The sequence below is a fragment of the Neobacillus sp. GCM10023253 genome (assembly GCF_042653105.1).
GTDB lineage: Bacteria > Bacillota > Bacilli > Bacillales > Cytobacillaceae > Neobacillus > Neobacillus citreus.
The window spans coordinates 230687-346029 of the sequence record NZ_JBHSHV010000008.1 but is presented as its reverse complement, the minus strand read 5'-3'; the positions used below and the strand labels follow the sequence as shown (position 1 = coordinate 346029).

The following is a 115343-nucleotide window of genomic DNA, read 5'->3' as shown; positions in this document are numbered from 1 at the left end:
CAGACGGGGCCGTTGCGGCTTGGTGATTCAAGTGCGGCGGATTTAAAAAACTCCTTTCGGCGGATAAACCTTAAAATTCGGCGGATAACAATTCTAATTTGGCGGATATTTCCGAGGTTCGGCGGATAAAACAGCATACTCGGCGGATATCCGCTCTAAATCAGCGGATTACTTCAAAAGGAGAGGCAAATCAAATGACATTTTCAATCGTCGGTTATGACCCGGTGGAAAAAGAATGGGGCATTGCCGTTCAATCTAAATTTTTAGGCGTAGGAGCGGTAGTTCCATGGGCCAAAGCGGGAATCGGGGCGGTTGCAACCCAATCCTATGCCAATACGGCTTACGGTCCAAGGGCTCTTGAACTGATGGCACAAGGAAAGTCAGCACAAGAAACACTTGAAGCCATCCTTGCCGATGATCCTGACAAAGAAATGCGCCAGGTTGGACTCATTGATGCAAACGGCAATGCCGCAACATTTACCGGAAGCGCCTGCTATAACTGGGCCGGTGGCGTCACAGGACCACACTTTGCTGCGCAGGGAAACATTTTAGTTGATGAAAAAACGGTCCAAGCGATGGCTGGAATTTTTCAAAAAGCGGAGGGAACATTGGCTGAAAGGCTTCTTACTTCCTTAGATGCCGGGCAGGAAGCGGGCGGTGACAGCCGCGGGAAACAGTCTGCCGCCCTTTATGTCGTGAAAGAAAAAGGCGGCTACGGCGGCTATAACGACCGTTACATCGACCTTCGAGTGGACGACCATCCTGATCCAATCAAGGAGTTAATCAGAATATACCAGCTTCAGCAGCTCTATTTTTCGCCTTCTAAGCCAGAAAAAATAGCATCAGTTGATGGAGAAGTTAAAACAGAGGTAACGCAACATTTAAAACGTTTAGGGTACCTTCCGGGCGCTGACATCAGCGACGATGATATCTATCAGGCCCTCACCACTTTTATTCATACGGAAAACTTTGAAATGAGAGAACAAAAGAGGGGCTGGATTGACGTAGAAGTCCTTGAATTTATGAAGAATAACAAGAAATAAACATTGCCCTCCACTTACTGGAGGGTTCTTTTATTGGGTGTGTTTTTCATTTGCTTAAATCATCTAGTTAATTTTTACTATCATCATAGTGTTTTTTCTCAAGATCTATTGAAAGTATGGTAAAAATCTATTAAATTGGAAAAGTATACAATATAGGTCTTTTGGAGGAATAAACAGGATGGGAAATGCGTTTTTAAAGGTTGCATCTATTTATTTTACAATTGGGGTTTTGGCGGGAATCACGATGGGGATTATCCATGACTTCCGTCTGGCATCAGTACATGCTCACATTAACCTGCTTGGATGGGTGTCGATGGCGATATTCGGACTTATTTATCATTTTTATCCGCAAGCAGCCAGCACGAAGCTGGCAAAAACACATTTTTGGTTCCATAATATCGGTTTGCCGGTGATGATGGTCGGAATTGCAACACAGGTTTTAACTGGAAGTATGGCGGCTCTGCCGGTAGCGGTGATTGGCTCCATTGTTGTGGTTGTAGGCGTTATATGTTTCACAATTAACCTTTTCAAACATGTTGGAAAAGGTACAAACGTACAATCTGGTAATAAATTTTCAGTTTAATAGGACTTTCTTAGACGGCTATCTTTTATTTTGATGGTCGTTTTTTTGTACTGAGTAGGTAAATATAACCTTTTACAAAAAATTTTAAATAACACCTACAAAAAAGAAAAAGACCTGACGTAAAGTTTAGTAGAACTTCACAAGGAGGCAATAAAAGACATGAAAAATAAGAAACTGACAAACATAGTAACTAGCGGTGTACTGGCATCATCACTTATTTTTTCAGTAGGAGCAGGGGCGGCCTTTGCTACTGGTAATGACACAGCGGAGGATTCTGCAGTAACAGGTACGACTACAGAACAAGTTACCGATCAAACAGCAACAACTACTGAAAACGCAACTGATGAAACCACTACTGAACAAGAAAGTAATGCAACAGAAACAACAACCTCCGAAGAAGCTGAAACTCCATCAGACGATGCAACAGTAGAAGACACTGATGCTGATGAAACTGTGGCGGCCGATGATGAAGCAACTACAAAGGACCAAGCACAAAAAGAAGATGTTGAAAAAGCAGAAGCGCCATCATTGGTTCCTGGTGATTTCTTTTATTTTGTAAAAACTATCACTGAAAAAATCCGTCTTGCATTTACTTTTGACGATTATAAAGAAGCACAGCTATTGGCTCAATTTGCTGCAGAACGTATTGCTGAAGCAAACGCTTTGATTGCAGATGGTAAAACGGACGAAGCGGAGCAGCTGCTGAAGGACGCTCTTGCAACACAAGAGAAGGCAGCAGAGCAGCTTACAGCTTCTGAAGAAGGCACTGACACAGAAGATACTGATGTGGAAAAAGCAGACGACACTCAAACTGCTGATGTTGAAAAAACTGACGATACACAAACCACTGTTGAAGGCAAGTTAGCCAACAACATCGATGCGCTGCTGGGTGCCCTTAGCCATGTGAAAAATCCTACTGCCCAACAAGCTTTAATGAAAAATATTCAAAAATCATTTGCAAAACTTGACAAGAAGTTTGCCAAGCTTGAAGAGAAAGATGCTGATTTTGCTGAACAAGTAAAGCAGATTGAAGAAAAGGTTTCCGACGATCAAACAGCAACCGTGAAAAAACATGGTAAAGCGCTAGGTAAGCAAAAGAAACAAGAGACTGAAACAGCAGTTGAAGAAACTACTCAAACTACAGACGAAGCAACAACTGTGACAGAAGAAAGCAGCCAAGGCGAGGATTCTGCAGTTCAAACTGAATCCGCTAATAAAGGGGCAGAGCACCAAGCTGCAGCTCAAGCAAAAGCCGCTGAAATGCAGGCTCAAGCCGCTGCAAAAGCTGCCGAAAAACAAGCAGCAGCAGCACAAAGAGCTCAAGAAAAACAAGCCCAAGCAGCCCAAAAGCATGGTGCGGCCGCTAATAAAGCTGAACAAGCACATGGGAACGGAAATCATTAATTCTAATAAATTTTAAAATTTGGAATGGCCTCGGTTAAACCGGGATCTTAAACACTGAGTCAGGGCGGTTTGCCCTGGCTCTTTTTGTCATTAAATTATGTTGTTAGACCAGAAGATTTTGTATAGTGAAGATAGGAAAATGCAATGTAATCCAAATTATGTAAATTTACGTCGTGAGACCACGTGTTTTTGTCGTGAAGGTCTAAAATAATGTCGTGAACTTCCGAAACGATGTGGTAAAAGTCTTAATTTATGTAGTGAGGACTAATTCGACTGCTGCAAAACTAAAAAAAGAGCCGGCAATCCAATTGCCGACTCCATCTTAAATACAAATATTATTTCCCTGCCCCATGGCAATTCTTATACTTTTTCCCGCTTCCACAAGGGCATGGGTCATTTCGCCCAACATTCTCCTTATTGACCTTCGGCTTCTTCTTAACAGCCTCGCCGTCTTCCTTCGGGTTTACGGCATGGCCCTGGGCGACCTCTTGGCGCTCAAGGTTATTGCGAATTTCCGCCTTCATGATGTACATGGCCGCTTCATCCTCAATCGACTCAACCATTGCCTCGAACATTGCAAGACCTTCATGCTGGTACTCACGTAAAGGATCCGTTTGTCCGTAAGCGCGCAAATGAATCCCTTGGCGAAGCTGATCCATCGCATCGATGTGGTCAATCCATTTTGAATCGACTGCACGCAACGTTACAACCTTTTCGAACTCACGCATTTGCTCAGAGGACAGAATCTGTTCTTTTTCCTCATAATGCTCTTTACATTTAGCAAAAATGAACTCGACTATCTCTTCTTGATCCTTGCCTCGAAGGTCATCAACCGTCACGTCGCCTTCCCCAAGCAGGTTTGCATGGGCAAAGTCCACAATTCCTTTAAGATTCCATTCTTCCTCATCTGCATGTCCAGGCGCATTGACATCGACATGGCGCTGAATGGAGCGCAAAATCATATTCTGGACAATTTCACGTAAATTCTCGGATTCGAGTACCTCATCACGCTGCGTATAAATAATCTCGCGCTGCTGACGAAGCACATCGTCATATTGCAATAGCTGTTTACGGGCGTCAAAGTTGTTGCCCTCCACGCGTTTCTGCGCACTTTCCACAGCTCGGGATACCATTTTACTTTGAATTGGCTGGGTATCATCCATTCCAAGCTTTTGCATCATTGCTTTCATATTGTCAGAACCGAATCGGCGCATCAATTCATCTTCCATGGACAAGTAGAACTGAGTAATACCAGGGTCCCCTTGACGTCCGGAACGTCCGCGCAGCTGGTTATCAATACGTCGGCTCTCATGACGCTCAGTACCAATAACCGCAAGTCCGCCAAGCTCTTTAACGCCTTCTCCGAGTTTAATATCAGTACCACGGCCGGCCATGTTTGTCGCAATCGTGACTGCTCCAGCCTGACCTGCTTCCAAGATAATTTCCGCTTCACGTGCATGGTTTTTCGCGTTCAAGACATTGTGGCGAACACCCTTTTTCAAAAGCAGCCGGGAAATCAGTTCAGACGTCTCAATTGCGACTGTACCCACAAGGACAGGCTGTCCTTTTTGATGGCGCTCGGCAATATCTTCGACAACGGCACGGAACTTGCCTTCCATTGAAGCATAAATTAAATCCGCACGGTCATCACGGGTAATCGGACGGTTTGTCGGAATGACGATAACGTTCATATTATAAATGTTGCGGAATTCTTCTTCTTCTGTTTTCGCTGTACCAGTCATACCGGATAGTTTTTCATACATCCGGAAATAGTTCTGGAACGTAATGGTTGCCATCGTCATGCTTTCGTTTTGGATCTCGACGCCTTCCTTGGCTTCAATCGCCTGGTGCAAGCCTTCGCTATAACGGCGGCCCTTCATCAAACGGCCGGTGAACTGGTCGACAATCACAATCTCACCGTCTTGGACGACGTAATCGACATCCAGGTGCATCGTTACAATCGCCTTTAGCGCTTGGTTAATGTGATGGTTCAAGGTCACATGAGAAATATCAAACAAGTTTTCAATGCCAAATGCCTTCTCTGATTTGCTGATACCCTCTTCGGTGAGCATAACAGCTTTTGTTTTTTCATCGTACGTATAATCAACGTCCTTCGCCAACGTCCTTACAAACGCATTTGCTTGCATATATAGAACTGTCGACTTCTGGGCAGAGCCTGAGATAATCAGCGGTGTTCTTGCTTCGTCAATCAAGATCGAGTCAACCTCGTCGATGACGGCAAAATAAAGCGGGCGCTGAACCTTTTGCTCTTTGTAAAGGACCATGTTATCACGCAGGTAATCGAAGCCGAACTCGTTGTTCGTACCATACGTAATATCGCAGGCGTAAGCAGCTTGTTTTTCATCCTTATCCATGCTGTTTAAGTTCAATCCGACTGTCAGTCCTAAAAATTCATACAACTGACCCATCTCGGTTGCGTCACGGCTTGCCAGGTATTCGTTGACCGTGACAACATGAACGCCTTTTCCGGACAAAGCATTCAAGTAAACGGGCATTGTCGCCGTTAATGTTTTACCTTCACCGGTCTTCATCTCGGAAATATTACCCTCGTGGAGAGAAATACCCCCCATCAGCTGAACATGGTATGGATAAAGGCCAAGCACGCGGCGGGCACCCTCACGGACAACCGCAAACGCCTCAACCAATAGGTCATCAAGCGTTTCGCCCTTTTGGTAGCGGGCCTTGAACTCTTCCGTTTTTTCACGCAGCTGCTCGTCTGTTAAACGTTCTGTTTCTGAGGCTATCGCATCAATTTTTGCAGCCAGCTTGTCCAGCCGTTTCAGCTCACGTTTATTTAGGTCAAACACTTTATTTAAAATCCCCATATTTGATGAAACGCTCCTTTTATCTGAGACTCAAAAGCATTTTTTGAAAAAATGAATCCAATAAAAATCTCTAATTTTCCTATTTAATCTTACCATTTCCACTATGCAGGTGACAACATTGGGAGAAACTCAGCTAAAATTCCCGGACATACGTCCTATTATCTACTTCAATTATGGCAAATCTGTGAAAAATGTATAGAACTTATGAGTTGCCTTTAAGAGTTTATGGTTATTTGCATATTTTTAAATATTTTTGCATAAAAATTAGTTTTAATACAGTTTTTCACTCTGCCTATATTGTTAACCAAACGCCTAGATTACAACGTTTATATGTTGTTTATTTAGAGAAATGTATCAATTCTGTGAATGTAAAAATATTCACAAATTGTACATTGGATTCTCCTTTTTAATGTAAGATACTACCTTTAGAGAGGTAGCAATGGAAAATAAATAGAGAACCAATCAAATATGGGAAGGGTGAGGAAAATGGCCTTTTGGGGGAAAAAGAAAAAAGAAACCGATCCCGATGCAAGAGAAGATAAAAAAAAGGTGGGCCTATTTCGCAGACTTTGGCAAAAAGTCAAAAACATAGATTGGAAGGATCCGGTCACAAGATGGAAAGTCATGTTCATTTCACTAATAGGGTTGATTGTAATTGGAGGCGGCAGCTATGGTGCACTGGCCATCACCAACTCGCCGGCGTTCTGCTCGAGCTGTCACGAAATGGCACCAGAATACTCGACCTTTACGGCAAGTGCTCACAATAATATCACGTGTGTCCAGTGCCATATCAAGCCGGGCACCATCAACATGCTGACTCACAAAGTTAAGTCGTTGAAAGAAGTTTACTATCACGTTACCGGGGTGCCGGAACAAATTGTCCAAACAGAAGATGAGGTTGTTTCGAACGAGAACTGTATGCAGTGTCACTCCAAAAACCGCCTTGTCACCGCTTCTGGTGACCTAAAGGTTAATCACAAAGGGCATATTGAAGAAGGTATTCCATGTATCTCCTGCCATGCCGGTGTCGTTCACGCCAAGATGGCGGCCCGCGGTATTAATACTGAAGAAGTTCGCGGTGAGTATACGAAAGAAACAGCTGAAAAAATCATGGAAAAGAAATACTTGCGCCCGAACATGGGTACCTGTATCGATTGCCATGACAAAGTGAACAATGGCGAAAAGCCTTGGAAGGACGTCGCTTATCTAGTTCCGCCAAACCCGGAGGAAGTGGAGAAAAAGATTGATGAAAGCAAAAAAGAAGGAGTCAGCGAGCCTGTAGCAACCGAAACAAAAACGGAATCAGCTGTAGAAGGAACAGCTGGAAGTGGCACAGCTGAAGACTTAGCTAAGGTACATGAAGAAAAGACTCAGGATCTCATTTTACAAGCCATTGGAAAGCAGCAAAAGGACGTTAAGATTTCCATGGCATGTGAAACGTGTCATAGAAAAGTTAAGGTTCCTAAGAGCCACAAAGAGGAAGGATGGAATCAGGCACACGGAGGTACTGCTATTCAAGAACTCGACAAATGCGTGAACTGTCACCAGGATTCCAAATGGATTAGAGAAATTCCTAAAGAAGACATCATTTCCTTGCTGAAAATGAAAAGTGCTGAAAATAGCAGCCATAAATATACGGCAAACCTAACTGTCGTAAAAGACCAGTCTCGGGTTAATAATTTCTGCAGTGCCTGTCACGGCAAGCGTCCTGCAGGACACTTAGAAAGCGATCAATGGTTAACAGCACACGCAAGCAAAGCCAAAACAGCAGACCAAAAAGCCGAATGCTTTGTCTGCCACGACCGTGAAAAGCCAGTAGAAGGTTCAACAACAGTAAAAGCGCCAACAGAAGTCTATTGCCAATACTGCCACAGAACCGGCTTTAAAGACGATGTGAAAAACTAGAAAACCCTAAAATAGGAGGGACTAGATTATGGAAGAGGAGCGTAATGAGCTGCCGGCCCCTCCCAAGTTTCGCTATAAGCTATTCAAATATGCAACGTTAACGGTGTTGTTTCTAGCCGTCTTCCTTGGACTCGGCTTTACGGGGCTGGAGGCAACATCGTCTTCAAAGTTTTGTGCTTCCTGCCATGAGATGAAGCCTCAATATTATACATGGAAAGCTTCCTCTCATAGTGAAGTAGAATGCGACAGTTGTCATATTCAACCTGGGGTAAAGAATTATGCTAAGGCAAAAGGGGAAGGCGTAGTAGAACTTTACAAAAAACAAACAGACACCTATATCGCACCAATAAAAATGCCAAACCTCATTCCAGATGAAGCATGCGAAAAATGTCACAATATGGATAGGCGTGAAGTTACTCCCTCAGGGGATATCATCATACCGCACACGAAACATAAAACTGAGGGGGTTAAATGTGTTGAGTGTCATAGCGGTACTGCCCATGGGGAAATATCTGACCGCAAAGTAACCTATAAAAGTGATTATGAAAAATGGGATGAAAAACTAGGCGCTGCTCTGATGAAGGATAAAAAGTTTACCAGCCCGCAAATGGACACTTGCATGGAGTGTCACCAAGCACGAAAGGCTACTTTGGAGTGCAAAGCTTGTCACGAGACAACGATGCTGCCTAAAACTCATAAATCAGCAGATTTTAAAGCTGGAGGACACGGGAAAATTCAACCTTCAGAATTGAAGAACTGTGAAAAGTGCCATTCTTACATGTCAACAGAGGAGTACGATTTATTTAAAGAGGATCCATCCTATACAAAATTTTTGAAAAAGGATACACCCAATACTACAAATGTAACTGTTTCTCAATACGCAAAAACGAATACATTTTGTAAAGAATGTCATGGAAAAAGGCCGGAAAGCCACCAAATAACTTCCTTCATGACCAAGCATGGCAGCCTGTCAAAGGATACACAAAAGTGTATGACCTGCCACGAAAGTCGGATTACAAGTAATTCGCCCGTAACGAAAGTGCAATGTGCGTCATGTCATCCAAGCTCCCACAAGGATACATGGAGAGACAGACATCCATTTAAGGTTCCAGAAAATCAGAAATACAATAAAACCTGTTTAAAATGCCATGTTGAAAAGACATGTGCCAAGTGTCACAAGACCAAATAGTGACTATAAAAGCAAACGAATAAATTCCGAGAGGGGATTTAAGATGGAAATAGAAAGAGTGCCTCAAGAGCAAGATGAGGGAAGAACAGCCAAGAAAAAGCCGAAAACTTTTTCGCAAAAAACTAGTATCCTACTATTATTGTTAACCTTAGTCTTTTCTGTAGGAACAGGTTATGCTCTCGGTCACTTTTATTTTTGGAATGACATTGATATGAAACGAGTGAATGAGCAGCTTGCATTCTACAAAGAAGAGGTAAGAAAAGACCCGACCAACTTACAGAACAGAATCATATTAGGTTATACCTATTACTTAAAAGGTGATAACGACGAGGCAATCAAACAATATGATTATGTTTTGGAGCAGGACAAAAATTATTACGATGCCCATTACAACATGGGGTTAGTTTACGTGAAAGAAGAGCGTTATAATGAGGCGCTTATTGCGTTTGAAAAGTGCGTTAAAATTGCGCCGAAAGACTTTAAAGGCTACGTACAAATGGGGATCGCCTATCGTGGATTGAAAGAGTACGATAAGGCAACAAAGGCTTTAGAACAAGCTAACAAGATGGCTCCGACCAATGCCGATATCATTTATCAAATTGGTATGGTCGCTGAAGCACAAGGTCAGTATGATGATGCCATTGCTATTTATAAGGATGCACTTCAATACGATCCATTGTATAAGGATGCAGTGGCTGCACTTGACAGACTTAAAGATAAAGACACAGTGGCTGAAGGTGAAAAACAATGAAAAGACGTAATGTGTATATCGGAATGGCACTCATTGCTATAACCACAGCAGCAGTTTTTACTTTCCTTTTTCTAAATCAAACAAAGGCTGTCGATACGGGGTTGCTAAAGGTTTTAGATCCAAATGGGGCACCGTCCTACAGTATGTCTCTTACCGGTGACTTTAATAAACCATTTGAGAAACCGATGGATGTAACCGCAAATGGCTCCTTTACTTATGTTTCTGATACAAATAATAAAAGAGTCGTGGCGTTTGATGCCGGCGGCAATTTGCTCTTTGCTTTTGGCGAGGAAGGAACCGGAAAAGGTCAATTTAAATTCCCGTACGGGATTGCAACGGATAATCAAGGAAGGGTATTTGTAGCCGATTTGTATAACGGCAATATCTCCATATTCAATGAAAAGGGAAAATTTATTGATTACTTTGCCAAGAAAACTTTCACAGAAAAAAATATCTCTTCACCAGCGGCCTTAAGAATTATCGATAAGAAGGTATATATGACCGATATTAAAACGAATAAAGCTTATGTTTTGGATATGAACGGTAAGCTACTTCTTGAAGTAGGCAAACCAGGCACTAAAGAGGGCGAGTTTAACGCACCAAACGGCATCACAACTGATGGAGAAGGTAATATTTATGTTGTTGATACCGGTAACCAACGTGTTCAGATTTTCGATAAAGATGGTAAGTTTGTAAAAATCATTAATGGCAGCACAAATGGGCAAGGGGAATCGATTTTTGTCAACCCGAGAGGAATTGGCGTTGACTCGAGAGGCATCATGTATGTTGTCAGCAACCTGACCCACTTCGTTTATGGCTTTGACAAGGATGGCAAAAAGGTATTTGAAATGGGCGGCATGGGTGAAAACAACGGCCAATTCTCTCTGCCAAACGGATTGTTCATCGACAAAAACGATAATGTTTTTATTACAGATACACTCAACATAAGGATACAGGTTTTCAACTAACGTTCATCAGCCAAGGAAAAATGCAGTGAATTAGATTTATCACTTTTTCCCTTAACTTGAAAGGGGGCGGTATAGAAAGATAGGATCAGATTGTTTTTTCAGAGGATATAAAACAATACAGAGAGAGAGAAAAAAGAGAGTTATTTTGGGAGGTTTTAAGAATGAGAAAGTTTAGTTTAAGCTTACTCTTTGCACTCATGCTGTTTGGTATGTTTGCAGCAGCTGCATCTGCTGAAGAACATTACAATGGAGGTTTGACTCCTGGAACAGCTGATGGCATACTACCGAACGCTAACGAAACAGGAAATGGTGTAGACGTAAATGACGGTTCTGCAAAAGGCACTGTAGTAAAAGCCTTGACTGGTCAAAATGTGCACACTTCTTATCAAAACAACACAAACTCTTGCGCAAGCTGCCACCAGGTCCATACTGCACAAGGTGATCAATTGCTTTTCGCAGACACTGTTTATAACACATGTACTGCATGCCATGATGGGACTTTAGGTTTTGCCAACGTATTCACTGATGGTTCTATAGCTGCTGATCCTTCTAAAGCGATGGGTGGTGCTGGTACATTTGGCGGAACTCACGGTGCATCTCAGCACATGTCTAACGATAGCCTGCAAATCAGTGCAGCTCCTGGTGGAAATCCAGTCTCTACTTCAAAAGTTAAAGGAACTCAATGGGGCGAAAGCTTCAGCTGTGCAAGCTGTCACGCACCACACGGTTCCTACTCTGACCGTTTATTGCAATACAATCCAAACGGAATTGCTTCAATGCCGGCTTCTCAAGGCGGTAACCAATTAGAGAATGTCCCTGTAGTGGATACTCTTACTGGACAAACTGCAGCTGTGGTGTTGCTTCGTTCTACAGATGCTGATGGTAATGTAACTGTCGCTCAATATAATAAAGGTACTTCTGGATATACAAAATCTGAAGCTCCATGGTTGTATGGGTATGACAGCCGTACTGATGGCAAGACTTACTGGTCTCGTTTGATGGAAAATGATACTACTGTTGCTGCTTACGGTTCAACATCCGGTGTTTATTTTGATTACGAACATGCACAAGCATATTCAACTTCCACTGCAGGTGCAACTGCATTGGGTAAAGCAACAAAAGGTTTCATCGCTCGTCCTGTAGTTGTTAAAATGGCTAAAAACGGACACAATGTTGTACAAAGTGCTTACTTTGCAGGTGCCCCTCTTGCTCAATTTGAAAATGTAACTGAACAAGAAATGAAAGACCTTGGATACACAGTAGGAACTGATACTAATAAAACTGTTAAAAACGTTGGGGTTAAAATGTCTCAGTTCTGTGCTGCTTGCCACTCTGACTACCTGCAAGCTAATTCAGATGGTAAAAAATCCCACTTCGGTGATGAATATGCTGCCTACCGCCACAGCACTAACAGCGACAGCTACACTTGCGTACGTTGCCACTACGGTCACGGTACAGACGCATATATCATGAAAGATGCTCTTGGACGTACAATTAAAGACCTAGTAGCTGATGGTGGAAAATTCGCAGGTGATGAGACTTCAGCATTAGCATATATGCAAGATAACAACGCTTCTTCTGCTCTTAAGAAGTTCACTAACATGTCAGTATGTTGGGCTTGCCACAACAGCTCACACGCAGAAACAATCAAGAACACTGAGCGTGAAGCGGATCACCCAATTGGAATGCCTAATGGCTATTAATAAAATAAGCTAACAATTAGCTGCAACTAATTATTAGCTCAATAAGAAAGTTTGGAAAATAGGGTGTTATGCATTGGCATAGCACCTTATTAATTGTAATTAAATTTTACTAGTTTAGACAACAAAATGTCAAATTTAATACTTTACAAGGATTCTTATAAATTATTTTCAGAAAGAATTTTTTTCCTTAACACAAATCCATATTTTTTACAAAAGATATATGAATTTTTATTGAATAATAGCTCAATCCTCTAGTACCTTGCCAACCAAGAGAATAAAATGTTTGTAGAGACCTATTAATTTGCGCTACATAAATAGCAGAAGTGAGGGGTGCTAAATGGGAAGAAGAGGACTCCTGCATAATTTGAAATTCCAAGTATTGGTCATACTTGTTATATGTTTTCAATTACTAGGATCCCAGCAATTTTCGTTTATATCACATGTTTATGGCGAGGGAGTTGTTGTTCCCAAAATAACCATTACTTCGCCAAAATCAGGTGATATTTCTAAAGAAACAACTATAACTATTTCGGGTACGGTTGAAAATTTCCCAGCAGGAGTGCCTATTGATCTTTACGATGGTATAGAGAAAAAAGAAACAACCAACCAAATAACCGATAATAATTGGAGTATTACAGTAACATTAACTGAGGGTACCCATACTATTACTGCCAAATCTGTTGTTGACGGGGTCGAAATTAGTTCAGACCCAATTAATCTAACAATTGATTCCTTGCCATCAGTTAGCTTTGGAAAACCAAAAAACGGAGAATTTACAAAGTTTCGAAGTTTGGCAGGCTCCACTGATCCTATGGCTACCGTAAGCCTATGCATTGATTGCACTCTGGATGCCGGAGGAGGGGGAGTAACGGGAACCTGGGTCCCTGTTTCGGCAGACGGTACAGGAAGATGGGAGTATGAGGATTCCGGTTTAATAGACGGTCCCCATGAAGTTTTTGCGAAAGTCATCGATGAAACAGGAAACGAAGGAAATATTAGTAAGGTTGGCTTTACATTGGATACCCAGCGGCCGATTATACTGCCCAATATACTTCCAATGCAAAATTATACCCAAGTACAGTTGGACTCGACTATTAAGGTAAAGATTTCTGACCTAACTCCAATTAATAATAGTAAAGAATTAATTGATAACAGTATCAAGGTTACCAGAAATGGGATTAATGTTGACGGAACGAACTTTTTCAATGACAAAACAAATGAGATCACCTTTACGCCATTGAGCCCATTGCTGCCTAGCACAAGATATTATGTTCAAGCTAATCCGAATGGAATAGTGGATTCGGCTGGAAATAGTGCTTATCCTAAAGTTTGGTCCTTCACAACGGTTAGTGATGCATCAGCGGGACACCAGAATCCGCATGGAAGCTATGCTGCCAATGTGAATACTTGTGCAAATTGCCATGGCACTCACAAAGCGCAGGACCCTAATTTGCTGTCAGCCAAAAAGCCTGCGGAACCTGGCCAGAAAGAAGAGATTATACCAGTAGATACGTATTGTATGGCATGCCATGACGGGACAGTTGCCCCACAACCTGAAAATAGTCAAACAACACATGTACATATTGCCGCTGTTGGATTTGATGGTAAGCCAAATGGAAGCTCCTGCTCAACGTGTCATAATCCGCATTCGGATTGGTCAGTGGATAATCCGAACTTGGCCCAAGGAGATATTACTTATACCCATAATAATACTCCGCATCCTGACAAACCAACGGGAGAAATTAACAGTAAACTTCAATTGTGTGAATCCTGCCATGAAACGGACAGTGCTGAAAAGCTCGGCGACCCTGGAGTAAAATATCGTCTGTTTGAATATAAAAAGTCGAATACTGCATTAGGAATTTATGAAGACTTTCAGCTTTGCCTTCGCTGTCATAATGGAGATTTTCAGAAAAAGGCTACGAACACCCCTGACATTGCCAGGTATTATAATAATTTAACGGAAGTAACTATAGCGCAGTATGAAAAAACAAATGGTCAATCGTCATTTGCAAACCGCGAAATTTCGGCAGCAGAGAAAAACTTTTCAGGTCATATCATCAAAGCGCAAGATGGAAGTCCTCTTGCAGGTCACATCCCATGTGCTGAGTGTCATGATACTCATGGGTCTAACAATGTTGACCAAATAAAAACGCAAATAGGACATGAAAATCCAACAACATTTAATTTAACATCATTTGACCCGAATGCCATTGTAAAATGGGATGCAGGGAAGCAGCAAAGTTTCTGTATTGCCTGCCATAATGGCTCAACTGCCATATACGGTGTTACAGGTAAAGCGATTTATGATGAAAAGACAGAGCTATCCATTAATCCGGCAATACCTGATCATAATAAAAAAATTACAGAAACAACAAAGCCTTGTTCAGAATGTCACAGTAACAGTAAGTCGTTTGTTGAGGCAGCGCATGCTCCAAAAAAATAAAAAAATCGAGAGAACTCCTCTCGATTTTTTTATTTTTTCCGGTTGCCAATTTAAATAACATAACAAATATCATTATGTGAATATACTAAAAATATCAATAATTCTAAAAAATTACACATTATTTTGAAAATACATCTGCTATACTTTTTCTAGGACCTTATTACCATATAATTTAGGCCTTTATTCATATGGTAAATAAGAGGTAGATAGTGTAAATAGACCTATTGGATAATAGGTCTATTTACACGATTTCTAATCTTTTGCCAAGGGGAAGGTGATCCGATAGAAATGTTGATTTGGCTATAACGAAAGTGGATAGAGAGAGGAGAAAGAGAAAATGTCTCGTAAAATGGGGAGTTTTAAGTTGAGACGAAAACCTATTCTGATTATGTTGTTGTTTTTATCCCTTGGATTGTTACTAAGTGCATTCTATGTTTCTGCAGTTGATACTTTTTATAGTAATTACTATCCTGCAAAGGGATCCAAGGTTACAGTATCAAGCCCAAAAATAGCTGTTTATGTAAAAAGCTTATATGAATTAGACAGTTCCACAGTAAAAATGTGGTTAAACGGAATGGACGTCACTCCGAATTTTGTAAATAAGAGTCTTAAAGAAGGAACTATCAGCTTCAATACCTCTAATCTAAAAGACGGGGTCAACACAGTAGAGGTCAGCATTAATGATAAAGGCGGGAATACCCTTAGTGATTCCTGGACATTCACAGTTGCAGAGCCTCCTAAGTTTAACGGCATCAATCCTGCTGATAAAAGTGAGCAGTTAAAAGCAAACCAATTAACCGCAGTTGTAAGTGACAATCATGCAGTTAATTGGGATACGGTGACGCTAAAAATAAACAATTCTTATGTTGATTCTACCAAGTTGGAAATCAATCGGGAAACAGGAAAGATCACCTATAATTATATTTTTCCAAATAACAGTTATACTGCTGTTCTTGAGGCAAAAGATATCTCGGGCAACAGTGGCACCAAGAGTTGGACCTTTACAGCTGACTCGGCTGCACCTAGTTTGGTAAACCTCTACTATTTTAAGGATAGCGCTGTCATTACAGATGGGATATTAAAATTTAGCGGGGAGTTAAAGGATCTTGTCGATATTAAAGACAATGTTACTCTGTCTTTGGATGGATCCCCTTTAAAGATAAATTTTAAGTATAAAGGATATATAGATTATTATGATGAATATATTATTACCTCTAAAAAGCAAGCCTTTATAGATTACGAGGGAACTATCGCAAATGGCAGCCATACATTAACATTGTTTGCAGAAGATACATTAGGCAATGCAGTTACCCGAAACTGGAATTTTACCGTTTCCGTCAAGCCGGTGGTTTCAAATCAGACTCCACTAAAATATGGAGTGGACGATTTAAAGCCGACTATATCTGCCGTAGTAAAATCACCAAATGGCTCAATTAATCCTGGTTCTATTCAATTTAAATTAGATGGGCAGCCTGTTGCCTTCCAGTATGATGAAAGTTCAGGCCTAGTTAGTTACACCCCTCCTGCGGTTTTGGAAAATGAAGCTTATCACACTGTTAATGTTGCTGCGTCTGATTTGACAGGTGTTTCAATAGATAAACAGTGGAAATTTTACACCAATACTTACCCAGATATGAAGGATTCAAATATTTCCAGTTGTACTTCCTGCCATCAAGCAAATAGCTTTACAGGAAGCAATGGTGATTTGGAAAATGTCCATAGTAAAAAGCTTTATTTTAACGGAACACATTCAAATAATCGTTGTGAAAACTGTCACAATTATATATCTGTTCCGGCAAATTGCAGTCAGTGTCATGAAGATCCTGATGGAGATGCGTTCGACTTAGCGCCGCACGGTTCAACACCAACGATTCATTATCAGCCAGTGAATACTGACCCGACAATGCCATTAAGGGTAACAGAAAATCGTGAAATGAACGATTGCATTGTCTGCCACCAGCCTGGATCGCAGGTGAAAGGATATACTGGAGCTTTTGTTACACCAACGAGACTTCTAAACAATCACGATATTCCAGAACTTCATAAGGCAAATAATGAACCGGATTGTACAGGATGTCACGCAAAATCACTAACGCACGAACATGCCCGCGATGGCAGACAAGATGCAAATGGCAACCCGATCACTTGCAATACTTGCCACCAAAGTACGAATCCAGCAGTGGTGCAAGCGATTAAAGATAAAAATACATCTTGTACGTCCTGCCACTCTAGGGATACTGTCCATAAGGACATCCATTCGAAGTGTGCAAACTGTCACTCGAAGGGCAGCTACGAAGATTCACGGCATGCAAATTAATTAACCAACGGAAAGATAGATAAAGGGGCTTTCCAGAAAGTATATTATTTGGCTTTCTGGTAGCCCCTTTTTAGAATTCCTTTGATTTTGACTTCTTTATCATATCTTTTTCAACCATTCCTTCAGCCCGTCAACCTTCCCCCACAAATGCAAATGCATCGCAGCATACACAATAGCTTCGTTCTCATCCCCGAAACCGTAATATTCAGGCGTTTGATTTGGCAGCTTCTTTTTGCCGGTTAGGTAATATAACACAAATCTATTACTTTTTTTGGCCTGTTTCACTAATGTTTTTGCTTTTACGGTATAGCCGTTTACAAGCAGCTCTAGCAAAAGCCTATTGTAGATAGTTTCTGTTGTTTCCTCATCAAATTTTCCCAACAGTTCCTCGGCCTTTTCAAATTCTTCTTTTTCCATGTAAGCCATAAATAAGGAAGTACGAACACCCTGATTATCCATAGGGTTCAACTTGAGGAGTTCCTCATAATGCTCTATCGCCTCATCAGTTTTTCCTAGCAGAAAGATTGTCTCGGCATAATTGAACTTTGCCCGCATGTACGGTCTTGTTTCAATCAGCCCCCAAAAGTAACCTTCGTTTTCTTTAAAAAACTCTTTGCCGAGATGTTTTTCGCCAACCTGTATGCCATGCCAATACAATCCCGCGGATTCTTCCGGTTTTTGTGCGATATCACCAAGTAAAACAAAAGCATCAACACAATAAGGATTGATATTGATTGCTTCTTGAATGAGGTGGAGAACTTTAACCCCATCTGCACGCAAGGCCTCAAAAACTAATTCCTGAGCACGGTCTTCATTTCGTCTTGAAACCTTCTTGGGCAATTTGTCAGGAATATTTATCGTAAAGGTGGAAGCTTTACTTGGGTTTCCTCTACGCACCTTTTCATCTTTTCCTTTCGGAAACTCAATGACCTCCGCCTCTTCAAACTTTGGTTCCTCGTCACCCCCGTACACAATATTCATCATTTCGCTTATTTCTTGGCTTAGGACATTTTCCATGTCCGATGAGATGGTGGAAATGGACCTAGCGGACACGCTGTATATCTGCCCAAGCTCCTTTTGTGTAAATACTTTTTCCAGCATCGGCATCATTTTTTGCATTAAATAATGCAGCCCGGCGGCATATAGATTCGGGTTCTGAATCCGCTTTTTTCGCTTTTGGCAATAACTAAACCAAAGCACAATCCCTGCGTCCACAACTGGTGCAGGCATGTCAAAAGCTTCTGATTGTGCTTTGAAAAGGTCGGCAACTTCCTTGTAAACCGGGGCGGGCCATTCGATGTCATCCGTTTCGATTAGGCCGCCAACCATCGGCAGTTCGCTCAAAACTTCAATAAAAAAATCATCCAAATACTGTTGTGGGGACGGATAGTCGGCGGCGATACTGCTATCCTCGATATAAGAAAAAGCAACCTCAGGTTTTAAATCCGGCAAATCAAATGGCGCAGGGAAAAACGCAAAGTTTTGTCCAAATGGTACCAACATACCCAAAAAGAGAGTGCCTTCCTCAAAGTCAGCCGGCGTACCTGTAATAATTGTCTCAAGCTGTTCCCTCGTAAAGCCATCCTCCACTGTCAGCTTGTTGTTTTCAACTTTTAAGACTTTTCCGGCAATCGTTCGACCATTCGTCCATGTTTGAAAAATTTGCTTCAGCTTCAGCCGCTTAATTTTTCCTGCCTCGGCCGCAATAAATTTCTCAATAACTTTTTTTCCGTCATCCAATTCTTCAAAAAGGGAAAACCAGATGGCATGAACCACTTCATAGAATTCCCGTTCTTCTTCATCCTCTAGCTCGAGGCTGCTATACTCCATGAACATTTCAAAATCATCTTCGATTTCCGCGCCAAAATAATTGAACGCAAAATGAATCATTTGCTTCTGCAACTCGTCGGCTTCACTTTCAAGTAAATGGGTGATGGACACAGCTTCACTTGCCCCGCAGCACTTTTTATACTTTTTTCCGCTCCCGCAGGGACATGGTTCATTACGGCTTGGTTTCTCCATCTCGCTTTACACCTCTTTTTTCTCTAAAAATTCTAACCAGTTTTCCATTTCTTTTTTTGCATACTGATATTCAAAGGCATACCACTCATTTTCAAGCCCCGCTTCTATCAGCCCATCTTTAAATTTTCGAAAAGGCCGATGACTGCTGCTTAACGCTTGAAACAGCGGATTGCTTTTTTTGTCATCATTAACCTGTGCTGCAAATAGCTCCATTAGCCGAAATGCTTGAAAAGATTCGATACTTGGAATCTCTACATAACGGTCTATATTTTCCTCATCATCCCAGTCTATTCCTTCTTCGCCGGTTATGAGTGGGTCTCCGTCATGGACAACTTGTTTCGTCTCTAAATCCAGGTAAGACTGTCCGATATTGTTCGTTAAATATGTATCAATTAGTTCATCCAATAAATTCATATTTTACACCTGCTCATATTTAATAGTACCATTTTCGACAGATTCATATAGGAAAATACGAAGGTTTTAGGGGATAATTTCTGATTATCGCTAAAAATGACCAAAAAAACAAATCACACCTTTTTTTGAACTTTTCCCACTTCTCAAGTTATAATGAACAAGGACTTACAAGCATTTAAGGAATACACTATAATAAACGTTATAACTTTTAGAGGTGACGAAAATGGAATTAGCGGAAATTCGCAATGAACTTGAAATTACGGCTAAGAAATTAGCGGACTTTAGGGGGTCTCTTTGACCTTGAAAACAAGGAAGCCAGGATTGCAGAGCTAGAGGACGAAATGCTCCACCCCGATTTCTGGAATGATCAAGAAACGGCCCAGAAAGTAATCGGTGAGGCCAATGGATTGAAGGACCAGGTTCATGAGTTTTATGAACTGCACGAATCATTTGAGAACCTGGAAGTGACCTATGAGCTGGTGAAAGAAGAAAGCGATGCCGAGTTGCAGACCGAGCTGGAAGAAGAGCTTCAGCAGTTAACAGACCGGTTAGGTCAATTTGAATTGCAGCTTCTTTTAAGTGAAGAGTACGATAAAAATAATGCCATCCTTGAGCTTCACCCGGGTGCCGGTGGAACAGAGTCACAGGACTGGGGCTCCATGCTGCTAAGAATGTACACAAGGTGGGCCGAGAAAAAGGGCTTTAAGGTAGAAACCCTTGATTATCTTCCGGGTGATGAAGCAGGCATCAAAAGCGTGACCCTCGCTATTAAAGGGCACAATGCCTATGGTTACCTGAAGGCAGAAAAAGGAGTTCACCGCTTGGTAAGGATTTCGCCGTTTGATTCATCAGGCCGGCGGCATACATCTTTTGCATCCTGTGAAGTAATGCCGGAACTAAACAATGATATCGAGGTTGAAATTCGGACAGAGGATTTACGGGTAGATACGTACCGTTCCAGTGGCGCTGGCGGACAGCACGTTAACAAAACAGAATCAGCCATCCGAATTACCCATCTCCCGACCGGCATTGTGGTAAGCTGCCAAACCGAGCGGTCGCAGATTCAAAACCGCGAGCATGCCATGAACATGTTAAGATCTAAACTTTACCAACGAGAAATTGAAGAGAAGGAAAAGGCGCTGTTGGAAATTCGCGGCGAGCAAAAGGAAATCGGCTGGGGAAGCCAAATTCGCTCTTACGTCTTCCATCCGTATTCCATGGTAAAGGACCATCGTACTAATGCCGAAACTGGTAACGTTCAGGCTGTCATGGATGGAGAATTGGATCAATTTATTAATGCTTACTTACGTTCACGTATTTCATAATAGGAAATAATAATTTTTAAAGCCTTTGTCGACTTAGTTGGCAAAGGCTTTAATTTTGGGGGAACTTTTGCCGTTCATGATGGGTTTTAATGAAGATTAATGAGGCGACTTAAGTAGCGATTTAAGATTATATCTTAGAGGTTATTTTGCAGAGCCTGAAATTAATTCAAACATTTTATCATGGCTTTCCAGTTTATCTTCGATACGGCGGAAATGGCTTCTAAATTCCGAAGCGTTGTTTTTTACTGTTTCTTTTAGAGATTGAATCCGATCTTCAATTCTGTCAAAATGAGAGTTCATGAGGCTGAATTGCTGGTTTACTTGATCAAATTGCTGATCTATTTTGGCAAATTGCTGATTCATCTGGTCCATCATTAGTTTTATTAATTGTTCCATCGTGTTCACCTCCTCATTAACAAATTATAACATAAATAGCCGCCAGCATTCGACAAGTACTTAACTCATTTGGGAAATTAGACTCAAAAATTCTTATCTCTAATGAATTCGACGTAAGAAGCAAATGCTAAATAAAAATTTACCCCTTTATCGCGTTAACCTAATGCCATTTACACCATATTTTTCCCATGCTATACTCTCAATCGGAATTTAATAAGAGAGGTATCATTTCATGAATATATTGAGCAATTTATCAAACACTTATCCAAAAACTAGAATCGCGGCCGACTACCTTTTTGTTCTGGTCGGCGCAGCCATTATTGCGATTACGTTCAACGTTTTTCTCCTGCCAAACCAAATTGCCTCGGGCGGAGTCAGCGGCATCAGCACTATTTTAAAATCCGTGCTCGGCCTTGAGCCCGCCTACGTCCAATGGGCTTTCAATATTCCATTGTTTATCGCTGGAGTTATGTTGCTTGGAAAACAATTTGGCGTCAAAACACTAGCCGGAACTGTTTTTCTACCATTTGTAGTTTTTTTAACAAAAGGCTGGGAACCGTGGACTCATGATGCGTTGCTTGGTGCCTTGTTCGGCGGGATTGGCGTTGGTCTTGGTCTTGGGATTGTCTTTAGAGGAAATGCGTCGACTGGCGGAACAGACCTTGCCGCACAGATCATCAATAAATACACGGGTTTTACTCTAGGTAGATGTGTCGTTATGATTGACGGCCTTATCGTCCTAACAGCGGCTATCGTTTTTGATATTGAAAAAGCCTTGTATGCCTTAATCGGACTTTACGTAACCAGCAAAACCATTGATTTGGTCCAGGTCGGTTTTGGCCGGTCAAAGATGGCGATGATAATTACAAATAAGCAAGAAGAAGTTCGTGCGGGAATCTTGCATAAAATAGACCGTGGTGTGACAAAACTATCAGCATACGGTGGTTTCACCGAGCATGAACGCCCAGTTTTGATGTGTGTGGTGGATCAAACGGAGTTCACAAAATTGAAACAATTGGTCAAAACCCTTGACCCGTCTGCATTTGTCGTGGTAATGGATGCCGCAGAGGTGTTAGGGGAGGGTTTCAAACGCCCATAACATTGGTATAATTAATCAGTGATGGGATTATTTACATTAGGGGGAGTAACAATGAAGAAAAAGTTGCTAACGTTGTTATTAGGAACATCATTAGTAATGGGACTCGCTGCTTGTGGCGGCGGCGGGGACAAGGACACTGGCGGCGGTGGTAAAGACACTGCAACCGGTGATGAAGCTGCTAAGATCTTTGATCAAAAATGCTCCAGCTGCCATGGGGGAGACCTTAAAGGCGGAGTAGGACCTAACCTAACAAAGGTTGGCTCTAAGTATTCCAAGGATGAAATCCTGGATATCATTCATAATGGCCGCGGCGGAATGCCTGCAGGCGTCATTACTGGTGATGATGCTGACAAAGTGGCTGAATGGCTATCTGCGAAAAAGTAAAAACTACACAAGAAACGCTCTGTTCCCATACAGGGCGTTTTTAATTTTTTCATCCCCGAAAAAAGTTAATTCTAACCTGATTTACCAGATACCTTATGGCTGGACAATCAAACTATGTATGTTATTCTAGTATGTGCCACGAAGAAATTCGACAAAAAGAACAATCATTAATTAAAAATATTGTCATTTAGGAAGAAACAAGTCGTGTTTTGTATTCTTTGAAAAGAAACTGTAATATAAATACCACTTTTTTTGACAAATTATGATGTTATAATATTATCATGCAGAATTATGAATATAGTTGTAGTTATTTTGGCCGTATTGTCGAAATTTGTAAAACAAACTTAAAACAATAGGTGATTTTATATGATAGAAATGCAGGAAGTATACAAAAAATATCCGAATGGCGTTTCAGCGATCAATGGGATTGACGTCCGGATTAATCAAGGTGAATTTGTTTATGTCGTCGGGCCAAGCGGTGCCGGAAAATCGACATTTATTAAAATGATGTACCGCGAAGAAATTCCAACCTCTGGAACGATCACGATCAATGGAGCGAATATTGCGAAGTTAAAGATGAGCAAGGTTCCGTTATTCCGTCGTAACCTTGGCGTTGTCTTCCAAGACTTTAAACTGCTTCCAACTCTAACAGTCTATGAAAATGTTGCATTCGCTCTAGAGGTTATTGAGGCGCAGCCGAAGGTAATTAAGAAACGTGTCATGGAAGTTATGGATCTTGTTGGCTTGAAGCATAAAATTAAAATGCTTCCTTCCGAGCTTTCTGGCGGTGAGCAGCAGCGTATTTCGATTGCCCGCTCCATTGTCAATTCACCAAGACTCGTTATTGCGGATGAGCCGACAGGGAACCTTGACCCGGATACATCATGGGAGATAATGAAAATTTTTGAAGAGATCAATAATCGCGGCACAACTGTCGTAATGGCAACTCACAACAAAGAGATTGTTAATACTTTAAAGCATCGCGTCATCGCTATTGAAGGCGGAAGAATTGCGCGTGATGAACAAAGAGGTGAATACGGTTATGAAAATTAGAACAATTGGCCGTCACGCCCGGGAAAGTTTAAAGAGCATTAAAAGAAACGGCTGGATGACGTTTGCGTCTGTTGGGGCCGTTACCGTTACCCTTATTTTAGTTGGTGTCTTTTTTGTTATCATGATGAACCTTAATAAAGTGGCCGATACAATTGAAGAGGACGTGCAAATCCGCGTTCATATCGATGTTGCTGCCAACAAACAGGATCAGGATGCCTTGATGGCACAGATTCAGGCCATTCCTGAGGTGAAAAGTGTCAAATTTTCTCCTAAGGAACAAGAATTGAAAGATTTAGTTCAGAGCATGGGTGAAGAAGGGAAAGCCTTTAAGCTTTTTGAACAGGATAACCCTTTAAATGACGTGTTTATTGTAAAAACAAAAAATCCAACCGACACGATGAAGGCCGCGAAAAAAGTGGAAAAGCTCCATTATGTCGCCAAGGTCAAATACGGTCAGGACAAGGTTGAAAAACTATTTAAGTTCATTAAAGCCAGCCGAAATGTCGGAGTTGTGTTAATCCTAGGCTTGTTCTTTACGGCGATCTTCCTTATTTCCAATACGATCAAAATTACGATTATTGCGAGAAGAAGAGAAATTAAGATTATGAGGCTGGTAGGAGCGACAAACTCCTTTATTCGCTGGCCGTTCTTCCTTGAAGGGTTATGGCTTGGAATTATCGGTTCAATCTTGCCAATCATCTTAATCGGCATCGCTTATTACCGAGCCTACGATTATATTAGCCCTAAGCTGGTTGGGACATTTATTAAAATCCTTCCGTTTGATCCATTCTTCTATCAAGTTGCCGGTATCCTCCTATTAATGGGTGCCTTTATCGGAGTTTGGGGCAGTGTCATGTCGGTAAGGAAATTTTTAAAAGTTTAATAAGATCAGGAGGGAACCGTATATTGTTCCTTCCTGATTTTGTGTGTTTTATAGAATCATCTGAAAAATAGGGACGATTAACCGATGAGAGAGAGAAACGAGGGAGAAATCGGAATGAAGAAGACGATAATTACGCTGACCGCTGCTGCCACCGTCGGAATTGGGACTGTCCTTGGAGGCTTGCCGTTGACAACAAAAGCAGCCTCTATTTCCAGTCTGAAGGGTGAGCAGAATAAAATCCACAGCCAACGGTCCGAACTTAAGTCAGGAATTAACGATGCGAATGCAAAAATTAATGATCTGCAAAATCAAGAAAACAGTGTTCACAATGAAATCAGCCGTCTTGAGGCTGCCATGAACGACACAACTAGTAAAATCAATCAAAAAAATGCAAAGATTGACGAAACAAAGGCTGAAATCGCCAAATTTCAAGAAGATATAAAGGTCTTACAGGAACGTATTGAAAAACGTAATGTTCTTTTGAAGGACCGGGTCCGTAGTTATCAGGCAAATGGAACTGTAATAAATTACCTGGATGTTTTGCTGGGGTCGCAGAGTTTTAGTGACTTTATCGACCGGGCAAGCGCGGTAGCCACATTCATGCAGGCAGACCAGGATATTTTAAAGCAACACGAGGCTGACAAAGCTGAAGTGGAAGAAAAGCAGAAAAAAGTAGAATCGGATCTTGCTAGTTTAGAAACGATGGTCGCCGATTTGAAAAAAATGAACGAGCAATTAAGCGCACAACGGGCTGAAAAAGATAATTTATTGGCTGCGATTGCTGACGAAAAGGCAGAAGCACAGGAATATGTAGTGGACATGCAGGAGCAGGAGCAAATTCTTGCTGCTCAGGAGGCTGCAATTCAAAGGTCAATCAAAGCTCAGCAAGCAGCAGCGGCGGCCGCAGCAGCCGCTGCCGCAGCTGCTGCTAAGCCATCCGGCAATGGCAGCAATACTGTAGCTGCAGCACCACCGGTTTCAGGAGGCAGCTTCACAAGACCGGCTGCAGGTATCATTACTTCAGGATACGGTGGGCGAGATGGCAGCTTCCACTACGGCGTCGACATTGCTAAGGCGGGCTCTGTGCCGATTGTTGCCGCTGCCGATGGGGAAGTGTATGTTTCCCATTTCTCAAGCAGTTATGGTAACGTCGTTTACATTTTGCATAATATCAATGGTCAGTATTATACAACCGTTTATGCGCATATGAGCACGAGAATGGTGGGTGAAGGCACTACCGTGACGAAGGGCCAGCAAATCGGACTTATGGGGAACACTGGCGACTCCCATGGCCAGCACTTGCACTTCGAGCTATATAGAGGCAAATGGCAATACCACGCGGCCATCAATCCGGTGGGAATTGTACCGTTATAAACATAATAACTTACACAGGCGGGGCAGAGGCTCCGCCTGTTTTTTTCCTAATAGGACGTATAAATTCAACTTTGCCTCGTGAACCATCCTAACGGACTCGCCAAACGGCAAGTTTTCAATTAGCTAATAAGAAAGCATAAACTTTCTGTCGAAAGCTTTATACTTTCTTAACGCATAAATTCAACTACGCCTCTGTCTTCGTCCTATCGGACTCGCCAATCGGCGAGTTTTCATTTATCCTCTCTGCCACTCATAACTCGTCCATTCCTTACATATATCTTAATAATCGGGCAGGAATTCGGAGCCTTTTTAGAAAATAGATTATTAGGCGTACTATATGAGGAGGACCTTTGAATGAATCGAAAATGGATAGCCTTGATGATGGCAGGGTCGCTGATAACAGGGGCAGGTGGCACATATGCGAGTATGCAGTTTTTAGAGAAAAAGGATGCTTCCTCCCAGCTAGAACAGGCATTAATCCCGCAAAACAAGCCTAAAGCTGCCGATGTCCAGACGGCGGCATCCGAAACGGAAGCCAAAGATTTGAAAAAGGTGGAGAAGGCTTATGAACTGATCCTAGACAACTATGTCGAAAAAGTAGACCAAGATAAGCTGGTCGAGGGCGCCATCCAAGGGATGCTTTCGGTATTAAAGGATCCATATTCTGTTTATATGGATAAGGATACAGCCAAGCAATTTACACAAACCTTGGAATCCTCCTTCGAAGGAATTGGTGCCGAAGTGGGAATGGTCGACGGCAAAATTGTCATTGTCTCTCCTTTTAAAAATTCACCTGCTGAAAAAGCAGGAATCAAGCCGAATGATCAAATTTTAAAGGTGGACGGGGACTCTGTTGAAGGACTCGACCTGAATAAAGCGACCCTCAAAATTCGCGGCAAAAAGGGGACAACCGTCACTTTGGAGATTGCCAGAAAAGGCCTCAAGGAACCATTGACAGTAAAAGTAAAGCGCGATGAAATTCCGCTTGAAACCGTGCATTCTTCGGTCAAAAAGCAGGACGGCAAAAAAGTTGGCTACATCGAGATTACTTCTTTTTCCGATCAAACAGATGAAGATTTTAAAAAGAGCTTAAAAGAGTTAGAAGATGACAAAATTAAAGGACTCGTGCTAGATGTGCGCGGCAACCCGGGCGGACTCCTCGAGAGTGTTGACGAGATTTTAAAAGAGTTTATTCCAAACGATAAACCGTACGTTCAAATTCAGGAGAGAAACGGTGATAAGAGGCGCTTCTTTTCAACGATAACTGAGAAAAAGCCGTATCCGGTAGTCGTTCTTACGAACAAAGGCAGTGCTTCAGCTTCGGAAATTTTAGCTGGAGCGTTAAAGGAAGCGGCCGGCTATCCGATTGTCGGCGAGAAAACATTCGGCAAGGGCACTGTTCAGCAGGCGATGCCGATGGAGGATGGCAGCAACATCAAGCTGACATTATATAAATGGCTGACTCCGGATGGAAATTGGATTCATAAGAAGGGCATCAAGCCAGATGTGGCCGTTAAGCAGCCGGTTATCTTCTCTACTCATCCGCTTCAGATTGAAAAGCCGCTTGTTAAGGACATGAACAATGAACAGGTGAAGAACGCTCAGGAGATTCTAGACGGTTTGGGGATTGCTCCAGGGCGGACGGATGGTTATTTCAGTGAGGAAACTGCAGCAGCCGTGAAAGGCTTCCAGCAAAATCACGATCTTCCTGCAACTGGGAAAATTGACGCGAAAACGGCCTCCAAATTAGAGGAAGCCGCGATGAAAGAAATGAAAAAAGAGAAAAACGACCTGCAGCTGCAAGCGGCGTTGAGACTGGCGGCGAAATAGGGTATCTTTTTGGAGAAGAGCAGCGGCCCTTGACCTTGAGAGGGGCCTGCTGCTTTTTTGTGCTCCTGAATCTGGTGTTTGGCGGATACCATTCTTATTTTGGCGGATAGCTCTATCAGGTTGGCGGATATTGGTCAGATTCGGCGGATAACTTCACAAAATTGGCGGATATCCAGTCAGATTCGGCGGATAACCGCAATCAGACAAAAAACCCGCCCGCTCCAAAATAACTATTTTAAAAGTTTCTATAATCTAGCAATATGTTTTATGGTTTTAATTTGGTAAAATAAAACTTAGAGACTTTTAAATTCCATTACTAGAAATTTTGATAGAGGCAGGTGACAGGATTTGGTACAAATATGGCTTGTGGAACTTCTCAAAGGGACAGGCAAGTTATTTCTTCATCCTGTTTTATACTATCTCGTTTTCCTTGCAGGAATCTTGGGTGTGATGAGGGTAAAACGTGAACGGAAAAATTTCCATGTGCGGGCGGAGGATGCCTATTTTGAGCTGCGGCAGCTGTTTCCTCTCGGGCTTATCATCGGTCTAATTCTGTCGGTCATTGTAGTCGCCGCGGGAATCGCTGTGCCATTTGCTGCAATCCTGCTAATCGCGGGGACGACCCTTTTGTGGTCATTGACCACCAATGTCCGCTGGATGTCGCCGGCTTACACGGTCGGTGCTGCATTCTTTGCGGTCATCCTGTTTGCACAAAACAATTGGTCGATTCCGTTTTTTTCAAAAGCCTTTAACCAGATTAGTGACAGGATTTATCCATCCATCGTGGTCATTTTGGGTTTCCTCATAATCGCTGAAGGGATCCTTATTTTAAAAAATGGTACCAAGGGGACCTCACCAAAGCTGGTTAAGAGCAAACGCGGCCAAAGCATTGGTGCCCATGAGGTGAAGCGCCTCTGGATGCTTCCCATGCTTATGCTGGTACCAGGAAATGCGTTAACACTGCCATTCGATTGGTGGCCGGTATTCCATTTGGGTGTTACAGACTATTCTCTTATTCTAGTACCCTTCGCCATCAGCTTTCATCAGCAAATCAAAGGGATGCTTCCAAGCGAAGCCGTTAAAAAGCATGGCCGTCAAGTGATTACACTTGGAGTCTTCATAACATTGCTTTCATCAGCAGGCTATTGGTATCCGCTTAGCTCGATTGTGACGGTTGGACTTGCCGTAATCGGCCGGGAAGCTATATCATTATTCGCTTACTTAAAGGATGACAACAAACCAGTTTATTTTTCGAAAAAAAATAACGGCTTGATGATCATTGGCATCATTCCGCAATCGCCGGCTGATAAAATGGGTCTCAAGGTCGGGGAAACCATTGCGAAAGTGAACGGAATGCAAATTCGTGATGAGTCAACATTTTATGAGGCGCTCCAAAAGAATCGTGCCCATTGCAAGCTTGACGTTCTCGATACAAACGGTGAGATCCGCTTTGTCCAGCGCGCCCTTTTCGAAGGTGAACACCATGAACTCGGAATCCTTTTTGTACAGGAACAACGGAAATATGGGAAAAAGACAGGGTAATGCTATAAAAACGGAGAAAGCCGAGGGAAACTGAATCCCTCGGCTTTCCTTTTTCTACAAGGTCCGGTACTTCTTCAAAGCAAAGATATTAAGCACGATAAAGATGGCGGCAAAGATGACAAGTGCTGTGAGGTCTCCTGAAATATCACCTAGTCCGGCTCCTTTGTACATAACACTTTTTAAGGCGTCTCCTGCATAATACAATGGCATAATCTTGGCGATGGCCTGCAGCCAATTGGCCATTCCCTCAAGAGGGAAAATTCCGGCAAAAAACACTTGAGGCACGACAGCAATTGGGATAAACTGCATCATCTGAAACTCGGAAGCGGCAAAGGATGATAACAATATTCCTAAAGAAAGGGCCACCAGCGCTAACAGCAAATTAATCAGAATCACATGAAAGATGGAACCGACCAGGACGATATCGAGAACATTTATAGAGTATAGGACAACAATAATGGTTTGAATGACGGCAAAAATCCCATAGCCAACCAGGTAGGCTGTTACTATTTCTGCACGGCGGATTGGCGTCGACATCAGCCGCTCCAGCGTTCCTGTTGTACGTTCGCGCAGCAAGCCAATCCCGGAAATGATAAAAACAAAAAAGAATACAAAGAAGCCAACCAGAATCGGACTCAGGACATCAAAAAAGACTGTGTCCGTATCTCCATAGACATATTTAGTTTCCATCTTTTGTCCCACTATACCCGCCAATGCCGGGTTCTGCTGAATGAGTTTTGCTTGAACAAGCGATGCGGCTGCTTGGTTGACCTTCATTTGCAAGGCCTTTGCCTTGGATGGGTCATCGTTCTGCAATGTTAATTTCATTTTTCCATTTTCCTGTTCGAGCAGACCGTCAAGGTTATCGTCCGTAATGGTGTTTTTGGCGGCTTTATCATATTCCTTTACGGTAATGTCCGCCTTTTTGAGGACTGTTACAAGACTTTCATCAATGTTGACCACACCTAATTTCGGATCAACCGTATTGCCGTTAAATAAAAAGAACATCAGGGTCAGTATTAGTAACGGGGCGACAAACATTAACCCCAGCGTCCGTTTATCACGTAGCAGCTGCTGGGCAATTCTTTTAATCAGGGCTGTAATCCTCATGACTGCTTCACCCCCGCTTTTAAGAATACTTCATCAAACCGTTCTACTTGGTATTTCTCCTTTAATTCTGCCGGCGTGCCGCTAGTTAAAATTCGACCATCGCGAACCATCGCAACATAATCGCATCTTTCCGCTTCATCCATCACATGGGTAGTCACGATAATGGTTTTTCCCTCAGCGTTTTTCAACCGCAGCAGCTCATTCCAGATTGATAGTTTTAACTCTGGGTCAATCCCAACAGTCGGCTCGTCGAGGATTAAAATTTTCGGATCCTGAATCAAGGCAATCGCGAGCGACAAACGCCGCTTCATTCCTCCAGAATAAGCGGACACCCGTTTTTTTAGGTCGTCCGTCAAGTTGACCAACCCGGAAGCGTACGCAATCCGATTTTTCTGTTCATCTTTTTTTAATTTGTAGAGCGATGCGAAAAATTTCAAATTCTCTTCTCCGGTTAGCTCGACATATAATGCATCAGATTGGGCCATGTAACCAATTTCCTGGAGGATGGCGAGATTCGGCATTTTTGTGTTCAAAACCTGGATTTCACCGTTATCGGCTTTTTCCATCCCGACAATCATTTTGACAAGTGTGGTTTTCCCTGCTCCCGATGGCCCGATGAGTCCGTATAATTGCCCTTTTTCAATGGATAGGTCTACATTCTGGAGAACTGCTTTTTTGCTAAAGCTTTTACTGACGTTTTCAACATTTATGGCTGGATTCATCTTAATGACCCCCCCTTAATCAACACATTGTTGAGTTTCTATATATCCATATTAAAATGCCGACAGGGCAATTACAATGAACAATATGAGGCAAAGTGTTGATTGTTATAGAAATAGCCCGTAAAACCACGCGGGCTTGCCCCGTGGAGTGAGTCAGTTTTTGATTCCGGCCACATGCCCTGGACCTAATAAAATCATTTTAGCGGCAATTAAGGCCATTTCCTCCGGGGTCTTTTTCATCCCCGTTTCCAGCCAGTGCTGAATCAGCCCTAGTTGGGCGGAACTGACAAAGGCGATCAAGTATTCCGCAGGAACAAGCATATCCTCCGAATTAAGTTTTGAAGCGATATTTTGAAAAAATTGCTGTTTGATTAATTCCTTCAGTTTAACTTGAAAAGAGGCATCCCCTTTTGGACCTAAAACTACCCTCATAAATTGGGCATTCTCTTGAAAATATTCAAATAACTTCAGAATGACAGGAAATGGCTCATCCTGGCTCGTAGAGTGAAGTGCATCTTTTGGATTGATCCCGCTTGCGTTATCTTCTATTTCTTTCAGAATTTCTTCTTCACTTTGCTCCAGCAAGTCGTATTTATCCCGGTAATGCAGGTAAAAAGTGCCGCGGTTGATTTGTGCCTTTTCAGTTAAATCCCTGACTGTGACGCCTTCGAACCCTTTTTCCTCCATTAACTCTGTCAGGGCACCACGAATTAGCATTTTCGTTCGGGCAGCTCGTTTATCATGTGTTTGGTTAGCCATTTTAAGTGCCTCCAAAAAATATTTATTTAATAAATACAATATAATAAATGGTGCAGATATTAATCAACACAATGTTTATTAATTGGAAATGGATAAAAGTTTTTGGTCGGAAAGTTAACGACAAAGTGAGAAAAATCTTACCAAAAAATAGGTGATATAATGGTATTTACGAATATTTTGTCGAGCCTTTGCAAACTATAAATGATGGATTTTCTAATTTAAAGAGGTGATTGCGATGCTGATTAGCATATTAAATGGTATCAATGCGCAAAATGTCCTTTTTGAAGAAGCTGCCTCCATCGTTTTTTATTTTACGATCTATTCCTTTTTCGGCTGGATGCTTGAAAACAGCTATAACTTCTTTACAAAAGGGATTTTTATCAAACCAAATTTTTTGTACGGGCCGTTTAAACCGATGTATGGCTTTGCGCCTGTACTGCTAGTTTTGCTATCTAAACCAGATTCCCATTGGGTGCTCGTGCTGCTATGTTTCACGATTCCCACCGTGGTGGAATATATAAGCGGTGCCCTGCTGCAGAAATTTTTCAGACAGCAGTGGTGGGATTATTCCGGCACGCCAATGCAGCTGCACGGCCACATTTGCCTGCCATTTTCCCTTTGCTGGGGCGTGCTCTCGCTCGTGTGTCTAAAATGGATTCATCCTGCTGTTATCAAAATGTATGATGCTTCAGAAACGCTTTGGAACTGGACATGGCCTGCCCTCATGTTATACTTCATTGCCGATTTAGCACTGACAGTACGGAAGTACATACGGGGGCCTGAAACTATTAGCAATCTTGACACTGTGGAATAGAGGGTACCGTTCCCTGACATCCTTAACAGTATTGAATAACTCCAGTCCGAAGCCGGACCGCATAAGTCACAAAGCATTGTGTAAATGCTCCTTTTTTCGCAAGAAGAAGGAGTTTTTTTCATGAGTGTGTAATTTTGTTTATATAGATTTTTATGATTGCTGGTGCATATGTTAATAGAATAGAAGCGGGATCGGAGAGGGGAAAAATTATGAGACTGGAAGGAAAGGAGATTTATCTTCGCTTTTTGGAAGAAAAGGATGCGAAAGCGATGACGCAGCTTACGATTAAGAACCGCGAGTTTTTTCAAGAAACTTCACCTAAGCGAAGTGAGCACTTTTACTCCTTTGAGCACCAATTGAGGTCGATACGGTTTGTCATCCAGTGCCGGGAACTAGAAACGCAGTATTCATTTGGGATCTTCTTAAAAAAAACGAATGAGTTAATCGGCGATATCGAATTATTCGATATCGTTAAAGATTCATTTCAAAGCTGTTATGTCGGTTACAGCCTTGACCGTCAATACAACGGTAAAGGGTATATGACGGAAGCAGTGAAGCTGGTAGTAAATTATGCTTTCAAGGAACTCGGACTCCATCGGATTGCCGCAGGCGTCATGCCTTCCAATATTGGCTCCATCCGGGTTCTTGAAAAAGCAGGTTTTGAAAAAGAAGGTATTGCGCGGAAAAATATTAAGATTAATGGGAATTGGGAAGACCATCTTCAGATGTCGATTTTAAATGAAATTGAGTAGAAGAGAAGAATCAGATGCTTCTCTTCTTCTGTTTTTATATAAAAAAACATTTTGGAGTAAATTAACAATAATTATTGGACAATGGGAGAGTGATTCCTATTTATAAAAAACAAGAACGGATGCTAGTTTGGCTCGCTTTTACCGTAGCGGCCATCATGGCACTATCCATCATCGGGCGGATTTTTTCAGGATAATGAAAATCCGATGGAATGGAGAACATAAGGACGTTTCGAAAAAATTCCATACCACCAAAGGATGAAACATACATAACATTTTCTTAGAAAGGTGGTCCAGTGAGGAAAATGGTTAACCAAGAAGCGGTTTTTTTCAGCCGGGTTCTAACCGAGCTGACTCTTTCCTTCCATATCATATACGCAACGATCGGCGTCGGGGTACCGCTGATGATTATGATTGCCCAATGGGTGGGAATCAAGAAACAGGATGAACACTACATTTTATTAGCAAGAAGGTGGACAAGGGGCTTTGTTATCACGGTGGCGGTGGGAGTTGTGACTGGAACGGCGATTGGTCTGCAGCTGTCGCTTCTCTGGCCGAATTTCATGGAGTTGGCCGGAAATGTCATTGCCCTGCCGCTGTTCATGGAAACGTTCGCTTTTTTCTTTGAAGCCATTTTTTTGGGAATCTACATTTACACCTGGGACCGCTTCAAAAATCAGAAGAAGCACCTTCTTTTATTAATTCCTGTGGCATTGGGTGCCTCCTTTTCCGCCATATTTATTACTATCGTCAATGCTTTTATGAACGCCCCGCAAGGCTTTGACATTGTAAAAGGGCAGCTGGTGAATGTCAGCCCGCTGATAGCGATGTTCAATCCGGCGATGCCGACAAAGGTCGCCCATGTCTTGTCGACGGCCTATATGACCTCGGCGTTTGTATTGGCCTCAATCGGGGCTTACCGCCTTCTCATAAAGGGCTCCAAGCATGTGTATCACAAAAAGGCTCTTTTCTTAACGATGAAGCTAGGCTTGATCTTTTCCGTGGCCACCGCAGTAATCGGCGATTTTTCCGGAAAATACCTGGCTGAATACCAGCCGGAAAAATTAGCGGCGGCAGAGTGGCATTTTGAAACAGAAAAAGGCGCACCGCTTTATCTGTACGGAGTTCTTGATAATGGGGAAGTGAAATATGCTTTAAAAATTCCATTTGGTCTTAGTATTTTGGCACATAGCAATCCAAATGCAGAAGTAATTGGACTCGACCGTTTCCCTGATAATGAAGAACCTCCTCTCTATATTCATTATTTATTCGACCTAATGGTCACCCTCGGGATGGGCTTGACGTTCCTGGCATTCGTCTATGTACTAGGCGTGCATCGTAAATGGCCGCTTATTTTTAAAAAATGGTTTGGCAGGCTGCTGGTGCTTAGCGGACCATTGGCGGTAATTGCTATTGAAGCAGGCTGGTGGATGACCGAAGTAGGCCGGCAGCCCTGGATTCTTCGCGGAATCATGCGGACAAGTGAGGCAGCCACGGGTAGCGGTCAGGTCGACACAATGTTAATGCTGTTTTCGCTGCTTTATCTGATCCTTGGGATTGGCAGCGTACTAGTCCTAATTCGAATGTTTCGTAAAAATCCAGTTGAACAGGAACTGGCGGACCGCGATGCGGAAAAGGCAGGTGACCTAAAATGACGCTCGAAATACTTGGAATAACGGTTCTAGGCGTATTTTTGTTTGGCTATATCATCGTTGCTTCTATTGATTTTGGCGCCGGGTTTTTCAATGCCTTCAGTGTTGTCACGGGAAAAGAACACATTTTAACCAGAGTGATTCAACGTTACCTTTCTCCTGTATGGGAAGTGACCAATGTGTTTTTAGTGTTTTTCTTTGTCGGGATGGTCGGCTTTTTTCCGAAAACAGCTTATTACTACGGTTCGACCCTGCTTGTTCCGGCTAGTATTGCGACGATACTCCTGGCGATACGTGGAGCCTATTATGCTTTTACAATCTATGGGGGCCTGAAGTACAGACGGTACACCATCCTGTACGGATTGACCGGATTATTTATTCCTGCTTCCTTGTCCATCGTGCTGGTTATTTCCGAGGGCGGCTTTGTCACAATAAGAAACGGCGGACCAGAGCTCGACTACTGGGTGTTATTTACCAGCCCATTATCGTGGAGCATTGTCGTGTTAAGTTTGACGTCGGTTTTATATATATCTGCCGTCTTTTTGACCTGGTATGCTCAAAAGGCGAAGGATTATAATGCAGCAAATCTACTTCGAAAATATGCCCTTGCTTGGGCGGGACCGGCGATTATTACCGCATCCGGTATCATTGTGGAGATGAGGACGCATAATCCCGAACACTATGAGCGTCTTCTTGATTTATGGTGGCTGTTCGGGCTATCAGTTTTGTTTTTTGCTGGGACGGTGTATTTGCTTTGGAGAAGGATTGCCTATGGGTTCGCCTTTGTGCTATTGGCTGGGCAGTTTACGGCCGCCTTCCTCGCATACGGAATATCGCACTATCCATACCTGTTATACCCTTACCTTACGATTTATGACAGCTTTACAAATAAAGCAATGGCTACCGCGTTGGTGACGGCCTTTATTGCCGGGCTCTGTTTGCTCATTCCATCTCTGTACCTGCTGCTCAAGCTGTTTTTGTTCAACAAGGATTATGTGCAGGGGAACCGCAATGATCATGTATAAGGGGGGGCTTCTTTTTGGAAAAATTCTTAATGTTTTACGCGCCGTTTATCGTAATATTTCTTTCTGTGGCTGCCGCGTTCTGGGCGGCCGGTAAAGATGACGTGGTTAAAAAATAAATTTCATTGCCCATAAATTATGATAAAATGAACGAAAACATCCATTTACAGGGAATGAGATTTGATGAAAATAGATGAAGTAGATCGAAAAATTCTTGCCATCCTGGCTGAGAACGGCCGAGCGTCCTATGCCGATATTGGCAAGGAACTGAATTTGTCGCGGGTGGCGGTCCGCGAGCGAGTTAACCGGATGGAAGAGTCAGGCATTATTGAAAAATTCAGCGTGGTTATTAATTCTGAAGCGGTCGGGAAAAAGGTATCTGCTTTTTTTGAGGTTGACTGCGAACCGGCGTATCTCGTCTCGGTGGCGGAAAACCTCGCCAACAACCCGAATGTGGCAAGCTGCTATCAGATGACAGGCCCGAGTACGCTGCATATGCACGTTCTCGTTGAGGATTTTGCTTCGCTTGAAAAATTTATCAACCAGGAGCTTTACGCGGTGGAAGGCATCACCCGGGTCGAAAGCCAAATCATGCTGCGCCGCTTCAAAAGCCGTACCGGATTAAAACTATAATCCTTGAAGGTTATCCTTCATGGATTATTTTTTTGGGGAAAATAATAGACAGTATCATAAATGTGCGTTAAAATGATGAAAAATCTAAATAATTACAATTGTTAATAATATTCATCTTTTTGGTTAACAAACGAAATGAAATAGCATATATCTTTTAACAAGTAGTTTCGAGTGAAAAGGAATTGATAAGAATGAAACAGTATCTTGATTTGTTTGTGGCTTTTTTTAGGTCAGGAATGCTTGGGTTTGGTGGCGGTCCCTCTGCGATTCCGCTTGTCCATAAAGAAGTCGTGGGAACTTTTAAATGGATGAATGATGAAGAGTTTGGTGACACTTTGGCCCTCGCGAACGCCCTTCCCGGTCCGATCAACACGAAAATGGCAGGGTATATCGGTTATCGAGTGGCAGGAATCCTTGGGCTTTTCACAGCGATCCTTTCCTCGATTCTTCCGACCATCGCCTTAATGATTATCTTGCTGACGTCATTGTCTGCCTTTAAAGACCAGCCGTGGGTACAGGGAATGACGAAAGCGGTCGTTCCGGTTGTGGGTGTTATGCTCGCTGTCCTGACCTGGCAGTTTTTCCAAAACGGCCAGAAGGGGATGGGCTGGAAAGGGAATTTGGCAATGGTCGTAGTGAGTTTTGTTATTATGGAAATTCTCGGGATTCACCCAGGGGTCCTTATTGCCGGCCTGCTGGCATGGGCGTTATTTGGCCGAGAGAAAAAGTCGGAAACGGAAGTCGTTGAAAAAGAGAGGAAAACGATATGATGCTTCAGTGGAAAATCTTTTTAGCGTTCTTTATCCCGGGCATTCTTGGCTATGGCGGCGGTCCTTCATCCATTCCGCTGATTGAAAACGAAGTGGTGGACCATTACGGCTGGCTGACGGTGCAGGAATTCAGCGAAGTACTGGCGCTCGGAAACTCGCTGCCCGGCCCAATTGCGACAAAGATGGCGGGGTACATCGGCTATCAGCAAGGCGGCGTTCTAGGAGCAATCGTTGCTGTGTTTGCCACAGTTGCACCATCACTGATCCTGATGATTTCGCTGCTAGGTTTGTTGTATAAATTTAAAGATTCCCCGAAAGTGAAGAAAATGACTCTATACGTAAGGCCAGCAATCGCCGTTATGCTTGGGGTCATGGCTTATAACTTCTTTTCAGGCTCCTATTTTAACATTGGCATCTGGCAAACCATGTTTCTGGTCGTTGCCAGCTATGTACTAATGGAAAAATTAAAAATTCACCCGGCATTCGTGATTATGGGGGCACTTGGTTATGGAGCGGTGTTTTTGAGTTGAATATACCTATTTAAGGAGGGTCCTTTTTGGGCTCTTTTTTGTTTTAGTGATTGATGTGGCGGTTATCCGCCAAACACGGGATTGTATCCGCCAAATTCGGGGGGATATCCGCCAAACTTTCGAAAGTATCCGCTGAAATCCGAAAGTAATCCGCCAAACACCTTTTAAGAGCAATAATTTCATCGGAAAAGGTCATTAATTTGCTAGAATAAAGGTATCTAAGACTAGCTTGCAGAAATTTAAGTTTAATAAAAAATAGGAGAAATAACGTGATCAAGACATTAATCGAAATTTTACTTGTTTCAACAAAGTTGGGATTAACTTCATTCGGTGGTCCAATTGCGCATTTGGGTTATTTTCATGAAGAATATGTCCGGCGCCGGAAATGGCTTGATGAAAAAAGCTATGCTGATTTGGTTGCATTGTGCCAATTTCTGCCCGGTCCTGCCAGCAGCCAAGTGGGAATCGGTGTCGGCGTCATGCGAGGCGGCGTATTGGGCGGAGTCTTGGCATTCATTGGATTCACCACTCCATCGGCTATTGCTCTAATTCTTTTGGCTCTTTTTCTAAAAGGAATGGAAATAAATGATGCCGGCTGGATCCACGGCTTGAAAATTGTTGCTGTTGCAGTGGTTGCCCAGGCCATACTTGGAATGGCGCAAAAACTGACGCCGAATAAACCTACAAAGGCCATCGCACTTGCTGCGATTGTAACAGTATTACTGTGGCAAACTGCTTATTCACAGATAGCTATTATATTGTTATCTGCGGTAGTAGGATTGTTGATTTTTCAAAATCATGAAAATGAACTGGAAGGGGAAAGTGCCCAGTTTCCTATTTCACGGAGTTTTGCGTTGATCTGTCTAGCTATTTTTTTCGGGTTGTTGATTGTTCTTCCGCTGCTAAGGGGAGTAGTCTCTTCCAGTTGGCTTGCTTTGTTCGACAGCTTTTATCGTTCCGGGGCGCTGGTATTTGGCGGCGGTCATGTCGTTCTGCCATTGCTGGAACGCGAATTCGTTCCGACCGGCTGGCTGTCAAAAGAGGAATTTCTGGCAGGTTACGGAGCGGCACAAGCGGTACCGGGCCCACTGTTCACCTTTGCGGCTTATATTGGTGCGGTTATCAATGGATGGAAGGGAGGAGTCGTTGCAACAATCGCGATTTTCTTGCCGGCTTTTCTGCTCGTGTTCGGAACGCTGCCGTTTTGGAACAGCCTAAGGCGGAACCCGTGTATCAAAGGAGCGTTAACTGGAGTAAATGCCGCAGTCGTCGGAATACTGATTGCAGCCTTTTATACTCCAATCTGGACAAGTTCGATTCATGCGCCTCAGGATTTTGCCTTTGCCGCTGTGTTATTTTCGATGTTGGCTTATTGGAAACTGCCGCCTTGGATTGTGGTGGTGGCGGGAATAGTAGTCGGTTCTATCATATAAAAAGTCGTTCTGCTGGCAGAGCGGCTTTTTTCTATTTTAGGCTCTTCTCCAAAAAAATTTTTTACTTTGCATATTTCAGGAAAGAGCGAGTGAGAAGCATCTTCATCTAGAATGGTAATCGCAAATAAAACAGGGGATTTCGAAAATAAAGGGGGTGGGAACGCAAATAAATCATTTAAATCGGTAAATAAAATCGCAAAGAATCAACTTTATTAAGAAACATAATGAAGTGAAGCAAAAAATAAACATTCAAATTACCATTTGAATAAAAATGTTTGACATTCAAACCTGTATTTGAATATGATATATTCAAACGAATATTTGAATGAAGAAGGTGTTACTTATGAAGGAACGCGATGTTTGCGAGATTAATTGTGTGGATAGTGAAAAAACGGCACGAGTTCAGCAGCAGCTTGAGAACAGCTCGCATATCCTAGAAGTCACCAAGCTTTTTAAGGCATTGTCGGATGAAACACGGATGAAAATTGCCTATGCGCTTACGCTTGAAGACGAGCTTTGTGTTTGTGATGTCGCCCATATCGTCGGGGCGACGACGGCAACTGCATCGCACCATTTGCGTCATTTAAAAAGCCTTGGACTCGCCAAATACCGCAAAGAGGGCAAGTTAGTTTATTATTCCCTTGATGATGACCATGTAAAACAATTAATTCATATTGCCTTTGAGCACCAGGTAGAGGTGATGGACCGTGGATAAAGCGCTTGAAAAACAAGTTTACCGCGTTCAGGGTTTTTCCTGAACGAGCTGTGCCGCCAAGTTCGAAAAGAACGTGAAACACCTGGAGGGTGTTGTTGATGCACAGGTTAATTTCGGAGCTGCGAAGCTCACTGTCTATGGAAATGCCAGTATGGAAGAACTGCATGAAGCTGGCGCGTTTGAAAAATTAACCATCTACCCAGAAAAAGAAAAGTGGGCACCTGCACCGAGCGAACCGTTTTGGAAGCGGTATTCGCTGCTGGGCTTGTCCGTATTATTCCTGATTGCCGGGTACCTTTTTACAACTAACCTTTTGTTTGCCGCAGCCATTCTACTGGGAGGGTTCCCTCTTTTTAAAACAGGCTTGAAAAACCTAACTCGCTTCGAGTTTGATATGAAAACGCTGATGACGATTGCGATTATCGGGGCAGCCATCATCGGCGAATGGAGTGAAGGGGCTGTCGTCGTCATTCTGTTTGCCATCAGCGAGGTGCTCGAGGGATACTCAATGGATAAAGCGAGGGCTTCGATTCGTTCGCTGATGGAGATGGCGCCAGCAGAAGCTGTGGTTGTCCGAAACGGCCGCGAACTGACGTTAAAAGCCGAGGACATTGAAATCGACGACATCATGCTCGTCAAGCCCGGGCAAAGGATTGCCATGGATGGAGTAATTGTTGAGGGGGCGTCCTCCTTAAATCAAGCAGCTATTACAGGAGAGTCGGTCCCAGTTGAAAAGTCCGTTAATGACGAAGTGTTCGCAGGAACGCTTAATGAAGAAGGCTTTTTAAAAATAAAGGTCACCAAACTGAGCGAGGACACGACCATAGCAAAAATTATTCATTTAGTGGAGGAAGCGCAGGCGGAAAAGGCGCCGTCTCAAGCATTTGTCGACCGTTTTGCGAAATACTACACGCCCGTCATTATGGCGGTTGCAGCACTGGTTGCGGTGATGCCACCGATAATATTCGGAGCCAGCTGGCAGGAGTGGATTTACCAAGGGCTCGCCGTACTGGTAGTTGGCTGCCCGTGTGCGCTGGTGATTTCTACTCCAGTTGCAATCGTAACTGCCATCGGAAATGCCGCCCGAAACGGGGTCCTTATCAAAGGTGGCAGCTTTTTAGAAGAGACAGGTGTCTTAAGGGCAATTGCCTTTGATAAAACAGGTACATTGACAAGAGGGGTTCCGGTAGTAACCGATTTTATTAATTTTAGCGGGGACGACAACCTCCTTGAAAAAGTCGCCGCACTTGAGAGCAAGTCCCAGCACCCGCTCGCGGGAGCGATTATAAAAAAAGCGGCACACACCGAATACGTGGTCGAAAACTTCTACTCGATTACTGGAAAGGGTATTAAGGGTTTAGTGGACGGCACGGAATATCTGGTCGGAAACGCAAAGCTTTTTACGGAAATTCCCGTGGAGGTTGAAAGCCACATTACCTTTTTGCAAAACCAGGGTAAGACAGTGATGATCGTCGGTACGGAAAAAGGTATTCTTGCTTTGATTGCCGTTGCTGACGAGGTCCGCGACCGCAGCCGCGGTGTTATTGAGCGTCTTCATCAGCTGGGGATTAATAAGACTGTTATGCTAACCGGTGATAACCGAGCGACGGCCGAGTCGATTGGCCAGCATGCTGGGGTTAGCAGCATTGAAGCTGAACTTTTACCAGAGGATAAATTAGCTTTTATAAAAAAATTGAAGTCGCAATTTGGAAGAGTGGCGATGGTTGGTGATGGTATCAATGACGCCCCAGCCCTAGCTGCTGCGACCGTTGGAATCGCGATGGGCGGCGCCGGAACGGACACGGCGCTGGAAACAGCCGACATCGCTCTAATGAATGATGATTTGAACAAGCTGCCGTTTACGATAAATCTTAGCCGGAAAACATTGCGGATTATTAAACAAAATATTACCCTGTCTATAGTGGTAAAGCTTTTGGCTCTGCTGCTTGTCGTACCCGGCTGGTTGACCCTCTGGATTGCCATCTTCGCCGACATGGGCATGACCTTGATTGTCACATTAAATGGATTGCGGCTTTTGCGGGTTAAAGATTAATCAAGAGGGGAACTGTGGGATACGTAGATATATTCTAGTATGTATCGAAAAATCAAGATCAGAAAAAACTAACCGTAATCGTAATATTTTCGTTTTAGAAAAAGAGAAATCGCAGGCTAGTATCAAAAAGGCTAATGGGGGGATAAACATGGGTCACCATCATCATCACCATCATGGACACGGTCATGGCCACTCGCATGGTCATTCACATACAAGCAATAAAAAAGCGTTATTAAGTTCCTTTATTTTAATAGCGGCTTTCATGGTTGTGGAAGTCATCGGCGGGCTTTTAACCAACAGCTTAGCGCTGCTTTCTGACGCGGGTCATATGCTCAGCGACGCCGCTGCACTAGGGTTGAGCTTTTGTGCAATTAAGCTTGGAGAAAAGGCAGTTTCTCAGGAAAAAACGTATGGCTATAAACGATTTGAAATTATTGCGGCTGCATTAAACGGCTTAACATTGATTCTAATTTCGATTTATATTTTTTACGAAGCCTTCCATCGCTTTTTCAATCCTCCGGAGATCCAAAGCACAGGGATGCTGATCATATCCGTCACAGGTCTAATCGTGAACATTATTGCTGCCTGGATTTTAATGAAAGGTGACAAGGATGAAAATTTGAACGTCCGCAGCGCATTCCTCCACGTTCTTGGCGATATGCTAGGATCTGTTGGAGCCATTATAGCGGCATTGCTCATCATGTTCCTTGGCTGGGGCATCGCCGACCCGATTGCCAGTGTGATTGTTGCTGTGCTGATTCTAATCAGCGGGTTTCGGGTCACGAAGGATTCTTTCCATATATTAATGGAAGGGGCGCCGACACAAATTGATATAAATCAGGTGAAAGAGGCTCTCGGAAAAATTCAGTATGTAAAAGAAGTCCATGACCTCCATATTTGGACTATTACCTCCGGGTACCCGGTGTTGAGTTGCCATGTCACCATTTATGATGACGGGGTTCATGATGAAATTCTTGCCCAATCGCAGAAAATTCTCCATGATGATTTTCATATTGAACACAGCACAATCCAAGTCGAAAAAGAAGCAATCGGCTGTCCGAGTCCGCATGGTACGTGTAATTAAATGAAAACTCGCCGATTGGCGAGTCTGTAAGGACGAAGACAGAGGCGTAGTTGAATTTCCTATTAGCTAAAAAAGGAGCCGCCACGGCTCCTTTTAAAGTGCAAACATTATTTCATCGCATTAAAGCTTACAGCGATTTTTGCCCCAACAACGGCATTATTTTTCACTAAAGCAATGTTGGCGTCCAAACTTTTTCCTTCTGTCAGTTCTTTCACCTTGCCGAGCATGAATGGTGTCACATCTTTACCGATGATGTGGCGTTCTGCCGCCTCATTCAATGCTGTTTCGATGACGCCATTAATAAATTCCTCTTCCATGGCATGTTCTTCAGGAATAGGGTTGGCAATGACTGCGCCGCCTTTAAGGTTTAAATCCCATTTCACTTTTAAGGTAGAGGCGATTTCAGCGACATCATCGGCACGCAAGTTTAATGAAAACTCACTCGTGCGTGTGTAGAATGCAGGGAGGACATCAGTTTGATAACCGATAACTGGTACGCCTTTTGTTTCTAAATATTCCATCGTTAATCCTAAATCGAGAATCGATTTGGCACCTGCACAAATGACAGCCACGTTCGTTTGCCCAAGCTCCTCTAAGTCTGCTGAAATATCCATGGTAGTTTCGGCACCGCGGTGAACCCCGCCAATACCGCCGGTCACGAAGATATGAATATCGGCCAATTCAGCACAAATCATCGTTGCTGCTACTGTAGTTGCGCCAAGTTTTTTAGTCGCAAGCAAATAAGCTAGGTCGCGTCTTGATGCTTTTGCTACTCCGGAACTTTTCCCGAACATTTCTAACTCTTCATCCGATAATCCGATTTTAATTTTTCCATCAATGATAGCAATTGTAGCTGGAACGGCTCCATTGTCACGGATGATTTGCTCCACTTCACGGGCGGTTTGCACGTTCTGCGGATAAGGCATGCCATGAGAAATGATCGTAGATTCTAGGGCAACGATTGGTTTTCCTTGTTCCTTTGCGGTACGTACTTCTTCAGATAATGTAATATATTCTTTCATGACTTATTCCCCCATGTCTTTTAATAGTTGTTCTGCAGATAAATCCTGTCGAACCGTATATGGTGATTGTAAGGTTTTCGATGCATTGATACTTCCAGCCTTAGCAATTTCCAATAATGTCCTACCTTCTAGCCAAGAGTAAATAACAGCTGAAGAAAAAGCATCTCCTGCCCCGGTTACATCGACGATTTCCTTCGCTTCAATAGGGGGTACATGGAAAATGCCTTCCTCGTTATTCCCAACCATGGAGCCTTCTTTTCCATTAGTTATGACCACATTGGAAATCCCCAAAGACAGCCATTTTTCCACGGCGTTTTCCCAATCTGAATCATTTTTGATTTCATGCTGAAAATAGGTTTCCGATTCATCCCGATTCGTAATGAGCCATGTTACACCATCAAGTTCATCTGGCAAACGGTTCATCTTTGGTGATGAAACAGGTATTAAGACGATCGGTAGGTTATGGCTTTTGGCAAAATGACACAAATATTGGACCGTTTCTTTTGGGCAATTTAAATCGACGATGATACATTTTGATTGTGTAAAAAATCCCTCATGCTTCCGCAGTAATTCAGGTGTAATGGCTTCATATACATCCATATCCGCAAGCGCAATGACTAATTCACCGTTGGAGTCCAAGACTGCTGTGTAGGAGCCGGTTGCTTTTTCTTGGAATTTGGAGACAGTCTCTAAATTCATGTATGACGCTGATGAATCCTCAATAATGGTCCAGTCCTTATCAGCACCGGCAGCAGATATAAGTGAAACCTCCAGCCCTAGGCGACCCAAGTTTTCAGCGATATTCCGGGCAACCCCGCCGGCATTCTGGGTGACATAGCTAGGATTAGAAGTACCCAGCTGTGCCTGCCCTTTAATATGAAATTTACGGTCAATATTCGCTCCGCCAATGCAAATGACATGCTGTGATTCACTTAGAATATAGGCCCTACCTAAAATATGGCCTTTTTTAATCAGCCCAGAAATCATGTTAGCAATCGAAGGCCGAGACAATTCTAAATTTTGCGCAAGCTCTTGCTGCGAAATATAGGGGTTTTTCCGGATTAAATCGAGAATCAATTGTTCTTTCTCAGTCAGTTTTTCAGGCATAAACTCACCCCATAAATTACACTAATCTAAAATTGCCTTAATCAGTGCTATTATTGTTTTGGATTAAATGTCTTTAATTCATCACGTGTTTCAGGAACCTTTACAGCACCTGATTTGATTTTCTCAATCCAGTCTTTAACGGTTGCATCAATATCGGCTTTGTTTGCTGCCTTTTGATTGATTGGTGCTAATCCGACACCATCTTCGGCTAAACCGTACAGCGCAACTTTACCACCAGGGAAATTACCGTCTTTTGTTTTAGTGGCAAGGTCTTTAACTGCTACATCCACACGTTTTAGAGCAGAGGTAAGGACCACATCTTGACCCATGTCAGATTGGTCACGGTCAACACCAATAGCCCAAATTGCTTTGTCCGGATTTTTTGCCTTTCTGTCATTAGCTTCCTTGAATAGTCCAACCCCTGTTGCACCTGCAGCGTGGAAGATGACGTCCGCTCCTGAAGAATACATTTTAGAAGCGATTGCTTGTCCAACCTCAGCTTTATCAAATGCACCTGCATATTGAACATCGACTTGTACCTCCGGTTTAACAGCTTTAACTCCAGCTAAGAAACCAGATTCGAAGCGCTCAATAACGGGAATTTCCATTCCGCCAATAAATCCGATATGGTTAGATGTTGTTGTTTTTGCTGCTGCTATTCCTGCAAGAAATCCTGCTTCCTGCTCTTTAAAAAGAATGCTCGCCACGTTTGGAAGTTTTACTTCAGCATCGACGATGGCAAATTTAGAATCTTTTTGTTGCTTTGCAATTTCTTCAACTGCAGACGGCATTAAGAAGCCAATCGCATAAACTAAGTCAAATTTTTCGCGAACAAGTCTGTTTAAGTTTGTCGTATAATCGGCATCCGATTTGGAAGCAAGGTAATCATACCCGCCTCTGCCCTTTTTCAAGCCATTTTCCTTACCGAATGCTTGCAGGCCTTCCCAAGAAGATTGGTTAAAGGATTTATCATCGACACCACCGATGTCAGTCACCATACCAACAGAAAATGTGTCCTTTTTGCCGCCGCCAGTGTTCTCGTTATCGTTACTTTTTCCACATGCACCCAAGAGCGTGCCTGCTGCAAGAACAAGTGATAGTGCCATACCAATTTTACGTTTTTTCATTTTGTGTGCCTCCCTAAGTTGTATTTAATTGTTTTGAACTTTTGTTTATCGTATAAACTTTCGTTTGTATTATACGACTTAAAAAATTCTAGGTCAACCTTTTTAAACAAAATACTAATTCTTAGTATTTCCAAAAAAACATTTCATGTGCTGTTTAAATGAAATCGATATGGATAATCTATTGAAGGTGGTTAATTTTTACAAAAATGACAACTATTAAAGGAGGCTGGGCAGTGTTACTAGTACCGCGTGAGTTAGACAAGCTTATGATTGTGGTAGCCGCTGATCTTGCTAGACGAAGACGGGAAAGAGGATTGAAGTTAAACTATCCCGAAGCAGTGGCCTTAATTACCTATGAAGTGTTAGAGGGGGCAAGAGACGGAAAGACGGTAGCGGAATTAATGAAATATGGGGCTACCATCTTAACGCGTGATGATGTCATGGAAGGAATTCCGGATATGATTGACGACATTCAGGTAGAAGCTACTTTCCCTGACGGAACAAAACTTGTGACTGTTCATGATCCAATTCGATAAGAAGCAGCAGGAGGGATAACCAAATGGAATGGGAACCAGGTCAGTTATTTTTAAAAGAGGAACCAATCATCTGCAATGAGGGCCGTGAAATACATAGGGTCAGAGTAACTAATACAGGAGACCGGCCGGTCCAAATCGGTTCACACTATCATTTCTTTGAAGTAAATGAAGCCCTGAAGTTTAATAGGGAGGACGCTTTTGGAAAACGGCTAAATATTCCTGCCGGGGCAGCAGTTCGTTTCGAACCTGGTGATGAAAAAGAAGTGGAATTGGTTTGCTTTGGAGGGGAACAAAAGGTTTATGGATTTAATAATAAAACCGATGGGTCTGTTGAAAGTGGGTGTGGAAAATGAGTTTTGAAATGCCGCGCAAGCAATATGCCCAGATGTTTGGGCCAACTACTGGAGATTCGATTCGTCTAGCGGATACCAATTTAATCATCCAAATTGAAAAGGATTATACCACCTATGGTGAAGAGGTTGTCTTTGGGGGCGGAAAGGTCATCCGCGATGGAATGGGACAGCATCCGCTTGTTACCCGCGGTGATGGGATACCTGATGTCGTGATAACTAATGCAGTTATATTAGATTACACCGGAATTTTTAAAGCAGATCTAGCGATTCGTGACGGGAAAATTTCCGGAATCGGAAAAGCGGGAAATCCGCTGGTGATGGATGGGGTAGATATCGTAATCGGGGCTTCCACTGAAATCATTGCCGGTGAAGGAATGATTGTGACAGCAGGCGGCATTGACACACACGTCCATTTTATTAATCCGGAACAAGTGCCTGTTGCCCTTTCAGCGGGGCTTACTACTTTAATTGGCGGTGGCACAGGTCCATCTGCAGGTTCAAGGGCGACAACGGTTACACCGGGGGAATGGAATATCCATCGCATGCTTGAGGCAGTCGAGGGCCTGCCGATCAATGTTGGTTTGACCGGAAAAGGCCAAGCGGCAACCGAAGAACCGCTGGCTGAACAAGTACGGGCCGGTGTGATTGGACTTAAGGTTCACGAAGACTGGGGTGCTACACCTTCAGCCCTTGACCATGCTTTGCAGGTAGCGGATCAATATGATGTGCAAGTGGCACTTCACGCAGACACCTTAAATGAAGCTGGTTTTGTTGAAAATACGATGGCGGCGATTAAAGACCGGGTCATTCACATGTATCATACGGAAGGCGCCGGAGGCGGGCATGCACCTGATTTGATTAAATCAGCAAGCTTTATGAATGTCCTGCCGTCCTCCACAAATCCGACGCTTCCATATACCATCAATACAATTGATGAGCATCTTGACATGCTGATGGTTTGCCACCATTTGAATCCTTCCGTACCGGAAGATATTGCCTTTGCCGATTCCAGGATTAGAAAGGAAACGATTGCTGCTGAAGATATCCTGCAGGATATGGGGGTTTTTAGCATGACCAGTTCCGATGCCCAAGCAATGGGGCGGGTTGGTGAGGTGGTCACCCGGACTTGGCAGGTAGCCGATAAGATGAAACTGCAAAGAGGCTCTTTGCAAGGTGACAGCAAACTATCTGATAATAACCGGGCCAAACGTTATATTGCAAAATATACGATTAACCCAGCGATTACCCATGGGATTGCAGATTATGTTGGGTCGATTGAAGTAGGGAAAATCGCTGACCTTGTCATTTGGTCACCCGCATTCTTCGGGGTGAAACCGGAATTGGTAATAAAAAGCGGCTTCATTGTAATGGGGATGATGGGGGATGCCAATGCTTCTATTCCAACACCGCAGCCGGTAGTTTGCCGGCCGATGTATGCAGCCACTGGAAAAGCCTTGGCGAAGAGCTCGATTACGTTTGTGTCTCAGGCAGCTTATGAAGGTAAAGTTCACGAAAAGCTTGGCTTGGAAAAAGTCATTCTGCCTGTCCACGGAATCCGAAAGCTAACCAAAAAAGACATGAAGCTTAATTCAGAAACACCTGAGCTTTCCGTAGACCCGCAAACATATGAGGTAAGAGTGAACGGGGAGCATATCACATGTGAGCCAGCTGAAAAATTACCGATGGCCCAAAGATATTTCCTATTTTGAGGTGAAAAGGCATGTTAATTGAACGAATTGAAACCAATATTGAAAATATGGAAAAGGAAGAAATATTCAGACGCCATATTGAAAAAGTATACCTCGAAAGTGATCATCTCGTGAAACGTGTTCAGAGAGTTAAAACTGACCACGGCCGGGAAATCGGCATTCGTCTGAAGGATCCACGTGACCTTGTGGCCGGAGATGTGTTGTTTTTGGATGAAAAAAATATGATTGTCGTTGACGTAATCGCTGATGATTTAATCGTCATTAGTCCCCGTAATTTGAAAGAAATGGGGACCATCGCGCATCAATTGGGTAATAGGCACCTTCCAGCCCAATTTGAGGGTGATGAGATGATGGTGCAATACGATTACCTTGTAGAAGACCTGCTAAAGGAGTTGGAGATTCCCTATAAACGGGAAAATCGAAAAGTGAAGCAGGCGTTTCGCCATATTGGTCATAGTCATGGAGAGTAAATTATTAGCACTGTTTCAGCTTTGTGATTCCAATTTTCCAACAGGAGCCTTTAGTCATTCCTACGGTTTGGAAAGCTATATCCAAGAGAATACGGTTCATAATTCTGAAACCTTTTCACAATGGCTGCAGGTTTATATTGACGAGCAGCTCATCTATTCAGATGGGCTGGCAAGTCTCCTTGTATATCAGGCATTGGAAGAGGATGATCTTGCTAAAGTCTGGAAGCTGGATCGATTATTGACTGTCCAAAATTTGCCGCGGGAAACGCGGGAGGGCAGCCAAAGAATGGGTGAGCGGATGTTAGAGCTTGTTCAGTCTTTATATGATGCACCTATTCTACCTCTTTACAGAAAAAGGATTAGCGCAAAGCAATCGTTTGGTCATCCTGCGATTGTCTTTACGATGGCAGCCCATTATCTGGGTGTACCAAAACCAACAACTGTTTTATTTTACCTTTATTCAGTTGTATCCAGCATTGTTCAAAATGCCGTACGAGGGATTCCATTAGGGCAGACGGCAGGTCAGAGAATCCTTCATGATATTCAGCCTGTTTTAATAGCAGCTGTTGAAAAAATAGGTCAGATGGATGAAGAGGACTTTGGCATTGTCTCACCTGGTATCGAATTATCCCAAATGAGGCATGAACGTGTGAATATACGAATTTTCATGTCATAAAAAAAGAAAGGATGTTTTCATTATGGATCCAATTAAAATCGGTGTAGGCGGCCCTGTTGGGGCAGGAAAAACGATGTTAGTGGAAAAATTAACACGTAAATTGAATAATGAAATTAGCATGGCAGTTGTGACAAACGATATCTATACAAAGGAAGATGCTAAATTTTTAATGCAAAACGGCGTACTTCCTTCCGACCGGATTATTGGCGTGGAGACCGGCGGCTGCCCGCATACGGCCATTCGTGAAGATGCATCAATGAATTTTGCGGCAATCAACGAACTAAAAGAAAAACACCCGGATGTCGAGCTGATTTTTGTGGAAAGCGGCGGGGATAACCTAGCAGCAACCTTCAGCCCGGAATTGGTTGATTTCTCAATCTATATCATTGATGTGGCTCAAGGAGAAAAAATTCCGCGCAAGGGCGGGCAAGGAATGATTAAATCGGATTTATTTATTATTAACAAAACCGATTTAGCCCCGCATGTCGGAGCCAGGCTTGACGTCATGGAGTCAGATACAAAGGTTTTCCGCGGTGACAAACCATTTGTCTTTACCAATCTAAAAGATGATTCAGGGCTGGATAATGTGATTGATTGGTTAAAGGAAAATGCATTATTAAAAGGATTGGCCTAACCATGAAGGACTGGACAGGTGTTCTTCATCTCGAAGCAGAGGAACGGAAAGGAAAGACTGTTGCGAAAAATGTGTATTTTCAGGGCGCATTTAAAGTAATGCGCCCTATTTACCATGATAATTCCGGTCAGGCCTGCTATTATTTATTAAATCCTGGCGGCGGCTATTTGGATGGCGACCGCTATCAAATGAAGGTTTCCCTCGGTGAGAATGCCAGGATGACGCTGACCACACAAGGAGCCACAAAGATTTATAAAACACCGAAAAGGCATGCCTACCAGGAATCAGAGATTACTCTTCAGGCAGGCAGCTACCTTGAGTTTATTCCTGATCCGTTAATTGCTTATCAGAATGCGAAATATAAACAAAAAAATGTGATTCGGATGGACAAAACTGCCACTTTTTTTTATTCGGACATCATTACCCCTGGCTGGTCACCGGAAGGAGACCATTTCAGCTATGAAACCATCCAACTGTTGAATGAGATCTACATTGATGATGAACTAGTAGTTTACGACCATATAAAATTAAAACCATCCCAGCAAAATTTACGTGGTCTCGGTTTTATGGAGGGGTATTCCCACTTGGGCTCGATGCTTGTGGTTGGGACGCAGTCCGGCAGTTCCTTGCTTGACCAGTTATATTTGGCAATTGAAATGAATACAAATGATTATAAAGTTGGACTGTCCTCACTGCCGGTCCCAGGATTTACGTTACGCGTGTTTGCGAATTCCACTCAGGTGATTGAAAAAATTTTTTCGGACATTCATCGGATGATTAGCCAGGAATGGTTTAGCAGGAAACCAAGCTTTCTTAGAAAATATTGATAGTTAACCCGGTAAACCAAAATGGCTGCCGGGTTTTTAATAGATAGATAAAAGTAAGTTTGGGGAGGAAAGAAAATGGATGTTACCTTTTTTTCGGTATTGACGTTAGGGTTTATTTTGGGCATCAGGCATGCGATTGAGCCGGATCATGTGATTGCAGTTTCGACGATTGCAAGCCAGAGCAAAAAGCTTTGGCATGCATCGCTTGCCGGCGTTTTTTGGGGAATTGGGCATACAGCCACACTATTTATTATTGGGATTTTTTTAATTTTAATGAAAAATGATATTCCGGAAAAATGGTCAATGACGTTGGAATTTTTGGTAGGAATTATGCTTGTATACTTAGGTATTGCGGCGATGTTATCGATTCGAAAAAAACGTACGACTAACCACGAACATGGCCACGTACATAATCCCCCGTTTGCAAAGCGGGGCAGATATTACAAATCTTTATTTATTGGATTTGTTCATGGACTTGCCGGTAGTGCGGCGATGGTTCTTCTGACAATGAGCACGGTTCATTCGGTGTGGGAGGGCGCATTATATATTATCGTGTTCGGCTTGGGAACGGTTCTTGGCATGTTAATTTTTACAACGATTATAGGAATCCCGTTTATTATGAGTATGAAGCAAATGGTTACAAGCAGGGCCCTGATTGTAACGACCGGCGCTGTAAGTACTGTGTTTGGGTTTTACTATATGTATAATTTAGGCGTTAACGATGGTTTATTTAACCTTTGGATGTAACCTCCGCATACGTCTTTAAGTTTATGGAAAAACTCTAATTGAAAAAAGGAGGTTAAGGGGCATGTTTGAAAATTTTGAAGTCAATCATTTATTTGAGGATTCGGTCCGGAAACACCCGCATTTCTCACTAAGTATTGATGGCCATGAGTATAAGGGAATGGTTAAAGATGAGAAAATCCATTGGTACCAGCCGCATCCTAAACAAAAGATTGAGGAAGAGCATTTAAGTGCTGTTGAAAGTCAGGTCTATGATATGATGCAAGAGCATCTCGAGTAACGGTAAAAGGATGTCCAAAAAGGGCATCCTTTTAACTTTTATTAAAATCTAGGCATGACTTTTCTGGCAGCAAGAAACAGCCATGTGCATAACACGAAAGGCATGGTCAATGCCGGAAGTCCGTATGGTAAGAGCCAGGTTACAACACTGCCGGCAATGGGAACGGTTAAACAAGCAGCGATAATACCAGTTATTAGTGGATATTTGGCGTTTTCTTTAAATACAATGGCTACAGCAATCATTGTTAGTATTGCATTGTATCCGTAAAGCCCCATAAAAATCAAATGATGTTCTGCACCAAGGCCGTATGATGTTAACAAAGCCGCTGCATTCCCGATGATTGCGTAAACACCCAATCTCCATCCTGCCCAAAACACTGCGATAAAAAGCAATACCCCGGATAAATTGTTATCAAGGAAAAAAATTTGTCCAATTCCATTCACTGCACCATCAAGCCAATCTGTCTCCCCTTTTATATTTAACGTCCAATTAGATAAAGATTGCGGGGTGAGATTTGGGCTTATCTTAAATGAAACCAGGCGGTAAGTAGTGAGCAGCAAGAACCAGGTTAGGACAATAAACGGGAAGGTGAGAACGGGGATGCCCGTTCGCCGCATGAAATGGATCATCGCTGCTGTAAAAACGGATGCAATGGCAGCACCAACCAAAGCAATGAAAAAACGGTCATCACCGCTTAGAAATAAGGAAAGAGCCATGCCTGTCAGTACAGAGTTATACCCATATAACCCATGATTGACGCTTTCCCCATCAGCCCCGCCAATTTTCCCGATTAATGTTCCAATCACAGCGGACAAAAGCGTGACTGCTCCTAGAGAAACGGAGGCGATGGTTATGGCAGCCAGAATGATAAAGCCGGAGATTGCATTTTCGATTAAAATCACTTGGGAGATTCCTTTGAAAGTTGATGCCAGCAACCATTTCAATGAGTCCCTGTTCATAAGGTTACCTGGATTGTTATGAATGATGACCACTCCTTTGCAGAGTATGAAAGCAGCAAATTGATTTTTTAAAGAAACCCTTAATAAAATTCCCCGAGGATGAAGAAAGTATGAGGATAAAGAAGGTAATCTTGTTAAATTAAATTTTAATTAGTCCAAATTAATCTTGAAAGGTTTTTGCAAGGTTCAAATAAACCAAAATAGCCCAAAAGTCAATATATAAAGATATTTCAGTAAAATCTAAATAGAAAAAATATTCTATTGAAATATTATCATCAATTAATTTATAATTTTTTTATCACCTTGTTATATAACATCTTTGGGGGAAAAAATTTGTAGTACATAACAAAGGGGGAATTTTATGTTTGAGAAACTGGTCACAAGCATTACAGATTATTTATGGAGCCCGCCACTTATCGTCTTTATCGTAGCCGTAGGAGTCTACTTTAGTGTCCGTACCGGATTTTTGCAAATTCGTCATTTTAAAGAAATGATTCGTTTAATCTCTTCTGGTAAGAGTTCCAATGAGGGGGTATCTTCCTTTCAAGCATTGGCAATGTCATTATCAGGCCGTATAGGAGTCGGTAACATTGCTGGAACGGCAACGGGTATTGCATTCGGAGGACCTGGTTCCGTATTTTGGATGTGGGTCATTACCTTTATCGGTGCAGCATCTGCTTTTGTGGAGTCCACCCTTGCGCAAATCTATAAGGAAAAGCAAGACGGAGAATATCGAGGCGGTCCGGCCTTCTATATTGAAAAAGGCCTTGGATGGAAATGGTTTGCGGTTATTTTTGCGATTGCCACTCTCCTTGCTATGGCTGTATTGATGCCAGGTATTCAGGCAAACTCCATTGCAGAGGGCATCAGCAATGCATTTGGCATTGACAGGACGATCACTGGTTTAGTAGTTGTGTTCCTGATGGGTCTTATTATTTTCGGCGGAGTTAAGCGGATTGCTAGAGTGGCAGAATTTGTCGTGCCGTTTATGGCGGGTGCATATTTATTGCTTGCTATTGCCATTATTGCGGTTAATTTTGATAGAATTCCAGAAGTATTTTCCCTTATTTTTAAGAGTGCTTTCGGAGCAGAAGAAATGTTTGGCGGAATTCTCGGTTCGACCATAATGTGGGGTGTAAAACGCGGTCTATATGCGAATGAAGCAGGACAAGGTACAGGTGCCCACCCTGCAGCGGCAGCAGAAGTATCACACCCGGCAAAACAAGGACTTGTACAAGCATTTTCAATTTATCTTGATGTATTCCTAGTCGTTACATCGACAGCACTTATGATTCTATTTACAAATTCGTATAATACCATTAATGAAAAGACTGGTAAAGTCCTAGTTGAGCACCTCAAGGGAGTGGAGAGTGGTCCTGCATACACACAAGCGGCAGTTGACACCATCCTGCCTGGATTAGGTTCAGGATTTATTGCCATCGCTCTATTCTTCTTTGCTTTTACAACCATTTTTGCCTACTACTATATTGCAGAAACAAATCTTGCATATTTAGTAAAGGGTAAAAATAGGAAATTATCTATGACAGTTTTAAAGATTGTCCTCTTAGGTGCCACTTTCTATGGATCCGTAAAAACAGCAGCAACAGCGTGGGCCATGGGGGATATCGGACTTGGAATCATGGTATGGTTGAACTTGCTGGCAATTCTTTTATTATTCAAACCAGCACATATTGCTTTAAAGGATTATGAAGCACAGCTGAAGCAAGGGCTGGATCCGGAGTTCAATTCAACTAAATTGGGTATCAAGAATGCAGATTTCTGGGCTGATGGTTATAAAAAGTCTGAAAAAGATGAAAAGAAACGTGTAGCAAATTAAGCAGAAAAGTTAATAAAGCAGGAAAAGGCAGCAGGGTGAGTAACAATTTCCTGTTGCCTTTGTTTATTTTCTTAATTTTATGATAAAGCTGGTGCCCTGCCCCACTTTACTTTCAACCTTAATTTCTCCGCCATGTGCTTCCACTAATTGTTTTACAATGGCAAGGCCCAGCCCAAAGCCACCGGTTGTTCTCGACCGGGATTTTTCGACTCTATATAGGCGGTCAAAAATATAAGGGAGGTCTTCTTGAGGTATGCCAACTCCCTGATCCTGAATGTTAAGCTGGATGGTTTCGTTTTCTTTCAGCACTGTGATAAAGGTTTTCGTTCCCTCTTTCGAGTATTTAAGACTGTTATCGAGAAGGTTTAAGATTACTTGTTCAAACCGAACTGGGTCTATTTCTACAGACAAACTTTTCGGACAGTCTACGAATAATCGATTTCCCTTATTATTAAAGGCAGGCAGAACTTTATCGTGGACAGATTTTAAAAATGTGCATAATTCCACTTTTTCCTTAATGATGGAAAATGCGTTTTGGTCTAACTTCGCCAGGTCAAATAACTCCTTCAATAATTGGCTGACACGCTGGGATTCTTCCTGAATAATATTCAAGTATTGGACCCTGTCCTTTTCGTCCAGCCCCTGTCTGCTAGCGATATCAGCGTATCCGCTAATATAGGTCAGTGGCGTCCGCAGTTCGTGTGAGATACTGGCCAAAAATTCATTTCGTTCTTTTTTCAGGTGATTTAGGTCATTTGCTAAAGTCTGAATCGATAGGGCCAGTTCCCCTAATTCATCCTTTGAAGGTGTCGGAAGAGTAACGGAAAAATCCCCTTTGCTCAATTTCTTAGTTGCTTCTGTCATCGATATTAACGGCTTCGTTAAAACCTTTGATAAAAAGAAAATCGTAATCATAATAAAGAAGAGAATCAATAGAGACGCCAAAAGAAAATGCTTATTCAATTGTGTGATAAGTTTTTGAACTTCAGCCGTGTTCTTGAACATGTAAACATATCCCGCTTTATTTCCATTGCTTTTAAAAGCTGTCACAGTTGCGATATAAGGTTCCCTTTGCCAATCATCCTCTATGATACTTCCATTTCGAGGAAGGTCAAGGATTGGCTTTTTTAATACCGCCTGGATATTGCTATCCATATTTCCAGAAGAAACGAGAACACTTCCATTAGTATCTGTAATCACGACCTCTGTATCCGTATGGGATTCCATTAACCCAATATGATGTAGAGTGGAGGGATCTGCACTAATTTCTAAGACAGCACGGTGACTGTTTCCTCTGGCCTGCAGTGCATGTAATTCCCGGTCGACTTGTGAATGAACTAAATTGTTGTGAAGAAATCCCATTGAAAAAACTTCGATTACCAATATGCAGAAAAAGAACCATAAAGCGTATTTAACGGAAATTTTCATGTTTTACTCCGTTGGGAATCCATTCCCTCATTAACCCATTTATAGCCGACTCCCCAGACAGTGAAAAGATGCTGATTAATCGGAAATCCGGCATTTCGCAATTTATCCCTGAGGTTTCGAATATGTGAATCAATCGTCCGGTCATCGATATTGGCTTCAAGGCCCCAAATGGCAGATAATAAATGCTCACGAGAGAATACTTTCTGAGGATTTCTTAAAAACAGCCCAATTAGAGCAAATTCTTTTGGTGTGGTGGATATGACCTGGTTTCGATATTTTAATTCAACGGAATCTTCCTTCCATTCCAACCCTTTAAACACTAAATGATTATCTTTGGATTGGCCACTTCTTCTTAAAAGTGCTTCCACTCTGGCTAAAAGTTCTGCTTCGTGAAAAGGCTTGGTAATGTAATCATCTGCACCTTTTTTTAACCCTTTCACTACGTCTGCTGTTTCACTTCGGGCCGTTACCATGATAATGGGGACATCTGAAAACTCCCGGATTTTTTGGCAAGTCATCCAGCCGTCCATCTCTGGCATCATCACATCTAGAATAACAAGGTCGATTTTTTCCTTTTGCAAAAAAATTAACCCCTGTTTACCAGACTCTGCTTTAATGCAACGGTAGCCGTTCGGTGTCAGGTAAAGGCCCAAAAGGTCAAGCATTCGAGTTTCATCATCGACAAGAAGAATTGTTTTCATATTTCCACCACCTCGTATACAAAGTTTATATCATATTAATAGAGGAAAATTATAAAGTTTTTTACAAAAATAGCAATTCTAAATTAATCTCCATAAATTATGCACTTTTGTATGTTAGACTGTCTCTATAAAAATGGTTTATAAGGTGATTTCATGTACAATTTATTTAGTCAAATAAGTGCCACTTTAAGTCGGCCGTTTTTTGAAATGGCCAATAGTTTAGAATCATGGCCGATAATTTTTGCTTTAATTCTTGGATTAGTAGGAGCTCTTGCCCCCTGCCAGCTGACAGGAAATATTAGTGCGATTACCCTTTACGGCAATCGTTCGATTCAACAGAAAATCGCCTGGAAGGATGTTTTCTTTTTTACTCTGGGTAAAATAATCGCTTTTTCTCTATTAGGTGTTTTGGCCTGGCTGCTGGGAAAAGAAATTGAACAAAACCTGACGTATGTTTTTCCATGGCTGCGCAAGCTTATGGGTCCTTTATTAATCTTTGTAGGGTTATTTATGGTGGGGTTCATAAAATTTAAAGGAACAATCAATCTTTTTAAAGTGAAAAATGAGTACAAACATGAAAATCCTTTCGGTTCCTTTATGCTCGGGTTTAGTTTTTCTCTAGCCTTCTGTCCGACCATGTTTATCCTGTTTTTTGTTACCTTAATGCCTGTCGTGTTGGCTAGTCCATATGGATTTATTCTTCCTTCAGTATTTGCCCTTGGGACAGCCATTCCGTTATGGATTATCATTTTAATCATTTGGTACCTTGGCGGAAGCGGTGTGATCATGAAAAAAGGGAGAAAGTTCGGGGCATTCATTCAAAAGGCTGCTGGCATCATTTTGCTGCTGCTAGGAATTTTTGATACATTAACTTATTGGTCCTTATAAAAGTTGAAAAACTAGGAATACCTTCGTTGTTTTTTCAAATTGGGGTGATTTACTTGGGGAAGAGTGTTAATGAAATAATAAAAAAACGGTATAACAGAGTGTCACGAATTTATGACATGATGGATCGAATGATTAAAGAGCAATGGAGACAGGACCTTCTTTCAACCGTCTCTGGGGATGTTCTTGAAGTTGGAGTAGGGACAGGAGGGAATCTGGTTTATTATCCTAATTCTATCAACTCTCTTACTGGTATAGATTTCAGTCAAGGAATGTTGAAGTTTGCAAAAGAAAAATCATTAAAAATGAAGTTTCATTTTCCAGTAGAATTAGTGGAAGGAGATATCCAGGACCTCCCTTTTCCTGACAACACGTTTGATGCAATCGTTGCAACATGTGTTTTTTGTTCAGTACCGGATCCGGTTAAAGGCTTGCAAGAACTAAAAAGAGTTTGCAAACCAGATGGCCGCATCTATATGATTGAACATATGAAAAGCGACAATAAATGGGCGGGACTTGTCATGGATTTATTAAATCCTTTAACTGTAAGGCTTTGGGGGGCAAATATTAACCGTGAGACAATAAAAAATATTAAGTTGGCAAGTCTTAATATAGAGACGAATGAGTCATTAATGGGGTCAATTGTCCGAAAATTGGTTTTAACAGCAAAATGACGTGTGGGTAAATTCACACGTCATTTTTATATTACTTGTACGCTGTTTTAGGGAGTAATACTTATTCCATTTGGGGTTTTACCGACTTGTATTGTTTTGACTAATCTATTTTGGGCATTGTCAATGATACTTACAGTATCTTCGAACATATTTGTTACATACGTAAATTTATTATCTGGACTGGTTACGACTCCATGTGAACCTTTTCCTGTTTCAATAGTTGCAACCGCTTGTTTTGTTTGTAAATCGACCTTTGTAAGTGTATGAGAAGGGGTGTCTTCTGTTCCTTGGTTGGCAACATAAGCAAATTGATTGTTCTGTTGAATGTAAACCTGTGCCGGTCCATTGCCGACGTTGACTTTATCTACATTTCCTGAAGCTAAATCGACAATTGCAAGGGCATTTTCTTTATTCAACGTAACCACTAATGTTTTGTTATCACTTGTTATTCCAGTTGTAACCGGAGTTGTGCCAACCTTTATTTTTTTCTCCTCTTTCATGCTTTCAAGATTTAAGACGCTAACTGAGTTTTCTCCCATATTTGCCACATAGGCATATTGGCTATCCTGAGCTATTCTAAATCCATGTGGGCCTTTACCGGTCGGAATTGTTTGAACAACTTCATATTTTTTCGCGTCAATAACAGAAACATTATTATCTTCATTGTTAGTCACTAAGGCGTACTTTCCGTTTTCAGTAAAAACTATATGGGCAGGGTGGTTTCCCACAGCTACTTCCTTAATAATCTTGTCGTTTTTGGGATCAATGAATATTGCTTTTCCTTTCATATCCATGGAGTCATCATGTCCATGTGCCATTTTTGGAACAACTGTAGCTGCCACTACTTTGCCATCTGGTGAAACCTGGATGTTGTGAACAGCTCCCTCAACTTTAATAGTCGAGACGACATTTTGGTCTTTAACACTGATTTTTGAAATACTTCCACCCTCATTTGCGGTAAATAAAAATTGACTTACTTGAGTCGAAGTTGGATTTTCAGTCTTCTTATTTGTGTTTTGGTTTCCGTTATCAGAAGCCTTCCCGCAGCCGGTTAGAACTAAAGACAGCATTAAAATGCTAGTAAAGAATAAAGCTAATAATCTCTTCATTTACTATTTCTCCTTTCGTTTTCACTGTCATGATAGTTCTTTGAAATAGCTTAATGTAGTGATGTTTATCACAACAGAAAAACATTGCAAGTTTTGTTTAAACTTTTGTGAAAATCCATAATTTCTGCAAAATTTATCGTTAAAATAAATGATTTTAAAGTTATTGGTTGGCTTTCAAAAATAAAAAGACAGGTAAACAAAATGTTCACCTGTCTTTTACATGAAACTATACCTGATTATTTTAAACTGCGGTTCAAGAAAGCCTTCGTCCTTTCATGCTGCGGGTTTTCGAAGAGCTCAGTTGGATGGCCGGATTCTACAATCTCCCCGTTATCCATAAAAATAACACGGTTGGCTACCTCTTTTGCAAAACCCATTTCATGGGTCACGACAATCATTGTCATGTGTTCTTTAGCCAAATCTTTCATTACTTGTAGAACCTCGCCTGTTAACTCTGGATCCAAGGCGGATGTTGGTTCATCAAACAGCAAGATATCAGGATTCATCATCAGCGCCCGGGCGATGGCTACCCGCTGTTTTTGGCCCCCCGATAAGTTGGATGGGTAGGCATTGGCATGACTAGAGAGTCCAATTTTTTCAAGAATTTCTTTGCTTTGCCGTTGAATGGCTGCTAATGGTTGCTTTTTAACCAATTTAGGCGCAAGTTCCAGATTTTCCTTAACCGTTAAGTGTGGAAAAAGGTTAAAGTGCTGGAAGACCATGCCCATCTTGGCGGTAATATTCCTGATCTCGGCTGGTCTAGAATAGACGCCATCCTTCACCAAATAATCTTCGGAAACACGGATGCCTCCGCCGTCAATTGTTTCGAGGTATACAAGGCTGCGAAGCATCGTACTTTTTCCAGAACCAGAGGGGCCGATGACTGCAACCACATCATTTTTATTCACATCAAAGGTAATTTGTTTTAAAACATCTAAATGGCCGTACGATTTTTTTAAATTCTTTACTTCGATGATTGCCATAGTTCACCGCTCCTTTCCTATGCAAAATTGAACCGTTTTTCAATCCATTTAAAGAACATGGTTAAGATTAACGTCATGATTAAATAAATAATACCGGCAACAAGAAAAGGCACAATAGTAAAATCGCGGTTTACCGCAGTTTCGGCAAAGTGAAGCAATTCTGGTACAGCAACGGCATAGAGCAGCGCGGTATCTTTAACCAAGGTCACTGATTCGTTCGCTACGGCCGGAAGAGCAATGCGGAACATTTGCGGTAAAATGACACGTGTCATCGTTTGAAACTTATTTAAGCCAAGCACCTGTGCCGCTTCATATTGTCCTTTATCAATAGCCAGAAGCCCGCCGCGGAAGATCTCGGCAAAATAGGCGGCATAGTTAAGGATAAACCCTAAACAAGCAGCAACGAAGCGGTCCAATACCAAATATTCACCGATAACCGGAATCATCGGCAGACCGAAACAAATAAATAATAGCTGCAGCAAAAGCGGCGTGCCGCGCATCACATAAATATAGGTTTGGGCAAGCCAGGATAGCGACTTAAAGCGGCTTCTGACAGCCAGTGTCAATAAAAAGCCAAGCGGAATAGATACGACAATGGCAATTAAAAACAACAGGATGGTCATCTGGGCCCCTTCGAGCATCGGACCAAGAATGGAGACGATATAATCAAAAGACATAGAAGGATTCCTCCAAAAACAAAACAGGGTTTCCCATGGAAATCCTGTTCCGTATATTGTTCATTATTATTATTTTAAAACTTTATCTTCGCCAAACCACTTTTCTGAAATTTTAGCGGCAGTGCCGTCTTCATTCATAGCATCAAGCGCTTTTTGAAGTTTTTCAAGTAGCTTATCATTGCCTTTTTTCACGCCTACTCCATATTCCTCAGGAGCAAGGGATTCATCGAGAATCTTAAAGGATTCTTTTTCTTTAGACATGTAGTACTTAATAACAACCTCATCAATAACAACGGCATCCAAACGGCCGCTCTTTAGGTCATTTAAAGCAAGGACGTTGTCTTTAAATTCAGTTACAGTTTTGATTTTGTCTTTAATTGGATTAGCATCTAGAGCATCTGATGCAGATGAAAGAGATTGTAAGCCAACCACTTTGCCTTCTAAATCAGCAAGTTTGCTAATTTTTGAATCTGCCTTGGTAACTACGACCTGAGCATTTTTTAAGTATGGCTTTGTAAAAAGAACTTTCTTTTTACGTTCATCAGTAATGGTGTAACCGTTCCAGATAAGGTCGATTCGTCCTGAACTTAATTCGGATTCTTTTGTTTTCCAATCGATAGGCTGGAACTTAACTTTTTGACCCATTTTTTCCGCCGCAGCTTTTGCGTAATCAATATCAAAACCAACGATTTCGTTCTTTTCATCACGGAATCCCATCGGAGCAAATTTATCATCAATACCGATTACTAACGTGTCATCACCCTTATCAGTCTTTTCAGCAGAATTGGAAGAGCATCCCGTTACGATGGCGAATACTGTGGCTATTGCTAGAATCATAGTTGCTATACGTTTCATTTTTATATAAACCACCTTTATATTTAATTTTAATTACTTTAATACTTTATCACACTACCATATTATAATACTAAAATATTATTTTATTCAATAGCTCTTAAATAATAGTAAAATTGCGAATATTTAACGCCCAAATTGGGTAAATTTATTTATTTTACCATTTAACTATTATGGATATATTAAAATTCATATTTTCTGCACAATTTTATAGTAGTATGCGTTTGTAATTAAATTTAAGGAGGAAGCCATGAAAAATAAAAAATTGTTGATTCCTTTTATTGCTTTAGTATTAATGTTGATTTTGTCTGCTTGTTCAAGCAATGGTAATCAAAAGGGTTCTGGTGAGACGAAAGATTCGGGTCATAAAAGTATGGATATGGATCATATGGAACATTCTAGTTCAGAAGAAGTTCCTAAAGGATTAAAAGTAAAAGAGAATCCAACCTATAAGGTAGGAAGTAAGGCAATTATTCATACTGAACATATGGAGGGTATGGACGGTGCTGAAGCAACGATTGCAGGTGCGTATGATACGATGGCATATGCTGTTACCTATACCCCAACTACTGGTGGAGAGAAAGTGAAGAACCATAAATGGGTAGTTCAAGAGGAAATTAAAAATGCAGGCAGTGAACCGTTAAAACCTGGAATGGAAGTTACCATCGAAGCAGACCACATGAAAGGGATGAAGGGGGCAACAGGCATAATCGATTCAGTAGAACAAACAACCGTATACATGGTTGATTACACACCAACTACAGGTGGAGAAAAAGTGACAAACCATAAATGGGTAACAGAAAGTGAACTTTCATCTAAATAGCCGTTCACTTATTGAAGATATAAAAGGCTTGGCAGTAATGCCAAGCCTTTCAAACAATTTAGTTTATTTTTTGATTTCGTAATGCTAATTTAACTGCAAAATAAACGACTCCGCCTATAACAGCCAGACCTATCAGCCACATCAGGATACACATTACCACTCCCATGGTTCCGCCCATCATTCCATAAGAGCCCATCATGTCAAATCACCTCATTGTTAAAATTGGTTCATCATATTTTCACTTTTGGTTTCCGATGTTCCTCCCATCATTCCCCCGTTTTCATGGCAGGATTTGTACATATCCTCTAACTCTTGTTTAGAGGAATCCGGGTGCATTTTTTGCATGAAAGGAAGCATCTTATCAAAGCTTAGGCCATCTCCATTATTATTATTTCCAGCAGCAAATACCGCTGTGCCTGCTCCTAAAATTAATGCGGCAGAAAACAATCCAAACGCTAACTTTTTCACTTTCAGCATCTCCCTTCTTTTATTACACCTTCATCATATAGCAAAAGTATGCAGAAAAAATGGATATCTCGTGTCGATGTTATGAAGATTATTGGTGAAGTTTTTACAAAAAATTGAACAGTTCCAAATGATTCAGATGATGCCATATTATCTCCACTAAAAATGCATAGAAACTGCAAATTTCCCCATTAAATTATAGCTATAAACCAAGCAAACAAATATTTTATCTATGTTTACCTTATTGGAGGTGGAGAGTTTGAAAAAGTTATTTTTATCAATTTTTGCTTTGGCATTTATTTTCGCTTTTGATATTAGGGCATTGGCGAATGAAGGCCATTCCCATGATCAAAGCATTAAACAAGCGGCCGAGAAATTTAAGAATGGAAGCAGTGCCGATAGTTCATCCGGTCATTCTGAGATGGAAAACCATGATGATGGCGCCAGCAAAGGCAAAGAAAACAGTCACACTGAAGCGGGCATGCACGATGATATGGATATGGAAGGGATGCAGAGTGATATGAATTTGGAAGGGAGCCATACAGAAAGCGGACATGAGGAAGGAAGCGGAGACCATCACGGGCCGGTAGTCGAAACACCGCCGAACTACAAAGTGCTGGGAACCTACGGAGCAGTCAATCTATCTTTTATCTTAATCGGCATTTGGAATAAATGGTTTAGAAGGAAGGGGATTTAACTATGGCAATGCCTGAGGAAAAACTAAAACCGGAAAAAGAACCTTTTAACCTCCTGTCCATTCCAATTGTAAAAAAGTTTGTTAAGAGCAGATGGTATCCTGGAATTTTTCAATGGAGTGTTATCACTGTGTTTTCAATCATTGTATTTGAATTAGTTATGGGAACGGTCAACCCAAGTAAGAACTTTGGAACAACGATGACCTGGGTATTGTGGTGGCCGATCATTCCAATTATTTTCTTAGTTGCCGGTCGCTTCTGGTGTGCAATCTGTCCGTTTGGTAAATTGAGTGACATTGTTCGAAAAACTATCGGCGCGAACCGGCCGATGCCAAAGTTTCTAAGAAAATACGGAATATGGTTAATAGATTTATTCTTTATTGCAATTACGTATAGTGACCACGTATGGGGCATTGTAGAATCCCCAAGGGGTTCCGGATATTTATTACTGCTGCTCGTAACAATGGTAGTAGCGACCTCTGTTTTCTATGAAAGAAGAACGTTCTGTAAAACACTTTGCTTCCTTGGCGGATTGGCCGGAAACTATTCAAGGTCTGGGGCAGTGAAATTAACTACAACACCTGATATTTGCAAAACGTGTAAAGTGCAATCCTGCTATCGGGGAACCGAAAAGGTCGAAGGGTGTCCAATGTTCCAATTTCCAAGAACGATGGAATCCAGTGCGGAATGTAATCTTTGTGCCAACTGTGTGAAAAACTGTCCTAACGACTCCATTAAAATTGAGACGAGAATTCCAACAAAAGAACTGTGGGGCTTAAAAAATCCGAAGATTGAGCATGCATCTCTTGCGGCTGTTATCATGGGTATCGTGTTCGTCCAAAATATTACGATGCTTGAACCATGGCAGAATATTCTAAGTGCTATTGGAGCTGTTACAGGTACCGCCAATTACACTGTTAACTTTACAGTAGCCTTTATCATTGCGATGGCTATTCCAATTCTATTATTGTTAGGAACTGCAAAGATTGCGTCTTTATTTGGCATGGAAGGTACTGTGAAAAAGAACTTTACCCGTTTTGGTTATGCGATTATTCCATTGGACCTTGCCGGCCACTTAGGTCATAACCTTTTCCACATTTTTACCGAAGGAAAAGCAATCTGGTATAACTCAATTGGTTTATTTGGAGTACAGTCTAATCCAACAAGTTTAAGCTTGGCTTCGACACCTACGGTTCAAATGATTCAGTATGCGATTATTATTATCGGATGGATTGGCACCACTTATGTTGTATACAGAATGGCTAAGAAATCAAGCTTTAAAGCAGTGTTGCCATATTATGTGCTGATGCTTGCCTTAGCAATTGTGAATATTTATTTGTTCTCATTACCTATGATGCATAGGGTTTAATGAAGTAAAAATTAAACCAGCATTACATCTTTATTAACAGCCAACAAAGCATCAAACATAAAATTTAACTAGTTTGATGCTTTGTTAGCTTAATTCATCAAATGTAATTTATTCATAACGTAAAGCATCAATTGGACTAAGCTTTGATGCTTTATTAGCAGGGAGGATGCCGAAAATAATCCCGATAAAGGCAGAAAAACTAATTCCAATGAGCACAATTAATGGGCTCATCGTGGCAGTTATCGGTGATACTTTTGAAACAATAATCGTACCAATTGCGGCTAACCCCATGCCAATTAGCCCTCCTAAAGAGGTAAGGGTAATCGCTTCTATTAGAAATTGCAGGAGTATTTTTCTTCGTGTTGCACCGATTGCTTTTCGAAGGCCAATTTCTCTAGTTCGTTCCGTGACAGAAACAAGCATAATATTCATGACGCCAATCCCCCCGACTAACAAGGAAATCCCGGCGATACTTCCAATCAGCAGTGTAAGCAACGATATCATCTTGTTTAATTCTTTTTCATAATCTTCGAAGCTATTTGTTGTATATTTTCCATCTTCCAGGCCTTTTTTTTCTGTCAGGGTTTCAGCGGCCAGCCTGCCAGTCACCGAAACTTTCTCAGGATCACTGGCAATCACCGATAATTGTTCAATTTCCCTGTTTCCAAACATCATCGAAATGACTGCCCGCGGCATCATCATTTCACCGTTATCCTTGTTTCGGAATTGCTCAGGAATAGATGATTCATAGACACCAACGACTTTATAAGGATTGCCATTTAAATCAATGATTTCACCAATGGGATTTTCAGATTCCTTGAAGAATTTCTTCCGTGCGATGGTATCAATCATAACCACCCGATTCAGCCCATCATTATCTGCTGCATAAAAGGACCGGCCTTCCAGTACCTTAATTTTTCTGGCAGAGAAGTATTCAGCACCGACACCGGTGATTTGCATGTCTCCCTGCACATCATTGCGTACCATCATCCCATAGCCTTGATTAGTCGCAATGACCGCTTTCACGCCGGGAACCTCAGCAAGTGTCTGGACATCATCATTGGTCAGCTCAGGTTCCATCCAAAACGTGGGCTCTTCACCCTCGGGGGGCACGTATTCATAGAAAATATTAATCGCGTTTTTATCGGTTCCGAAAAATTCATTCGTCATTTTGGTTCTTGTACCTTGTCCGATTGCTACTATAATGATAACAGCGGCAACACCGATAATAATCCCAAGCATCGTTAAGATGGATCGAACCATATGATTCCAAATCGAAGAAAGGGCGATTTTAAAGCTTTCCAAAATATTCATGAGGCTACCACACCCCGGTCATCGGTAATCATGCCATCTTTTATCGTAATAATTCTCTTCGCGTAGGCTGCGATTTCTTCTTCGTGGGTAACGATAATCACCGTTTTTCCTTCTTCGTTCAGCTGGGTAAATAGCTTCATAATTTGGGCGCTTGTTTTTGAATCAAGAGCCCCAGTTGGTTCATCTGCTAGAATAATTGTAGGATTGTTGACAAGTGCTCTGGCAATGGCGACCCGCTGTTTTTGACCTCCGGATAATTCGCCGGGGAGATGCTTCATGCGGTCTTCCAAGCCGACCTTAGTCAGCATTTGTTTCGCCCTTTCGGTTCGTTCCCGTTTTGATATCCCTGCATATATGAGCGGAGAGGCAACATTTTTCAAAGCATTGTCCCGCGGGAACATAAAGAACTGCTGGAAAACAAAGCCGATATGCTCATTTCTTAATTTTGCCAAGGCGCTCTCTTTTGCGGAGTTGATGATTTCGCCGTTTAATTCATAGGTTCCCGATGTCGGGTAATCCAAAAACCCAATGATATTCATTAACGTGGATTTTCCTGAACCTGATGGCCCCATAATCGCAATAAATTCTCCATCTTCAATGGCTAAATCAATTCCATGCAGGACTGGAACCTCAAGTGAACCCTTTCCATAAACCTTTGAGATGTTATTTAACTTCATCAAAAGAGGTCACTTCCATTCCATCATGGATTTGTTCATTTGGCGTGATCACGACAAGCTCACCAAGCTTTACTCCATTCTTAATTTCGATAAATTCATCATTCATTGCGCCTGTCTTGACTTCACGTCTTTCCAGCTTTTTATCCACTAAAACATAGACAACCTTGGCGCCTCCTTCATCGACAAGCGCTGGGTGTGGAACTGCGAGTGGTTTTTCAGCACCGCCGACTTTGATTTCTAATGAGACATGGAAGCCTTGCCGCAGCTCTGAAGTATCGTCGGTTATTGCGACCTTAAACGGATACATCGTCACATTGCCTCCGCCTGGAGGCCCGCCGAAGTCTCCACCGCCACCGCCGTCTGCAGTAGGGAATTGAGAAACAGATTCAATCGTTCCCTTCCATTCCCGGTCTTTAAATACCTTTGGACGAATAATGACTGGCTGTCCGTGCTGAATCTTAACAGCGTCAAATTCACTCATGGTCCCGATCACTTTATATGGCTGACTTGAAATAATATGGATGATAGGTTCTGCTGACCCGGTTTCGGTTTTGGCGACGTTAGGGTCAACTTTTACGATTATGCCATCCATTTTGCTTACCACCGTCATGTCATTTTTCTGAGCAGTTAGTTCTTTAATCTGATCATCAGAGGTGGCAATTTCGGATTTTGTGTTTTCATATTGCATCTCCAGCTGGATTTTTTCATTCGACAGCTGATTTACACTTTCTTGGGTAACAGGAGCCTCTTCTGTACTGTCCGAATTGGAAGCCTGTGTCTGCACTTTCTTTTTTGCATCATTAAGTCGCTTTGTTAGGTCAGCAATTTGATTTTGCTCTGTTTTTGCCCTGCTAGTAAGCAAATCTTTGCTGCGGACGGCTCTAGTAAGTTCGTTTTCTATTTTTGCAGAATCGTATACCAGCAGTGCGTCACCGGCTTTGACAGCCTGGTTTTCTGCCACCTTAATTTCTTTGATTGCTCCTTTTGGGGGCTCAATAAAGATCTTTTGCTCGCTTTCTGGCACAATTTTCCCGGTTACGAGAATCGATTGGGCCAGTTCTTTCTGACTTACTTTTTGAACGGTTATTCCCATTGGTTTTGGTTCCGCGCCCGCCATTTGACTCTGTGGCTTAGTAAAAAAATAAGCGGCTGTTCCCCCGATGATTAATACTGTAATAATCGATACAATCCAAATCCATACCTTTTTCTTCACAATGAACCCCCGTCTAGTAATTTATTTTTCTCTTAGACTAACTTTAGTGTAATTTGGGAAATACTACAATATTTATATAAATATTGGAATATTTAATAGATAATTGGAAAATCATCTATAATTAAGACGAAGTTTTAAACGTTTAGGGTTCAGGTTTAGACAAAGAATATTTTCAAAAGGTGTAGTAGGGGAAACACTCATGGTGATGCCGAAAAGAGAAAAAGGTACAGGGCTTTTATGAGCGCCTGTACCTTTTTCTCTTAATTAAATGAATTATTTCGCCAAGATACTCTTATAAAATCTGATTTAAAAACCTTTGTGTTCGCTCGTGCTTTGGATTTGAGAAGATTTCACTTGGATGTCCTTCTTCTATTATATTGCCGTCGGCAAGCATGACGATTCGGCTTGCTACTTCTTTTGCAAAGCCCATCTCGTGTGTCACGATGACCATTGTCATTCCTTCACGGGCTAAATCCTTCATGACTTGAAGTACCTCGCCCACAAGCTCAGGGTCTAATGCCGAAGTTGGTTCGTCGAATAGCATGGCTTTTGGCTCCATTGCCAATGCTCTGGCGATGGCCACACGCTGTTTTTGCCCGCCAGATAATTGGTCTGGGTAGAAGTTGGCTTTATCCTGGAGGCCTACTTTTTTCAGGAGGTCCATTGCTTTAGAACGGGCCTGATCTTTAGATACACTCTTGACATGAACAGGGGCCTCAATAATATTTTCCAGCACTGTCATGTGCGGGAATAGGTTGAAATGCTGAAATACCATTCCCACTTTTTCTCTTATCTTATTTAGATTCGTTTTTGCGGGATTGATTTTTTCCGTATCGATGATAATGTCTCCGGCTTCTGCTGTCTCTAAAAAGTTTAAACAGCGGAGAAGGGTACTTTTCCCTGAACCACTCGCACCGATTAGGACAACAACCTCTTTTTCTTTTACGTGTAAATCAATATTTTTTAAAACTTGTAGTTCCCCGAAAGATTTTGATAGATTTTTAATTTCAATCATGCGGCTGCTGCCTCCTTCGGTCTACTGACATCCAACCTTTTCTCCAAGCGGTTTGTGAACCACGTGAAAATTAACACGATGATCAAATAATAAAGTCCGACAACAAAGTAGGTTTCAAATGGCATATAATTTTCCCCTTGGACGGTAAGGGCAGTGTTAAATAAGTCTGTTACAGAAATATAGGCAACTAGTGAAGAATCTTTTAAGCTGATAATGAACTGATTCCCCAGCGGCGGGATGGCTCGTTTGAAGGCCTGTGGAAAAATAATTCTGCGCATTGCAAGCGGGTAGGACATCCCTAGCGATCTTGCAGCTTCCATTTGCCCGCGGTCGATCGATTGGACAGCCCCCCTGAAAATTTCTGCTATATACGCCCCAGTATGAATACTTAACGCAAGCGCGCCGGCTGTAAAGCTGTCAAGGGTTAGAAAATTCGCGATTCCATAATATAGGAACATAATTTGAACGATTAACGGAGTCCCGCGGATAAGCCCAATATAAATATCAGAAATCCAATTAAGAAATTTGATAGAAGAGATTTTAAAACTGGCAAAGATGATTCCAATGATTAATGCAAATAGCAGAGAAATAATTGTAATGGAAATCGTCATCCATGAGGCTTTCAAGAAGGCAACACCATGCTCACTGAGGATGCCGATAATATTTTGCCAAAAAGTCATGATTTCATTTCTACCTCCTTTGAAAAAACGTAAGCCCCAAGCATGGAGCTTACGTTATCCAATTTTCCTATTTTGCGTCTTAAAGATGTGCGGGTGCTTACTTTTCAAGTAAGTTTTCGTTGAACCATTTTTTGCTGATTTTTTCGTAAGTGCCATCCTTCTGCATGTCGTCAATGGCTTTGTTGATTTTATCAGCAAGCTCTTTGTTACCTTCTGCAACCGCAACACTAACGCGGTCCTCATTTAGCAGGTTGCCAATCGGCTTGATTTTTAAACCTTTTTCGTTTTTCGCATTCAAACCGACGATTTTATCAGTAATAACGGCATCTAAACGGCCAATTGCCAAGTCCTGAAGAGCGTTAACATCAGATGGATATCCTTTTACTTGATCGGATAGTTCAAGGGCCATATCTTTCCAAGTGCTTGCCTGGATGACGCCGATTGTTTTTCCCTTTAAATCATCTTTTGAAGTAATATTACTGTTGTTCTCAGCCACAAAGATTTGGGCGCCGGATAAATAATATGGGTTTGTGAAGTCTACTTGTTTATCACGTTCAGGTGTTGCTGTCATACTTCCGATAATTGCATCGTATTTTTTAGCTTTTAAACCTTGGATGATAGTTTCCCATTGATTAGTCACAGGATTTGCCTTTACACCAATTCTTTTGGCAATCTCATTACCAATTTCTACGTCAAAACCAGTTAATTTGTCATCCTTCTTAAAGTTTAATGGCGGATATTGCCCGCTCATCGCAAACGATAGTGTACCCTCTTTAATTAGGCCTAAATCTTCACCCTTTGCCTGGTCTGTTTTAGCTGTTTCTTTCGATCCGCACGCTGCTAGAATCAAAAGTAATGCAGAAACTACTAATATCATAAGTTTTCTCATGATGCTTCCCCCTTTTTAATATAAAAAGCACCGTCCATGTGACGGTGCCTGACACCCTCATTAAAAGCTTTGAATTAGATAGTTCTCCACAATTCTCGTGAGAATTGTGACAGTTCTGCCCCATTTCGAGTACAGCCCCAGCCCTCTGAAAACAGTGATTTCAGAGGCTTCGGCGATTTATCCTTTTTCCTATTTTCATAGATTTCACTGAATCTCCAATAGGATACTAATATAAATCGCGACCTCTACCTCATCTCAAAAGCTTAAAGATGAGGAATTAATATTCTTTTCGCAATAATTAGTATAAGTAAATATTTATACATAATCAAGTATAAATTTACTAGAATATTTCCCCATTTGAAAAGACTTGACGAAAATTTGTTAATTGGTATACATTTTTCTACAATACTAATCTTAAAAAAAAGGGGTCAGAATGATGCTGCAATGCCGTGAGGATGTATTGGCATTCACGAACCAACTCGTGAATATCGAAAGTATTGTGAATACAAAGGGTGAAAAAACAATTGCCCAATATTTATATAAATTTATTTCTGCTTTTCCTTATTTTTCAAAAAATCCTTCTCACATGACGATGTCTCAAACCATTCAGGATGAACATGAAAGATATAATGTATTGGCATTTGTCAAAGGTACAAAAGGGAATAGCCGCCGTACGGTCATTTTGATGGGACATATGGACACGGTTGGAATTGATGATTTTAATCACCTAAAAGAACATGCGTGTTTTCCGGATCAACTAATGGCTGCGTTAAAGAGGGAGGAGCTGCCTGCCTCGGCGAAGGAACATTTAGACTCGGGCGACTGGTTGTTTGGTAGAGGGGTACTCGATATGAAAAGTGGAGTAGCCAGCCACCTCTATCTATTAAAATACTATTCTGAGCATCCGGAAGAGCTTGATGGAAACATCGTCTTTTTAGCAGAATGTGATGAAGAGGACAGCTCTCACGGAGTTTTATCAGCCTTAAAGGTCCTGAAAAGCTGGAAACAGGAGCATGGTTTTGAATATGCTGCGGCGATCAATTCCGATTTCGTCTCCCCGCGCTTTGCAGGAGATGTAAATCGCTATATCTATATGGGGACAGTAGGCAAGCTTCTGCCATCCTTTTTTATTACTGGTGCAGAAACGCATGTTGGCTCTTGCTTTGAAGGGCTTGACCCTAACTTTATCGCGGCGGAGCTGACGAAGCAGATTGATTATAATCCCGAGCTTTGCAATGAGGCCTTTGGTGAAATCACAGTTCCCCCTGTTTCTTTAAAACAAACAGACCTGAAACCGTCTTATACCGTTCAGACCGCGTTGTCTGCCTATGTATACTACAATTTCTTCATCCATTCCTGGTCTCCGAAGGATGTCCTAGTGAAATTAAAAGAGCAGGCGCGTATTGCATTTGAAAACGCCTTGAATGCTTTTGATGAAAGATATAAGCAGTTTAGCAGCTTAAGCGGCGAACCATATTTCAAACATCCTTGGCAGCCAAGAGTGTTCACATATGAAGAAATGGAACAACAGTTGGTTATGGAGCACGGTGATACCTTTATCACGCATATGAATCAATTTAAAGAGAGTTTAATGGAGGATAAGGAACTGGATACCCGCATGTTCGCAGCAAGGGTCGTAGAAGAGGCTTGGAACTGGATGAAGGACAAAAACCCTGCCATTATTCTTTTCTATTCATCTCTTTATTCTCCAAGAATTGAGCTGTCCGGCAAGAATGAGCAGGAACAGGCCTTGATTGATGCGTTAAATCAAGCAGTGGAATCGATTCAGCCAGCCTATCCACATCCGATTGTAACGCGGAATTTCTTCCCATATATCTCGGATATGAGCTTTGTTGCGCTAAGCGATGACGAAGAAGGAATAGAGGCTGTTTCCAATAATAATCCTGGCTGGGGAACAAAGCATTACGTGGAGTACCAAGACATCCGCGACTTAAATGTGCCGGTCATCAATATTGGACCTTATGGACTAGATGCTCATAAAAAGCTGGAAAGAATGGAAATGTCCTATTCACTTGAAGTGGTGCCGAACCTAACTAATCTTGTTATCCGGAATTTATTAAAATAATGAACTGGGTGTCCTGTGAGACGCCCTATATTTTTTTGCCGGTAAATTATAAAATGGAAGAATGTTATAAGGAACGATATGATCGGAGGAACAGATGGAGGCGCACATATTAGCTTGGTTTGAAAACAGCGGCACATTTGCAATATGGCTAAGTATCTTGTTGAATATCATCATTAGTTTCCTAGGGGTTGTTCCGAGCGTTTTTCTAACCGCAGCCAACATCAGCTTCTTCGGATTTGGCCACGGATTGTTGATTTCGATTCTTGGTGAGGCCTTTGGAGCCATTATTAGTTTTTATTTATATCGAAAAGGTATCAATAGGGTAAAAAACAAGATTGCGATAAAAAATAAATTTTTAGATAGATTGCAAAATACGCAAGATATGGAAGCATTTTTTCTGATATTCGCACTTAGGATTTTTCCGTTCATCCCTTCTGGAATGGTGACGCTTGTTAGTGCCGGAAGCAAGGTGGGGATTGTTAATTTTTCCATTGCCAGCACGCTTGGAAAAATCCCCGCCTTATTAATAGAGGCTTACTCCGTGAAGCAGGTTTTGGATTGGAGTTTACAAGGGAAAATTATTTTAGGGTTATGTTCAATTTTCATGGTAGTTATTTTAATAAAAAGGTTTCAAAAATAAGAACAAGGGTCCCTGCGAAAAAGTGAGGGTACCCTTGTTTATTTTCCTATTTAAAGATTAATACCTTTCCAACTGTGCCATCAGCGCTTTCCCCAACTACACGGAATTTTAATCCGTAGTTTGGTACGTTACGGCCTGCATCAACTAGGCCAGGGTTGCTGTAGTCAGACTTGTCATCAAAAAGCGGATTCCGCTGAGTGAAGTTGTCGGTCAACGTAAATTGCGATGGATAATTCAAGAACATTTTTTCAGTTTTGCTTAGGCCAAATGCAGCGTCATGTAATTGGTAACGAGAGGAGCTGACAGTTTTATCGCTCCAGGATAGAGCATGCTGGTCAGCATCCACTACACCAAGGAAACCGTCCCCAGGGTGAACGCCAGTCCAGTTATTATCCTGGGATTCGTCAACGTACCAGACAACCAAACCAGGGTCATAGCTCATCAAGCTTGCGCCGCGGCGAAGGTGGGCTAATCCGGCATCGACACCGTTATGGGAGCGCCACTCCAATAGATAATAGTGATTAGAAGTAAATTTCCCATCATGTTTCACGAAGCCATCAAGTGTAAACTTAAGGGACTCTTCTTCCGCACCATCAAATAACAATTGTGTACCATTGGATGTCACTTTCACGTTGTCAACGAAGAACCCATCTAAATTAGTAGCCCAGTCAGTCATTGAACGGAATTGTAGTTTAATTTCCTTTCCAGCAAATTCGCTCAAATCAATGGTCTCATGCACCCATCCATTACTTGACCCGGTATAGCCTGGCAGGTTTTCTTTAATTGCCGGATAACCGTTAGGGTCAAGAGTTGTGCTAGTTAGGCCGGATGATAGGGACTTCCATGTCTTTCCACCATTGGTTGATACCTGCACCATCGCATAATCCCAATCTTTTTCAATGTTGTACCAAGCATCGAAATCCAGGGTTGCGCTCGCTTTACCCGTTAAATCTACTGTGGTTATCATCTTATGGTCAACTTCATCGCCTTTGCCGCCATAATATTCATATTTTCCTTCTTTTGGAGTGTTCAAGGTAGTTACCTTTTTAGGTAAATCAATCCTAACAGCATCATTATTGGTACCTTTTGTTACACCTTCATCAAGAAGAACCGTAGTACCTTCTTTTGTAATGGAATCAGCCTTAAGTGTGGTTCCGGATAACCAGTTACCACCGTGCAAGTTCTGCAGCATTTCTTTAGCGAACGGACTAAAGCCAGAGGGTTCAGTACCCGGAATGTCTCCTGCCCAGCTGCCGCTTGCCATAATCGACCAGTAAGCAATAGCTTCGCCAGCACCACTATATACCGTGTCGTACTCATCAGGAAGACCTAAGTCATGGCCGAATTCGTGGGCGAATACTCCGGCAGCGCCGTCTTCAGGCTCTATGGTGTAATCGTAAGCACCAAGGAGACCGCCAAAACGATCGCTATTAGATGTTCCGCCCGGAACCGCAACTAGGCCTCCTAGATTCGAACGGTGAGACCAAATTGCATCGCCGCCTAAAGAACCTCCGCCAGCTTCTTCACCAACACCAGCATGAAGGACCATTAAATGGTCGATAATCCCGTCCGGCTCGTTATAGACGCCATCACCATCATAATCATCGCGGTCCCATACATCATACTCACTTAAGTCAATATTTGGATCCGCTCCAGCTTTTTTAAGTGCTTCATATATTAGAGTACGAGGACGAATATCGCTTCCGTTTTCGTCCGGATAGTTCCCGCCATAATACGAAGCAGGATGGTCAGCCGTATACCATCCGGCAACAGTTCCATCAACCGTATAGCTGCCACCTGATTGCTGTTCATAATACTGTTTCATAGAAACAAGCTTCTCTCCATTAGGCCCTTCATAGCCGTCTTTACCAAAAATCATATTTTGGAAATGGTCGTGGGTATAATCCTCATACCACATATCCGTTTCATCTTTTGTGATGGAGCTTTTCGCGTAATCTGGAAAATCTATAGCTAAAACCAGGACTTTATCATGGCGTACTTCACCAGCATAATTCTCTTTTTGTACTGAATCCACTGTATTTTTGTTAGCCTGTCCCAATTTATTGCCGTTTCCATTTTTAAGTCCGTTCGATTTTGGCTCGGTACTTTCTTTAACTGTGCCAAGTCCGGCAGGGAGCTGGTCTTTTGTCTTGAAAGCTTTGCCTTTTGCTTTTAGATATTGTTGTAATGCCTTTTCCGCCTCTGCAGGGCTTGCATTTTTAGCAATTTTCCCTTGGCGCTTCAGCATTTCTATTAATCTCTCATCATTAGCAATCCCCAGGTCAACCGTTGACCCCTGTGCCGATACTTTTGCTACCGGCCCTGCGGCTTTTCCGGCAGGTACTGCGGCCACGTTCAGCATTCCTAGCCCTAAAGATAGTGCCAGTGTAGTAGAAAAAAGTTTTCTTCTTTTCATAAAGCCCCTCCTAGACAATATTTGTAACCGTTTTCACTATTTGTTTCAAAAAAACTACGTTATGTACCATTCCCCCTACAGGGTTACTAAAAAAACTTAGCCTCCCTAAGAAAATAGAATCTATTTTAATAATAAAATTGGTACAGAAAATTGTAAATATTTAAAATATTAAATGTTAAAAATAGTTAAATTATCCTAAAAATCGGAAACATGCTTCATTGTTTGATAAGCATTCTTCAACATAAAGCGGGAATTTTCTCCTATTTTTTCAAGTGATTAGGTTTGGTAAAATATTCATTATTCGTTAAAATAGGAAATTGGAATTATATCCCGTATCATAGGGAAGAATTAACGCTTTAAAGCATTGGAGGTCAGGCACCGCTTGGCAATGCGTTAAAGTGATGATTAGGAGGGTTTTTGTGAAGAAGCGAGATAACCCACTGGACAAGCGGTTTAAGATTGCCCACCGGGAAGCGTTAATCGGCGTGGTTCTGGTTGTAATCAATTTTGTATGGTGGTACGGGTTTGCTTACGGTTTGGGTTCCAAAAAGGTAGAAGATTACTCATACATATTCGGCTTGCCGGCCTGGTTTTTCTATAGCTGCATCGCCGGATTTATCGTAATGATCATTCTTGTCAGCCTGACCGTGAAATTTCTATTTAAAGATGTACCGTTTGAAGAGGAAGAGAGGAATGCCGAGTGAACTGGGCAGTCATTACGCCATTAATTATTTTTTTATTCATCATTTTTGCTGTCGGCTTCTGGTCGAATAAATTTGTCCTCAAATCCAATTCGTTTTTGGAGGAATATTTTTTAGGCGAACGTCAGATGGGCGGCTTCATTCTCGCGATGACGATGGTGGCCACCTATGGCAGCGCTTCAAGCTTTATCGGCGGGCCGGGTGTTGCCTATACACAAGGTCTGGGCTGGGTACTGCTGGCGATGGCCCAGCTGGCGACCGGTTATTTCACCTTGATGGTCTTGGGCAAGAAATTTGCGATTATTTCCCGCCGGTATAAAGCCATTACCTTGATTGATTTTTTGAAAAATCGTTATCGTAGCAAGACGGTCGTTCTTTTATCAGCGGCCAGTATTATCATTTTTCTATTCTCATCGATGACGGCTCAATGGATTGGCGGAGCTAGGTTGGTGGAGTCGTTAACTGGACTGCCATATACGGTTGCATTATTAATCTTTGCTTTTTCAGTCCTTGTTTTTGTTATTGTGGGGGGGTTCCGGGCTGTTGCTCTGACGGATACGATTCAAGGCGTCGTCATGTTCATGGGAACTTTAATTCTTCTTATTGCCACTATTAAGGCAGGCGGGGGAATCCCAAGGATAATCTCCGATTTGGCGGCAGAAAATCCTAACTTAATCAGCCCATTTGGTGCCGAACGCACTTTAACGCCGGCGTATGTTTCCTCGTTTTGGATTTTAGTTGGGATCGGCGTCGTCGGCCTGCCGCAGATTGCGGTTCGGGCCATGTCCTATAAAAACTCAAAGGCAATGCATAATGCCATTATCATTGGAACAGTTGTGGTCGGCTTTATCATGCTTGGCATGCACCTCATTGGCGTTTTCGCAAGGCCAGTGCTACCAGGTGTTAAAATCGGCGATACCGTTATGCCGCTGCTCTCTATGAAAGTGCTCCCGCCGTTTGTTGCGGGTATCGTGCTGGCGGCTCCGATGGCGGCCATCATGTCAACAGTTGATGCCCTGTTGATTTTGGTCAGCTCGGCATTGGTGAAGGATGTTTATCTAAATTATATTAAACCGACCGCCAGCGACCAGCAAATTAAAAAGGTAAGTTTCAGCGTAACAGCGATTATTGGCATCCTGGTCATTTTGCTCGCGTTGAGTCCGCCGGATTTAATCATTTGGCTCAATCTATTTTCGTTTGGCGGCTTGGAGTCCGTGTTTATTTGGCCGGTTATTTTAGGCTTGTATTGGAGCAAGGGGAATAAATATGGGGCAATCACATCGATGATTTTGGGGATGAGTTCCTACATTATCTTTGACCGATTTTATCCTAATCCCCTCGGCGTGCATACGGTGGTGCTGCCAATCCTGATTTCCCTGGCCGGATTTGTCGTCGTAAGTATTTTTACTAATTCTAAATCTAACAGTTTTGTACTGGAAAAATAAGAAGCACTTCAGGGTGCCCCGCTTCGGGACTATTTTTGTTGCAATTTTCTTTATGAATTTTTAAAATAAATTAACAGAATGAAGAGGTGGGGGATCCCATTGGTAGAGGTTATTCGCCATTTATCGGCGCTTATCATGCCAGGTTTATTAGTGTTATTTTTTACAAGGGTTACATACAATCGGGTGATTGGACTTGTCCTGACGGTGGCGCTTATCGCAGCTTCTGTATACAAGGGGTATACCAATACGTTTGTCCTGATTGTCATTGACGCCTTTTCGCTGACCGCCGGTTTCTGGCTCGCCGCGAAAATGAAGCCCAAAACCGTTAGAAAAATTGATGGATAATAGTCTGCCTTAATTGGCAGGCTTTTTTTTAGTTTAAAAGAGGGTGCCATCGGTAAAAATAGACCTCTTATTTTTACCAGAAAGAGTATTTTCCATGGACAAAGAGGGAAATACATAAAAAACGAATATTAGTTCGCATATTTCTGGTTTGATTTTGGGTAAATGTGTTAAAATGTTAATATGCAATTTAGGAGGATACACTTTCTAGCTGCCTCAAGAAAGTGTTAACGGTAGTTTTCTAAAAAGGGAGGGAAACCGTGTGAAGGACCAATTTGAGTTAGTTTCAAAGTATTCCCCACAAGGCGACCAGCCGGGTGCCATTAAAGAACTAGTCGAAGGCATCCGAAACAATAAGAAGTACCAGACGCTTCTTGGTGCAACAGGTACGGGGAAGACTTTTACCATTTCAAATGTGATAAAGGAAATTAATAAACCAACCCTTGTTATCGCCCACAATAAAACATTAGCCGGCCAGCTTTACAGCGAGTTCAAGGAGTTTTTTCCAAACAATGCAGTAGAGTATTTTGTCAGCTATTACGATTACTATCAGCCGGAAGCGTACGTTCCGCAGACAGATACGTTTATTGAAAAAGATGCCAGCATCAACGATGAGATTGATAAACTGCGGCACTCCGCGACTTCTTCTTTGTTCGAACGCAAGGACGTCATCATCATCGCCAGCGTATCCTGTATTTACGGCCTCGGTTCGCCGGAGGAATACCGGGAGATGGTGGTTTCCCTCCGCACTGGCATGGAAATTGAGCGCAATCAGCTGCTTCATCGTCTGGTTGATATCCAATATGAACGAAATGATATCGATTTTAAGCGCGGGACGTTCCGTGTACGTGGCGATGTGGTCGAGATTTTCCCGGTTTCCCGCGATGAACACTGTATGCGGGTTGAATTTTTCGGGGATGAAATTGACAGGATCCGCGAGGTTGACGCCCTGACCGGTGAAATCATCGGTGAACGCGATCATGTGGCAATTTTCCCAGCATCCCACTTCGTTACCAGGGAAGAGAAGATGCGAATAGCCATCGAGAATATTGAAAAAGAGCTTGAAGAACGGCTTACCATAATGCGTGAAAACAATAAGCTGCTAGAGGCACAGCGGCTGGAACAGCGCACCCGCTATGACTTAGAAATGATGCGCGAAATGGGCTTTTGTTCCGGAATCGAGAACTACTCGCGCCATCTGACCCTCAGACCGGCAGGCTCGACACCATATACATTAATAGATTATTTTCCAGAAGACTTCCTCATAGTGATTGACGAGTCGCATGTAACTTTGCCGCAAATCAGGGGAATGTTCAATGGCGACAAGGCGCGGAAGGAAGTTCTGGTGGAACATGGTTTCCGCCTTCCATCTGCGTTGGATAACCGGCCGCTCACGTTTGACGAGTTTGAAAAACATATCCACAACATCGTCTTCGTTTCAGCGACACCGGGACCTTATGAGCAAGAGCATACACCAGAAATGATAGAGCAAATCATTCGCCCAACTGGACTACTAGATCCAACCATCGATGTCCGTCCAATCCATGGGCAAATTGATGACCTGATTGGCGAAATTCAGGATCGCGTTAAACGAAACGAACGCGTTCTGGTCACAACTTTAACGAAAAAAATGTCCGAAGACTTAACGGATTATCTGAAGGAAATTGGCATCAAGGTCCAGTATTTGCACTCTGAGATCAAAACGCTTGAGCGGATTGAGATTATTCGTGAGCTTCGTCTTGGCAAATACGATGTTCTGGTCGGAATTAACCTGCTCCGGGAAGGTCTCGATATTCCAGAGGTTTCTTTGGTTACCATTCTTGATGCCGACAAGGAAGGCTTCCTCCGTTCGGAACGTTCCTTGATTCAGACGATTGGCCGGGCGGCCCGGAATGCAAACGGTCATGTCATCATGTATGCGGACCGAATGACCAATTCAATGGAATTGGCCATCAGCGAGACGAAGCGCCGCCGTGCTATACAAGAGGAGTACAATAAAAAGCATGGCATTACGCCTAAGACTATTCAGAAGGATATCCGTGATGTCATCCGCGCTACCCATGCGGCGGAAGAACAGGAAGATTACAAACCGACTGCAGCATTTGGCAAGATGACGAAGAAGGAACGAGACAAACTGATTGGCGATATGGAAAAAGAAATGAAGGCTGCCGCCAAAGCGCTTGATTTTGAGCGTGCCGCAGAGCTTCGTGATTTAATTTTGGAATTAAAGGCGGAAGGGTAACAAAACACCGCTTTTATAAACGGAAGGATGACGTAATGCATGGCAATGGAAAAATTAATTGTGAAAGGTGCCAGAACCCACAATTTAAAAAATGTCGATGTCACCATTCCGAGAGATAAGCTTGTTGTATTGACAGGACTTTCCGGGTCAGGAAAGTCCTCGCTTGCGTTTGATACGATTTATGCAGAAGGTCAGCGCCGCTATGTGGAATCACTCTCGGCCTACGCAAGGCAGTTTCTCGGACAAATGGATAAGCCCGATGTGGACATGATCGAAGGTTTGTCTCCGGCAATTTCAATCGATCAAAAAACAACTAGCCGGAATCCGCGCTCAACGGTCGGAACGGTGACCGAAATCTACGATTATTTAAGATTGTTATTTGCCAGAGTCGGACATCCAACCTGTCCGATTCACCATATTGAAATCTCCTCACAAACCATTGAGCAGATGGTCGACCGTGTTCTCGAATATCCAGAACGCACGAAAATGCAAATCCTCGCTCCAGTGATTTCAGGGCGTAAAGGACAGCATGTTAAGGTATTTGAAGACATTAAAAAGCAAGGCTTTGTCCGTGTCCGAGTTGACGGGGAAATGCTCGACCTGAGCGACGAAATTGAGCTTGATAAAAATAAAAAGCATTCGATTGAAGTGGTTGTTGACCGGATTGTCATTAAAGAAGGTATCGCCGCTCGTGCGGCCGACTCCATTGAAACCGCCTTGGGTCTTGGCGAAGGAAAGGTAATCGTTGATGTCATTGGCGAGGAAGAGCTTCTGTTCAGTGAAAACCACTCATGCCCTCAATGCGGATTTTCGATTGGGGAACTGGAACCGCGGATGTTCTCATTTAACAGTCCGTTCGGAGCCTGCCCGCAATGTGATGGCTTGGGCTCAAAGCTTGAGGTTGATCTCGATTTGGTGATTCCAAATAAAGATTTGACCTTGAAGCAGCATGCCATTGCTCCATGGGAACCAACAAGCTCACAATATTACCCGCAGCTGCTGGAAGCAGTCTGCAATCATTATGGTATTGAAATGGATATTCCTGTAAAGGACCTTCCGGAACACCAGCTTGAAAAAATTCTCTATGGCTCAGGTTCGGAAAAAATTTACTTCCGCTACGAGAACGATTTTGGGCAGCTCCGTGAGGGCTATATCCAATTTGAAGGTGTCATTAGCAATGTCGAGCGCCGCTACAAGGAGACAAGCTCTGATTTCATCCGCGAGCAAATGGAAAAATACATGGGCCATCAGCCATGCCCAACCTGTAAAGGCTACCGTTTGAAGAAAGAAGCACTGGCTGTTTTAATCAACGGCCGTCATATCTCACAAATAACCGAACTTGCCATTGATGAAGCGAAGGCCTTTTTCTCGAGCCTACAGCTTTCCGAAAAAGAAGAGCAGATTTCTAGATTGATTTTACGAGAAATAGACGAGCGCATAGGCTTCCTCATCAATGTTGGCCTTGATTATCTGAATTTAAGCAGGCAGGCAGGAACCCTTTCAGGTGGAGAGGCTCAGCGGATCCGCTTAGCGACGCAAATTGGTTCCCGGCTGACCGGCGTGCTCTATATCCTGGATGAACCGTCTATCGGCCTTCACCAGCGCGACAATGACCGGTTAATTGGGACGCTGCAAAATATGCGTGATATCGGCAACACGCTGATTGTCGTTGAGCATGATGAGGATACGATGATGGCGGCGGATTACTTGATTGATATTGGTCCGGGTGCGGGGGTGCACGGAGGTGAAGTCGTTTCCGCTGGGACGCCGGCAGAGGTGATGGCCGACCCGAACTCGCTGACAGGCCAGTATTTGTCCGGGAAAAAGTTTATTCCACTGCCGCTTGAACGCCGCAAGCCGGATGGCCGCTATGTTGAAATCAAAGGGGCGGCCGAAAACAACTTAAAAAATGTCAACGTGAAGATTCCATTAGGGCAATTTATCGCCGTAACGGGCGTTTCCGGTTCCGGAAAAAGTACGCTTGTGAATGAAATCCTTCATAAGGCACTGGCACAGAAGCTTAATCGCGCAAAAACGAAGCCAGGCCAACACAAGAGTATTAAGGGTATAGAACATTTAGAAAAGGTCATTGATATCGACCAGTCACCAATCGGTCGGACGCCGCGCTCAAATCCGGCAACTTACACCGGTGTGTTTGATGACATTCGTGATGTGTATGCTGCCACAAATGAATCCAAAGTCCGCGGATACAAAAAGGGCCGCTTCAGCTTTAACGTAAAAGGCGGCCGCTGTGAGGCCTGCCGCGGTGATGGGATTATTAAAATCGAAATGCACTTTTTACCTGATGTGTATGTTCCTTGCGAGGTTTGCCACGGTAAACGCTACAACCGTGAAACGCTCGAGGTAAAATATAAAGGCAAAAATATTTCTGAAGTTCTCGATATGACCGTTGAGGACGCAGTGAAATTTTTTGAAAACATTCCAAAAATCAGCCGCAAGCTCCAGACGATTTATGATGTGGGACTAGGTTACATGACGCTTGGCCAGCCGGCAACGACGATGTCGGGAGGGGAAGCGCAGCGCGTCAAGCTTGCCTCCGAGCTGCACCGCCGCTCCAATGGCCGTTCGTTCTATATCTTGGATGAGCCGACAACCGGCCTCCATGTAGATGATATTTCACGTTTGCTTGTGGTGCTGCAGCGGCTAGTCGAAAATGGCGACACCGTGTTGGTCATTGAGCATAACCTGGATGTTATCAAAACCGCCGATTACCTGATCGACCTTGGACCAGAGGGCGGCGACAAAGGCGGTACGATTGTCGCTACGGGAACCCCAGAAAAGGTTGCTGAAGTTCCAGAATCGTACACTGGAAAATACCTCAAGCCAATCCTTGAGCGCGACCGATTAAGAATGAAACAGGAAATTGAAGATAAAAGTGCGATCAATGCATAGATAAGGTCTAAGAAGAGCCGGAACCGCTTCTGAAGTGGGGCCGGCTCTTTTTTGTCTGGGAAATTACCGATTAATGGATGCTGCTGACTCCGGAATTGGTGTTCGGCGGATAACGGCAGGAAATAGGCGGATATGATGCACAGTTCGGCGGATATACCCAAAATTTTGGCGGATATAATCGGGAATTCAGCGGATAACTCCCAATATCTGGCGGATAATCCCGAGACCCCTATCCCATACTACCTTGAGCGTATAAAAAGCACCGACTTCAAAATTTCGAAACCTTTCCCGGCCCAATCCGTAAATAAAGGATAAGGGGTGGTGGAGAAAATGGAATCGAGAAAAGTTCTCTCAAGTCTGTGTTATTTCAGCATTTTTTTCGCAGGATTTCTTTTTCCGTTGGTTGTTTATTTTGCATCGGGGGATGAGGTCACCAAGGGGCATGCAAAGAAGTCGTTACTGTCACACTTGCTGCCCGTCGTTTTGACTCCCTTGGCTGTGGTTGCTTTTATCATAGATATGGCCAATTTCCAAGACCAAATTCCGATAATATTTATTGTTAGCCTTATTGTCCTTGCGATCATATGGGTCGTTGTAATCATTTGGAACGTGATAAAAGGCGTAAAGGTCTTGATGGCTGAATAGGATTTTATGAGGAAAAATATTAAACCTTAGAGGGTGGAAACCATGAAAGAGGAACGTACGCGAATTTTAAAAATGGTCGAAGAGGGTAAGCTGTCAGTTGAGGAAGCCTTAACCTTGCTCGAAGAATTGGAGAAGGCTCAAGCTGCGATGGAGCAAAAGCAGGCGCAAATCCTAAATGAGTTATCATCGGCCGTTCACTTTGAGGAGGCGAAAAAGGAAGATCCTGTTTTTGCTAAGTATCAATCGACAAAGGAAAAGATTTTTGAATTTGTCGATACTGCTTTGAAAAAAATAAAAGAGATTGATTTGGACCTGAATTTTGGCCATTCCTATGAAATTTCGCATATTTTTCACCATGGCAATGTAGAACTCAAGGACATGGATATTGACCTTGCGAATGGCTCTGTGAAACTAGTTGCTTGGGATCAGCCGGATGTTCGGGTGGAGTGTCAGGCAAAGGTTTATCGCGTTGACAATCAGGATCAGGCCCGCCAAAACTTTTTAAGGGATGTTACGTTTACAGTGGAGTCCGAAAAGCTGAGCTTTTTAACCCAGCAAAAATGGATGAAGGTGGATGCCGTGATGTTCGTGCCCAAAACGCAGTATGATAAGGTACGGGTGCGGATCTTTAATGGCTCCATTTCCGGCGGTGATATTAATGTAAATGATCTGCGTGTAAAAACTGCAAATGGGAAAATTAAGCTGGAACAGCTCTCAGGCACAAAAGCAGAGATAGAAACAGCGAACGGGAAAATCAAGGTCAAGAACAGCCGCTTTGATGAGCTCGAGGCCGAGACGATAAATGGTGCGATAAAGCTTGACGGTGATTTTAAAAAGGCGGAGGCCCAATCCTTTAATGGGCATGTCAGCGTGAACTTAAGTGGTGACCGTTGCGAATGGATTCATGCCAAAACAACGTCAGGCCCAATTGATTTGTATATTCCCGAGAGCCTGCCGGTAAATGGCGAGCTTAAGACCAATCTGGGCGGCTTTAATCTAAAGCTTGTCGGCGTGCAGATTTTAGAGGAAAAGAGTGAAATGATTCAAAAATCGCTTCGCTTCCAATCCGTCAACCACCCTGATAAAATGTTAAAAATATACGCGGACTCTAAATCGGGTTCGATTTCATTGCAAAAATCGTTTGAATAATTAGGGACTTTGCAAATATATTTTAATGAACAAGCTTTATTAATTTTTTGTAATAGGAGTTTGGTTACATGAGATGGCTGATAGGATGTTTGATCAATGCAGTATTGTTCATGGCGTTTGCCGGTTATTTTCACGATAGCTTATATCTGACAGGATTTTGGGCTGCGCTGCAGGCCAGCATCCTTTTGTCCATCTTAAATATACTAGTACGTCCATTGCTGATCCTGTTCACTCTTCCGGTGACGGTCCTGACAATGGGGTTGTTCCTGTTCGTGATTAATGCGATGACGCTTGAGCTGACAGACTATTTAATGGGGGATGCATTCGAAATCTCCGGTTTTGGCATGGCCCTCTTTTTCTCCTTGCTCATGTCGCTCATCAATATTATCCTTCAAAAAACGATTATGGACTCAGACAGATCTTCAAGGAAAAAATAAACGAAATACCCGCCCCAAACTGGGGGCGGGTATTTTTGTATGGTGACACGTTACACATTTAAACAACTAAAGTATGGTTTAGATAAAAAAAATGTTAAAATAGGAGCAAATTGATTTTTTGATGTAGTTTGTTTTGAAATGAGTGGAAATTTGAAGGAGGTAGCTTCCTTGCCTAAGGTCCGTACAAAAGATGTGTTAGAAAAATTTCAGCTTGAATTGATTTGCGGAGAAGAGGGTATTAATCGCCCGATTACGATGAGTGATATTTCCCGGCCTGGAATTGAAATGGCCGGTTACTTTGAATATTACCCGGCAGAACGCATTCAGCTTTTAGGAATGACAGAGTTATCTTTTTTCGAAGAGCTTCCTGAAAGAGATAAAGCTTCCAGAATGGAGCGGCTATGCACAGATATCACACCGGCTATTATTGTGACGAGAGGCTTGGAGGTTCCTCCTGTGTTAATTGAAGCAGCAGAGCGGGAATCTGTACCGGTTCTCAGAACCACTTTAAAGACGACCCGATTCTCAAGCCGTCTGACCAATTATTTGGAAAGTAAACTGGCGCCTACCACGGCTGTGCATGGGGTATTGGTGGACGTTTACGGCATTGGTGTGTTAATTACCGGAAAAAGCGGCGTCGGTAAGAGTGAAACAGCGCTGGAGCTTGTTAAGCGCGGACACCGTCTCGTTGCCGATGACTGCGTGGAAATCCGTCAGGAGGACCAGGACACACTGGTGGGAACGTCACCGGAATTAATTGAGCATTTATTGGAGATCCGCGGCCTAGGCATCATCAACGTGATGACGCTGTTCGGTGCTGGGGCAGTCCGCAGCAACAAACGGATTACGCTTGTCATCAACCTGGAAATCTGGGATGCCAAGAAGCAATATGACCGCCTTGGCTTGGATGAAGAGAAAATGAAAATCATCGATACTGAGGTAACGAAGCTGACCGTACCGGTCCGTCCAGGACGGAACATTGCCGTCATCATTGAAGTGGCAGCCATGAACTACCGCCTTAAACGTATGGGTGTCAATGCCGCTCAGCAATTTACCGACCGCCTGTCCGACGTTATCGAAGATGTCGAGCATGAAGAGATGTAAAGGGAAGGAATTCGTGGCGGAACTAATGAACCACATGAACAGTTTTAATAGGAAGAGGAGAATTAGATGAACGAAAATATTCAGCCGCTAAACCCTATCGCCTTTTCGCTTGGTCCCATCCAGGTGCATTGGTATGGGATTATCATAGGCTCCGGCCTTGCTCTTGCCTTGTACCTGGCAATTCGTGAAGGAAACCGCCGCGGTCTGCCGAAGGATACGTTTGCCGATTTAATGCTTTGGGCGATTCCGATTGCCATCATTTCTGCCCGCATTTATTATGTTATTTTTGAATGGGGCTATTACAAAAACCACCTGGCAGACATTCCGCAAATTTGGAACGGTGGAATTGCTATTCACGGCGCCTTGATTGGTTCCGTCCTGACGGCATACATTTTTTCAAAAAAACGGGGGATTTCCTTTTGGAAAATTGCCGACATTGCTGCGCCGAGCATCATCCTCGGGCAGGCTATCGGCCGCTGGGGCAATTTCATGAACCAGGAAGCCCACGGCGGGGAGGTTACCCGCACCTTCCTTGAAAACCTGCATTTGCCGGAATTCATTATTAACCAAATGTACATTAACGGTGCTTATTATCATCCAACATTTTTATACGAATCGCTTTGGGACTTCGCCGGTTTTATTCTGTTAATGCTTCTTCGCCGCGTTAATTTCCGCCGCGGGGAATTGTTCTTAACGTATGTGATCTGGTACTCCATCGGCCGCTTCTTCGTCGAAGGTCTTCGTACAGATAGCCTAATGCTAGGCAGCCTGCGCATGGCACAAACCATTTCGATTGCGCTAATCGTTGGTGCGATTATCATTTTAATTTACCGCCGGAAAAAACAGCTGTCGGAAACAAGGTATTTGGAGCAGACAAACTAGGTTCTAAAAATTATTAGATAAAATGAAACCACATGTAAAAACATAAAAGGGAGTTTTGGGGAAATGCTGTTCAACTCGATTAAAAACGGACTCCTGTCTGGGTTAAAGACAACTTGGACATTGGGGAAAATCATTTTTCCAGTTACGCTGATCGTCGCCGTGCTGCAGTATACACCAGTATTGCCGTGGATCATCAAGCTGATTTCCCCGCTGATGAAGCTTTTGGGACTCTCTGGAGATGCCGCCATTCCGCTTGTTCTTGGCAATTTCCTGAACCTTTATGCGGCAATCGGAGCCATTTTGACACTCGATTTTTCCGTAAAAGAAGTGTTTATTTTAGCCGTTATGCTATCCTTTTCACACAACTTATTTATCGAATCCGGTGTTGCGATGAAGGCTGGCGTCAAACTTTGGGTCGTCCTGACAACAAGGCTGGGATTGGCGATTGTTTCTGCTGCGGTGATTAATCTTGTCTGGCATGGCGGCAGCACCCCAGCCAAGTACGGCTTAATCGAAGCACAAACAGGGCATCCATCAAGCCTCGGGGGAATCTTTTTACAAGCGATTGAAAAAGCGGGCCTCGGGATCCTGCAACTCGCGATGATTGTTATTCCGCTTATGGTGGTCATTCAGATTTTGAAGGATATTAACTGGTTGAAAAAGTTTTCGAAAACGATGGCTCCTGTTACCAAATCGCTTGGCATGCAGGAGAATACCTCCACGACCATGGCTGCAGGTCTCTTGTTCGGGCTGGCGTACGGTGCAGGCGTCATGATTCAAGCCGTTAAAGAGGACGGAGTCAGCCATAAAGACGTGACCTTAGCATTTATTTTTCTCGTCGCCTGTCATGCAGTTGTCGAGGATACATTAATTTTTGTACCGTTAGGCATCCCAGTTTGGCCGTTGTTCTTGATCCGGCTGGGGGTAGCGATTATCTTAACCTTAATCGTCGGCACCATTTGGCGGCGGTCAGGTCTACTAAGAAAGGAAGCTGCATAGTGAAAATTACTACAATCCTATTTGATTTAGATGGAACTTTGATTGATACAAATGAATTAATTATCTCATCGTATTTGCATACATTGGAAAAATTTTATCCCGGCAAGTATCAGCGCGAGCATGTTTTGCCGTTCATGGGTCCAACCCTTAGTGAGGCGTTTAGCACCGTAGACCCCGAGCAGGTAGACGATATGATTGCTGAGTACCGGGCATTTAATGTTGCAAATCATGATTCCTTTGTGAAAGAATTCCCTGGTGTATTTGAAACAATTCAAGCTTTAAAGGAAAAGGGCTATAAGCTTGCGATCGTTACGACTAAACGTCTTGATGTGGCGATGATGGGGCTGCGCTTGACGAAGATGGATTCGTTTTTTGAAACGGTCATTGCTTTGGATCATGTCACCAAGGTCAAGCCTGATCCAGAACCAATTTTTAAAGCATTGGAACAGCTTGGTTCGTCCCCATCTGAAGCGATGATGGTTGGCGACAATCTCCACGATATTTTAGGCGGAAAAAATGCTGGGGTATTGACGGCAGGTGTCGCTTGGTCGGCTAAAGGCCGCAATCACATTGCCGAGCAAAATCCAGATTACATCTTAGAGGAAATGCCGGATTTATTAAAAATCCTTGATAAATAAAAAATCCTCGGAGAGTGAGAAGTATGAGGAAAACGGTCCGCTACCCTGTCAAGGGCGCGAACTCCCTTTGGCAGGTTTACAAAACGGTGTCTTTCTGGAAGGTTGCCAAAAATTTTATTATTATTCAATTGGCGCGCTATACACCTTTTATGAGTGTGAAAAACTGGCTGTATCGAACTTTTCTCGGTATGAAGGTAGGGGAAAAGACTTCGTTCGCGCTGATGGTTATGCCGGATATCATGTTCCCGGAAAAAATTAGCGTCGGCCGCAATACGGTCATCGGTTTTAATACGACGATCCTCGCCCATGAGTATTTGATAAAGGAATACCGCTTGGGTGATGTTATCATTGGAGACGAAGTGATGGTCGGCGCTAACTCGCTTATCATGCCCGGGGTGACGATCGGCGACGGGGCCATTGTCTCAGCGGGTACGATGGTACATAAGGATGTTCCTCCCGGCTATTTTGTCGGGGGCAACCCAATGCAGGTCATTTATACAAAAGAGCAGCAGGCCGATCGCTGGGCCGATGATCCGATTTATGGGAAAAAAGAATAATTGAAATGGAAGTCTGGTCTGGAGTGTTTGACCAGGCTTTTTTTTGATAGTGGTTTTTGTGGTTTGGCGGATATTTATAGGGCTTCAGCGGATTTTTAGATAAAGTTCGCAGATACGTTTCCTAGTTTGGCGGATATTGGACAAGGTTTGGCGGATAACACTCTAAAATTGGCGGATAGTTGCCAGTCTGATCTTTTGAAAGCAACCTTTTTGGTGTATAAAATCCGGAATCAGGCGAATAATACATAAGATTTGGCGAATCAGCCAATACCCTCAGCCAGAAATCCCACAAAAAGTCTTTATATTCAATGTTTTTTCATTGACGAAAACCACGACAAGGTTTAAACTACATATAATTAACTTTAATTCTCTAATACATTAGCAGACTAAAGCGTTCGAAAAGGATGGGAAAGATGAGCCGCTTGTTTATGTTTGAAAAGCCTTTAGGGATGCGGGATACGCTCCCAGAATTATATGAAAAAAAGCATCAAGTACGTTCCTCAATTGCGGATACGATGAAGCTTTGGGGCTATCAATTTATTGAAACCCCGACTCTTGAATACTATGAAACCGTTGGTGCGGCATCGGCGATTCTCGATGCACAGCTTTTTAAATTGCTTGATAAAGAGGGGCATACCCTCGTTTTACGTCCTGAAATGACAACTCCGATTGCACGCGTGGCGGCTTCCAAGTTATTAAATGAGGACCTGCCGGTTAGATTGGCGTACTCGGCAAATGTATACCGGGCCCAGCAGCGCGAGGGCGGACGGCCCGCTGAATTTGAGCAGATTGGTGTCGAATACTTGAATGACAATACTGTCTCCTGCGACGGTGAGACGATCGCTTTATTAATTTCTTCTTTAAAAAAAGCAGGCTTGTCAGAATTTCAAGTCTCAATCGGACATGTCGGGTTTTCCCAGGAACTGTTCATGCAGATTCTTGGCACCAACGGCAGGGCGACAGCACTAAGGAAGTTTTTATATGAAAAAAATTATGTCGGCTATCGCGAAAGCGTACAGTCGTTCAACCTCTCTTCGATTGATAAACAAAGGCTATTGAAGCTGCTTCAACTAAGGGGTGGCGAAGAGGTAATCGAATTTGCCTTGGACGTTATTGAAAATGACAAAGGCAAGCAGGCGATCACAGAATTACAAGAGCTGTGGGATGTCATTAAGGATTATGGTGTCGAAGAGCATGTGAAGTTTGATTTTTCAATCGTCAGTCATATGAGCTACTATTCTGGCATTTTATTTGAGGTTTATGCCGGGAATGTCGGCTTTCCGATTGGCAACGGCGGCCGCTACAGCTTACTTGAGAAGTTTGGGAAAAATGCAACTGCAACAGGGTTTGCGGTCCGGCTTGATATGCTGCTCGAGGCAATGGGAGGCGGCCAAACGGAAACTACTGGGCATTGCATTTTGTTCAGTCAGGAACGGCGGAAGGAAGCCTTCGAACTTGCTCGGAAACTGCATGAGGAAGGAACCAGAACAGTGCTTCAGGATATTACAGGCGTTAAAGACATAGATGCTTTTACTAAAAAATTCGCCGATACGACCTTTTTAATCGGAGGTGGACAGCGATGAACAATGTATTGACAATTGCCATGCCAAAGGGCCGAATTTTTGAAGAAGCGGCGGAATTGCTGCGGAAAGCAGGCTATAAACTTCCGCCGGAATTTGATGATTCCCGTAAACTCATCATCGATGTTGCCGAGGAAAACCTGCGCTTCATTCTGGCAAAGCCGATGGACGTGGCGACCTATGTTGAGCATGGTGTAGCAGATGTCGGAATTGCTGGCAAAGACGTTTTGCTCGAGGAAGAGCGTGATGTCTATGAGCTCCTTGATTTAAAAATCAGCTATTGCTATTTGGCAGTTGCAGGGCTTCCTGATACTAAAATGAACGATGTGGCACCAAGAGTGGCGACGAAATATCCAAACGTTGCAGAGGCCTATTTCCGCGAGCAGGGGGAACAAGTCGAAATCATTAAATTGAATGGCTCCATCGAACTCGCCCCGATCATCGGGTTATCTGACAGAATTGTTGACATTGTCTCTACCGGCCGGACCCTAAAGGAAAACGGGCTTGTGGAATACGAAAAAATTGTTGATATTACGTCAAGACTCGTTGTAAATCCAGTCAGCTACAGAATTAAAGATGCGCAAATTGACGACCTAGTCGCACGTCTTCATGAAGTTGTGGGGGGTTAATAAATGAAAATACAAAGAGTGCAGGATCTAATTTCGATAAAAAGATCAATTGAAGCAGGGACCTCCGAGCAGCAGGCGGTTGTCAAAGGAATCATCGCCGATGTCCGCAGCCGTGGGGACGAGGCATTAAGTGAATATACAGAGAAATTTGACCGTGTAATGTTATCTTCTTTTTCCGTAACAGAAGAGGAAATTGAAGAAGCCTACATGAAGGTTGATGAGCAATTTATTTCCATCGTTCGTGAGGCAGCGGAAAATATCCGTACATACCACGAAAAACAGCTTCGTCCTTCCTGGATGACGACGGAGGAAAATGGCACAATTCTTGGTCAAAAAATTACCCCGCTTGATTCAGTCGGCGTATATGTGCCGGGCGGAACGGCTGCTTACCCTTCATCGGTGCTGATGAACGTGGTTCCAGCAAAGGTTGCCGGTGTGAAAAGGATTGTCATGGTTTCCCCGCCGGATGCGGATGGGAAACTTCCTGCAGCGGTACTTGTCTCAGCAAAAGAAGCCGGTGTCGTAGAAATCTACAAGGCTGGCGGAGCCCAGGCCGTGGCGGCGTTAGCGTACGGTACGGAAACCATTCAAGCCGTAGATAAAATCACCGGTCCGGGAAATATTTACGTTGCGCTTGCTAAACGCGAAGTATTCGGCGATGTCGACATCGATATGATTGCCGGCCCAAGTGAGATTGCTATTTTAGCAGACGAAACAGCCAGGGCAGACGAGGTGGCAGCTGACCTGTTATCCCAGGCGGAGCACGACCCGCGGGCCTGCAGTGTATTGGTAACACCGTCATTGGAGTTGGCCGAAGCGGTTGCAACAGAGGTTGAAAAGCAGCTTGCTGTGCTGCCACGAAGAGAAATTGCCGCCCAATCAATTGCGGATTATGGAGCTATCTATGTAACGGAAAATATCGATGAGGCGGTTGAAACGGTCAACCAGCTAGCGCCAGAACACCTTGAAGTGATGACAGCAAACGCAATGGAGCTGTTAGGGAAAATTCGTCATGCCGGAGCCATTTTTATCGGACGATACAGTTCTGAACCAGTTGGCGACTACTTTGCCGGCCCGAATCATGTGCTTCCGACAAATGGAACGGCACGCTTTTCGAGCCCGCTCAACGTGGATGATTTTCAAAAGAAATCCAGTGTCATCATATATAGTGAAAAAGCATTAAAGGCTAACGGCGAAAAAATTGCTGCATTTGCCAGGATGGAAGGGCTTGAGGCCCACGCTCGCGCCGTTGAGGCGAGATTAAAAAACGATAACTAGTGGGGTGAGCTCGTGGAACGAGTTGCAAGAGTGGATAGAAAAACAAATGAAACGAATATAAAGCTGACGTTTGATGTGGATGGCGAAGGAAGTTCCAACCTGGAAACAGGGGTACCATTCTTAAGCCACATGCTCGATTTGTTTACAAAACACGGACAATTTAATTTAACAGTGGATGCAAATGGTGATATTGAAGTCGATGACCATCACACTACGGAGGATATCGGCATTTGTCTGGGGCAGGCGCTTCGTGAAGCCCTTGGTGACAAACGTGGTATCAAACGTTATGGCAATGCTTTTGTTCCGATGGATGAAGCATTGGCGCAGGTAGTGGTCGATCTTAGCAATCGCCCGCATTTGGAAATGCGTGCGGAATTCCCTGGCCAGAAGGTAGGAACCTTCGATACCGAATTGGTTCATGAGTTTCTCTGGAAGCTAGCCCTGGAGGCCCGGATGAATCTCCATGTAATCGTCCATTATGGAAAAAATACACACCACATGATTGAGGCTGTTTTTAAAGCACTTGGCCGGGCACTCGATGAAGCCACAACCATCGACCCGCGCATCAAAGGTGTTCCATCTACAAAAGGAATGCTGTAGATACTAGAAAATTCGGGGAGTAACAGGCACCGCGTGCCACTGCACCAGAAAGGATGTTTATATGATCGGTATTGTAGATTATGGCATGGGGAATTTATTTAGTGTCAGCAAAGCGCTGGAACGTCTGGGGGCAGATTATTTCATTTCAGCCAATCATAGTGAATTACTTGAGGCTGATGCGTTGATTTTGCCTGGGGTTGGTGCCTTTCGTGATGCGATGGAGCGTCTGCCTGCAAATACAATCAAGGAATTTGCTGCCACTGGAAAACCGTTACTTGGTATTTGCCTTGGCATGCAGCTTTTGTTTGAAAACAGTGAGGAAAATGGTTTTACGGAAGGTCTTGGTCTCTTGCCGGGCAGTGTCCGCCGTTTCCCTGGCCGCTCCGAGAACGGTGAACCATACAAGGTTCCCCACATGGGCTGGAACCGGCTTAAGTTCGTGAATGCCTCGCCGCTTACTAGCAATTTGGAAGAGGATTATGTCTACTTCGTTCATTCTTATTTTGTGAATGCGGAAAACTCTGAGGTTCTTATTGCCAAAGCGGATTACCATGAACAGGTTTCCGCTGTTGTCGGCCGCGATAACATTTTCGGAATGCAATTCCATCCCGAAAAAAGCAGCCGGCTTGGAATGGCCCTGCTTGATAATTTTTTTAAAATAGCAGTTGAAAGGAAGGCAGTACGATGACTTTCACCATTTATCCCGCAATTGACATGCGGGGCGGGAAATGTGTCCGCCTTCTGCAAGGCGATTACGACAAAGAAACAGTTTACGGCGATTCTCCATTTGACATGGCTCAGACCTTCGCGGCTGATGGTGCCGAATGGATCCATATGGTCGACCTAGACGGGGCAAAGGATGGCAAGCGGGTAAATGACCGTTTTGTAATTGAGGCGGCTCAGCAGCTCGCTAATGTGAAAATTCAAATCGGCGGCGGGATTCGTTCCGAGGCTGATATTGCCCATTATTTAGAGAATAGTGTTGACCGAGTTATTATTGGAAGTATTGCGGTTTCCAATCCAGAGTTCGCTATTGATATGATTAAAAAGTTCGGCGGGCGGATTGCCGTCGGAATCGATGCAAAAAATGGCTATGTGGCTACACATGGTTGGCTCGATACTTCTGAAGTGAAGGCGGTCGAGCTTGGGAAGCGCTTCGCAGATGCAGGGGCTGAGACCTTTATTTTTACCGATATTGCCACAGACGGAATGCTTTCGGGACCCAATATTGTTGCTGTCAGTGAACTGGCTGAAGTTACTGGCAAAAACGTCATTGCCTCAGGCGGAGTGAGCAACCTTGCGGATTTACAGGCCCTATCCACGGCAAAAGGTATCGGTGGAGCAATCGTTGGCAAGGCCCTTTATGAAAAAAGATTTACCTTAAAGGAAGCTTTAACAATTGGTCAGCTTTAAAACAGGGGCGGGGGAGAAATCATGACTTTAACGAAAAGAATTATACCCTGCTTGGACGTGAAGGACGGGCGGGTAGTAAAGGGAATTCAATTTGTCCAGCTGCGCGACGCCGGCGATCCGGTAGAACTGGCGCGGATTTATGATGAGCAAGGGGCCGACGAGCTTGTGTTTCTTGATATCTCGGCTTCGGTTGAGGGACGAAAAACAATGGTTGAGGTCGTTAAGGCGGTTGCCTCCGAGTTGGCCATTCCTTTTACGGTTGGCGGCGGCATCAATTCATTGGAAGATATGAAAAAAATTCTTCGTGCCGGGGCAGATAAGGTTTCTTTGAATACTGCGGCGGTCCAGAATCCGGAACTTATTCGCGAAGGGGCCGACTTTTTCGGATCCCAGTGTATCGTTGTAGCCATTGATGCAAAATATGATTCAGAGCTTGGAACATGGCGTGTTTATACACACGGCGGCCGCAAGCCCACTGACAAAAAGGTAATTGATTGGGTGAGGGAGGCAGCGGAGCTTGGAGCCGGTGAAATTTTGCTGACCAGCATGGACAGCGATGGCGAGAAAAACGGTTTTGACCTCTCTCTTACGAAGGCGGTCAGTGAAGCCGTTACGATTCCGGTGATTGCCTCAGGCGGTGCCGGAAATGCGGAGCACTTTGCTGAAGCCTTTTTGGAAGGTAAAGCCGATGCCGCACTTGCCGCATCCATTTTTCATTACAAGGAAACTTCAGTGCAGGAAGTTAAAAGCTATTTGCGCGAAAAGGGACTGGCCGTCCGTTAAAAGCGCCGGCCTGTGGATCTTTTTTTATAAAAAACTAAGTTCGATTTCAAAAAAGGAAGTGAAGGTCCGATGAATCCGGACACTATCAAATTTGACGAAAAGGGATTAGTCCCTGCTATTATTCAGGATGCAGAAACATTAGAAGTTTTGACACTTGCTTATATGAATAAAGAGTCGCTTGCGAAAACATTGGAAACAGGTGAAACCTGGTTCTACAGCCGCTCCCGCCAGGAATTGTGGCATAAGGGGGAAACAAGCGGCAACACCCAGTCTGTCGTCAACATTAAGTACGATTGTGATCAGGATGCCTTATTGGTGCTTGTGAATCCTAAAGGACCAGCATGCCATACAGGAGCGGTCAGCTGTTTTTCAGGGGAAGAGGTTGCGGATCGCAAATCCAGCCTAGGGGACTATCAAATTTTACAAACCCTTGAAAAGGTCATTTTGGACCGCGAACGGGAGCGTCCGGAAGGCGCGTATACCACTTACCTTTTTGAAAAAGGTGTCGATAAAATTTTGAAAAAGGTCGGTGAGGAAGCTGCCGAGGTCATCATTGCAGCAAAAAACCGCGACCATGGAGAACTGAAATGGGAAGCAGCCGACCTTCTTTATCACCTGCAGGTATTGCTGGTGGAGCAAGGCCTTCCATTCAAAGAAGTATTACGTACATTGGAAGAAAGACACAAGGACCGGTCCTGATTTTGGACCGGTTTTTCTATTTAATAATACCTATTTTAGGAAGGGTTCGTCTTTTTTCAAACGGTTTGGCGGATATCTATTCCATTTTGGCGGATATTCAACTGAATTCGGCGGAATTGCCCCCAACTTGGTGGATATCTCCGTGTACTCAGCGGATAACTTTCCATATTTGGCGGATTCCCTTTTCAGGTCGGGTTTGATCAACCTTCCTACCCAAAATAATAACCATTTTTAGCTAAACCCCGCTCCGGAAATTTTTTCATACCGCCCAAAGCCCTAAATCCTTCTCGTACAAGAGTCAATTGTGTTATACTACATTAGTTATGAAAGGATGATGGAGGACTGCATGAGTAAAGACGCAAAAGCAAGAATGCAAAAGGGGAAAATACTCTCATTTGTTCCTACAGGGGAATATTATTTCAAGAAAGGAATTAAGGCATACCATCGCCGTGATTTTTTCAAAGCGAAAAAATATCTGGGACGGGCGCTGCAGCTTGAGCCGGGCGAACCGATGATTGCGTGCCAGCTGGCCATTGTATCGACTGAACTTGGCGAGTTTGAAGATTCCAACCGACTCCTGCATCTCATCCTTGAAGATCTTGACCATGAAATGGTGGAGTGCCACTACTTCTTAGCAAATAATTATGCCCATTTGGGATTTTTTAAAGATGCTTATCACCATGCCAACTTGTATATGGAATTGGATGCAGGTGGGGATTTTTCAGAGGATGCGGAGGAATTGCTTGAGCTTCTCGCATTGGAGTCGGATGATTTGGCTGAAGATTTCTTTCAGCAGGACGACCTAATCGTTAAACAGGAGCAGGCTCGCGAGCTGCTCGAATCAGGTTATTTCCCAAAAGCGATTGAACTATTAAAGGAAGTCATCAAGGAGTACCCGGAATACTGGTCTGCCTACAACAACCTAGCGCTCGCTTATTTCTATTTAGGCAAAGGCGAGAAGGCGGACTCCATCTTAAATGATGTTTTGAAAAAGAACCCCGGGAATCTGCACGCGCTATGCAATAAAATGATATTTGCCCATTATCAAGGGCGTATCAAATATGTCAATGAGCTTTTCGATAGCTTGAAAAAAGTTCAACCGCTCTTAAGTGAACACCAATTTAAGCTTGGAACTTCTTCCGCACTTGTTGGCGAATATGAGCATGCTTATGTATGGCTGAAAAAATTATATAAAAATGGCTTTGATGGGGATGGCCCGTTTTATTATTGGCTCGCCTATTCTGCTTATTTCACTGGCAGGGAAATTTTCGCCCAAAACGTTTGGAAAAAGCTTTTGGAAATTAGCCCTGACAAAGAAGGTCAGGAACCGTGGAATACAAATGAGCAGGACCGTGCAAACGGGTTTGAGGACCATTCCGGATCGATTTTTCAAAAACTAGAAAGCGACTATGTCGAGGAACGGCTATTTGCTCTTTTCCTGACAACTGTATCGGATAAAAAGGATGAAATCATCACCTCAAAGCGCCTTTTTCAAAACCAGAAATTTACGGCGCTGGAGAAGGAATACATCTCGTTAATCCGTTCGGGAAGACCGTCACGGACGGCCGATGCGCAGGAAGTCGCTGAGCTGTTTTATGAAAACCATCAGCCAATTGGGACAATTGAGGCTGGTTTATATTTAATGTGGTTTTCCGTTTTTGTGGAAATGTTTAAAGCAAACATGCAATTGAAAAATAAAAGCGCCTGGGCAGGTGCAGTCGAGTACGTATGGCACAGGCTGCGCAGTGAAAAAGTGTCCCAGCAGGAAATTGCTCAGCGCTACGGAACCTCATCGGCAACAATCGGAAAATACGTTAAGCTTGTTAACGAACTTTTAGACTAAATACTGTATATGAGCAGATTTTTGGACTATAAATCAATTGTTTAATACGATTAAGTTGGGAAAGCTAAACTTAATCGTTTTTTTTATACAAGGAGTGAAAACGACCATGACTGAAGAAAAAATTTATGATGTCATCATTGCTGGGGCGGGTCCTGCCGGGATGACAGCTGCTGTATATACATCACGTGCAAATCTATCGACTCTCATGATTGAACGCGGAATGCCGGGCGGCCAGATGGCAAATACCGAGGATGTTGAAAACTATCCGGGTTTTGAAAGCATTTTAGGTCCGGATTTATCAACGAAAATGTTTGAGCATGCGAAGAAGTTCGGTGCCGAATATGCTTATGGTGACATTAAAGAAGTTGTTGATCATGGCGATTATAAACTGGTGAAAGCCGGATCAAAGGAATATAAAGCCTACTCCGTCATCATTACAACAGGTGCAGAGTATAAAAAAGTCGGAGTGCCAGGCGAAAAAGAGCTTGGCGGCCGCGGAGTATCCTATTGTGCCGTCTGTGACGGAGCATTTTTCAAAAATAGAGAGCTTTTTGTCATCGGCGGAGGGGACTCTGCAGTTGAAGAGGGTGTATACTTAACTCGATTCGCATCTAAGGTTACCATCGTGCATCGCCGTGACCAGCTTCGTGCACAGAAAATTCTTCAAGACCGTGCCTTTGCCAATGAAAAGGTTGATTTTATTTGGAATCATACCATTAAATCGATTAATGATAAGGACGGTAAGGTTGGCAGTGTGACATTGGTATCAACAGTGGATGATACAGAACAAACCCTGCCTGCTGACGGCGTGTTTATTTATATCGGAATGGTGCCGCTATCTAAACCATTCGAGAGCTTAGGCATCACAAACGAAAATGGCTACATTGAAACAAACGAAAAAATGGAAACAAAGGTGCCGGGCATTTTCGCTGCAGGAGATATTCGTGAAAAAACACTCCGCCAGATTGTAACGGCGACTGGCGACGGCAGTATTGCTGCCCAAACAGCCCAACACTTTGTGGAAGAATTGAAAGAGGAAATGAAACTGAAAAAATAATGAAAAAGTTTCCCAACATTTTTTACAAAAAGTTAATCCTGTTTTAATTCAACTGTAACAGTAGTGAAATAAAAATATAGTATGATTATGGAAATTGACCCCCTTTAAAAATATATACCTTTTCTGCACAGGTCCAGCAGCCTGTGCTCTTTTTTTGTTCAGCAAGAAAGCTACATAATAAAGAAGGAAAACTCGACAAAAGGTATCCGACTCTAATTGTAATATTTGTAAGCGGGAATTTGCAGAAATATCAATTTTCAATTGATTGTGAGCGGGTTATAAAAATAGTATAATGAGAAGAATATATGAGGTTGTTATCTTAAGATATTTTGCAATATGTGTTTATATAAAGAGGGTGAAATGTTGTGCAGCGGGTCACCAATTGTGTGTTAATTAGAGAAAATAAGGTATTGTTGCTGCAAAAACCGCGGCGTGGCTGGTGGGTGGCACCGGGCGGAAAAATGGAGCCGGGCGAGTCTGTCCGGGATTCCTGCATCCGGGAATACCGTGAAGAAACGGGCGTATATTTAAAGAATCCCCAGCTAAAAGGAATTTTTACGATGATTATGATGGAGGGAGACCAGCTTCTGTCGGAGTGGATGATGTTCAGCTTTGTGGCCCATGATTCCGATGGCTTGGACCTTGATGAGTCGGAAGAAGGCAAGCTGGAATGGCATCTTTTTGACCAAATAAAAGGCTTGCCGATGGCAGCCGGAGACTACCATATTATCGATTATATGATCCATGGCAAGGGTATGATTTACGGTACTTTTACTTATACAAAAGACTTTCAGCTGATTAGTTACCGATTAGATCCAGGTTAATTCGAAATAGGAGGAATCAAAATGAGTACCGGTTCGACAAGCGATATCCAAATGGTCATTATTACTGGCATGTCCGGCGCAGGGAAAACAGTCGCCATCCAAAGCTTTGAGGATTTAGGGTTCTTCTGTGTCGATAATCTGCCTCCTACCTTACTGCCGAAATTCCTAGAACTTATGAAGGAATCAGGGAATAAAATGAATAAAGTTGCCCTTGTCATGGACCTGAGGGGACGGGAGTTTTTCGATCATCTTTTTAAAGCGTTGGATGATAATCTTGCAGAAACCTCCTGGGTTACACCGCAGATTTTATTCCTTGATGCGGATGATGCCACATTGGTCCGCCGCTATAAGGAAACAAGACGGTCCCATCCACTCGCCAAATCAGGGTCGCCTCTTGAAGGTATTACCCTTGAACGGGAGCTTCTTGAGGAGTTAAAAGGCAGGGCACAATTAATTTACAACACTTCCCAGATGAAACCGCGGGAATTACGTGAGAAGATATTAACGGAGTTTACGGCGAATAAACAATTAATTTTTACAGTTAACGTTATGTCGTTCGGTTTTAAACACGGCATTCCCATTGATGCCGACCTTGTTTTTGATGTGCGTTTTTTGCCCAATCCGCATTATATTGAACATATGCGCCCGAGAACAGGACTCGACGAGGATGTCTCCAGCTATGTCTTAAAATGGAACGAAACACAGAAATTTTTGGAAAAAGTAACAGACCTTCTGAGTTTCATGCTTCCTCATTACAAAAGGGAAGGCAAGGCCCAATTGGTGATTGCGATTGGCTGTACGGGCGGCCAGCATCGTTCTGTGGCGCTCGCTGAATACATCGGCCGATTTTTCCAAAACGATTATAAGACGATTGTTTCTCACCGTGACATCGAGAGGAGAAAGGAAAAGACAACATGAGAGAATTTGGGCAGCCTAGAATAGTCGTCATCGGCGGAGGCACAGGGTTACCTGTTTTGCTTAGAGGCTTAAAGCAGTATCCTGTTGATATTACCGCTATTGTCACCGTAGCTGACGATGGCGGCAGTTCAGGCCGAATCCGTGAGGACCTGCATGTTCCTCCGCCGGGTGATGTCCGTAATGTTTTGGTGGCACTTTCCGATGTGGAGCCTCTCGTTGAGGAAATGTTCCAGCACCGGTTTAAAACGTCAAACGAACTATCCGGCCATTCGCTTGGCAACCTGATTATCGCCGCGATGACCTCGATAACCGGTAATTTTGTTCATGCGATTCAGGAGATGAGCAAGGTATTGAATGTAAGGGGAAAAGTGCTGCCTGCTGCCAACCAAAGTGTTGTGTTACATGCAGAAATGGAGGATGGCACGATTGTATCAGGAGAATCGAAAATTCCCTACTCCGGTAAAAAAATTAACAGGGTTTTTTTGACCCCAAAGCAAATCCGGCCGCTTCCAGAAACGATTCAGGCCATCCGCCAAGCCGACCTGATTATTCTTGGACCGGGCAGTTTATATACGAGTCTGTTGCCTAATCTGCTTGTTCCACGGCTAGGAGATGAGGTGCGTCGTTCACATGCCAAAAAGGTTTACATTTGCAATTTGATGACACAGGCCGGCGAAACGCATGGCTATACTGCTAGCGATCATGTGCGAGCTATTTATGATCATATGAGCAGCGCGTTTATTGATACGATACTCGTGAATAATGAAGAGATTCCGCAGGATGTTCAGCTTCGCTATAATGAGGAATTGGCCCATCCTGTCCTCTACGATGTGGACCGGTTAACCGAGCTTGGACTTGAGACGGTTTATGCCGACATTGCCAATCTAGAAAACGGCGCGCTAAGGCATGACCCGAAGAAGGTCGCCAAAATTTTATATAATTTGTTAATAAATGAAACCAAAAGACGTTATGAAGCGTAAATAAGTTAATATTATTTAAAAAGCTTATTTAACATGTTCTTTTTTGAAAGAAATTACTTTCAAAAAGGAATATTTATGTTAGTGTTGGTCATAAGGAGGTGAGGGAATGTCTTTCGCTTCGGAAACGAAAAAGGAATTAACGAACTTGGAAGTGAAATCCTGCTGCAGCCGTTCTGAGCTTTCAGCGCTGATCCGCATGAACGGTTCCCTTTCCTTTTCAAATCGAAAAATCATTGTCGATATTCAAACCGAAAATGCTGCGATTGCCAGAAGAATTTATACCTTGATTAAAAAGAATTACCAGGTTCAGGTTGAGCTGCTCGTCCGCAAAAAAATGCGCTTGAAAAAGAATAATGTTTACATCGTGCGCTTGGCAGAGCAGGCGAGGGAAATTCTCGAGGATACAAAAATCCTTGGTGAGGGTTTTACCTTCATCCATAATATCTCCCCAGAACTGATAACAAAGAAGTGTTGTAAGCGTTCTTATCTGCGTGGTGCATTTTTGGCCGGAGGTTCCGTGAATAATCCGGAAACATCCTCCTATCACTTGGAAATTGCTTCACTATATAAGGAGCATAACGATTCCTTATGTGAATTGATGAATACATTTGACTTGAATAGCAAAACGCTTGAGCGCAAAAAAGGCTATATTACTTACTTAAAAGAGGCTGAAAAGATAACCGAGTTTTTAAATATTATTGGCGCGCATAATGCCCTGCTCCGCTTTGAGGATGTCCGAATTGTCAGGGACATGCGTAATTCCGTTAACCGCCTGGTAAACTGCGAAACCGCCAATCTTAATAAAACCATCGGAGCCTCAATCAGGCAGGTCGAAAACATAAGGTTCATTGATCAAACGGTAGGCCTGCAGATTTTACCTGATAAATTAAGGGAAATTGCCGAGCTTCGGTTAAATTATACAGACGTTACCTTAAAGGAACTAGGTGAAATGGTTTCCGGCGGGTCTATTAGCAAATCCGGCATCAATCATCGCTTGCGTAAAATTGATGAAATTGCCGAAAGGCTGCGGGCCGGAGAAATGCCATCTGTGAAGTAGATATAATTTTAGAATAGTTTGTTAAAGAATGAGCATTCATTTTATATTATTTTGGGATAATGAGGAGGAATTTGAAATGTTGGTTAAAGAAGTAGAAGTTAAATTAAGAACTGGTTTACAGGCGCGTCCTGCTGCCCTATTTGTACAGGAGGCGAACCGCTTTTCGGCAGATATTTTCCTAGAGAAAGACGGCAAGAAAGTAAATGCCAAAAGCATTATGGGCTTAATGAGCCTGGCTGTCGGTTCTGGCGTTGTCATCAATATTATTGCAGACGGCTCTGATGAAGAAACTGCCATTAAGGCATTATCTGAGTTTATTCAGAAGGATCATTAAGGAATAAAGGGTTTTGGCTATAGTGGTGCCAAGCCCTTTTTTGTTATGGCGGCTATTTTTGTATAGTTAGTAATCGATAAATCTAGTCATAATGCCTTGGACTGACCCTTTTTTTAATAATTGGTATTTATGCGTCATTCATAACGCCTGGAGCAGAAATTCGTCGGAGAGTTCGGGAGTTATAAACCGTTCATAACGCCTGAAGCATGAATCAATTGTAGAGTTCGGTGGTTATGGACCGTTCAATACACCTAAAAAAATTTCAAAGAACACTTGGTCATTATCTCTCTCTCAATCAATACAAGAAAAATTCCTTTAGGAAAAAATAAAAAGCAATCGGCTTGCCCGCCGATTGCCCGTTTAAGTATTACTTTTCTTTCTTATCAAGAATATTGCGTGTAATGATGTTGTCAATTAAGCCATATTCTTTCGCTCTTTCAGCAGTCATGAAGTTATCGCGGTCGGTATCTTGGCGAAGTACTTCAATTGGCTGGCCAGTGCGCTCGGCTAAAATGCCGTTTAATTTTTCACGAAGGAATAGAATGCGCTTAGCGGCAATTTCAATTTCAGTAGCTTGACCTTGAGCTCCTCCAAGAGGCTGGTGGATCATTACTTCAGCGTTTGGTAATGCGAAACGCTTGCCCTTTTCCCCAGCGGCAAGTAAGAATGCGCCCATTGATGCTGCCATGCCGATACAAACAGTGGATACATTTGGCTTGATATACTGCATCGTATCATAAATGGCCATTCCAGCGGTAATGCTTCCGCCCGGGCTGTTAATATAAAGAGTAATGTCCTTTTCAGGATTTTCCGCTTCAAGGAACAACAATTGCGCTACAATGCTGTTGGCAACATTATCATCAATTCCGCTGCCAAGCATGATAATTCGGTCTTTTAATAAACGGGAATAGATATCGTATGCCCGTTCGCCGCGATTCGTTTGTTCAATGACTGTAGGAATCAAATTCATTTTTCTTCCTCCTTTGAATAAAAAATGTAAAAACTTATGTATTGTTATCATACACTGATGGTCAATAAAGGTCAAACAATTCAGCTCGAAAAATGTTCGACAACTTTCCCTCATTCAGCATAACCAATTGAGAGCGGTTTTAAAACTATTTTTTAGCTTTGGAGAAAGGATTAAATCGTTAAAAATTCTATTAGCTCTTGCAAAAATAGAAATAATGAAATATAATATGTAAGTCGCTAATATTTTTGCCCTCGTGGTGCAACGGATAGCACGTAAGATTCCGGTTCTTAAAATGTGGGTTCGATTCCTGCCGAGGGCGTAACAAAGAAAAGCTTGAAATGACAGTGTTTCTGCGAATTTACTTTTGTGGGAACACTGTTTTTTTATACACATTTTCAATAAAAAATGTACCACGTATTATACCACAAAACTGTTAAAAGACATAGGTGAAAGGGATTTTTTTGACAGTTTTTTGGGGAAAACAGGCAAGTACACAATCTCATAAAAATTAATTGAATAGATATGGTATTGAATAGAGAAGGCTTGAACAGCCTTTGTTCTAAATATCTTTTCAATTAGGAGATGAACAATATGTCGTTACCGAATGTTCCGGGCATGACACCAAACATTTCACTTAGCACTGCACAAACCGTTCCATTGCTATTGGCTTCTATTGCCCTTGAAGAGTTAGCTCTCGCTCATATCTTGAACGCAGAAGCAGAGAAACTTCAATTTGTTTTGGGAACATTAACACCTGCAAGAACCACGTTTTCCCCTGCAACAGTTTCACTATCCAATCTTCTTGTCGTCAACTCTAGCATCCAAAGAACTCTTGGTGATGTGATTAAAAAGGAAATGCTCTTGGAGTTTAAATTTGAGAATGTTCTAGATTTAATTTCAATGATTCCACCACCCGTAGAAACTTTTTGTGAATGCGGCGCGAGCTTTATTATTCCGGCAAACTCCACTATCATTCGCAATGGTACAGAAACAGGAACAGGCAGGCTAAATGCATTAGGCACTGTTCAAGGAAGAGTGATGATTTGCAATGACTGTAATCCGGCAGAAACAGATCTTTTCCAATTTGAATTTACATCTCTTACTACAAGTGTACAATTCCTCGCTGCCACATACGATTCTCTTCCTACAGGGGAATTAGGTACTTGTTGTTTTAATTCTGCCACCGGTGAAGCACAATTTATGATTACTGGTACTGGAACAAGAAACGGTGTTCCTGCAACTTTTGAGTTGGTGGTATTTGAAGATATAGTTCCGCCAATTGGAAACAGCAGGATTCAACTAATATTAAATGGTTCAGAGCTGTTTGAAGCCTCTGTTGCTCCTGGTAATGGTAATGTAACAGTTTGTCCTGGCTTTATACTCTCAGAATGTTCTTAGATTTACCTAAACTAAATATGGGCGATTAAACTTGGATATAAGCATACTAGTAAACTAAAAAAACACCTTTGTCTTTTAATAAAGGTAAAGTATAAAATTGGGGGTCTACCACTGTCATTTGGACGGTGGTATTTTTCTTTTTATGGAGAGGAACATTCTTAGAGAGATCTTTTTTGACTCGTAATACCTTATTTTGTCAATTGTAGTATATGTAGTGAATAATACTTTTGAGAAAACCTTCACTGACCGAAAAAAACCCGTATAGGGTTTTTTCATTTTACATGTAACAGTTAAGGACAATTGGTGACAACTAGTTCGCCATTGCCAACCTGTGTTGTGGTTGCAAAAAATGTGGTGCCATTGCTGCCTGTTATTAGTATTGAAATACTCTTACTACCCATTACGCCATTCAAGACGAGACTGTATGATACAGGATTAGGACCAAATAATGCAGGATTATCGGTAATTCCTTGACCTGTGATTGTTACAATTTGATTTGCACAATGAGGAACGTTAAAGGTAGTTGCTGTGAATACGAATGCTGGAACGGTATCGTTCCCTCCATAGGTAAACGTAAACTCATTATCTGACATGCAGCTTTGACATATATGACCATTGTAGATAACTGATCCATGGTCGTTGGGTGGTTGAACCACTGCATTAACTATAACAGTTGTAAAATTATCTCCTGTTCCTCTATTAATATCAAAGTTATTACCTGCTTGGTTTGTAGCCATACAGCCACATATAGGTGGGGGGGCAAGCTCATCAGAAATCGCTTGTTGTAGAGTCTCATCTGCTAATTCATTAACTGCAAGAAGATCATTAAGGGTGACTGAACCTTCTGTAGATTCCGGATCAGTTCCAAGAACTTGTTGAATGTTTTCAGCAGCCTCATTGATCTCTTCAGCGTTTTCAAGATTTTCTAAAGCATCGGACAAAATTGAGTTTGGATCTGTATTATCTTCAAATTCCACAGTATATGATACCTCGCTTTCATCGAGATAATTTTTATGTCCACCACTACAACTCATTGAAGTGAATTCGGTTTCGATCTGCCTACCACCGCCGCTATAGCCCCTCGCCAAAAGTACCTGCCGTACCGCCAGCGCCTCCATGCGAAATGCTGAACGAAATCGAAGCGAAAAATTGGGAAAATAGGCTTGTGACAAAGCGAATCACTCTGTACATTAAATGTGGTTATATTAGCAATATATTGATGGGTGTTGGCAAATGAATCGGCGCTTGTCTATTATTGATAACCTTTTTATGTATTTTAACTATGGAAAGATTAATCCCCTTCGGGTGTTCCTTGATAAAATAATAGGTCTGCCCCACCACAAATGCAGCCACACTCAATTGAGAAGCTGCATTTTACCGAATGGGGGTCGGGTAGGCTTATCATGTTTGACCAATTACCTTAAGAATCAAAGAATTACTACAACAAAATACCTAAGGTCGATGATTTATGGACATTAAATCAAGAACATTTCCCAATTTAAATTGCAGTAGCATCTCTTTTTTGATCACATCTTGAAGGATTCTTTCAGCACTAGCATTGATGGTAAAAAGCTCTGATGCGGAAACCTTTGCAGGAGAGAGTTTTGTTTTTGTATGCTTTAATTTTCCGAGTGCGAATTGAAGTTTTTCAGCTTCGGCATTAATGACGTGGGCAAGGGCTAACTCCTCAAGGGCAATGGAAGCCAGCAGCAATGTAACGGTCTGATCAGTATTAATTGAAGTAATTGGACTCATATTCGGAATATTGGCTTGAGACATTGTTATCACCTCGTTTATCTTTAGTGCTGATGTTAGTTTATTTTTACAGGCTGAATAATGACACAACTATTTTTATGATATTTTCCTTGGGGAGTTTATTTTATTAAAAAGCTCCCGATTGGATACGTTGTATACCAATTGGGAGCAAGGTAAACAGGAAGGTATTCGCTCATGTGTGAAACAGTTTGAGCTTGTACTAACCCCAACCATATCCTCAATTCTTCTTTAAAAGAAGTGCTTGTGCTTTACATTAACGTGGGAATGGTGTAATAGCAATCAAATCGAGGATATTTTCAAACTTAAACTCCAGCAGCATTTCCTTCTTGATCACATCACGAAGTGTTCTTTGGACACTAGCGTCGAGAGCAAGCAGATTTGTCAAGTTAACAACTGCAGGAGAGAATGTTGTTCTAGGAGCAGGAGTTATTGTTCCTAGAACGAATTGAAGCTTCTCAGCTTCAGCATTAATGATGTGAGCCAAAGCCAATTCCTCAAGGGCAATAGAGGCTAAAAGCAATGGAACAGTTTGTGCTGTAGAAAGAGAAATTGTTGGTGTAATGTTTGGAATATTTGCTTGAGACATTAAATCACCTCTTTTCTTTGTTATCTGTTACATTGTATTTATAAACCTTGTACAGAGACACGGTCATTAAACTATTTTTAATCCTTATTTATTTTTTGCAGAATTGAGATTGAGCGCCATTGCAATTAGCGTTTGATCGTCACAGTCTGCAGTTAACGGACTAAATAGGCTTTGATGCTTCGTCATCAGTTCTCGAAGCGCTTCTACGGGAGAATTAAATGATTTCGATTGGCTTGCCGCCATTGCATAGCATCTTGCTGCTTCCTCAATCTGCCCCAGCTTTTCGAAGCAGCATCCTTTATAGTGTAGGGCTTGAAAGCTGCCAACCCCCTTTTGGGTGAGATACTGTAAATTCGCTTCCCCCATTTCGAGACAGTAATCAAACACCTCCAATGCTTCTTTAAACATGTCCTTCAAATATAAGATTAAGCCTTTATAAAAATGTAAATCTACATAATCCGGATAGAGAATACATGCTTTTTCAATACCTGGCCACGCCCCGTCGATGCTTCCTGTTGCAATCAATATGGAATACTTTAATCGATATAAAAGCGAAGGGGGAGTGTGTAACCTCATTAGGAAATCCTTAATGGAATGATTAACATGATCAAATGCTTTACTATATTCCTCATTACCGTAATATTCGGCCGCAATATGGTAGTGGGTCCAAGGGCTATAGTCTTTTTGTTTTAGTTCTTCCTTTAACATCGTAATATTTCGTTCAAATTTCTTTTTATTTTCAGTAACGGAATTCATATATCCATAATGGTGAATTTTAATTGGCACATGCTTGATGATGAGGCCATCCTCTGGTATCGTCAGAACCTCTTCTACGTTCAGCATTTCATGTATTTTACCTTGAAATTTAAATCCTTTATGATTTCGCAAAAGACGGGTATGGACGATATCGAAGGTTTTTTCCGGTTCTGGCCGTTCGCCATAATAATTAATCAAATGAATAGATAAAATATCCTCATTCGAATATAGAATGTCACGTAATTTATAAACATCAGAAGCATCAACTTGTTCATCTGCGTCCATCCATAAAATCCAGTCCCCTGTTGCGCGTTCCAATCCAAAGTTTCGGGCGTCAGCAAAGCTTTTGTTCCAGGGGAATTCGATAACCTGTGCTCCAAATGATTTACAGATCTCAACCGTTCGGTCTGAAGATCCCGTATCTACAATAATGATTTCGTCTACAACCCCTTTAGTGCTGCTTAGGCACTTTTCGATAAATGCTTCTTCATCTTTCACAATCATACATAACGACAAACGCTTAAAGTCCATTTTTCTCCCTCACTCCTTTTAAAAAACATTAAACAATCATTTTCCATATTATGTTTTTAACTAGGTAAAAGTGCTTTTTTTGGCAACATCCCAAGCGGTGTTCAATATAATGAGTAGGGTGAAGAAAGAAACCCTATGATGAAGCCTGAGGTGGAAATTGTGAAGAAAGATTCACTAAAAATTAACTGGATTGGCCCTCAATTTGCGGGTCATAGTCTTGCGATCGTTAACAGGAATATTTGCAGTTTATTAAACAAGGAACATTTCAACATTAGAAAGAAAGTCCCAGACGAAGAAATTCCGTTAGCACTCTCTGTCCGAGAAGAACAGAGTAAAATAGGAGAATTGTTGCCCTTTCCTGAATCGGATTTTACAGTTGTTCATCAGTGGCCGCCAGTCTGGGACATACCAAAAAGTAAGAAATGGATATGTATGCAGCCTTGGGAATTTGGTGCAATTCCCAGGACCTGGTATATTCCCATGAAGTATTGGGTTGATGAAATCTGGGTATATAGCCAATACAATAAGGAAAGCTATGTACGCTGCGGGATTCCAGAGGACAAAATTCATGTAATCCCGCTTGGGGTGGACGAAAAGGTTTTCCACACTGATGTGGAACCTCTAGATTTAACACCTTCCTCTTTTCGATTCCTATTCGTTGGTGGGACTATTGGACGTAAAGGAATTGATACTCTCATTCAAGCTTATCTAAATGAGTTTTCTGCTAATGATGATGTTTGTTTGTTTATTAAGGACACCGGTACCCAATCTTTTTATAAAGGAATAACGCTGGAAAAGATGATTCATGAAGCCATGTTAAATCCTAAAAATCCCCGTATTGTATACATGGATCATGACTTTTCGGAAACAGAGCTGGCGGGATTATATAAGGCGTGTGATTGTTTAGTTCATCCGTACAGGGGAGAGGGGTTTGGGCTGCCTATTGCGGAATCCATGGCGTGTGGAATTCCGGCAATTGTGCCCGATAAAGGCTCATGCCGGGATTTTTGCAGTGCCGAAACAGCATTCCTTGTACCCTCTAAGGAGGTTCTTTTATCAGAAAAAAAAGTCGGTGACCTCGATACAGTGGACTATCCATGGTGGCTTTCAATTGATAGGGTCGATTTGCAGCAAACTATGCGGTTTGCGTATGAAAATCCTTCATTGGTGAACCAAAAAGGACAGGAAGCAAGCAGGCATATTTTAGCTTCATTTACATGGAAAAAAAGTGCCCAGACAGTGGCTGAAAGAATCAGACTGTTGGCTGATAAGAAAACAGACTCCAAATTAACACACGAGGATATTGTTAAAATGGAGCTGGAGTATGGAAATGAACTTTATCAAAATAAATTGATGGAAGATGCCTTAAATAACTATCTCAACATTCTTTCAATATATCCCCTAACATTAATGGCAAGGTACAATGCCGTCATCATTCACATCCAACAAAAAAACTATGTCGCTGCAATTGAACATCTGGAATACATTGCCGACAACATGGAGCAACAAGATCATAACTTTCAGGAGAATATCTTGCTCATGAAGACATTTTGTAATGCGCAGCTGTAGTCCATGAAGGGGTTTTTTTCTAATCCATCCAGAGAAAACATAGCGTTTATGACAGGAATTCCCATTGTATCAGTTTCAGAAATACAAGGGAATTATTATCCATTCCTAAATCAAAGTACCTTTGAAGTTCATGAAATAATTGAAAATGGAAAAGAGAGTTTTGTATTTGATAGCGTTCTAGAATTACGGAATTCATTAAAAGAATTACTGGGCAATTATGAACTTGTCTTTTACAGGGAAGACCGAAAATTTGTCCTTTACTCTTTAGAAAGGAAGATTGGTGAATGACTCAACCTACAGGAGTTCTATGGGTAGGCCCATTAGGTGATATAGGCGGGTACGGTAATGTCTCCAGGAATTATTTGAGGGCTTTGCAACATATTGATCTCCCAATTCATTTAGTATCATCAGTAAAGGCCCAAAATGAAATTGGAGAAGATGATATTAAGCTGCTGTCTAATTTTAATAGGGTAATGAACAATCCGGGTGATAATCCTGTTCTTGTAATGCATGGTCCTGCAGAATCGTTTTTAGCGCTTGATAAAAAAGGTTATCATAAAACAATTGGAATCACATTGTTTGAGACGGATCGTATCCCGCCACATTGGGTAGATATTTGCAATAATTTGGATGAGATTTGGGTTCCCACGCACTTTAATTATCGGACATTTACAGAGTCAGGTGTAAATCCTTCAAAAGTACACGTTGTTCATTATCCTATTGAAAGCAGTATCTATACAAAAGAATTTGAACCTTACCCTTTTCCAACTGAAGTAAAGTCTTTTAAGTTTCTATATACTTTAGCGTTTGATTACCGCAAAGGGTTGGATTTGCTCATTCAAAGCTATTGTGAGGAGTTCTCTGCGGACGATGACGTCAGCCTTGTTTTAAAAATCTATGTTCCCTTTTGGATTGCCGATGGGAATTTTTCTGAGTTAATAACTTCGTATATACCAAAAAAGGAAAATAATCCACATATTCATTTAATGATTGAAAATACTCCTCGTGAAGATTTAATGCGTTTATATTCAAGCTGTGACTGCTATGTTTCTACTGAAAGGGCAATCGGATGGGGGATGCCTCAGATGGAAATGATGGCGATGGGGAAACCAGTGATATCGATTAATTGGGGAGGAGTTACAGAATTTATGAACGATAAAAATAGCTTTTTAATAGAACCAGAGCATGAACTAGAACCTGTACATCCTCAACTGCAGCTCACAAGAGCTATTCATTATTTTGGCCATAAATGGGCAATGGTTAAAGAGGAAAACGTGAGGTTGGTTTTGCGGGAAGCGTTTGAAAATCATAAAAAAAGAGAGGAAATTTCATTGCAGGCAAAACAAGATATAAAAAATCATTTCTCTCCACAAATTATTGCAGAGCAAATGAAGGCTCGATTATTTTCTTGAATTTGATTTCTTTATATGGAGGGTCATGGCAAATTGCTGGACCTTAAATATAAAGATTTTTTTTGGTTTCTTAGATAAAGGGAATATAAGAGGCTGATAACAGCATAAAAAAATAAATGGGGATTTCTTACACAAAAGAATAGGAGGGCATCATGAAAAGAACTCTAATAACGGGTATTACAGGCCAAGACGGCTCATATTTGGCAGAACTTCTACTTGATAAGGGATATAAGGTATATGGTTTGAAAAGGAGAACTTCAACAGAAAACTATGAAAATATTAAACATATACGAAATGACATTGAATTTATATCCGGTGATTTAGCCGATCTATCATCATTGATCCAGGCAGTGAAACTTTCTAAGCCAGATGAGGTATACAATCTTGGTGCACAGTCCTTTGTAGCGGATTCATGGTCGCAGCCGTTATATACTGCAGAGGTTACTGGCCTTGGCGCACTGAATATGTTGGAAGCAGTTAGGCAAATAAAGCAGGATGCTCGTTTTTACCAGGCTTCGAGTTCTGAAATGTTTGGGAAGGTAATTGAAACCCCTCAAACGGAAACGACCCCGTTTTATCCCCGAAGTCCCTATGGTGTTGCGAAAGTATATGGACATTGGATTACTGTCAATTATCGTGAAAGCTTTGATATATTTGCGTGTTCAGGGATTTTATTCAACCATGAATCGCCAAGAAGGGGAATACAGTTTGTGACACGAAAAGTGACAGATGCAGTCGCGAGAATTAAACTCGGCCTGCAAACGGAGCTTCGTCTCGGAAATCTTGATGCAAAGCGGGACTGGGGTTTTGCAGGAGATTACGTGAAAGCAATGTGGCTGATGCTTCAACAAGGAAGGTCCAACGATTATGTCGTAGCAACCGGAAAAACCCATACAGTGCG

General features: G+C 42.5%; 112 protein-coding genes, 1 tRNA gene and 1 riboswitch (2 of these 114 running past the window's edge). Of the genes, 82 read left to right on the top strand and 31 right to left on the bottom strand.

Annotated elements, in window-relative coordinates; translation table 11 throughout:
- The 4 genes from ACFPA1_RS12315 to ACFPA1_RS12300 form a co-directional block, all read left to right on the top strand.
- Positions 1–26: the 3' end of a gamma-glutamyltransferase family protein gene (locus ACFPA1_RS12315; protein WP_378583250.1), read on the top strand. The gene continues 1585 nt to the left of window position 1, outside the view; the window shows 26 of its 1611 coding nt (coding positions 1586–1611); the start codon falls outside the window, past its left edge; it ends in the stop codon at positions 24–26.
- A gap of 168 nt (positions 27–194) precedes the next feature.
- Positions 195–1043 carry a DUF1028 domain-containing protein gene (locus tag ACFPA1_RS12310; RefSeq protein ID WP_378583248.1) on the top strand — a complete coding sequence of 283 codons (849 nt, stop codon included), beginning with the start codon at positions 195–197 and terminating at the stop codon, positions 1041–1043.
- Positions 1044–1221: 178 nt separating this feature from the next.
- Entirely contained in the window at positions 1222–1626 is a 405-nt protein-coding gene (locus ACFPA1_RS12305) for a cytochrome-c oxidase (RefSeq protein WP_378583245.1), read from the top strand.
- A gap of 159 nt (positions 1627–1785) precedes the next feature.
- Complete coding sequence (locus tag ACFPA1_RS12300) at positions 1786–3030, top strand: DUF5667 domain-containing protein (RefSeq protein ID WP_378583243.1); 1245 nt, start codon at positions 1786–1788, stop codon at positions 3028–3030.
- Between the two features lie 335 nt (positions 3031–3365).
- Here ACFPA1_RS12300 and secA read toward each other — a convergent pair whose 3' ends face one another.
- On the bottom strand, positions 3366–5876 hold the full coding sequence (gene secA / locus ACFPA1_RS12295) for a preprotein translocase subunit SecA (protein WP_378583241.1): 2511 nt from the start codon (positions 5874–5876) through the stop codon (positions 3366–3368).
- Between the two features lie 486 nt (positions 5877–6362).
- On the opposite strand from secA, the gene ACFPA1_RS12290 reads away from it, so the two are divergent.
- The 7 genes from ACFPA1_RS12290 to ACFPA1_RS12260 all read left to right on the top strand — a co-directional run bounded on the left by ACFPA1_RS12290 (position 6363) and on the right by ACFPA1_RS12260 (position 17155).
- Entirely contained in the window at positions 6363–7781 is a 1419-nt protein-coding gene (locus ACFPA1_RS12290; protein ID WP_378583239.1) for a cytochrome c3 family protein, read from the top strand.
- A gap of 28 nt (positions 7782–7809) precedes the next feature.
- Positions 7810–8970 carry a cytochrome c3 family protein gene (locus ACFPA1_RS12285; RefSeq protein WP_378583237.1) on the top strand — a complete coding sequence of 387 codons (1161 nt, stop codon included), beginning with the start codon at positions 7810–7812 and terminating at the stop codon, positions 8968–8970.
- Between the two features lie 43 nt (positions 8971–9013).
- Positions 9014–9721 carry a tetratricopeptide repeat protein gene (locus ACFPA1_RS12280; protein ID WP_378583235.1) on the top strand — a complete coding sequence of 236 codons (708 nt, stop codon included), beginning with the start codon at positions 9014–9016 and terminating at the stop codon, positions 9719–9721.
- Positions 9718–10689, top strand: a complete 972-nt coding sequence (locus ACFPA1_RS12275) for a 6-bladed beta-propeller (RefSeq protein WP_378583234.1) — start codon at positions 9718–9720, stop codon at positions 10687–10689. The genes ACFPA1_RS12280 and ACFPA1_RS12275 overlap by 4 nt, the downstream gene beginning before the upstream one ends.
- 161 nt (positions 10690–10850) lie before the next feature.
- The gene (locus ACFPA1_RS12270) at positions 10851–12392 is read left to right on the top strand and encodes a cytochrome c3 family protein (RefSeq protein ID WP_378583231.1); all 1542 of its coding nucleotides are present in this window, start codon (positions 10851–10853) and stop codon (positions 12390–12392) included.
- A gap of 337 nt (positions 12393–12729) precedes the next feature.
- A complete protein-coding gene (locus tag ACFPA1_RS12265) occupies positions 12730–14838 on the top strand; it encodes a multiheme c-type cytochrome (RefSeq protein WP_378583228.1) in 2109 nt (702 codons plus the stop codon).
- 337 nt (positions 14839–15175) lie between these two features.
- The gene (locus ACFPA1_RS12260) at positions 15176–17155 is read left to right on the top strand and encodes a cytochrome c3 family protein (protein ID WP_378583225.1); all 1980 of its coding nucleotides are present in this window, start codon (positions 15176–15178) and stop codon (positions 17153–17155) included.
- Positions 17156–17254: 99 nt separating this feature from the next.
- On the opposite strand, the gene ACFPA1_RS12255 is transcribed toward ACFPA1_RS12260, so the two are convergent.
- Both ACFPA1_RS12255 and ACFPA1_RS12250 read right to left on the bottom strand, forming a co-directional pair.
- Positions 17255–19177, bottom strand: a complete 1923-nt coding sequence (locus tag ACFPA1_RS12255; protein WP_378583222.1) for a YecA family protein — start codon at positions 19175–19177, stop codon at positions 17255–17257.
- 6 nt (positions 19178–19183) lie between these two features.
- Positions 19184–19591 carry a UPF0158 family protein gene (locus ACFPA1_RS12250; RefSeq protein ID WP_378583220.1) on the bottom strand — a complete coding sequence of 136 codons (408 nt, stop codon included), beginning with the start codon at positions 19589–19591 and terminating at the stop codon, positions 19184–19186.
- Between the two features lie 223 nt (positions 19592–19814).
- Between ACFPA1_RS12250 and prfB the strand changes: the two genes are divergently transcribed.
- A protein-coding gene (gene prfB, locus ACFPA1_RS12245; protein WP_378583218.1) for a peptide chain release factor 2 occupies positions 19815–20916 on the top strand; the annotation gives its coding sequence in 2 pieces (ribosomal slippage) (positions 19815–19886 and positions 19888–20916; 1101 coding nt in all).
- 141 nt (positions 20917–21057) lie between these two features.
- Here the strand turns inward: prfB and ACFPA1_RS12240 are convergent.
- Positions 21058–21312: a hypothetical protein gene (locus ACFPA1_RS12240; protein ID WP_378583217.1), complete on the bottom strand. Its 255-nt coding sequence runs from the start codon at positions 21310–21312 to the stop codon at positions 21058–21060.
- Positions 21313–21544: 232 nt separating this feature from the next.
- On the opposite strand from ACFPA1_RS12240, the gene ACFPA1_RS12235 reads away from it, so the two are divergent.
- The 7 genes from ACFPA1_RS12235 to ACFPA1_RS12205 all read left to right on the top strand — a co-directional run bounded on the left by ACFPA1_RS12235 (position 21545) and on the right by ACFPA1_RS12205 (position 29477).
- Positions 21545–22411 carry a YitT family protein gene (locus tag ACFPA1_RS12235; protein ID WP_378583214.1) on the top strand — a complete coding sequence of 289 codons (867 nt, stop codon included), beginning with the start codon at positions 21545–21547 and terminating at the stop codon, positions 22409–22411.
- Between the two features lie 51 nt (positions 22412–22462).
- Positions 22463–22795 (top strand): cytochrome c551, encoded by a 333-nt coding sequence (gene cccB, locus ACFPA1_RS12230; RefSeq protein WP_213144114.1) that lies wholly within the window; start codon positions 22463–22465, stop codon positions 22793–22795.
- A gap of 366 nt (positions 22796–23161) precedes the next feature.
- A complete protein-coding gene (gene ftsE, locus ACFPA1_RS12225; protein ID WP_213144115.1) occupies positions 23162–23848 on the top strand; it encodes a cell division ATP-binding protein FtsE in 687 nt (228 codons plus the stop codon).
- On the top strand, positions 23838–24731 hold the full coding sequence (gene ftsX / locus ACFPA1_RS12220; RefSeq protein WP_213117660.1) for a permease-like cell division protein FtsX: 894 nt from the start codon (positions 23838–23840) through the stop codon (positions 24729–24731). The genes ftsE and ftsX overlap by 11 nt, the downstream gene beginning before the upstream one ends.
- 114 nt (positions 24732–24845) lie before the next feature.
- Positions 24846–26105 (top strand): murein hydrolase activator EnvC family protein, encoded by a 1260-nt coding sequence (locus ACFPA1_RS12215; protein WP_378583211.1) that lies wholly within the window; start codon positions 24846–24848, stop codon positions 26103–26105.
- 354 nt (positions 26106–26459) lie between these two features.
- Entirely contained in the window at positions 26460–27935 is a 1476-nt protein-coding gene (locus tag ACFPA1_RS12210; protein WP_378583208.1) for a S41 family peptidase, read from the top strand.
- 348 nt (positions 27936–28283) lie between these two features.
- Positions 28284–29477: a PDZ domain-containing protein gene (locus tag ACFPA1_RS12205; protein ID WP_378583205.1), complete on the top strand. Its 1194-nt coding sequence runs from the start codon at positions 28284–28286 to the stop codon at positions 29475–29477.
- Between the two features lie 54 nt (positions 29478–29531).
- Here ACFPA1_RS12205 and ACFPA1_RS12200 read toward each other — a convergent pair whose 3' ends face one another.
- From ACFPA1_RS12200 to ACFPA1_RS12190, 3 genes are all read right to left on the bottom strand, one after another.
- Positions 29532–30587, bottom strand: coding sequence for an ABC transporter permease (locus ACFPA1_RS12200; protein ID WP_378583203.1), 1056 nt, complete (start codon positions 30585–30587; stop codon positions 29532–29534).
- Positions 30584–31309: an ABC transporter ATP-binding protein gene (locus tag ACFPA1_RS12195; RefSeq protein ID WP_378583201.1), complete on the bottom strand. Its 726-nt coding sequence runs from the start codon at positions 31307–31309 to the stop codon at positions 30584–30586. Before ACFPA1_RS12195 ends, ACFPA1_RS12200 begins: the two co-directional genes overlap by 4 nt.
- 153 nt (positions 31310–31462) lie before the next feature.
- Positions 31463–32068 carry a TetR/AcrR family transcriptional regulator gene (locus tag ACFPA1_RS12190; protein WP_378583199.1) on the bottom strand — a complete coding sequence of 202 codons (606 nt, stop codon included), beginning with the start codon at positions 32066–32068 and terminating at the stop codon, positions 31463–31465.
- 235 nt (positions 32069–32303) lie between these two features.
- On the opposite strand from ACFPA1_RS12190, the gene ACFPA1_RS12185 reads away from it, so the two are divergent.
- From ACFPA1_RS12185 to ACFPA1_RS12130, 12 genes are all read left to right on the top strand, one after another.
- Complete coding sequence (locus ACFPA1_RS12185; protein ID WP_378583196.1) at positions 32304–32882, top strand: putative ABC transporter permease; 579 nt, start codon at positions 32304–32306, stop codon at positions 32880–32882.
- A gap of 209 nt (positions 32883–33091) precedes the next feature.
- Positions 33092–33634 (top strand): GNAT family N-acetyltransferase, encoded by a 543-nt coding sequence (locus ACFPA1_RS12180; protein WP_378583194.1) that lies wholly within the window; start codon positions 33092–33094, stop codon positions 33632–33634.
- 302 nt (positions 33635–33936) lie between these two features.
- Positions 33937–35286 (top strand): cytochrome ubiquinol oxidase subunit I, encoded by a 1350-nt coding sequence (locus tag ACFPA1_RS12175; RefSeq protein WP_378583452.1) that lies wholly within the window; start codon positions 33937–33939, stop codon positions 35284–35286.
- Positions 35283–36308, top strand: a complete 1026-nt coding sequence (locus ACFPA1_RS12170; RefSeq protein ID WP_213144158.1) for a cytochrome d ubiquinol oxidase subunit II — start codon at positions 35283–35285, stop codon at positions 36306–36308. Before ACFPA1_RS12175 ends, ACFPA1_RS12170 begins: the two co-directional genes overlap by 4 nt.
- Before the next feature lie 14 nt (positions 36309–36322).
- The gene (gene cydS / locus ACFPA1_RS12165; protein WP_378583191.1) at positions 36323–36424 is read left to right on the top strand and encodes a cytochrome bd oxidase small subunit CydS; all 102 of its coding nucleotides are present in this window, start codon (positions 36323–36325) and stop codon (positions 36422–36424) included.
- Between the two features lie 64 nt (positions 36425–36488).
- Positions 36489–36938, top strand: coding sequence for an Lrp/AsnC family transcriptional regulator (locus ACFPA1_RS12160; protein ID WP_213117673.1), 450 nt, complete (start codon positions 36489–36491; stop codon positions 36936–36938).
- A 191-nt stretch (positions 36939–37129) separates the two neighbouring features.
- Positions 37130–37708, top strand: a complete 579-nt coding sequence (locus ACFPA1_RS12155) for a chromate transporter (RefSeq protein WP_378583188.1) — start codon at positions 37130–37132, stop codon at positions 37706–37708.
- Entirely contained in the window at positions 37708–38238 is a 531-nt protein-coding gene (locus ACFPA1_RS12150) for a chromate transporter (protein ID WP_378583450.1), read from the top strand. The genes ACFPA1_RS12155 and ACFPA1_RS12150 overlap by 1 nt, the downstream gene beginning before the upstream one ends.
- Positions 38239–38510: 272 nt before the next feature.
- Positions 38511–39671, top strand: a complete 1161-nt coding sequence (locus tag ACFPA1_RS12145) for a chromate transporter (RefSeq protein ID WP_378583447.1) — start codon at positions 38511–38513, stop codon at positions 39669–39671.
- Positions 39672–40014: 343 nt separating this feature from the next.
- Positions 40015–40386: an ArsR/SmtB family transcription factor gene (locus ACFPA1_RS12140; protein ID WP_213117676.1), complete on the top strand. Its 372-nt coding sequence runs from the start codon at positions 40015–40017 to the stop codon at positions 40384–40386.
- On the top strand, positions 40379–42439 hold the full coding sequence (locus ACFPA1_RS12135) for a heavy metal translocating P-type ATPase (protein WP_378583185.1): 2061 nt from the start codon (positions 40379–40381) through the stop codon (positions 42437–42439). The genes ACFPA1_RS12140 and ACFPA1_RS12135 overlap by 8 nt, the downstream gene beginning before the upstream one ends.
- Before the next feature lie 148 nt (positions 42440–42587).
- Complete coding sequence (locus tag ACFPA1_RS12130; RefSeq protein ID WP_378583182.1) at positions 42588–43523, top strand: cation diffusion facilitator family transporter; 936 nt, start codon at positions 42588–42590, stop codon at positions 43521–43523.
- 107 nt (positions 43524–43630) lie between these two features.
- Here the strand turns inward: ACFPA1_RS12130 and ACFPA1_RS12125 are convergent, their stop codons facing one another.
- The 3 genes from ACFPA1_RS12125 to ACFPA1_RS12115 are packed head-to-tail and all read right to left on the bottom strand — an operon-like array spanning position 43631 to position 46779.
- The gene (locus ACFPA1_RS12125) at positions 43631–44545 is read right to left on the bottom strand and encodes a pseudouridine-5'-phosphate glycosidase (protein ID WP_378583180.1); all 915 of its coding nucleotides are present in this window, start codon (positions 44543–44545) and stop codon (positions 43631–43633) included.
- Positions 44546–44548: 3 nt separating this feature from the next.
- On the bottom strand, positions 44549–45652 hold the full coding sequence (locus ACFPA1_RS12120) for a PfkB family carbohydrate kinase (protein WP_378583177.1): 1104 nt from the start codon (positions 45650–45652) through the stop codon (positions 44549–44551).
- A gap of 50 nt (positions 45653–45702) precedes the next feature.
- Positions 45703–46779 carry a BMP family lipoprotein gene (locus tag ACFPA1_RS12115; protein WP_378583174.1) on the bottom strand — a complete coding sequence of 359 codons (1077 nt, stop codon included), beginning with the start codon at positions 46777–46779 and terminating at the stop codon, positions 45703–45705.
- Positions 46780–47012: 233 nt separating this feature from the next.
- Here ACFPA1_RS12115 and ACFPA1_RS12110 point away from each other — a divergent pair, with 233 nt between their 5' ends.
- The 9 genes from ACFPA1_RS12110 to ACFPA1_RS12070 all read left to right on the top strand — a co-directional run bounded on the left by ACFPA1_RS12110 (position 47013) and on the right by ACFPA1_RS12070 (position 53008).
- On the top strand, positions 47013–47315 hold the full coding sequence (locus tag ACFPA1_RS12110; RefSeq protein WP_378583173.1) for an urease subunit gamma: 303 nt from the start codon (positions 47013–47015) through the stop codon (positions 47313–47315).
- Positions 47316–47338: 23 nt separating this feature from the next.
- The gene (gene ureB, locus ACFPA1_RS12105) at positions 47339–47668 is read left to right on the top strand and encodes an urease subunit beta (protein WP_378583170.1); all 330 of its coding nucleotides are present in this window, start codon (positions 47339–47341) and stop codon (positions 47666–47668) included.
- Complete coding sequence (gene ureC, locus ACFPA1_RS12100) at positions 47665–49377, top strand: urease subunit alpha (protein WP_378583168.1); 1713 nt, start codon at positions 47665–47667, stop codon at positions 49375–49377. The genes ureB and ureC overlap by 4 nt, the downstream gene beginning before the upstream one ends.
- An 11-nt stretch (positions 49378–49388) precedes the next feature.
- Positions 49389–49847 carry an urease accessory protein UreE gene (gene ureE / locus ACFPA1_RS12095; RefSeq protein ID WP_378583165.1) on the top strand — a complete coding sequence of 153 codons (459 nt, stop codon included), beginning with the start codon at positions 49389–49391 and terminating at the stop codon, positions 49845–49847.
- Positions 49837–50523 (top strand): urease accessory protein UreF, encoded by a 687-nt coding sequence (locus tag ACFPA1_RS12090; RefSeq protein WP_378583445.1) that lies wholly within the window; start codon positions 49837–49839, stop codon positions 50521–50523. Before ureE ends, ACFPA1_RS12090 begins: the two co-directional genes overlap by 11 nt.
- Before the next feature lie 22 nt (positions 50524–50545).
- Entirely contained in the window at positions 50546–51157 is a 612-nt protein-coding gene (gene ureG / locus ACFPA1_RS12085; RefSeq protein ID WP_213144171.1) for an urease accessory protein UreG, read from the top strand.
- Positions 51158–51159: 2 nt separating this feature from the next.
- Positions 51160–51984, top strand: a complete 825-nt coding sequence (locus tag ACFPA1_RS12080; protein ID WP_378583163.1) for an urease accessory protein UreD — start codon at positions 51160–51162, stop codon at positions 51982–51984.
- A 75-nt stretch (positions 51985–52059) separates the two neighbouring features.
- Positions 52060–52731: a sulfite exporter TauE/SafE family protein gene (locus ACFPA1_RS12075; RefSeq protein WP_378583160.1), complete on the top strand. Its 672-nt coding sequence runs from the start codon at positions 52060–52062 to the stop codon at positions 52729–52731.
- A gap of 61 nt (positions 52732–52792) precedes the next feature.
- Positions 52793–53008, top strand: a complete 216-nt coding sequence (locus ACFPA1_RS12070; RefSeq protein ID WP_378583157.1) for a hypothetical protein — start codon at positions 52793–52795, stop codon at positions 53006–53008.
- A 41-nt stretch (positions 53009–53049) separates the two neighbouring features.
- Here the strand turns inward: ACFPA1_RS12070 and ACFPA1_RS12065 are convergent, their stop codons facing one another.
- Entirely contained in the window at positions 53050–53967 is a 918-nt protein-coding gene (locus tag ACFPA1_RS12065; RefSeq protein ID WP_378583154.1) for an urea transporter, read from the bottom strand.
- A gap of 361 nt (positions 53968–54328) precedes the next feature.
- Here ACFPA1_RS12065 and ACFPA1_RS12060 point away from each other — a divergent pair, with 361 nt between their 5' ends.
- Positions 54329–55804, top strand: coding sequence for an alanine/glycine:cation symporter family protein (locus ACFPA1_RS12060; RefSeq protein ID WP_213144176.1), 1476 nt, complete (start codon positions 54329–54331; stop codon positions 55802–55804).
- A 63-nt stretch (positions 55805–55867) separates the two neighbouring features.
- Here the strand turns inward: ACFPA1_RS12060 and ACFPA1_RS12055 are convergent, their stop codons facing one another.
- Together ACFPA1_RS12055 and ACFPA1_RS12050 are read right to left on the bottom strand one after the other, a co-directional pair.
- A complete protein-coding gene (locus ACFPA1_RS12055; protein WP_378583151.1) occupies positions 55868–57232 on the bottom strand; it encodes a sensor histidine kinase in 1365 nt (454 codons plus the stop codon).
- Positions 57229–57933: a response regulator transcription factor gene (locus tag ACFPA1_RS12050; protein ID WP_378583148.1), complete on the bottom strand. Its 705-nt coding sequence runs from the start codon at positions 57931–57933 to the stop codon at positions 57229–57231. The genes ACFPA1_RS12055 and ACFPA1_RS12050 overlap by 4 nt, the downstream gene beginning before the upstream one ends.
- A gap of 153 nt (positions 57934–58086) precedes the next feature.
- Between ACFPA1_RS12050 and ACFPA1_RS12045 the strand changes: the two genes are divergently transcribed.
- Both ACFPA1_RS12045 and ACFPA1_RS12040 read left to right on the top strand, forming a co-directional pair.
- Positions 58087–58821 carry a sulfite exporter TauE/SafE family protein gene (locus ACFPA1_RS12045; protein WP_378583146.1) on the top strand — a complete coding sequence of 245 codons (735 nt, stop codon included), beginning with the start codon at positions 58087–58089 and terminating at the stop codon, positions 58819–58821.
- Positions 58822–58865: 44 nt separating this feature from the next.
- A complete protein-coding gene (locus ACFPA1_RS12040) occupies positions 58866–59492 on the top strand; it encodes a class I SAM-dependent methyltransferase (protein WP_378583443.1) in 627 nt (208 codons plus the stop codon).
- A 47-nt stretch (positions 59493–59539) separates the two neighbouring features.
- Here the strand turns inward: ACFPA1_RS12040 and ACFPA1_RS12035 are convergent, their stop codons facing one another.
- The 4 genes from ACFPA1_RS12035 to ACFPA1_RS12020 all read right to left on the bottom strand — a co-directional run bounded on the left by ACFPA1_RS12035 (position 59540) and on the right by ACFPA1_RS12020 (position 63116).
- Positions 59540–60601, bottom strand: coding sequence for a YncE family protein (locus tag ACFPA1_RS12035; protein ID WP_378583144.1), 1062 nt, complete (start codon positions 60599–60601; stop codon positions 59540–59542).
- A 236-nt stretch (positions 60602–60837) separates the two neighbouring features.
- Positions 60838–61584 (bottom strand): amino acid ABC transporter ATP-binding protein, encoded by a 747-nt coding sequence (locus ACFPA1_RS12030; protein ID WP_378583141.1) that lies wholly within the window; start codon positions 61582–61584, stop codon positions 60838–60840.
- A 17-nt stretch (positions 61585–61601) separates the two neighbouring features.
- On the bottom strand, positions 61602–62261 hold the full coding sequence (locus tag ACFPA1_RS12025; RefSeq protein ID WP_213144180.1) for an amino acid ABC transporter permease: 660 nt from the start codon (positions 62259–62261) through the stop codon (positions 61602–61604).
- 69 nt (positions 62262–62330) lie between these two features.
- Entirely contained in the window at positions 62331–63116 is a 786-nt protein-coding gene (locus ACFPA1_RS12020; protein ID WP_378583137.1) for an amino acid ABC transporter substrate-binding protein, read from the bottom strand.
- Between the two features lie 247 nt (positions 63117–63363).
- Between ACFPA1_RS12020 and ACFPA1_RS12015 the strand changes: the two genes are divergently transcribed.
- On the top strand, positions 63364–63936 hold the full coding sequence (locus ACFPA1_RS12015) for a YdhK family protein (protein WP_378583135.1): 573 nt from the start codon (positions 63364–63366) through the stop codon (positions 63934–63936).
- Between the two features lie 58 nt (positions 63937–63994).
- Here ACFPA1_RS12015 and ACFPA1_RS12010 read toward each other — a convergent pair whose 3' ends face one another.
- Complete coding sequence (locus ACFPA1_RS12010; RefSeq protein WP_378583133.1) at positions 63995–64135, bottom strand: hypothetical protein; 141 nt, start codon at positions 64133–64135, stop codon at positions 63995–63997.
- A gap of 17 nt (positions 64136–64152) precedes the next feature.
- A complete protein-coding gene (locus tag ACFPA1_RS12005; protein WP_378583131.1) occupies positions 64153–64404 on the bottom strand; it encodes a hypothetical protein in 252 nt (83 codons plus the stop codon).
- A 256-nt stretch (positions 64405–64660) separates the two neighbouring features.
- Here ACFPA1_RS12005 and ACFPA1_RS12000 point away from each other — a divergent pair, with 256 nt between their 5' ends.
- Both ACFPA1_RS12000 and ACFPA1_RS11995 read left to right on the top strand, forming a co-directional pair.
- On the top strand, positions 64661–65098 hold the full coding sequence (locus ACFPA1_RS12000; RefSeq protein WP_378583128.1) for a hypothetical protein: 438 nt from the start codon (positions 64661–64663) through the stop codon (positions 65096–65098).
- Between the two features lie 2 nt (positions 65099–65100).
- Positions 65101–66465: a 4Fe-4S binding protein gene (locus ACFPA1_RS11995; protein WP_378583126.1), complete on the top strand. Its 1365-nt coding sequence runs from the start codon at positions 65101–65103 to the stop codon at positions 66463–66465.
- Between the two features lie 108 nt (positions 66466–66573).
- On the opposite strand, the gene ACFPA1_RS11990 is transcribed toward ACFPA1_RS11995, so the two are convergent.
- The 6 genes from ACFPA1_RS11990 to ACFPA1_RS11965 form a co-directional block, all read right to left on the bottom strand.
- A complete protein-coding gene (locus ACFPA1_RS11990; RefSeq protein ID WP_378583125.1) occupies positions 66574–67779 on the bottom strand; it encodes an ABC transporter permease in 1206 nt (401 codons plus the stop codon).
- Positions 67776–68459, bottom strand: coding sequence for an ABC transporter ATP-binding protein (locus ACFPA1_RS11985; RefSeq protein ID WP_378583122.1), 684 nt, complete (start codon positions 68457–68459; stop codon positions 67776–67778). The genes ACFPA1_RS11990 and ACFPA1_RS11985 overlap by 4 nt, the downstream gene beginning before the upstream one ends.
- Complete coding sequence (locus ACFPA1_RS11980) at positions 68443–69669, bottom strand: efflux RND transporter periplasmic adaptor subunit (RefSeq protein ID WP_378583121.1); 1227 nt, start codon at positions 69667–69669, stop codon at positions 68443–68445. Before ACFPA1_RS11980 ends, ACFPA1_RS11985 begins: the two co-directional genes overlap by 17 nt.
- Positions 69670–69961: 292 nt before the next feature.
- On the bottom strand, positions 69962–70684 hold the full coding sequence (locus ACFPA1_RS11975; protein WP_378583118.1) for an amino acid ABC transporter ATP-binding protein: 723 nt from the start codon (positions 70682–70684) through the stop codon (positions 69962–69964).
- Positions 70681–71364: an amino acid ABC transporter permease gene (locus ACFPA1_RS11970; RefSeq protein ID WP_378583115.1), complete on the bottom strand. Its 684-nt coding sequence runs from the start codon at positions 71362–71364 to the stop codon at positions 70681–70683. Before ACFPA1_RS11970 ends, ACFPA1_RS11975 begins: the two co-directional genes overlap by 4 nt.
- A gap of 97 nt (positions 71365–71461) precedes the next feature.
- Positions 71462–72256, bottom strand: coding sequence for an ABC transporter substrate-binding protein (locus tag ACFPA1_RS11965; RefSeq protein ID WP_378583441.1), 795 nt, complete (start codon positions 72254–72256; stop codon positions 71462–71464).
- Positions 72257–72324: 68 nt separating this feature from the next.
- Positions 72325–72509, bottom strand: a riboswitch (Lysine riboswitch).
- A gap of 180 nt (positions 72510–72689) precedes the next feature.
- Here ACFPA1_RS11965 and ACFPA1_RS11960 point away from each other — a divergent pair.
- Positions 72690–74339 carry a M20/M25/M40 family metallo-hydrolase gene (locus ACFPA1_RS11960; RefSeq protein WP_213144497.1) on the top strand — a complete coding sequence of 550 codons (1650 nt, stop codon included), beginning with the start codon at positions 72690–72692 and terminating at the stop codon, positions 74337–74339.
- A gap of 94 nt (positions 74340–74433) precedes the next feature.
- Positions 74434–74979, top strand: coding sequence for a TVP38/TMEM64 family protein (locus tag ACFPA1_RS11955; RefSeq protein WP_378583113.1), 546 nt, complete (start codon positions 74434–74436; stop codon positions 74977–74979).
- A gap of 46 nt (positions 74980–75025) precedes the next feature.
- Here the strand turns inward: ACFPA1_RS11955 and ACFPA1_RS11950 are convergent, their stop codons facing one another.
- Complete coding sequence (locus tag ACFPA1_RS11950; protein ID WP_378583110.1) at positions 75026–77395, bottom strand: immune inhibitor A domain-containing protein; 2370 nt, start codon at positions 77393–77395, stop codon at positions 75026–75028.
- Between the two features lie 419 nt (positions 77396–77814).
- Here ACFPA1_RS11950 and ACFPA1_RS11945 point away from each other — a divergent pair, with 419 nt between their 5' ends.
- The 28 genes from ACFPA1_RS11945 (at position 77815) to ACFPA1_RS11810 (ending at position 105444) form a co-directional block, all read left to right on the top strand.
- Positions 77815–78099, top strand: a complete 285-nt coding sequence (locus ACFPA1_RS11945) for a YhdT family protein (protein WP_378583107.1) — start codon at positions 77815–77817, stop codon at positions 78097–78099.
- The gene (gene panF / locus ACFPA1_RS11940) at positions 78096–79541 is read left to right on the top strand and encodes a sodium/pantothenate symporter (RefSeq protein ID WP_378583105.1); all 1446 of its coding nucleotides are present in this window, start codon (positions 78096–78098) and stop codon (positions 79539–79541) included. Before ACFPA1_RS11945 ends, panF begins: the two co-directional genes overlap by 4 nt.
- A gap of 99 nt (positions 79542–79640) precedes the next feature.
- Positions 79641–79886, top strand: a complete 246-nt coding sequence (locus ACFPA1_RS11935; protein WP_261363790.1) for a CsbA family protein — start codon at positions 79641–79643, stop codon at positions 79884–79886.
- 259 nt (positions 79887–80145) lie between these two features.
- Positions 80146–82125, top strand: a complete 1980-nt coding sequence (gene uvrB / locus ACFPA1_RS11930; RefSeq protein WP_378583102.1) for an excinuclease ABC subunit UvrB — start codon at positions 80146–80148, stop codon at positions 82123–82125.
- Positions 82126–82164: 39 nt separating this feature from the next.
- A complete protein-coding gene (gene uvrA / locus ACFPA1_RS11925) occupies positions 82165–85038 on the top strand; it encodes an excinuclease ABC subunit UvrA (RefSeq protein ID WP_213144200.1) in 2874 nt (957 codons plus the stop codon).
- Positions 85039–85368: 330 nt separating this feature from the next.
- Positions 85369–85683, top strand: coding sequence for a DUF4870 domain-containing protein (locus ACFPA1_RS11920; protein ID WP_378583099.1), 315 nt, complete (start codon positions 85369–85371; stop codon positions 85681–85683).
- A gap of 42 nt (positions 85684–85725) precedes the next feature.
- Complete coding sequence (locus ACFPA1_RS11915; protein WP_378583097.1) at positions 85726–86832, top strand: DUF4097 family beta strand repeat-containing protein; 1107 nt, start codon at positions 85726–85728, stop codon at positions 86830–86832.
- Positions 86833–86900: 68 nt separating this feature from the next.
- Complete coding sequence (locus ACFPA1_RS11910; protein WP_213144202.1) at positions 86901–87269, top strand: phage holin family protein; 369 nt, start codon at positions 86901–86903, stop codon at positions 87267–87269.
- A gap of 168 nt (positions 87270–87437) precedes the next feature.
- A complete protein-coding gene (gene hprK, locus ACFPA1_RS11905; RefSeq protein WP_213144203.1) occupies positions 87438–88373 on the top strand; it encodes an HPr(Ser) kinase/phosphatase in 936 nt (311 codons plus the stop codon).
- A 66-nt stretch (positions 88374–88439) separates the two neighbouring features.
- Positions 88440–89255: a prolipoprotein diacylglyceryl transferase gene (lgt, locus tag ACFPA1_RS11900; RefSeq protein WP_213144204.1), complete on the top strand. Its 816-nt coding sequence runs from the start codon at positions 88440–88442 to the stop codon at positions 89253–89255.
- A 63-nt stretch (positions 89256–89318) separates the two neighbouring features.
- On the top strand, positions 89319–90254 hold the full coding sequence (locus ACFPA1_RS11895; RefSeq protein ID WP_378583092.1) for a nucleoside recognition domain-containing protein: 936 nt from the start codon (positions 89319–89321) through the stop codon (positions 90252–90254).
- Positions 90254–90892, top strand: a complete 639-nt coding sequence (gene ppaX, locus ACFPA1_RS11890; protein WP_378583090.1) for a pyrophosphatase PpaX — start codon at positions 90254–90256, stop codon at positions 90890–90892. The genes ACFPA1_RS11895 and ppaX overlap by 1 nt, the downstream gene beginning before the upstream one ends.
- A gap of 23 nt (positions 90893–90915) precedes the next feature.
- Entirely contained in the window at positions 90916–91449 is a 534-nt protein-coding gene (locus ACFPA1_RS11885; RefSeq protein ID WP_378583087.1) for an acyltransferase, read from the top strand.
- A gap of 413 nt (positions 91450–91862) precedes the next feature.
- Positions 91863–93032, top strand: coding sequence for an ATP phosphoribosyltransferase regulatory subunit (locus tag ACFPA1_RS11880; RefSeq protein ID WP_213144208.1), 1170 nt, complete (start codon positions 91863–91865; stop codon positions 93030–93032).
- A complete protein-coding gene (gene hisG / locus ACFPA1_RS11875) occupies positions 93029–93658 on the top strand; it encodes an ATP phosphoribosyltransferase (RefSeq protein WP_213144209.1) in 630 nt (209 codons plus the stop codon). The genes ACFPA1_RS11880 and hisG overlap by 4 nt, the downstream gene beginning before the upstream one ends.
- Positions 93659–93661: 3 nt before the next feature.
- Entirely contained in the window at positions 93662–94936 is a 1275-nt protein-coding gene (gene hisD / locus ACFPA1_RS11870) for a histidinol dehydrogenase (protein ID WP_378583084.1), read from the top strand.
- A gap of 12 nt (positions 94937–94948) precedes the next feature.
- Positions 94949–95536: an imidazoleglycerol-phosphate dehydratase HisB gene (gene hisB, locus ACFPA1_RS11865; RefSeq protein ID WP_213117719.1), complete on the top strand. Its 588-nt coding sequence runs from the start codon at positions 94949–94951 to the stop codon at positions 95534–95536.
- A gap of 61 nt (positions 95537–95597) precedes the next feature.
- Positions 95598–96224 (top strand): imidazole glycerol phosphate synthase subunit HisH, encoded by a 627-nt coding sequence (gene hisH, locus ACFPA1_RS11860; protein ID WP_378583081.1) that lies wholly within the window; start codon positions 95598–95600, stop codon positions 96222–96224.
- On the top strand, positions 96221–96949 hold the full coding sequence (gene hisA, locus ACFPA1_RS11855; protein ID WP_378583078.1) for a 1-(5-phosphoribosyl)-5-[(5-phosphoribosylamino)methylideneamino]imidazole-4-carboxamide isomerase: 729 nt from the start codon (positions 96221–96223) through the stop codon (positions 96947–96949). The genes hisH and hisA overlap by 4 nt, the downstream gene beginning before the upstream one ends.
- Before the next feature lie 21 nt (positions 96950–96970).
- Complete coding sequence (hisF, locus tag ACFPA1_RS11850) at positions 96971–97732, top strand: imidazole glycerol phosphate synthase subunit HisF (protein WP_213144213.1); 762 nt, start codon at positions 96971–96973, stop codon at positions 97730–97732.
- Between the two features lie 69 nt (positions 97733–97801).
- Positions 97802–98431, top strand: a complete 630-nt coding sequence (gene hisIE, locus ACFPA1_RS11845) for a bifunctional phosphoribosyl-AMP cyclohydrolase/phosphoribosyl-ATP diphosphatase HisIE (protein WP_378583073.1) — start codon at positions 97802–97804, stop codon at positions 98429–98431.
- Between the two features lie 346 nt (positions 98432–98777).
- Positions 98778–100274 carry a tetratricopeptide repeat protein gene (locus tag ACFPA1_RS11840; protein WP_213144215.1) on the top strand — a complete coding sequence of 499 codons (1497 nt, stop codon included), beginning with the start codon at positions 98778–98780 and terminating at the stop codon, positions 100272–100274.
- A 106-nt stretch (positions 100275–100380) separates the two neighbouring features.
- Positions 100381–101331, top strand: coding sequence for a thioredoxin-disulfide reductase (gene trxB, locus ACFPA1_RS11835; protein ID WP_213144216.1), 951 nt, complete (start codon positions 100381–100383; stop codon positions 101329–101331).
- Between the two features lie 365 nt (positions 101332–101696).
- Positions 101697–102155 carry an 8-oxo-dGTP diphosphatase gene (locus ACFPA1_RS11830; RefSeq protein ID WP_213144217.1) on the top strand — a complete coding sequence of 153 codons (459 nt, stop codon included), beginning with the start codon at positions 101697–101699 and terminating at the stop codon, positions 102153–102155.
- 21 nt (positions 102156–102176) lie between these two features.
- Entirely contained in the window at positions 102177–103073 is an 897-nt protein-coding gene (gene rapZ, locus ACFPA1_RS11825) for an RNase adapter RapZ (protein WP_378583070.1), read from the top strand.
- Positions 103070–104053, top strand: a complete 984-nt coding sequence (locus tag ACFPA1_RS11820; protein WP_213144219.1) for a gluconeogenesis factor YvcK family protein — start codon at positions 103070–103072, stop codon at positions 104051–104053. The genes rapZ and ACFPA1_RS11820 overlap by 4 nt, the downstream gene beginning before the upstream one ends.
- 106 nt (positions 104054–104159) lie before the next feature.
- The gene (gene whiA / locus ACFPA1_RS11815) at positions 104160–105110 is read left to right on the top strand and encodes a DNA-binding protein WhiA (protein ID WP_213144220.1); all 951 of its coding nucleotides are present in this window, start codon (positions 104160–104162) and stop codon (positions 105108–105110) included.
- 76 nt (positions 105111–105186) lie between these two features.
- Complete coding sequence (locus ACFPA1_RS11810; RefSeq protein WP_213117730.1) at positions 105187–105444, top strand: HPr family phosphocarrier protein; 258 nt, start codon at positions 105187–105189, stop codon at positions 105442–105444.
- 367 nt (positions 105445–105811) lie between these two features.
- Here the strand turns inward: ACFPA1_RS11810 and clpP are convergent, their stop codons facing one another.
- Positions 105812–106414, bottom strand: a complete 603-nt coding sequence (clpP, locus tag ACFPA1_RS11805) for an ATP-dependent Clp endopeptidase proteolytic subunit ClpP (protein ID WP_378583067.1) — start codon at positions 106412–106414, stop codon at positions 105812–105814.
- 247 nt (positions 106415–106661) lie between these two features.
- Here clpP and ACFPA1_RS11800 point away from each other — a divergent pair.
- Both ACFPA1_RS11800 and ACFPA1_RS11795 read left to right on the top strand, forming a co-directional pair.
- Positions 106662–106733 (top strand) — tRNA-Arg (locus ACFPA1_RS11800).
- A 272-nt stretch (positions 106734–107005) separates the two neighbouring features.
- Complete coding sequence (locus tag ACFPA1_RS11795) at positions 107006–107812, top strand: hypothetical protein (RefSeq protein ID WP_378583065.1); 807 nt, start codon at positions 107006–107008, stop codon at positions 107810–107812.
- A 290-nt stretch (positions 107813–108102) separates the two neighbouring features.
- Here the strand turns inward: ACFPA1_RS11795 and ACFPA1_RS11790 are convergent, their stop codons facing one another.
- The 4 genes from ACFPA1_RS11790 to ACFPA1_RS11775 all read right to left on the bottom strand — a co-directional run bounded on the left by ACFPA1_RS11790 (position 108103) and on the right by ACFPA1_RS11775 (position 111461).
- Positions 108103–108984, bottom strand: a complete 882-nt coding sequence (locus tag ACFPA1_RS11790) for a hypothetical protein (protein ID WP_378583062.1) — start codon at positions 108982–108984, stop codon at positions 108103–108105.
- 280 nt (positions 108985–109264) lie between these two features.
- Positions 109265–109591 (bottom strand): hypothetical protein, encoded by a 327-nt coding sequence (locus ACFPA1_RS11785; protein WP_213144223.1) that lies wholly within the window; start codon positions 109589–109591, stop codon positions 109265–109267.
- A 250-nt stretch (positions 109592–109841) separates the two neighbouring features.
- A complete protein-coding gene (locus ACFPA1_RS11780) occupies positions 109842–110174 on the bottom strand; it encodes a hypothetical protein (protein ID WP_213144224.1) in 333 nt (110 codons plus the stop codon).
- Positions 110175–110258: 84 nt separating this feature from the next.
- Positions 110259–111461, bottom strand: a complete 1203-nt coding sequence (locus tag ACFPA1_RS11775) for a glycosyltransferase (RefSeq protein WP_378583058.1) — start codon at positions 111459–111461, stop codon at positions 110259–110261.
- Positions 111462–111596: 135 nt separating this feature from the next.
- Here ACFPA1_RS11775 and ACFPA1_RS11770 point away from each other — a divergent pair, with 135 nt between their 5' ends.
- The 4 genes from ACFPA1_RS11770 to gmd form a co-directional block, all read left to right on the top strand.
- Positions 111597–113030, top strand: coding sequence for a glycosyltransferase (locus tag ACFPA1_RS11770; protein WP_378583055.1), 1434 nt, complete (start codon positions 111597–111599; stop codon positions 113028–113030).
- Between the two features lie 3 nt (positions 113031–113033).
- The gene (locus ACFPA1_RS11765) at positions 113034–113318 is read left to right on the top strand and encodes a hypothetical protein (protein ID WP_213144227.1); all 285 of its coding nucleotides are present in this window, start codon (positions 113034–113036) and stop codon (positions 113316–113318) included.
- Positions 113315–114442: a glycosyltransferase gene (locus tag ACFPA1_RS11760; RefSeq protein WP_213144228.1), complete on the top strand. Its 1128-nt coding sequence runs from the start codon at positions 113315–113317 to the stop codon at positions 114440–114442. The genes ACFPA1_RS11765 and ACFPA1_RS11760 overlap by 4 nt, the downstream gene beginning before the upstream one ends.
- A gap of 152 nt (positions 114443–114594) precedes the next feature.
- Positions 114595–115343, top strand: the 5' portion of a protein-coding gene (gmd, locus tag ACFPA1_RS11755; RefSeq protein ID WP_378583052.1) for a GDP-mannose 4,6-dehydratase. The gene runs 217 nt beyond the window's last position; only the first 749 of its 966 coding nucleotides appear in the window; it begins with the start codon at positions 114595–114597; the stop codon falls past the right edge of the window.

Coding starts and splice junctions, on each gene's coding strand:
- hisD (WP_378583084.1), top strand. CDS start 93,662: ATGAAAATACAAAGAGTGCAGGATCTAATTTCGATAAAAAGATCAATT.
- ACFPA1_RS12310 (WP_378583248.1), top strand. CDS start 195: ATGACATTTTCAATCGTCGGTTATGACCCGGTGGAAAAAGAATGGGGC.
- ACFPA1_RS11990 (WP_378583125.1), bottom strand. CDS start 67,779: ATGAATATTTTGGAAAGCTTTAAAATCGCCCTTTCTTCGATTTGGAAT.
- ACFPA1_RS12210 (WP_378583208.1), top strand. CDS start 26,460: ATGAATCGAAAATGGATAGCCTTGATGATGGCAGGGTCGCTGATAACA.
- ACFPA1_RS12020 (WP_378583137.1), bottom strand. CDS start 63,116: ATGAAACGTATAGCAACTATGATTCTAGCAATAGCCACAGTATTCGCC.
- trxB (WP_213144216.1), top strand. CDS start 100,381: ATGACTGAAGAAAAAATTTATGATGTCATCATTGCTGGGGCGGGTCCT.
- ACFPA1_RS12260 (WP_378583225.1), top strand. CDS start 15,176: ATGTCTCGTAAAATGGGGAGTTTTAAGTTGAGACGAAAACCTATTCTG.
- ACFPA1_RS12240 (WP_378583217.1), bottom strand. CDS start 21,312: ATGGAACAATTAATAAAACTAATGATGGACCAGATGAATCAGCAATTT.
- ACFPA1_RS12080 (WP_378583163.1), top strand. CDS start 51,160: ATGAAGGACTGGACAGGTGTTCTTCATCTCGAAGCAGAGGAACGGAAA.
- ACFPA1_RS12195 (WP_378583201.1), bottom strand. CDS start 31,309: ATGAATCCAGCCATAAATGTTGAAAACGTCAGTAAAAGCTTTAGCAAA.
- ureG (WP_213144171.1), top strand. CDS start 50,546: ATGGATCCAATTAAAATCGGTGTAGGCGGCCCTGTTGGGGCAGGAAAA.
- ACFPA1_RS11910 (WP_213144202.1), top strand. CDS start 86,901: ATGAGATGGCTGATAGGATGTTTGATCAATGCAGTATTGTTCATGGCG.
- ACFPA1_RS12090 (WP_378583445.1), top strand. CDS start 49,837: ATGGAGAGTAAATTATTAGCACTGTTTCAGCTTTGTGATTCCAATTTT.
- ACFPA1_RS11810 (WP_213117730.1), top strand. CDS start 105,187: ATGTTGGTTAAAGAAGTAGAAGTTAAATTAAGAACTGGTTTACAGGCG.
- ACFPA1_RS12185 (WP_378583196.1), top strand. CDS start 32,304: ATGCTGATTAGCATATTAAATGGTATCAATGCGCAAAATGTCCTTTTT.
- ACFPA1_RS12115 (WP_378583174.1), bottom strand. CDS start 46,779: ATGAAAAAACGTAAAATTGGTATGGCACTATCACTTGTTCTTGCAGCA.
- ACFPA1_RS11975 (WP_378583118.1), bottom strand. CDS start 70,684: ATGATTGAAATTAAAAATCTATCAAAATCTTTCGGGGAACTACAAGTT.
- ACFPA1_RS11785 (WP_213144223.1), bottom strand. CDS start 109,591: ATGTCTCAAGCCAATATTCCGAATATGAGTCCAATTACTTCAATTAAT.
- ACFPA1_RS12035 (WP_378583144.1), bottom strand. CDS start 60,601: ATGAAGAGATTATTAGCTTTATTCTTTACTAGCATTTTAATGCTGTCT.
- secA (WP_378583241.1), bottom strand. CDS start 5,876: ATGGGGATTTTAAATAAAGTGTTTGACCTAAATAAACGTGAGCTGAAA.
- ACFPA1_RS11915 (WP_378583097.1), top strand. CDS start 85,726: ATGAAAGAGGAACGTACGCGAATTTTAAAAATGGTCGAAGAGGGTAAG.
- ACFPA1_RS12125 (WP_378583180.1), bottom strand. CDS start 44,545: ATGAAAGAATATATTACATTATCTGAAGAAGTACGTACCGCAAAGGAA.
- ACFPA1_RS11765 (WP_213144227.1), top strand. CDS start 113,034: ATGAAGGGGTTTTTTTCTAATCCATCCAGAGAAAACATAGCGTTTATG.
- ACFPA1_RS12050 (WP_378583148.1), bottom strand. CDS start 57,933: ATGAAAACAATTCTTCTTGTCGATGATGAAACTCGAATGCTTGACCTT.
- ACFPA1_RS11760 (WP_213144228.1), top strand. CDS start 113,315: ATGACTCAACCTACAGGAGTTCTATGGGTAGGCCCATTAGGTGATATA.
- ACFPA1_RS12190 (WP_378583199.1), bottom strand. CDS start 32,068: ATGGCTAACCAAACACATGATAAACGAGCTGCCCGAACGAAAATGCTA.
- clpP (WP_378583067.1), bottom strand. CDS start 106,414: ATGAATTTGATTCCTACAGTCATTGAACAAACGAATCGCGGCGAACGG.
- ACFPA1_RS12285 (WP_378583237.1), top strand. CDS start 7,810: ATGGAAGAGGAGCGTAATGAGCTGCCGGCCCCTCCCAAGTTTCGCTAT.
- ACFPA1_RS12280 (WP_378583235.1), top strand. CDS start 9,014: ATGGAAATAGAAAGAGTGCCTCAAGAGCAAGATGAGGGAAGAACAGCC.
- ACFPA1_RS12250 (WP_378583220.1), bottom strand. CDS start 19,591: ATGAATTTATTGGATGAACTAATTGATACATATTTAACGAACAATATC.
- ACFPA1_RS12025 (WP_213144180.1), bottom strand. CDS start 62,261: ATGTCTTTTGATTATATCGTCTCCATTCTTGGTCCGATGCTCGAAGGG.
- ACFPA1_RS12270 (WP_378583231.1), top strand. CDS start 10,851: ATGAGAAAGTTTAGTTTAAGCTTACTCTTTGCACTCATGCTGTTTGGT.
- ACFPA1_RS11920 (WP_378583099.1), top strand. CDS start 85,369: ATGGAATCGAGAAAAGTTCTCTCAAGTCTGTGTTATTTCAGCATTTTT.
- ACFPA1_RS12290 (WP_378583239.1), top strand. CDS start 6,363: ATGGCCTTTTGGGGGAAAAAGAAAAAAGAAACCGATCCCGATGCAAGA.
- ACFPA1_RS12155 (WP_378583188.1), top strand. CDS start 37,130: ATGAAACAGTATCTTGATTTGTTTGTGGCTTTTTTTAGGTCAGGAATG.
- ACFPA1_RS12045 (WP_378583146.1), top strand. CDS start 58,087: ATGTACAATTTATTTAGTCAAATAAGTGCCACTTTAAGTCGGCCGTTT.
- ACFPA1_RS11795 (WP_378583065.1), top strand. CDS start 107,006: ATGTCGTTACCGAATGTTCCGGGCATGACACCAAACATTTCACTTAGC.
- ACFPA1_RS12215 (WP_378583211.1), top strand. CDS start 24,846: ATGAAGAAGACGATAATTACGCTGACCGCTGCTGCCACCGTCGGAATT.
- ACFPA1_RS11775 (WP_378583058.1), bottom strand. CDS start 111,461: ATGGACTTTAAGCGTTTGTCGTTATGTATGATTGTGAAAGATGAAGAA.
- ACFPA1_RS12200 (WP_378583203.1), bottom strand. CDS start 30,587: ATGAGGATTACAGCCCTGATTAAAAGAATTGCCCAGCAGCTGCTACGT.
- ACFPA1_RS12305 (WP_378583245.1), top strand. CDS start 1,222: ATGGGAAATGCGTTTTTAAAGGTTGCATCTATTTATTTTACAATTGGG.
- ACFPA1_RS12275 (WP_378583234.1), top strand. CDS start 9,718: ATGAAAAGACGTAATGTGTATATCGGAATGGCACTCATTGCTATAACC.
- ACFPA1_RS12170 (WP_213144158.1), top strand. CDS start 35,283: ATGACGCTCGAAATACTTGGAATAACGGTTCTAGGCGTATTTTTGTTT.
- ACFPA1_RS12030 (WP_378583141.1), bottom strand. CDS start 61,584: ATGGCAATCATCGAAGTAAAGAATTTAAAAAAATCGTACGGCCATTTA.
- ACFPA1_RS12120 (WP_378583177.1), bottom strand. CDS start 45,652: ATGCCTGAAAAACTGACTGAGAAAGAACAATTGATTCTCGATTTAATC.
- ACFPA1_RS12140 (WP_213117676.1), top strand. CDS start 40,015: ATGAAGGAACGCGATGTTTGCGAGATTAATTGTGTGGATAGTGAAAAA.
- ACFPA1_RS12010 (WP_378583133.1), bottom strand. CDS start 64,135: ATGATGGGCTCTTATGGAATGATGGGCGGAACCATGGGAGTGGTAATG.
- ACFPA1_RS12175 (WP_378583452.1), top strand. CDS start 33,937: ATGGTTAACCAAGAAGCGGTTTTTTTCAGCCGGGTTCTAACCGAGCTG.
- lgt (WP_213144204.1), top strand. CDS start 88,440: ATGAACGAAAATATTCAGCCGCTAAACCCTATCGCCTTTTCGCTTGGT.
- ACFPA1_RS11840 (WP_213144215.1), top strand. CDS start 98,778: ATGAGTAAAGACGCAAAAGCAAGAATGCAAAAGGGGAAAATACTCTCA.
- ACFPA1_RS12075 (WP_378583160.1), top strand. CDS start 52,060: ATGGATGTTACCTTTTTTTCGGTATTGACGTTAGGGTTTATTTTGGGC.
- ACFPA1_RS11820 (WP_213144219.1), top strand. CDS start 103,070: ATGAGAGAATTTGGGCAGCCTAGAATAGTCGTCATCGGCGGAGGCACA.
- ACFPA1_RS12180 (WP_378583194.1), top strand. CDS start 33,092: ATGAGACTGGAAGGAAAGGAGATTTATCTTCGCTTTTTGGAAGAAAAG.
- ACFPA1_RS11895 (WP_378583092.1), top strand. CDS start 89,319: ATGCTGTTCAACTCGATTAAAAACGGACTCCTGTCTGGGTTAAAGACA.
- ureC (WP_378583168.1), top strand. CDS start 47,665: ATGAGTTTTGAAATGCCGCGCAAGCAATATGCCCAGATGTTTGGGCCA.
- hisG (WP_213144209.1), top strand. CDS start 93,029: ATGAACAATGTATTGACAATTGCCATGCCAAAGGGCCGAATTTTTGAA.
- ureB (WP_378583170.1), top strand. CDS start 47,339: ATGGAATGGGAACCAGGTCAGTTATTTTTAAAAGAGGAACCAATCATC.
- rapZ (WP_378583070.1), top strand. CDS start 102,177: ATGAGTACCGGTTCGACAAGCGATATCCAAATGGTCATTATTACTGGC.
- cccB (WP_213144114.1), top strand. CDS start 22,463: ATGAAGAAAAAGTTGCTAACGTTGTTATTAGGAACATCATTAGTAATG.
- ftsX (WP_213117660.1), top strand. CDS start 23,838: ATGAAAATTAGAACAATTGGCCGTCACGCCCGGGAAAGTTTAAAGAGC.
- ACFPA1_RS12015 (WP_378583135.1), top strand. CDS start 63,364: ATGAAAAATAAAAAATTGTTGATTCCTTTTATTGCTTTAGTATTAATG.
- ACFPA1_RS11995 (WP_378583126.1), top strand. CDS start 65,101: ATGGCAATGCCTGAGGAAAAACTAAAACCGGAAAAAGAACCTTTTAAC.
- ftsE (WP_213144115.1), top strand. CDS start 23,162: ATGATAGAAATGCAGGAAGTATACAAAAAATATCCGAATGGCGTTTCA.
- ACFPA1_RS11880 (WP_213144208.1), top strand. CDS start 91,863: ATGAGCCGCTTGTTTATGTTTGAAAAGCCTTTAGGGATGCGGGATACG.
- ACFPA1_RS12255 (WP_378583222.1), bottom strand. CDS start 19,177: ATGGAGAAACCAAGCCGTAATGAACCATGTCCCTGCGGGAGCGGAAAA.
- ACFPA1_RS11970 (WP_378583115.1), bottom strand. CDS start 71,364: ATGACTTTTTGGCAAAATATTATCGGCATCCTCAGTGAGCATGGTGTT.
- ACFPA1_RS11950 (WP_378583110.1), bottom strand. CDS start 77,395: ATGAAAAGAAGAAAACTTTTTTCTACTACACTGGCACTATCTTTAGGG.
- ACFPA1_RS11960 (WP_213144497.1), top strand. CDS start 72,690: ATGCTGCAATGCCGTGAGGATGTATTGGCATTCACGAACCAACTCGTG.
- ACFPA1_RS11955 (WP_378583113.1), top strand. CDS start 74,434: ATGGAGGCGCACATATTAGCTTGGTTTGAAAACAGCGGCACATTTGCA.
- ACFPA1_RS12160 (WP_213117673.1), top strand. CDS start 36,489: ATGAAAATAGATGAAGTAGATCGAAAAATTCTTGCCATCCTGGCTGAG.
- ACFPA1_RS12070 (WP_378583157.1), top strand. CDS start 52,793: ATGTTTGAAAATTTTGAAGTCAATCATTTATTTGAGGATTCGGTCCGG.
- ACFPA1_RS12065 (WP_378583154.1), bottom strand. CDS start 53,967: ATGAACAGGGACTCATTGAAATGGTTGCTGGCATCAACTTTCAAAGGA.
- ACFPA1_RS11770 (WP_378583055.1), top strand. CDS start 111,597: ATGATGAAGCCTGAGGTGGAAATTGTGAAGAAAGATTCACTAAAAATT.
- whiA (WP_213144220.1), top strand. CDS start 104,160: ATGTCTTTCGCTTCGGAAACGAAAAAGGAATTAACGAACTTGGAAGTG.
- ureE (WP_378583165.1), top strand. CDS start 49,389: ATGTTAATTGAACGAATTGAAACCAATATTGAAAATATGGAAAAGGAA.
- ACFPA1_RS12130 (WP_378583182.1), top strand. CDS start 42,588: ATGGGTCACCATCATCATCACCATCATGGACACGGTCATGGCCACTCG.
- ACFPA1_RS12055 (WP_378583151.1), bottom strand. CDS start 57,232: ATGAAAATTTCCGTTAAATACGCTTTATGGTTCTTTTTCTGCATATTG.
- hisA (WP_378583078.1), top strand. CDS start 96,221: ATGACTTTCACCATTTATCCCGCAATTGACATGCGGGGCGGGAAATGT.
- ACFPA1_RS12300 (WP_378583243.1), top strand. CDS start 1,786: ATGAAAAATAAGAAACTGACAAACATAGTAACTAGCGGTGTACTGGCA.
- ACFPA1_RS12235 (WP_378583214.1), top strand. CDS start 21,545: ATGAATATATTGAGCAATTTATCAAACACTTATCCAAAAACTAGAATC.
- ACFPA1_RS12265 (WP_378583228.1), top strand. CDS start 12,730: ATGGGAAGAAGAGGACTCCTGCATAATTTGAAATTCCAAGTATTGGTC.
- ACFPA1_RS12150 (WP_378583450.1), top strand. CDS start 37,708: ATGCTTCAGTGGAAAATCTTTTTAGCGTTCTTTATCCCGGGCATTCTT.
- ACFPA1_RS11780 (WP_213144224.1), bottom strand. CDS start 110,174: ATGTCTCAAGCAAATATTCCAAACATTACACCAACAATTTCTCTTTCT.
- hisIE (WP_378583073.1), top strand. CDS start 97,802: ATGAATCCGGACACTATCAAATTTGACGAAAAGGGATTAGTCCCTGCT.
- uvrA (WP_213144200.1), top strand. CDS start 82,165: ATGGCAATGGAAAAATTAATTGTGAAAGGTGCCAGAACCCACAATTTA.
- ACFPA1_RS12060 (WP_213144176.1), top strand. CDS start 54,329: ATGTTTGAGAAACTGGTCACAAGCATTACAGATTATTTATGGAGCCCG.
- hisF (WP_213144213.1), top strand. CDS start 96,971: ATGACTTTAACGAAAAGAATTATACCCTGCTTGGACGTGAAGGACGGG.
- ACFPA1_RS11885 (WP_378583087.1), top strand. CDS start 90,916: ATGAGGAAAACGGTCCGCTACCCTGTCAAGGGCGCGAACTCCCTTTGG.
- hisH (WP_378583081.1), top strand. CDS start 95,598: ATGATCGGTATTGTAGATTATGGCATGGGGAATTTATTTAGTGTCAGC.